Annotated in this window: 114 protein-coding genes, 1 other RNA gene and 4 other annotated features (1 of these 119 running past the window's edge); of the genes, 103 read left to right on the forward strand and 12 right to left on the reverse strand. The window is 35.9% G+C overall.

The features are described 5' to 3' along the window. Positions 1–276: 276 nt before the first annotated feature. A complete protein-coding gene (locus P2Q73_RS06925; RefSeq protein ID WP_275785201.1) occupies positions 277–834 on the forward strand; it encodes an integrase in 558 nt (185 codons plus the stop codon). Positions 835–876: 42 nt separating this feature from the next. Here the strand turns inward: P2Q73_RS06925 and P2Q73_RS06930 are convergent, their stop codons facing one another. Continuing rightward, positions 877–1,596, reverse strand: a complete 720-nt coding sequence (locus P2Q73_RS06930; RefSeq protein ID WP_275785204.1) for an HAD-IIB family hydrolase — start codon at positions 1,594–1,596, stop codon at positions 877–879. Then, the gene (locus tag P2Q73_RS06935) at positions 1,565–2,785 is read right to left on the reverse strand and encodes a glycosyltransferase (RefSeq protein ID WP_275785207.1); all 1,221 of its coding nucleotides are present in this window, start codon (positions 2,783–2,785) and stop codon (positions 1,565–1,567) included. Before P2Q73_RS06935 ends, P2Q73_RS06930 begins: the two co-directional genes overlap by 32 nt. A 193-nt stretch (positions 2,786–2,978) precedes the next feature. Here P2Q73_RS06935 and P2Q73_RS06940 point away from each other — a divergent pair, with 193 nt between their 5' ends. From P2Q73_RS06940 to P2Q73_RS07005, 13 genes are all read left to right on the forward strand, one after another. Continuing rightward, entirely contained in the window at positions 2,979–3,977 is a 999-nt protein-coding gene (locus P2Q73_RS06940) for a DUF3196 family protein (protein WP_275785208.1), read from the forward strand. A gap of 138 nt (positions 3,978–4,115) precedes the next feature. Beyond that, a complete protein-coding gene (gene tig, locus P2Q73_RS06945) occupies positions 4,116–5,396 on the forward strand; it encodes a trigger factor (RefSeq protein WP_056832087.1) in 1,281 nt (426 codons plus the stop codon). A gap of 167 nt (positions 5,397–5,563) precedes the next feature. Continuing rightward, entirely contained in the window at positions 5,564–6,832 is a 1,269-nt protein-coding gene (gene clpX / locus P2Q73_RS06950; protein WP_056831510.1) for an ATP-dependent protease ATP-binding subunit ClpX, read from the forward strand. Positions 6,833–7,014: 182 nt separating this feature from the next. Then, positions 7,015–9,330: an endopeptidase La gene (lon, locus tag P2Q73_RS06955; protein ID WP_053588734.1), complete on the forward strand. Its 2,316-nt coding sequence runs from the start codon at positions 7,015–7,017 to the stop codon at positions 9,328–9,330. Between the two features lie 4 nt (positions 9,331–9,334). Continuing rightward, the gene (yihA, locus tag P2Q73_RS06960) at positions 9,335–9,916 is read left to right on the forward strand and encodes a ribosome biogenesis GTP-binding protein YihA/YsxC (protein WP_053588735.1); all 582 of its coding nucleotides are present in this window, start codon (positions 9,335–9,337) and stop codon (positions 9,914–9,916) included. A gap of 297 nt (positions 9,917–10,213) precedes the next feature. Further along, a complete protein-coding gene (gene hemA / locus P2Q73_RS06965; protein WP_275785215.1) occupies positions 10,214–11,578 on the forward strand; it encodes a glutamyl-tRNA reductase in 1,365 nt (454 codons plus the stop codon). A 129-nt stretch (positions 11,579–11,707) separates the two neighbouring features. Beyond that, positions 11,708–12,538, forward strand: a complete 831-nt coding sequence (ccsA, locus tag P2Q73_RS06970) for a cytochrome c biogenesis protein CcsA (RefSeq protein ID WP_056831515.1) — start codon at positions 11,708–11,710, stop codon at positions 12,536–12,538. Between the two features lie 17 nt (positions 12,539–12,555). Continuing rightward, positions 12,556–13,485 (forward strand): hydroxymethylbilane synthase, encoded by a 930-nt coding sequence (hemC, locus tag P2Q73_RS06975; RefSeq protein WP_275785218.1) that lies wholly within the window; start codon positions 12,556–12,558, stop codon positions 13,483–13,485. Further along, a complete protein-coding gene (locus P2Q73_RS06980) occupies positions 13,478–14,242 on the forward strand; it encodes a uroporphyrinogen-III synthase (protein ID WP_275785221.1) in 765 nt (254 codons plus the stop codon). The genes hemC and P2Q73_RS06980 overlap by 8 nt, the downstream gene beginning before the upstream one ends. Further along, the gene (hemB, locus tag P2Q73_RS06985) at positions 14,239–15,216 is read left to right on the forward strand and encodes a porphobilinogen synthase (protein ID WP_053588740.1); all 978 of its coding nucleotides are present in this window, start codon (positions 14,239–14,241) and stop codon (positions 15,214–15,216) included. Before P2Q73_RS06980 ends, hemB begins: the two co-directional genes overlap by 4 nt. Next, positions 15,216–16,511 carry a glutamate-1-semialdehyde 2,1-aminomutase gene (hemL, locus tag P2Q73_RS06990; protein ID WP_275785223.1) on the forward strand — a complete coding sequence of 432 codons (1,296 nt, stop codon included), beginning with the start codon at positions 15,216–15,218 and terminating at the stop codon, positions 16,509–16,511. The genes hemB and hemL overlap by 1 nt, the downstream gene beginning before the upstream one ends. 1,179 nt (positions 16,512–17,690) lie before the next feature. Then, positions 17,691–18,269 carry a hypothetical protein gene (locus P2Q73_RS06995; RefSeq protein WP_056831522.1) on the forward strand — a complete coding sequence of 193 codons (579 nt, stop codon included), beginning with the start codon at positions 17,691–17,693 and terminating at the stop codon, positions 18,267–18,269. 311 nt (positions 18,270–18,580) lie between these two features. Continuing rightward, positions 18,581–18,807 (forward strand) — a binding site (T-box leader). Positions 18,808–18,851: 44 nt separating this feature from the next. Continuing rightward, a complete protein-coding gene (locus tag P2Q73_RS07005; RefSeq protein WP_056832089.1) occupies positions 18,852–21,494 on the forward strand; it encodes a valine--tRNA ligase in 2,643 nt (880 codons plus the stop codon). A gap of 156 nt (positions 21,495–21,650) precedes the next feature. Here P2Q73_RS07005 and P2Q73_RS07010 read toward each other — a convergent pair whose 3' ends face one another. Next, complete coding sequence (locus P2Q73_RS07010) at positions 21,651–22,454, reverse strand: ATP-grasp domain-containing protein (protein WP_056831524.1); 804 nt, start codon at positions 22,452–22,454, stop codon at positions 21,651–21,653. Then, entirely contained in the window at positions 22,451–23,332 is an 882-nt protein-coding gene (locus P2Q73_RS07015; RefSeq protein WP_053588744.1) for an ATP-grasp domain-containing protein, read from the reverse strand. The genes P2Q73_RS07010 and P2Q73_RS07015 overlap by 4 nt, the downstream gene beginning before the upstream one ends. A gap of 88 nt (positions 23,333–23,420) precedes the next feature. Here P2Q73_RS07015 and P2Q73_RS07020 point away from each other — a divergent pair, with 88 nt between their 5' ends. The 21 genes from P2Q73_RS07020 to pheA all read left to right on the forward strand — a co-directional run bounded on the left by P2Q73_RS07020 (position 23,421) and on the right by pheA (position 39,551). After that, a complete protein-coding gene (locus P2Q73_RS07020; protein ID WP_275785230.1) occupies positions 23,421–24,644 on the forward strand; it encodes a bifunctional folylpolyglutamate synthase/dihydrofolate synthase in 1,224 nt (407 codons plus the stop codon). Positions 24,645–24,742: 98 nt separating this feature from the next. Next, a complete protein-coding gene (locus P2Q73_RS07025) occupies positions 24,743–26,446 on the forward strand; it encodes a sensor domain-containing diguanylate cyclase (protein ID WP_056831530.1) in 1,704 nt (567 codons plus the stop codon). Positions 26,447–26,746: 300 nt separating this feature from the next. Beyond that, positions 26,747–26,971 carry a hypothetical protein gene (locus P2Q73_RS07030; RefSeq protein ID WP_275785232.1) on the forward strand — a complete coding sequence of 75 codons (225 nt, stop codon included), beginning with the start codon at positions 26,747–26,749 and terminating at the stop codon, positions 26,969–26,971. 15 nt (positions 26,972–26,986) lie between these two features. Then, positions 26,987–27,742 (forward strand): prepilin peptidase, encoded by a 756-nt coding sequence (locus P2Q73_RS07035; RefSeq protein ID WP_275785234.1) that lies wholly within the window; start codon positions 26,987–26,989, stop codon positions 27,740–27,742. A gap of 87 nt (positions 27,743–27,829) precedes the next feature. Beyond that, positions 27,830–28,471 carry a hypothetical protein gene (locus P2Q73_RS07040; RefSeq protein WP_056831534.1) on the forward strand — a complete coding sequence of 214 codons (642 nt, stop codon included), beginning with the start codon at positions 27,830–27,832 and terminating at the stop codon, positions 28,469–28,471. A gap of 94 nt (positions 28,472–28,565) precedes the next feature. Further along, complete coding sequence (locus P2Q73_RS07045) at positions 28,566–29,168, forward strand: Maf family protein (protein ID WP_275785240.1); 603 nt, start codon at positions 28,566–28,568, stop codon at positions 29,166–29,168. Then, complete coding sequence (radC, locus tag P2Q73_RS07050; protein ID WP_056831538.1) at positions 29,165–29,863, forward strand: RadC family protein; 699 nt, start codon at positions 29,165–29,167, stop codon at positions 29,861–29,863. Before P2Q73_RS07045 ends, radC begins: the two co-directional genes overlap by 4 nt. A 95-nt stretch (positions 29,864–29,958) precedes the next feature. Continuing rightward, positions 29,959–30,975: a rod shape-determining protein gene (locus P2Q73_RS07055; protein WP_053588761.1), complete on the forward strand. Its 1,017-nt coding sequence runs from the start codon at positions 29,959–29,961 to the stop codon at positions 30,973–30,975. A 16-nt stretch (positions 30,976–30,991) separates the two neighbouring features. After that, positions 30,992–31,894: a rod shape-determining protein MreC gene (gene mreC, locus P2Q73_RS07060; protein WP_275785245.1), complete on the forward strand. Its 903-nt coding sequence runs from the start codon at positions 30,992–30,994 to the stop codon at positions 31,892–31,894. Beyond that, complete coding sequence (gene mreD, locus P2Q73_RS07065) at positions 31,891–32,418, forward strand: rod shape-determining protein MreD (protein ID WP_056831542.1); 528 nt, start codon at positions 31,891–31,893, stop codon at positions 32,416–32,418. Before mreC ends, mreD begins: the two co-directional genes overlap by 4 nt. Positions 32,419–32,454: 36 nt before the next feature. Beyond that, positions 32,455–33,126, forward strand: a complete 672-nt coding sequence (minC, locus tag P2Q73_RS07070) for a septum site-determining protein MinC (protein ID WP_053588764.1) — start codon at positions 32,455–32,457, stop codon at positions 33,124–33,126. A 1-nt stretch (position 33,127) separates the two neighbouring features. After that, complete coding sequence (gene minD, locus P2Q73_RS07075; RefSeq protein ID WP_053588765.1) at positions 33,128–33,928, forward strand: septum site-determining protein MinD; 801 nt, start codon at positions 33,128–33,130, stop codon at positions 33,926–33,928. A 92-nt stretch (positions 33,929–34,020) separates the two neighbouring features. Beyond that, positions 34,021–34,566, forward strand: coding sequence for a hypothetical protein (locus P2Q73_RS07080; protein ID WP_056831544.1), 546 nt, complete (start codon positions 34,021–34,023; stop codon positions 34,564–34,566). Positions 34,567–34,636: 70 nt separating this feature from the next. Next, complete coding sequence (locus P2Q73_RS07085) at positions 34,637–35,155, forward strand: M50 family metallopeptidase (RefSeq protein WP_275785253.1); 519 nt, start codon at positions 34,637–34,639, stop codon at positions 35,153–35,155. A gap of 51 nt (positions 35,156–35,206) precedes the next feature. Then, positions 35,207–35,286: a sequence feature (ribosomal protein L21 leader region), on the forward strand. Positions 35,287–35,298: 12 nt separating this feature from the next. Further along, positions 35,299–35,607: a 50S ribosomal protein L21 gene (rplU, locus tag P2Q73_RS07090; protein ID WP_053588768.1), complete on the forward strand. Its 309-nt coding sequence runs from the start codon at positions 35,299–35,301 to the stop codon at positions 35,605–35,607. 1 nt (position 35,608) lies between these two features. Then, a complete protein-coding gene (locus P2Q73_RS07095) occupies positions 35,609–35,944 on the forward strand; it encodes a ribosomal-processing cysteine protease Prp (RefSeq protein WP_053588769.1) in 336 nt (111 codons plus the stop codon). A gap of 12 nt (positions 35,945–35,956) precedes the next feature. Beyond that, the gene (rpmA, locus tag P2Q73_RS07100) at positions 35,957–36,247 is read left to right on the forward strand and encodes a 50S ribosomal protein L27 (protein ID WP_053588770.1); all 291 of its coding nucleotides are present in this window, start codon (positions 35,957–35,959) and stop codon (positions 36,245–36,247) included. Positions 36,248–36,358: 111 nt separating this feature from the next. Next, positions 36,359–36,892 (forward strand): Spo0B domain-containing protein, encoded by a 534-nt coding sequence (locus P2Q73_RS07105; RefSeq protein WP_275785259.1) that lies wholly within the window; start codon positions 36,359–36,361, stop codon positions 36,890–36,892. A 5-nt stretch (positions 36,893–36,897) separates the two neighbouring features. Further along, entirely contained in the window at positions 36,898–38,187 is a 1,290-nt protein-coding gene (obgE, locus tag P2Q73_RS07110; protein WP_053588772.1) for a GTPase ObgE, read from the forward strand. Positions 38,188–38,204: 17 nt separating this feature from the next. Further along, positions 38,205–38,660, forward strand: a complete 456-nt coding sequence (locus P2Q73_RS07115) for an ACT domain-containing protein (RefSeq protein WP_053588773.1) — start codon at positions 38,205–38,207, stop codon at positions 38,658–38,660. Positions 38,661–38,672: 12 nt separating this feature from the next. Beyond that, the gene (pheA, locus tag P2Q73_RS07120; protein WP_056831552.1) at positions 38,673–39,551 is read left to right on the forward strand and encodes a prephenate dehydratase; all 879 of its coding nucleotides are present in this window, start codon (positions 38,673–38,675) and stop codon (positions 39,549–39,551) included. A gap of 26 nt (positions 39,552–39,577) precedes the next feature. On the opposite strand, the gene P2Q73_RS07125 is transcribed toward pheA, so the two are convergent. Continuing rightward, positions 39,578–40,108, reverse strand: a complete 531-nt coding sequence (locus P2Q73_RS07125) for a transcription repressor NadR (protein ID WP_275785267.1) — start codon at positions 40,106–40,108, stop codon at positions 39,578–39,580. Positions 40,109–40,245: 137 nt separating this feature from the next. On the opposite strand from P2Q73_RS07125, the gene P2Q73_RS07130 reads away from it, so the two are divergent. The 8 genes from P2Q73_RS07130 (at position 40,246) to P2Q73_RS07165 (ending at position 47,026) form a co-directional block, all read left to right on the forward strand. Then, on the forward strand, positions 40,246–41,181 hold the full coding sequence (locus P2Q73_RS07130) for a LysM peptidoglycan-binding domain-containing protein (protein WP_275785270.1): 936 nt from the start codon (positions 40,246–40,248) through the stop codon (positions 41,179–41,181). A 3-nt stretch (positions 41,182–41,184) separates the two neighbouring features. Then, on the forward strand, positions 41,185–42,033 hold the full coding sequence (locus P2Q73_RS07135) for an aminoglycoside phosphotransferase family protein (protein ID WP_275785272.1): 849 nt from the start codon (positions 41,185–41,187) through the stop codon (positions 42,031–42,033). A 130-nt stretch (positions 42,034–42,163) separates the two neighbouring features. Next, the gene (ruvA, locus tag P2Q73_RS07140) at positions 42,164–42,784 is read left to right on the forward strand and encodes a Holliday junction branch migration protein RuvA (RefSeq protein ID WP_056831559.1); all 621 of its coding nucleotides are present in this window, start codon (positions 42,164–42,166) and stop codon (positions 42,782–42,784) included. Between the two features lie 18 nt (positions 42,785–42,802). After that, entirely contained in the window at positions 42,803–43,813 is a 1,011-nt protein-coding gene (gene ruvB, locus P2Q73_RS07145; RefSeq protein ID WP_053588779.1) for a Holliday junction branch migration DNA helicase RuvB, read from the forward strand. Positions 43,814–43,830: 17 nt separating this feature from the next. Then, positions 43,831–44,871 (forward strand): tRNA preQ1(34) S-adenosylmethionine ribosyltransferase-isomerase QueA, encoded by a 1,041-nt coding sequence (gene queA / locus P2Q73_RS07150; protein WP_275785276.1) that lies wholly within the window; start codon positions 43,831–43,833, stop codon positions 44,869–44,871. Then, complete coding sequence (tgt, locus tag P2Q73_RS07155) at positions 44,872–46,011, forward strand: tRNA guanosine(34) transglycosylase Tgt (RefSeq protein ID WP_056831563.1); 1,140 nt, start codon at positions 44,872–44,874, stop codon at positions 46,009–46,011. A 44-nt stretch (positions 46,012–46,055) separates the two neighbouring features. After that, on the forward strand, positions 46,056–46,319 hold the full coding sequence (gene yajC, locus P2Q73_RS07160) for a preprotein translocase subunit YajC (RefSeq protein WP_275785281.1): 264 nt from the start codon (positions 46,056–46,058) through the stop codon (positions 46,317–46,319). 68 nt (positions 46,320–46,387) lie between these two features. Continuing rightward, the gene (locus P2Q73_RS07165) at positions 46,388–47,026 is read left to right on the forward strand and encodes a DUF421 domain-containing protein (RefSeq protein ID WP_056831567.1); all 639 of its coding nucleotides are present in this window, start codon (positions 46,388–46,390) and stop codon (positions 47,024–47,026) included. Here the strand turns inward: P2Q73_RS07165 and P2Q73_RS07170 are convergent. Next, positions 47,010–48,536, reverse strand: a complete 1,527-nt coding sequence (locus P2Q73_RS07170) for a putative polysaccharide biosynthesis protein (RefSeq protein WP_056831569.1) — start codon at positions 48,534–48,536, stop codon at positions 47,010–47,012. The two genes, P2Q73_RS07165 and P2Q73_RS07170, sit on opposite strands and share 17 nt — an antisense overlap. A 92-nt stretch (positions 48,537–48,628) precedes the next feature. Here P2Q73_RS07170 and P2Q73_RS07175 point away from each other — a divergent pair, with 92 nt between their 5' ends. From P2Q73_RS07175 to dtd, 7 genes are all read left to right on the forward strand, one after another. Further along, a complete protein-coding gene (locus tag P2Q73_RS07175; protein WP_053588785.1) occupies positions 48,629–48,943 on the forward strand; it encodes a post-transcriptional regulator in 315 nt (104 codons plus the stop codon). A 157-nt stretch (positions 48,944–49,100) separates the two neighbouring features. Then, the gene (gene secDF, locus P2Q73_RS07180; RefSeq protein ID WP_056831572.1) at positions 49,101–51,371 is read left to right on the forward strand and encodes a protein translocase subunit SecDF; all 2,271 of its coding nucleotides are present in this window, start codon (positions 49,101–49,103) and stop codon (positions 51,369–51,371) included. Positions 51,372–51,444: 73 nt separating this feature from the next. After that, the gene (locus tag P2Q73_RS07185; protein ID WP_056831573.1) at positions 51,445–51,762 is read left to right on the forward strand and encodes a LapA family protein; all 318 of its coding nucleotides are present in this window, start codon (positions 51,445–51,447) and stop codon (positions 51,760–51,762) included. 437 nt (positions 51,763–52,199) lie between these two features. After that, positions 52,200–54,554 carry a single-stranded-DNA-specific exonuclease RecJ gene (gene recJ, locus P2Q73_RS07190; RefSeq protein ID WP_056831575.1) on the forward strand — a complete coding sequence of 785 codons (2,355 nt, stop codon included), beginning with the start codon at positions 52,200–52,202 and terminating at the stop codon, positions 54,552–54,554. Continuing rightward, positions 54,545–55,057 carry an adenine phosphoribosyltransferase gene (locus P2Q73_RS07195; RefSeq protein WP_056831577.1) on the forward strand — a complete coding sequence of 171 codons (513 nt, stop codon included), beginning with the start codon at positions 54,545–54,547 and terminating at the stop codon, positions 55,055–55,057. Before recJ ends, P2Q73_RS07195 begins: the two co-directional genes overlap by 10 nt. Before the next feature lie 164 nt (positions 55,058–55,221). Then, positions 55,222–57,414, forward strand: a complete 2,193-nt coding sequence (locus P2Q73_RS07200) for a RelA/SpoT family protein (protein ID WP_053588790.1) — start codon at positions 55,222–55,224, stop codon at positions 57,412–57,414. A gap of 15 nt (positions 57,415–57,429) precedes the next feature. Next, positions 57,430–57,867, forward strand: a complete 438-nt coding sequence (gene dtd / locus P2Q73_RS07205) for a D-aminoacyl-tRNA deacylase (RefSeq protein WP_056831580.1) — start codon at positions 57,430–57,432, stop codon at positions 57,865–57,867. Between the two features lie 216 nt (positions 57,868–58,083). On the opposite strand, the gene P2Q73_RS07210 is transcribed toward dtd, so the two are convergent. Beyond that, on the reverse strand, positions 58,084–59,616 hold the full coding sequence (locus P2Q73_RS07210; protein ID WP_056831582.1) for an N-acetylmuramoyl-L-alanine amidase family protein: 1,533 nt from the start codon (positions 59,614–59,616) through the stop codon (positions 58,084–58,086). 114 nt (positions 59,617–59,730) lie between these two features. Beyond that, positions 59,731–59,965, forward strand: a binding site (T-box leader). A 54-nt stretch (positions 59,966–60,019) separates the two neighbouring features. On the opposite strand from P2Q73_RS07210, the gene hisS reads away from it, so the two are divergent. From hisS to P2Q73_RS07235, 5 genes are all read left to right on the forward strand, one after another. Continuing rightward, positions 60,020–61,294 carry a histidine--tRNA ligase gene (gene hisS, locus P2Q73_RS07215; protein WP_056831584.1) on the forward strand — a complete coding sequence of 425 codons (1,275 nt, stop codon included), beginning with the start codon at positions 60,020–60,022 and terminating at the stop codon, positions 61,292–61,294. A 14-nt stretch (positions 61,295–61,308) separates the two neighbouring features. Beyond that, on the forward strand, positions 61,309–63,093 hold the full coding sequence (gene aspS / locus P2Q73_RS07220) for an aspartate--tRNA ligase (protein WP_056831586.1): 1,785 nt from the start codon (positions 61,309–61,311) through the stop codon (positions 63,091–63,093). Positions 63,094–63,137: 44 nt separating this feature from the next. Beyond that, a non-coding RNA gene (gene ssrS / locus P2Q73_RS07225) (6S RNA) lies at positions 63,138–63,322 on the forward strand. A gap of 198 nt (positions 63,323–63,520) precedes the next feature. Continuing rightward, a complete protein-coding gene (locus tag P2Q73_RS07230; RefSeq protein WP_056831588.1) occupies positions 63,521–64,282 on the forward strand; it encodes a tRNA threonylcarbamoyladenosine dehydratase in 762 nt (253 codons plus the stop codon). A gap of 78 nt (positions 64,283–64,360) precedes the next feature. After that, positions 64,361–64,555 (forward strand): hypothetical protein, encoded by a 195-nt coding sequence (locus tag P2Q73_RS07235; RefSeq protein WP_056831590.1) that lies wholly within the window; start codon positions 64,361–64,363, stop codon positions 64,553–64,555. 108 nt (positions 64,556–64,663) lie between these two features. Here P2Q73_RS07235 and P2Q73_RS07240 read toward each other — a convergent pair whose 3' ends face one another. Then, positions 64,664–65,950: a replication-associated recombination protein A gene (locus tag P2Q73_RS07240; RefSeq protein WP_056831592.1), complete on the reverse strand. Its 1,287-nt coding sequence runs from the start codon at positions 65,948–65,950 to the stop codon at positions 64,664–64,666. Between the two features lie 171 nt (positions 65,951–66,121). On the opposite strand from P2Q73_RS07240, the gene cymR reads away from it, so the two are divergent. The 17 genes from cymR (at position 66,122) to mtnN (ending at position 83,692) form a co-directional block, all read left to right on the forward strand. Beyond that, a complete protein-coding gene (gene cymR, locus P2Q73_RS07245) occupies positions 66,122–66,547 on the forward strand; it encodes a cysteine metabolism transcriptional regulator CymR (protein WP_053588797.1) in 426 nt (141 codons plus the stop codon). A 13-nt stretch (positions 66,548–66,560) separates the two neighbouring features. After that, positions 66,561–67,697 carry a cysteine desulfurase family protein gene (locus P2Q73_RS07250; RefSeq protein ID WP_056831593.1) on the forward strand — a complete coding sequence of 379 codons (1,137 nt, stop codon included), beginning with the start codon at positions 66,561–66,563 and terminating at the stop codon, positions 67,695–67,697. 64 nt (positions 67,698–67,761) lie between these two features. After that, entirely contained in the window at positions 67,762–68,838 is a 1,077-nt protein-coding gene (gene mnmA / locus P2Q73_RS07255) for a tRNA 2-thiouridine(34) synthase MnmA (protein ID WP_481747149.1), read from the forward strand. Between the two features lie 16 nt (positions 68,839–68,854). After that, positions 68,855–69,511 (forward strand): tetratricopeptide repeat protein, encoded by a 657-nt coding sequence (locus tag P2Q73_RS07260; RefSeq protein WP_056831595.1) that lies wholly within the window; start codon positions 68,855–68,857, stop codon positions 69,509–69,511. A gap of 20 nt (positions 69,512–69,531) precedes the next feature. Further along, the gene (recD2, locus tag P2Q73_RS07265) at positions 69,532–71,949 is read left to right on the forward strand and encodes an SF1B family DNA helicase RecD2 (RefSeq protein ID WP_275785305.1); all 2,418 of its coding nucleotides are present in this window, start codon (positions 69,532–69,534) and stop codon (positions 71,947–71,949) included. 35 nt (positions 71,950–71,984) lie between these two features. Then, positions 71,985–72,194: a binding site (T-box leader), on the forward strand. A gap of 197 nt (positions 72,195–72,391) precedes the next feature. After that, entirely contained in the window at positions 72,392–75,025 is a 2,634-nt protein-coding gene (gene alaS / locus P2Q73_RS07270; protein ID WP_275785308.1) for an alanine--tRNA ligase, read from the forward strand. A gap of 172 nt (positions 75,026–75,197) precedes the next feature. Further along, positions 75,198–75,464 carry an IreB family regulatory phosphoprotein gene (locus P2Q73_RS07275; protein ID WP_053588802.1) on the forward strand — a complete coding sequence of 89 codons (267 nt, stop codon included), beginning with the start codon at positions 75,198–75,200 and terminating at the stop codon, positions 75,462–75,464. Positions 75,465–75,466: 2 nt separating this feature from the next. Further along, a complete protein-coding gene (gene ruvX, locus P2Q73_RS07280; RefSeq protein ID WP_053588803.1) occupies positions 75,467–75,886 on the forward strand; it encodes a Holliday junction resolvase RuvX in 420 nt (139 codons plus the stop codon). An 11-nt stretch (positions 75,887–75,897) separates the two neighbouring features. Beyond that, complete coding sequence (locus P2Q73_RS07285) at positions 75,898–76,194, forward strand: DUF1292 domain-containing protein (protein ID WP_275785317.1); 297 nt, start codon at positions 75,898–75,900, stop codon at positions 76,192–76,194. A gap of 235 nt (positions 76,195–76,429) precedes the next feature. After that, positions 76,430–77,548 carry an endolytic transglycosylase MltG gene (gene mltG, locus P2Q73_RS07290; RefSeq protein WP_056831604.1) on the forward strand — a complete coding sequence of 373 codons (1,119 nt, stop codon included), beginning with the start codon at positions 76,430–76,432 and terminating at the stop codon, positions 77,546–77,548. Between the two features lie 115 nt (positions 77,549–77,663). Then, positions 77,664–78,299: an O-methyltransferase gene (locus P2Q73_RS07295; protein WP_053588806.1), complete on the forward strand. Its 636-nt coding sequence runs from the start codon at positions 77,664–77,666 to the stop codon at positions 78,297–78,299. Positions 78,300–78,303: 4 nt separating this feature from the next. Then, the gene (locus P2Q73_RS07300) at positions 78,304–79,233 is read left to right on the forward strand and encodes a peptidase U32 family protein (RefSeq protein ID WP_056831606.1); all 930 of its coding nucleotides are present in this window, start codon (positions 78,304–78,306) and stop codon (positions 79,231–79,233) included. Positions 79,234–79,250: 17 nt separating this feature from the next. After that, positions 79,251–80,525: a peptidase U32 family protein gene (locus P2Q73_RS07305; protein ID WP_275785325.1), complete on the forward strand. Its 1,275-nt coding sequence runs from the start codon at positions 79,251–79,253 to the stop codon at positions 80,523–80,525. After that, the gene (gene udk, locus P2Q73_RS07310) at positions 80,525–81,163 is read left to right on the forward strand and encodes a uridine kinase (protein ID WP_275785328.1); all 639 of its coding nucleotides are present in this window, start codon (positions 80,525–80,527) and stop codon (positions 81,161–81,163) included. Before P2Q73_RS07305 ends, udk begins: the two co-directional genes overlap by 1 nt. A 106-nt stretch (positions 81,164–81,269) precedes the next feature. Beyond that, on the forward strand, positions 81,270–81,749 hold the full coding sequence (gene greA, locus P2Q73_RS07315; RefSeq protein WP_442853781.1) for a transcription elongation factor GreA: 480 nt from the start codon (positions 81,270–81,272) through the stop codon (positions 81,747–81,749). A gap of 162 nt (positions 81,750–81,911) precedes the next feature. Next, positions 81,912–82,610 (forward strand): YrrS family protein, encoded by a 699-nt coding sequence (locus P2Q73_RS07320; protein WP_275785331.1) that lies wholly within the window; start codon positions 81,912–81,914, stop codon positions 82,608–82,610. Positions 82,611–82,999: 389 nt separating this feature from the next. After that, a complete protein-coding gene (gene mtnN / locus P2Q73_RS07325) occupies positions 83,000–83,692 on the forward strand; it encodes a 5'-methylthioadenosine/S-adenosylhomocysteine nucleosidase (RefSeq protein WP_275785333.1) in 693 nt (230 codons plus the stop codon). Between the two features lie 196 nt (positions 83,693–83,888). On the opposite strand, the gene sigK is transcribed toward mtnN, so the two are convergent. Further along, positions 83,889–84,617, reverse strand: coding sequence for an RNA polymerase sporulation sigma factor SigK (gene sigK, locus P2Q73_RS07330; RefSeq protein ID WP_053592077.1), 729 nt, complete (start codon positions 84,615–84,617; stop codon positions 83,889–83,891). A 148-nt stretch (positions 84,618–84,765) separates the two neighbouring features. Next, on the reverse strand, positions 84,766–85,305 hold the full coding sequence (gene pssA / locus P2Q73_RS07335) for a CDP-diacylglycerol--serine O-phosphatidyltransferase (RefSeq protein WP_053588813.1): 540 nt from the start codon (positions 85,303–85,305) through the stop codon (positions 84,766–84,768). Between the two features lie 87 nt (positions 85,306–85,392). On the opposite strand from pssA, the gene P2Q73_RS07340 reads away from it, so the two are divergent. The 12 genes from P2Q73_RS07340 to P2Q73_RS07395 all read left to right on the forward strand — a co-directional run bounded on the left by P2Q73_RS07340 (position 85,393) and on the right by P2Q73_RS07395 (position 94,799). Beyond that, positions 85,393–86,175, forward strand: coding sequence for a phosphatidylserine decarboxylase (locus tag P2Q73_RS07340; RefSeq protein ID WP_056831614.1), 783 nt, complete (start codon positions 85,393–85,395; stop codon positions 86,173–86,175). Positions 86,176–86,212: 37 nt separating this feature from the next. Next, positions 86,213–86,734, forward strand: a complete 522-nt coding sequence (locus tag P2Q73_RS07345) for a YqeG family HAD IIIA-type phosphatase (protein ID WP_056831616.1) — start codon at positions 86,213–86,215, stop codon at positions 86,732–86,734. Beyond that, the gene (gene yqeH, locus P2Q73_RS07350) at positions 86,731–87,834 is read left to right on the forward strand and encodes a ribosome biogenesis GTPase YqeH (RefSeq protein WP_056831618.1); all 1,104 of its coding nucleotides are present in this window, start codon (positions 86,731–86,733) and stop codon (positions 87,832–87,834) included. Before P2Q73_RS07345 ends, yqeH begins: the two co-directional genes overlap by 4 nt. 13 nt (positions 87,835–87,847) lie before the next feature. After that, positions 87,848–88,678 (forward strand): shikimate dehydrogenase, encoded by an 831-nt coding sequence (aroE, locus tag P2Q73_RS07355; RefSeq protein WP_275785338.1) that lies wholly within the window; start codon positions 87,848–87,850, stop codon positions 88,676–88,678. Next, on the forward strand, positions 88,665–88,970 hold the full coding sequence (gene yhbY, locus P2Q73_RS07360; RefSeq protein WP_053588818.1) for a ribosome assembly RNA-binding protein YhbY: 306 nt from the start codon (positions 88,665–88,667) through the stop codon (positions 88,968–88,970). The genes aroE and yhbY overlap by 14 nt, the downstream gene beginning before the upstream one ends. Continuing rightward, entirely contained in the window at positions 88,967–89,542 is a 576-nt protein-coding gene (locus tag P2Q73_RS07365) for a nicotinate-nucleotide adenylyltransferase (RefSeq protein WP_275785341.1), read from the forward strand. Before yhbY ends, P2Q73_RS07365 begins: the two co-directional genes overlap by 4 nt. Next, positions 89,529–90,095 carry a bis(5'-nucleosyl)-tetraphosphatase (symmetrical) YqeK gene (gene yqeK / locus P2Q73_RS07370; RefSeq protein ID WP_275785343.1) on the forward strand — a complete coding sequence of 189 codons (567 nt, stop codon included), beginning with the start codon at positions 89,529–89,531 and terminating at the stop codon, positions 90,093–90,095. The genes P2Q73_RS07365 and yqeK overlap by 14 nt, the downstream gene beginning before the upstream one ends. A 4-nt stretch (positions 90,096–90,099) precedes the next feature. Further along, complete coding sequence (rsfS, locus tag P2Q73_RS07375; RefSeq protein WP_053588821.1) at positions 90,100–90,450, forward strand: ribosome silencing factor; 351 nt, start codon at positions 90,100–90,102, stop codon at positions 90,448–90,450. Then, the gene (locus P2Q73_RS07380; RefSeq protein ID WP_275785348.1) at positions 90,450–91,187 is read left to right on the forward strand and encodes a class I SAM-dependent DNA methyltransferase; all 738 of its coding nucleotides are present in this window, start codon (positions 90,450–90,452) and stop codon (positions 91,185–91,187) included. The genes rsfS and P2Q73_RS07380 overlap by 1 nt, the downstream gene beginning before the upstream one ends. Before the next feature lie 71 nt (positions 91,188–91,258). After that, a complete protein-coding gene (locus P2Q73_RS07385; protein WP_275785351.1) occupies positions 91,259–91,879 on the forward strand; it encodes a helix-hairpin-helix domain-containing protein in 621 nt (206 codons plus the stop codon). Between the two features lie 74 nt (positions 91,880–91,953). Next, the gene (locus tag P2Q73_RS07390) at positions 91,954–92,517 is read left to right on the forward strand and encodes a ComE operon protein 2 (protein ID WP_053588824.1); all 564 of its coding nucleotides are present in this window, start codon (positions 91,954–91,956) and stop codon (positions 92,515–92,517) included. Positions 92,518–92,657: 140 nt separating this feature from the next. After that, complete coding sequence (locus tag P2Q73_RS07395; protein WP_275787394.1) at positions 92,658–94,799, forward strand: DNA internalization-related competence protein ComEC/Rec2; 2,142 nt, start codon at positions 92,658–92,660, stop codon at positions 94,797–94,799. A 730-nt stretch (positions 94,800–95,529) separates the two neighbouring features. On the opposite strand, the gene P2Q73_RS07400 is transcribed toward P2Q73_RS07395, so the two are convergent. Then, a complete protein-coding gene (locus P2Q73_RS07400; protein ID WP_082355158.1) occupies positions 95,530–95,664 on the reverse strand; it encodes a YqzM family protein in 135 nt (44 codons plus the stop codon). A gap of 155 nt (positions 95,665–95,819) precedes the next feature. Between P2Q73_RS07400 and holA the strand changes: the two genes are divergently transcribed. Continuing rightward, the gene (gene holA, locus P2Q73_RS07405; RefSeq protein ID WP_275785356.1) at positions 95,820–96,824 is read left to right on the forward strand and encodes a DNA polymerase III subunit delta; all 1,005 of its coding nucleotides are present in this window, start codon (positions 95,820–95,822) and stop codon (positions 96,822–96,824) included. A gap of 41 nt (positions 96,825–96,865) precedes the next feature. On the opposite strand, the gene rpsT is transcribed toward holA, so the two are convergent. Next, positions 96,866–97,114 (reverse strand): 30S ribosomal protein S20, encoded by a 249-nt coding sequence (rpsT, locus tag P2Q73_RS07410; protein WP_053588826.1) that lies wholly within the window; start codon positions 97,112–97,114, stop codon positions 96,866–96,868. Between the two features lie 161 nt (positions 97,115–97,275). On the opposite strand from rpsT, the gene gpr reads away from it, so the two are divergent. The 18 genes from gpr to P2Q73_RS07500 form a co-directional block, all read left to right on the forward strand. Further along, entirely contained in the window at positions 97,276–98,292 is a 1,017-nt protein-coding gene (gene gpr, locus P2Q73_RS07415; RefSeq protein WP_275785360.1) for a GPR endopeptidase, read from the forward strand. 102 nt (positions 98,293–98,394) lie between these two features. Further along, entirely contained in the window at positions 98,395–99,189 is a 795-nt protein-coding gene (spoIIP, locus tag P2Q73_RS07420) for a stage II sporulation protein P (protein WP_053588828.1), read from the forward strand. A gap of 240 nt (positions 99,190–99,429) precedes the next feature. Then, positions 99,430–101,259, forward strand: a complete 1,830-nt coding sequence (gene lepA, locus P2Q73_RS07425) for a translation elongation factor 4 (RefSeq protein WP_053588829.1) — start codon at positions 99,430–99,432, stop codon at positions 101,257–101,259. 725 nt (positions 101,260–101,984) lie between these two features. Continuing rightward, entirely contained in the window at positions 101,985–103,118 is a 1,134-nt protein-coding gene (gene hemW / locus P2Q73_RS07430) for a radical SAM family heme chaperone HemW (RefSeq protein ID WP_275785366.1), read from the forward strand. Between the two features lie 96 nt (positions 103,119–103,214). Beyond that, the gene (hrcA, locus tag P2Q73_RS07435) at positions 103,215–104,252 is read left to right on the forward strand and encodes a heat-inducible transcriptional repressor HrcA (RefSeq protein ID WP_275785369.1); all 1,038 of its coding nucleotides are present in this window, start codon (positions 103,215–103,217) and stop codon (positions 104,250–104,252) included. A gap of 14 nt (positions 104,253–104,266) precedes the next feature. Further along, a complete protein-coding gene (gene grpE, locus P2Q73_RS07440; protein ID WP_056831635.1) occupies positions 104,267–104,821 on the forward strand; it encodes a nucleotide exchange factor GrpE in 555 nt (184 codons plus the stop codon). A gap of 46 nt (positions 104,822–104,867) precedes the next feature. After that, positions 104,868–106,697, forward strand: coding sequence for a molecular chaperone DnaK (gene dnaK, locus P2Q73_RS07445; RefSeq protein ID WP_053588832.1), 1,830 nt, complete (start codon positions 104,868–104,870; stop codon positions 106,695–106,697). Between the two features lie 168 nt (positions 106,698–106,865). After that, on the forward strand, positions 106,866–107,987 hold the full coding sequence (gene dnaJ / locus P2Q73_RS07450) for a molecular chaperone DnaJ (protein WP_056831637.1): 1,122 nt from the start codon (positions 106,866–106,868) through the stop codon (positions 107,985–107,987). 16 nt (positions 107,988–108,003) lie between these two features. After that, the gene (prmA, locus tag P2Q73_RS07455; protein ID WP_053588834.1) at positions 108,004–108,948 is read left to right on the forward strand and encodes a 50S ribosomal protein L11 methyltransferase; all 945 of its coding nucleotides are present in this window, start codon (positions 108,004–108,006) and stop codon (positions 108,946–108,948) included. A 10-nt stretch (positions 108,949–108,958) separates the two neighbouring features. After that, positions 108,959–109,699, forward strand: coding sequence for a 16S rRNA (uracil(1498)-N(3))-methyltransferase (locus P2Q73_RS07460; protein ID WP_275785376.1), 741 nt, complete (start codon positions 108,959–108,961; stop codon positions 109,697–109,699). A 15-nt stretch (positions 109,700–109,714) separates the two neighbouring features. Next, a complete protein-coding gene (mtaB, locus tag P2Q73_RS07465) occupies positions 109,715–111,055 on the forward strand; it encodes a tRNA (N(6)-L-threonylcarbamoyladenosine(37)-C(2))-methylthiotransferase MtaB (RefSeq protein WP_053588836.1) in 1,341 nt (446 codons plus the stop codon). 92 nt (positions 111,056–111,147) lie between these two features. Beyond that, positions 111,148–111,819, forward strand: a complete 672-nt coding sequence (gene deoC, locus P2Q73_RS07470) for a deoxyribose-phosphate aldolase (RefSeq protein ID WP_275785380.1) — start codon at positions 111,148–111,150, stop codon at positions 111,817–111,819. Positions 111,820–111,922: 103 nt separating this feature from the next. Continuing rightward, positions 111,923–112,096 (forward strand): 30S ribosomal protein S21, encoded by a 174-nt coding sequence (rpsU, locus tag P2Q73_RS07475; RefSeq protein WP_004227078.1) that lies wholly within the window; start codon positions 111,923–111,925, stop codon positions 112,094–112,096. 162 nt (positions 112,097–112,258) lie between these two features. Then, positions 112,259–113,587 (forward strand): NfeD family protein, encoded by a 1,329-nt coding sequence (locus tag P2Q73_RS07480; RefSeq protein WP_053588838.1) that lies wholly within the window; start codon positions 112,259–112,261, stop codon positions 113,585–113,587. An 11-nt stretch (positions 113,588–113,598) separates the two neighbouring features. Next, entirely contained in the window at positions 113,599–114,585 is a 987-nt protein-coding gene (floA, locus tag P2Q73_RS07485) for a flotillin-like protein FloA (RefSeq protein WP_156316844.1), read from the forward strand. Positions 114,586–114,611: 26 nt separating this feature from the next. Beyond that, entirely contained in the window at positions 114,612–115,028 is a 417-nt protein-coding gene (locus tag P2Q73_RS07490) for a hypothetical protein (protein WP_275785475.1), read from the forward strand. Between the two features lie 49 nt (positions 115,029–115,077). Beyond that, the gene (locus P2Q73_RS07495) at positions 115,078–115,317 is read left to right on the forward strand and encodes a hypothetical protein (protein WP_053588841.1); all 240 of its coding nucleotides are present in this window, start codon (positions 115,078–115,080) and stop codon (positions 115,315–115,317) included. Continuing rightward, positions 115,317–115,343, forward strand: the start of a protein-coding gene (locus tag P2Q73_RS07500) for a sporulation protein YqfD (RefSeq protein ID WP_053588842.1). It continues 1,080 nt past the right edge of the window; 27 of the gene's 1,107 nt are visible here — the first part of the coding sequence; it begins with the start codon at positions 115,317–115,319; the stop codon falls past the right edge of the window. The genes P2Q73_RS07495 and P2Q73_RS07500 overlap by 1 nt, the downstream gene beginning before the upstream one ends.

The raw sequence follows: 115,343 nt of genomic DNA on the forward strand, positions 1-115,343 counted from the left end.
AGTAGAGGCGTGACACTAGTCACGCCTCTACTCTCTAGAAAAATCACATGGTTATGATGAACTCCCGTCCTGTCCACAAGCACTCCAGAAAATTTTTGGAAACAGGTATTGATAGGGATTTTCTACAGAAAAAAACTCAGTACATAAAGATTGAAATAAAATAAAAATTGTTATATATTATTTCCTGTTGGAAAAAACATGAAAACACAATTAATGTCATATTCTTATTGAAATAAATTTATAATTTTGAACTATAAGGAGAAGAACGAAGAATAAATGAACGATAAATATACAGAGAAAAATCTTTGTGAATTGATAAGTGCAACGATGCAGTCAGTGGAAATGGATGTTCAATTAAGACAAGATAACTCTGGAGTTAATATGAGTTATAACTTTATCGGAGATTATGTAGGTTTTGATGCAAATCGTTTAATAGAAGCAAAAGAGGAAATGCAAACAACCATCTCCTTGGAGGTATATATAGAAACGATAACATTGCATGAGTTGGGTCATGCAATTGATCGGAAGGCTCTATTGGAAACGTTAGACCGAACGATTGAGATTTTTGACGCAAAAAGGAATAATTCTCTATATGAACTTTATAATCGTGTAGATTTACTTTCGATGGTAATAGAAGAACATGAAATGAATCTTATTTTTGAAGAAACAGCATGGGAAAATGCACAAAAACTTAACGAAAAGTTTCATATTGTCGAAGAGAAATGCTTCGAAGCTATTAAAAAGTATAGCTTAGAAACATATACTGACTTATATCATGAAGACTTGAATTTATATGAAAAACTAGTAAAAGAGCACACTGTACAAATTGCTTAATATAAAATGCCAACTGAACCTAGAATTCAGTTGGCATTTTTTCTATTTATAAAAATGTAACCATGCTTCATATATACCTCCCGCAAAATGCTCGGTAGCTCGGTAAAGATAAGGGTGGTTTTTCATTTGAACAAGTTCTAGTTGAGCATTTCCTACGATGACAGAAGGATGACCCAAGGCAAGCATGTCCATATCATTTCCCGAATCTCCAGCGATAAGAACTTTAACACCTTCATTTGCATAATTTTGAAGGATATAATTTAAAGCTTCTCCTTTACCACTATTCTCAGGAAGAATATCTACATCCCGATTGGAACTAAAAATAAGCTTATGCGGAATATTCTCTTCCACTAAAGCTTTTTCAAACTGTTTTACGACTTCCTCATTTTGATCGACGGTAAAAGAAATTCGTTTAGTACTTGGAAGAGTTTGTCTTTGAAGAGCAGGAAAGAAACTGGCAAGCTTGATAATACGTTCAGGGTGCCAATTAGTATGCATTTTCTTTTCCCAAGTAGTATCTTCCGTAAGTTTTTCTGAAGTATAGATTGCCGCACCGACATCAGTTATAAGAATGTCCGGATTGGGTAAATTCTCAATTTCAATTAAAGAAGAAACTGAGGCAAAATGTCTTCCTGTAATATAGACGAGTTCTACCTCTATATTAGAGTTTTCATAATGCTGCAATAATCTTTGAAGTGCTGAAGGATCACCTACAAGTGTTCCATCAAGATCAGTTGCTAACATATATGGTTTTATTCTCACCAATAACCACCTCGTAAAGTGAATCCATTTTTTGTGCCAAAGTGGTCCAATTGAATTCCTGATTTGCAAAAATGGCAGCGCTTCTACCAAGCTTGTTCGTGAAGTTTCTATTAAAGAGTACTGTACTCATTGCTTGAGCTAAATTATATTCATTACCTTTTTCAATATGCAATCCGGTAACTTTATTTTTAACAACATCTTTTAATCCCCCAACTTTGGAAGCGATAACAGGGCAGCCGCAAGCTTGTGCTTCTGCAGCAACCATCCCAAAAGATTCATAGAAAGAAGGTACTACGACAGCAGTCGCATGATTAAAAATAGTAGCTAGTTGTTTTTGTGATTTCGCTCCTAGGAACTCGATTCTATGCTCAAGTCCTCTTATAGCAGCTCGGAGGTTTCTATCCTTTGGTAATTTGTTGTACGAATCCACACATTCTGCATCTCCACCTGCAATGAGAAGTTTCGTAGTAGGCTCAAGATCATTCTTCTCGACAAGAAGACGGAATGCATTTACAAGGGTATAGATTCCCTTTGTTTTTTGTAATCTTCCTGCAAATGCAAAGTAAGGGTTTTTGCCTTCTACACTAGTTTTTAGTGGACGGAAAGCTTGATCTACTCCGATAGGAATTACTTTAATAGGTGATGGATGATCAACAAAACGATGGATGAGATTTTTTTCGTTTTTTGTAGTGGCAACAATTGCGTCTACAGAGGTTAAAATCATTTTCTCTGTGCAGAGTCTGATAGGTTCTGAAATTCCAGTGGCTTCTTCTTTCGCAACACCAAGCGAATGATTTGTATGAACCCAAGGAATCATGTAATCAGCTTTTACATAAGAACCTAAAAGTCCAGAAAGCCAGTAATGGGAGTGAACTAAATCGTACGATGTAAGATCAATTGTTTCTTTCATTTCTTTATAAAAGACCGGGAGCAAATCATATAATTCACTTTTAGGAACGTAGGTTTTCTTACCCGCTCCTATTCTAATAACTCGACAAGAGTAACCAAAGCTTTCAATTTGTGGATCTAACGGGTTACACCAATGTGTAATCACATCCACTTTATTTCCTTCTTTTTCAAGGGATAAAGCAAGTTGCTTTACATAATTATTTTGACCGCCAGCTTGCTCACTACCTAAAGGAGCAAGGGGATCACCATGATCTGAAATAAATAATATATTTTTTTGCAAGTTTGTCTTCCCCTTTCTAGTTATTAGGCTATTAATCTATTTCCCTATAATCAGAATAATTAAACATCCCTAACGATAAAAAATACCCACCTTTTAGGAGGATATTTACCAATTGGTTTTAATTAAAAATAGGAAAATGGTCAAAAGTGAGATAGTATAGAAATATTAGCGATTGTAAAGGTAGGCGAGTGAGTTGAAAAAAAAACATTATAGCCTAAAAAACAATGAGAATATTATTTTTTTCCCAGGAATGATTGATAAACTAATTGAAGATGGTTTAGCATTTGCGGAAGAAAATAATTATATGAAAGCGACTGAATGTTTTGATGAAGCAAAAAAGTACGTTGAGTTAGATGACATGATTCTAAGTATATATATTCTCGCTTTATTAGAAACTAGAAGACAGCAAGAAGCGAAGGAAATATGTGAGGATTTGATGAAGAAAAGGTCACCTATGTTTGAGCAAATCGTTGAATTATATTTGACAATTTTACTTGATTTGAAGGAATATGGTGAAGTAGATAAAGTATTAAACAGATTACTTGTCGATAAAAGATTTCCAAATGATCGAAAACAAAATTTTCTACAATTAAAAGAGTTAAGTGGAAAACTTGCCAAGGAACAAGAAAGTCTACTAGACACAGATCAATCTTTCACACCCGACAATGAAAAGTTTAATATAAATGAATTTACAAAGTTAAGTGTTGAAGAACAAGAAAGATTGTTGCAAGAATCTTTTTTCCGAGATGTTACAGATGTTATTCCAAGTATTAGAGATATAGCAGAAAATAGTAGCATCTATCCAGCTATTAGGTCACTTGCGCTTTTAGTGCTTGGAGCAATTGGTGAGACAACCGAGGTAGAGATTGAAAAATTTGGATATAAAGCAAAGGTCAACCCTGTGAATCCACCTACACCAAATGCTGTAGACCGAATAGAATCTATAAATCAACAGGTACATGAATTTTTAGAAAAAGATCCGTCGAAATTCGAAATGACAATCGGATTAGTTCATAGTCATGCCTATGCGTTATTCCCATTTGATTGGGTTGGATATAGTGATCAAGAAGTAGCAAAAGGATATGTGGACTTTGTCGAATCATTGTTTGGAAATGGAAACGGACAAAAAGATGAACTAAGTAATCTGATAAAACGATTAGAAGACTCATCGGTAATAGTTGAAGAGGAATAATGTTGAAAGTATATGCATCTATGCTATAATATACAAGTTGTCAATATAATTAGTGAAAAACTGTTCTGTATGATGAATTATACAGCTGCTAAATTATTGTAAATTATTTTTTTGGAGGTAGAATATATGTCAATGGATTTGTCTGTAAAATGGGAAAAACAAGAAGGCAATAATGGTTTATTAACAGTAGAAGTTACTGCAGAAGAAGTAGCAAAAGGGTTAGATCAAGCGTTTAAAAAAGTAGTAAAACAAATTAACGTACCAGGTTTCCGTAAAGGGAAAATGCCACGTCAAATGTTCGAAAAAATGTATGGTGTAGAATCATTATTCCAAGATGCATTAGATATCATTCTTCCACATGCTTATGGACATGCTGTTGAAGATGCTGGAATTGACCCAGTAGATCAACCAGAAATCGATATCGTAACAATGGAAAAAGGACAACCATTAGTATTTACAGCTAAAGTTGTTGTAAAACCAGAAGTAACTCTAGGAGACTATAAAGGTTTAGAAGTTACTAAATTAGTTACGGAAGTAACAGATGCTGAAATCGAAGAACAATTGAAAAGCCAACAAGCTCGTTTAGCTGAACTTGTTATAAAAGAAGATGCAATCGTTGAAGGTGATACTGCTGTTATCGACTTCGAAGGTTTCTCTGACGGTGTTGCTTTTGAAGGTGGAGCAGGAACAGATTATCCTTTAGAAATCGGTTCAAACTCTTTCATCCCAGGATTTGAAGAGCAATTGATCGGCCTAAAAACTGGCGAATCTAAAGATGTAGAAGTAACATTCCCTGAAGAATATCATGCAGCTGAATTAGCTGGTAAGCCAGCAGTATTCAAAGTTACTGTGAAAGAAGTTAAAGGAAAAGAACTTCCTGAACTAAATGATGATTTCGCTAAAGAAGTAGATGCTGAAGTAGAAAGTATCGATGCTTTACGTACAAAATTAAAAGAAGTTACTGCAGAAGAGAAAAAACAATTAGCTGAACAAAGTCTTCGTGATGATTTAGTGGAAGCTGCTGCGGCAAATGCTACAATCGACATTCCAGAAGCAATGGTTCAAACAGAAACAGACCGCATGCTTCAAGAATTTGGCCAACGTTTACAACAACAAGGTATGAACTTAGACCTTTACTATCAATTCTCTGGTCAAGATGAAGATGCACTTCGTGGTCAAATGGCAGAAGATGCTAAAAAACGCGTTCAAGTTTCATTAACTTTAGAAGCGATTGCTGAAAAAGAAAATCTTCAAGTAACAGAAGAAGATATTAATGCAGAACTTGAAAAAATGGGTGCACAATTCAATATGTCTGCTGAAGATATTAAAAATGCACTTGGTGGTACTTCTGTTCTTGAGAATGATGTACGTTTCCAAAAAACAGTGGAATTCTTAGTAGAAAACGCTAAAATTTCATAATTTCACATAAAAGCGTTATAATAAATAGAACAAGGTACAGCGAAAATTGTCTGTGCCTTGTTTTATCCATACATAGATTTTCGGATAATTAAAAACATACTTAAACTTATTATTTGATTCCTTGTAAAGAATCTTGTAAGATAATTGCTTGAATAGGGGTGAATATTTTGTTCAAATTCAATGATGAAAAAGGGAACTTAAAATGTTCTTTTTGTGGCAAACCACAAGAACAAGTTCGTAAACTAGTTGCTGGACCTGGCGTATATATTTGTGATGAATGTATCGACTTATGTTCTGAAATTGTAGAAGAAGAGCTAGGTGTAGAAGAAGAAGTAGAATTTAAAGAAGTTCCTAAACCAAAAGAAATTTTGTCAATACTAGATGAGTATGTAATAGGTCAAGAACGAGCAAAAAAATCACTTGCGGTAGCTGTCTATAACCATTACAAACGAATCAATTCAAATAGCGTGATTGACGAGGTAGAATTATCTAAGTCAAATATAGTCTTAATAGGACCAACAGGTAGCGGTAAAACATTACTTGCTCAAACTCTTGCACGAATTCTAAATGTACCATTTGCTATTGCAGATGCTACATCCTTAACAGAAGCCGGTTATGTTGGAGAAGATGTTGAAAATATTCTTCTAAAGCTTATTCAGTCTGCGGACTATGATATTGAACGAGCAGAAAAAGGTATTATTTATATTGATGAAATAGATAAAGTAGCGCGTAAATCTGAAAATCCATCTATTACACGGGATGTTTCAGGTGAGGGTGTACAACAAGCACTTCTAAAAATATTAGAAGGAACTGTAGCAAGTGTTCCACCGCAAGGAGGACGCAAGCATCCACATCAAGAATTTATTCAAATCGATACAACGAATATTTTGTTTATCGTTGGTGGAGCATTTGATGGCATTGAACAAATTATTAAACGTCGTTTAGGTGAAAAGGTAATTGGTTTTGGTGCCGATCCAAATAAAGTTGATCTAGACCAAGGAACTCCATTATCGCAATTAATACCTGAAGATTTATTGAAATTTGGTTTAATACCAGAGTTTATTGGTCGCTTACCTGTATTGGCAAGCTTAGAACAATTAGACGTGAACGCTCTAGTACAAATTTTAACAGAACCGAAAAATGCACTTGCGAAACAATATCAAAAGATGATTGAACTAGATAATGTAAAATTAACTTTTGAAGATGACGCACTAGTAGAAATAGCGAAGCAAGCTATTGAACGTAAAACAGGTGCACGTGGACTTCGTTCTATAATAGAAAACATTATGCTTGATGTAATGTTCGAGCTACCATCGAGAGAAGATATTGTAGAATGTGTGATCACAAAAGAAACAATTACAGAAAATGCATCTCCTAAGCTTTTATTGGCAGATGGTTCCGAAGTAGAAAAAGACAACGAAAAAACATCGGCTTAATTATGCCATTGAATAAGCTGGCTTCCAATATGCGCTTCCTAAGTGCAATCAAGGATGTCGGCTTTTTCTCCTTATGTAGGAAAAAATGGATTATTTATTTATGCTGACTAGTACATATAGAAAAGTTCTGCTGTTTAATTAGCGGAAAAACGGACAGAATTAGAAGGAGGTGACTTCCCAAAATGGCGAAAATAAATGATGGATATTATCCTGTATTACCACTTAGAGGTCTTTTAGTATTCCCAACTATGGTTTTGCATGTAGATGTTGGTCGAGAAAAATCAGTTGCTGCTTTAAATGAAGCGATGTTACGAGAAGAAAAAGTATTTCTTGTAGCGCAGAGAGATATGAATTTAGAACATCCTACAACAGAAGACTTATATGATGTCGGAATTTTAGCATATGTCAAGCAAATGGTGAAGCTACCAAATGGAACATATCGTGTGTTAGTCGAAGGACAACAAAGGGCTATTTGGGATGACTACAGGGAAAGAGATATGTATGATGAAGTTTCAGTGACCGCTTTTGTCGAGCCGACGGAAGCAGATTCGGAAGATGAAGCGCTTATGCGAACTTTAATACATAATTTTGAAAAGTATTCAAAGGCATCGAAAAGCATATCAGAAGAAACTTATAAATCGGTACTAGATATTAAAGAACCAGGTAGACTTGCTGACATGATTGCATCTCATTTACCATTAAAAATTTCAGGGAAACAAGAAATTTTAGAAATTATGGATGCAAAAGAGCGTTTAGAAACATTAATTAAGCGACTGTATAATGAACAAGAAATATTAAATTTAGAAAAGAAAATAAATACACGCGTAAAACACGCGATGGAAAGAACACAAAAAGAATTTTATCTTCGTGAGCAAATGAAGGCGATACAAACAGAGCTAGGAGATAAAGAAGGTAAAACTGGTGAAATTGCGGACTTGAAAAAACGAATTGAAAAAGCAGGTTTACCAGAAACTACGAAAAAGAATGTGTTAAAAGAATTAGATCGTTATGAGAAACTACCTACACAAGCTCCTGAGAGTGGAGTAATACGAAACTATATTGAATGGATGGTATCCATTCCTTGGTCAAAATCAACGGCAGATCAACTAGATATTAAACGTTCAGAGAAAATTCTAAATCGAGATCATGATGGCCTTGAGTCGGTGAAGGAAAGGGTGTTAGAATATTTAGCTGTTCGTCAGTTAACTAAATCTCTTCGAGGTCCAATCCTGTGTTTAGCTGGACCTCCAGGTGTCGGGAAAACTTCCTTGGCGAAATCTATTGCTGAATCATTAGGACGCAATTTTGTTCGAATTTCATTAGGAGGAGTTCGAGACGAATCTGAGATTCGAGGACATCGAAGAACATACGTAGGTTCCATGCCGGGTCGTATAATTCAAGCAATGAAAAAGGCAGGAACGATTAATCCACTTATTTTATTAGACGAAATTGATAAAATGTCGAATGATTTTAGAGGAGATCCTTCCGCAGCAATGTTAGAAGTGCTTGATCCTGAGCAGAACAATTCATTTAGCGATCATTATATTGAAGAGACGTATGATTTATCTAATGTGCTATTTATTGCTACTGCAAACGACTTAAGCACAATACCAGGTCCTCTACGTGATAGAATGGAGATTATTTCAATCGCTGGTTATACAGAAATTGAAAAACTATCTATTGCCAAAAATCATTTATTACCTAAACAAGCGAAGGAACATGGTCTAACGAAATCTCAGCTACAAGTAAAAGACGAAGCAATTGTGGACGTAATTCGTCATTACACTCGTGAGGCGGGAGTTAGAAGTCTAGAGCGTGTCCTAGCAAATATTTGTAGAAAAGCTGCTTTGCAAATTGTATCTGGCACAAAGAAACGTGTAACGATATCGTCGAGTAACTTGGAGGATACAATCGGAAAGAAAAAATTCCGTTATGGACAAGCAGAAACCGAAAACCAAATAGGTGTAGCGACGGGATTAGCTTATACGACTGTTGGTGGAGACACCTTGCAAATCGAAGTGTCTTTATCTCCTGGTAACGGTAAGTTACAATTAACAGGTAAGCTTGGCGATGTGATGAAAGAATCTGCTCAAACAGCATTATCTTTTGTCCGTTCAAAAGCTGAATCAATCGGAATAGATCCAAATTTCCATGAGAAACATGATATTCATATACATGTTCCTGAGGGAGCAGTTCCAAAAGATGGTCCATCAGCAGGTATTACAATCGTGACGGCTTTAGTTTCTGCATTATCTAAGCGTCCAATTCGACGAGAAGTCGGGATGACAGGGGAAGTGACACTAAGAGGTCGCGTATTACCAATCGGTGGATTAAAAGAAAAAACATTAAGTGCACATCGCGCAGGATTAACGACAATCATTTGTCCTAAAGACAATGAGCGTGATATTGAAGATATACCAGAGAGTGTTCGAGAGGTCTTAACTTTTAAGCTTGTTTCCGATGCTGAAGAGGTACTTCAAATAGCATTAGAGGAGTGAAAGCATGAAAGTGAATAACGTAGAATTACTAATAAGTGCTGTAAGACCAGCTCAATATCCAGAAGGAGATTTACCGGAATTTGCATTAGCAGGAAGGTCCAACGTAGGTAAATCTTCATTTATCAATAAAATGATTGGTCGAAAAAGCATGGCTCGTATTTCTTCCAAGCCAGGTAAGACACAAACGTTAAATTTTTATAAATTAGAAGAAGATTTATTATTTGTCGATGTTCCAGGTTATGGGTATGCAAAGGTATCTAAAACAGAAAGAGCAGCATGGGGGAAAATGATTGAAACATACTTTACGTCTAGATCGGTTTTAAAAGCAGTAGTGTTAATCGTCGATTTGAGACATCCTCCAACTGCAGATGATTGTATGATGTACGATTTCTTAAAGCATTATAATATTCCATGCATAGTTGTCGCAACGAAAGCGGACAAAATTCCTAAAGGCAAATGGGATAAGCATAAGAAAATAGTCAAAGATGAATTGCAAATGGAAAAAAGTGATCCTCTTGTCGTATTTTCTTCAGAAACGGGCCTTGGCTTCGATGCAGCGTGGGCAGAAATTGAAAGTAGAATGTAATTCAAAATTTTTGTGTAAATATGAAGATTAAAACTGGTTGTTTAGGGAATAACTTTTCCTATAAGCGACCAGTTTTATTTTGAGATAGAAGATGCCTAATTAGTTAGAAAAATGCGTCTTTTATAACATTGGTCAGTTTCCTTGTAATCGTGCTTAATGTTTGCTAATATTAGTTTATAATAATTCTAATTAAGGTAAAGGTTATTTCATAGCTTGTTCACAAATGGTTACCATTCTGTGAAAAAAGCTATGGTATAATTGGATTATGAAATGAACGTGAAAGGGTGACATGATTCCATGCATACTATCGTGGTAGGTGTCAATTACCGTACTGCTCCCGTGGAAATTCGTGAAAAGCTATCTTTTGTAGAAGCGGAACTTCCGAATGCCATGCAAGCATTGCAGGAACAAAAAAGCATACTAGAGAATGTTATTGTATCTACTTGTAACCGCACAGAAATCTATGCAACTGTAGATCAATTACATACTGGGAAATACTATGTAAAACAGTTTTTAGCTAATTGGTTCGATATTCCATTAGAGGATCTCTCCCGCTATTTATTTATTCACGAAGATGACCAAGCGAACAGCCATTTGTTCCAGGTGACAGCTGGTGTCGATTCCATGGTACTTGGTGAGACACAAATATTAGGTCAGGTGAAGAAGAGCTTTCTAAATGGACAAGAGAACGGTACTACGGGTACTGTTTTCAATCAATTGTTTAAGCAAGCTGTAACTTTTGCTAAGCGTGCCCATGCAGAAACAGCGATTGGCGAGAATGCAGTTTCTGTCTCTTATGCTGCAGTCGAACTAGGAAAGAAAATTTTTGGCTCTTTAAATCATAAGCATGTTGTTATTGTCGGTGCTGGAAAAATGGGCGAGCTTGCTATTCAAAACCTATATGGTAGTGGAGCAGGTAAAGTAACAGTGTTTAATCGTACATTTGAAAAGGCGGAAGCATTGGCAACTAAATTTGATGGCACTGCCAAACCGATGGACGAGTTACAATGTGCGTTATTAGAAGCGGATATTTTAATTAGCTCGACTGGTTCCACTGGATATGTAATTGACTATGAATTGATGCAGTTTGTAGAACGTCTTCGTAAAGGAAAGCCTCTATTTATGGTTGACATTGCTGTGCCAAGAGATTTAGATCCAAAAATTGGTGATTTGGCGAACATTTTCTTATATGATATCGATGATTTACAAGGTATCGTAGAAGCAAATTTAGCGGAACGTGAGCGTGCAGCGGATCAAATTAAGTCAATGATCCAATCAGAAATTGAGCAGTTCAATGAGTGGGTTACAACACTAGGAGTTGTGCCAATTATTTCTGCTCTTAGACAAAAAGCTAATCGAATCCAACAAGAAACAATGGTTTCTATTGAAAATAAAATGCCGAATCTATCGGACCGTGAACGAAAAATTTTAAATAAACATACAAAATCAATCATTAATCAATTGTTAAAAGATCCAATTTTACAAGTAAAAGAATTATCTACTGCAAACGATTCAGCAGAACAACTTCAATTATTCCAGCAGATTTTTGGTATTGAAGAAGAAGTAAAAAATGAATTCTCTGCTCAAGTAGAAAAATCAAAAATCAAATTAAAACAAACTAGAGTGGCATCACAAAACTTGAAAGAAGAAATATCATTTTGATGAAGTAAAAAGGAGGCGTTTTTGTATCTGTATGTGTCATAATAGATATGGAAAACGTCTTTTTTTGACGTATCTGCCTGTCTAATAAGACTTAGGCAATTACTCTTTTAGGTTAAAAAGGAGCTTATTATGACTGATCTTGGAATGACAAGGCTACACGAGATGATGGTCATTCTACAATCCGTTAGCCTTGTTTTTTATTTTATCGATTATTTGAATAAAGATCGTCGGGCACATCGTATAGGAGTATGGCTACTTTCCATCGTGTCATTCCTGCAAACGGTGTTTTTAGTTATGTATATCATTGATACAAAAAGATTTCCAATTCTTTCGCTATTTGAAGGAATCTACTTTTATGCATGGCTAATTATCACTCTAGCAATTGTATTGCAGATAGTATTCAAATTGGATTTACCTGCATTCTTTTTAAATATTATTGGGTTTATTTTTATGACCATCCATACTTTTGCGCCAAATCAAATGGATCAATCCGCTGTTGGAGAAGCCCTACTATCTGAATTGTTATTTATTCATATTATGTTTGCAATGTTAGCTTACGCTGCATTTTCATTATCATTTGTATTTTCATCCTTATATTTAATATTATATCGGGTGCTCAAAAAGAAAAAATGGACGAAGCAGTTTTCTCGATTGCCGTCATTGAAGCAAGCAGAAAATGGGATGACATTATCTATCTTGACAGGTATTCCTCTTTTGTTTGTAAGTTTAGTTCTTGGGTTAGAATGGGCATATGTATCATTAGATATATTTACCGTTTTTGATTTTAAAATTATCAGTTCTGTCATTTTATTGTTGATCTATGTGGTTGTGCTTCTTTTAAGAAATAAATCACGTTTTATAGGAACCAACTATGCTTGGATTCATATATATGCATTTCTATTTGTTTTGATAAACTTTTTATTAGGTAGTCAATTATCACAATTCCATTTTTGGTATTAAAGAGAGGTAGCGAAGCAATGCGTAAAATTATTGTAGGTTCGAGAAGAAGTAAATTAGCTTTAACCCAAACGAATTGGTTTATTCAGCAAATGAAAGATATGGGTGCACCATTTGAGTTCGAAGTGAAAGAAATCGTAACAAAGGGTGATCAAATATTAGATGTAACTTTATCAAAAGTTGGTGGAAAAGGATTATTTGTAAAAGAAATTGAGCAGGCATTGTATGATAAAGAAATTGATTTTGCAGTGCACAGCATGAAGGATATGCCTTCAGTTTTACCACCAGGTCTTGTAATGGGATGTACACCGAAGCGAGTAGACGAGCGAGATGCATTTATTTCTACTGGGCACGTAAAGTTAGCAGATCTTCCAAAAGGTGCGATTGTTGGGACAAGCAGTTTAAGAAGAAGTGCTCAATTATTATTGTTGCGCCCAGATATCGAGATTAAGTGGATACGTGGAAATGTTGATACGAGACTCCAAAAGCTCCAAGACGGTGAGTATGACGCAATTATTTTAGCAGCTGCAGGATTGAAGCGTCTTGGTTGGAGCGACAAAGTAGTAACGGAATACATATCAACAGAAGACTGTGTTCCAGCAGTAGGACAAGGAGCACTTGCAATTGAATGTCGAGAAGATGATGTAGAATTATTGGATGAGCTTAAAAAGTTATCTGATCAGGATACATGGAATGCTGTACACGCAGAGCGTGCATTTTTAGCTGCGATGGACGGTGGCTGTCAAGTGCCGATTGCCGGACATGCTGTCATCAATGGCAATGAGATTACAATGACAGGTTTAGTCGCTGCACCAGATGCATCGGTTATTTATAAAGAAGTAGTTACGGGAAAAAATCCTGAAGAAGCAGGCAAAGAAGTAGCGCGTTTAGTTACAGAGCAAGGAGCATATGAACTAATACAAAAAGTAAAGGCAGATTTAAATGTCTAAGGAGATACCTTTACAAGGAGAGAATGTCATATTTACAGGGATTTTAAGGTCTTCCGAGGCAGTCGATCTTACGCTGAAATATGGAGGATACCCAGTAATTGCTCCGCTCATTGCGACACAGGAGCTTGTTTCTGAAGCTGACGAACTTAGGCTACAAGAATGTATCGACTATGATTGGTTTATATTCACGAGTCAAAGTAGTGTGCATGCCTTTCATTCGAAAATGAAAAAGTTTGGGTTACCTCCTTCTGTGATAAAAGCAAAAATTGCAGTAGTCGGTTCAAAAACTGCATGCGCAATTGAATCTATAGGCTTGAGGGTAGACTTTACCCCAACTGTTTTTAGTGCAGATGTTTTTGTAAAAGAATTTCCTGCATTTTCTTCACCTACTGAAACCTGTTTGTTTTTTAAAGGCAGTCTTGCAAAAGATACGATAACAAAAGGTTTAACAAATGAAGTAGATGAGTGGGTTATTTATGAAACAATAGAAGTGGAAGAAAATAAAGAGCATATTCAACATTTAATCGAAAATGAGCCGAATTGCTCCATCATATTTACTAGTCCATCTACCGTGAAAGTATTTCATGAAACTATCGGCGTTCAAACTGGATACGAATCACTTACAGTTTGCGCGATTGGCCATATTACAAAAGAGTATTTGGAATCACTAAGTGCAACAGTTCATGTGATTCCAAAAACCTATACATTAACCGAAGTAATCCATGCATTAGTGGAATGGAAAGGGAGAGAATTATGACAGAATTTCAACGTCATCGTCGTTTAAGAAAAACAGCAGGAATACGAGCAATGGTTAGAGAAACATATTTACATAAAGAGGATTTGATTTACCCGATATTTGTTGCTGAGGGAGAAAATATAAAAAATGAAGTAAAGTCTATGCCTGGTGTATACCAATTTTCAATTGACCGTTTAGCAGAAGAAGTAGATGAAGTAGTAGAACTAGGTATTCCTTCTGTTATTTTATTTGGTCTTCCTCTTGAAAAGGATGAAATCGGTTCACAAGCGTTTCATGACCATGGAATTGTACAAGAAGGTATTCGCTTTATCAAAAATAGACACCCAGAACTTGTTGTCATTGCAGATACATGTTTGTGTGAGTATACCGATCATGGACATTGCGGTGTTGTGGATGCAACGGAACAAATTCTGAATGATCCATCTCTTGATTTATTAGCAAAAACAGCGATTAGTCAAGCACGAGCAGGCGCAGATATTATTGCACCTTCTAATATGATGGATGGGTTCGTTACAGCAATTCGACAAGGTTTAGACGAAGCGGGCTTTGCTGATGTACCGATTATGTCATATGCAGTGAAATATGCTTCTGCATACTATGGGCCGTTCCGAGAAGCTGCAGATGGCGCACCTAAATTTGGTGATCGTAAAACATATCAAATGGATTATTCTAATCGTATGGAAGCAATTCGTGAAGCAACATCTGATATCGAAGAGGGAGCAGATTTCCTAATTGTAAAACCAGCACTTTCCTATTTAGATATTATTCGAGATGTAAAGAATAACTTTGATGTTCCAATTGTTGCTTATAACGTTAGTGGTGAGTATGCAATGGTGAAGGCTGCTGCTATCAATGGATGGATCAATGAAAAAGAAACTGTTTTAGAAACTTTAACAGGGATGAAACGTGCTGGAGCAGATATTATTTTAACGTATCATGCAAAAGATGTGGCACGTTGGTTGGAGGAGAAGTAATGACAAAATCATATGACTTATCTAAACAAGCTTTCACAGAAGCTAAAGAATTAATGCCTGGTGGAGTAAACAGTCCAGTTCGTGCATTCAAGTCTGTAGATATGGATCCTATCTTTATGGAAAGTGGTAAAGGAGCTATCCTAAAAGATATCGATGGAAACGAATATATCGATTATGTTTTATCATGGGGACCTCTTATTTTAGGACATGCTGAACCAAATGTTGTTAAAGCAATTCAGCAAGTTGCGGAAGCAGGCACAAGTTTTGGAGCTTCTACACTTGTTGAAAACAAACTTGCTAAATTGGTAATGGAACGTGTACCTTCTATCGAAATGGTTCGTATGGTGTCATCAGGAACGGAAGCAACAATGAGTGCTCTTCGTTTAGCGAGAGGGTACACCGGAAAAAATAAAATATTAAAGTTTGAAGGTAGCTACCATGGGCATGGTGATAGCTTACTGATTAAAGCAGGTTCTGGAGTTGCTACACTTGGTTTACCGGACAGTCCTGGTGTTCCTGAGTCCATCGCGAAAAACACGATTGCTGTACCTTATAATGATTTGGAGAGCGTACGTCACGTGTTCGAAAACTTCGGAGACGACTTAGCAGCTGTCATTGTTGAACCAGTTGCAGGTAATATGGGTGTTGTACCACCAGTCGAAGGATTTTTAGAAGGTCTTCGCGAATTAACAGAACAACATGGTACAGTATTGATCTTTGACGAAGTAATGACTGGATTCCGTGTAGGATATCATTGTGCGCAAGGTTACTATGGTATTACACCTGATTTAACGTGTTTAGGTAAAGTAATTGGTGGTGGTCTTCCAGTAGGAGCTTTCGGAGGAAAACGTAAAATTATGGAACTGATTGCTCCTAGCGGCCCTGTTTATCAAGCGGGAACTCTTTCTGGTAATCCACTAGCTATGACTGCTGGATTCGAGACGTTATCTCGATTGAACGAAGAATCTTATGCATACTTTACGAAACTTGGTGATTTACTTGAAAAAGGGTTCCGTGAAGCTGCAACAAAATATAACATCCCACATACAGTAAATCGTGCAGGATCAATGATTGGATTTTTCTTGACGAATGAAGATGTTATTAATTTTGATACAGCTAAAACTTCTGACTTGGAGTTGTTTGCAAAATACTTCCGATTAATGGCCGAAGAGGGAATTTATTTACCACCTTCACAATACGAAGGATTGTTCTTATCAAGTGCTCATACGGAAGAGCATATTGAAAAAACAATTGCAGCATTCCATACAGTGTTTGAAAAATTATCAACTAAATAATTTAAAGAAAAGCCTCGCAATCATTTGCGGGGCTTTAGTTATTGATTAATCATATCGTTGATCTACACCTCCGTGCGGACGCTTTCCGCGGGCGGTCCGTGAGTCTCCTCGGGCCAACACGATGTAGGGTGATGTGGTAGTTACCACACGAGGTGGAGTTCTTAGCCTTCGTTCCTTTGTTTGCTCCTGTCGGGTACTCACTAGGACACACTATTCCCGCTAAGTCGCCGCCATTATAAGTGATAGGGCTTAATAATAAGAAATCAATTTTCATTACAAGTAATACACGACCAATGATATCCTTGAACTACACTCCGTGCGGACGCTTTCCGCGGGCGGTCCGTGAGCCTCCTCGTCGCCAGCTCCTGCGGGGTCTCACCTGGACACGCTGTTCCCGCTGGAGTCGCCGCCCTCCGTTTCTATCCACTGAAGGCTATCAAAATAAGATAATTTACTTTAAAGGATACACAATGATAGGTGATGGCGTTTAATAATGAGAAATTTATTTAAATTTAAAGTAATACACAAATCATATCGTTAAATTACACTCCGTGAGGACGCTTTTCGATGGCGGTCCGTGAGCCTCCACAGGCCAAAACGATGTTGGTCATGCAAACGTTGCCGCAGGATGCGGCGAACTTAGATTGTCTTCCCCTCAACTGCGGGGCTTCGTCTAACGCTATTCTCGCAGGAGTGTCACCTTTTTCAACGATTTTCTAAAAATACAAATTGGAAAGATTTAAGTGATAAAAACTTGCACTATTAATGGCATAATGGTTTTCTTATTGTAATGCGGATAATAGTTGTTTGGAGTGAAAGGCGGCGACTCCAGCCGGAATAGCAAATGTTTTCTGCACCGATAGCGAAGCGTCAGGTGCATGAGCTGAAGACCCTGGACTGAGCGTAGCGAAATTAATTTTTGCGACGAGCTTGCGCAGGAGCAAGGGAAGCGGCTGAAGCCATGCCGGCGGAACGCGTCCGCCTGGAACGGAAATTAGCTATTTAAAATAAAATTAAGTTTATCTTCTTTATATTTAATAAAATAATGACAAATGGCACCGTATGTGTATCCCTCGATATATTTTTTGTAGATATTCTGTCCTCATAATTATTTTGCGAGCGTTTTTCATATTTCATGAGTTTCTATCATAATTTGTCCTATATGAAGGAGGATGAAAAATGGAAGTGAAAGTATGGGACGTAAAAGAACAGTTTCTTTTTCCAGCGAGTTTTGGTATTCCTAAAGAGATAAAAACAGTTGAAGTAACTCCACAATATGAGCAAAGTGAAACAGAAGATTCGATTCAGATAATGGGGATCTATCACATTACCTGTCATGTTGAATTTGAAGAAGGTGAACATGAGCATCACGCTACAAGCGAATTTACCCAAATCGAGGATTTAGATGTGCAGGGAGAAGTAGGTTATTTCGAATATGCTGTACCGATGAGTGTAGAGATTTCAAAGGATAAAATACAACAAGGGTTTTCCCCTTCTTTAGATGTTCGCCGCGTACATTCTAAAACGACAGATCAAGCAGCTATTGAAATTGCCTGGTCTGTTTATTGTGAATATGAAGCTCCAATGGTAGTTGAAAAAGAAAGTGAAAGAGAAGAATCGGATGAAGTAGAGATGTTAGAGAGTCCAAATAGTGTAGAATCGGAGCTTCAATTTATTTTTGATTTAGATGATGGAATGTCAAAGCTTACGTTTCCATCAAATTATGTCCTTGTAAAGCAAGAAGCAGATGAACAATAGAAAAACAAGTAAAATAAAATCCCAAGTTGTTGGAACAATTAATACACGGATAAGCTGAAAACCACAAATAGGAATAATAATTCCTTTACAATAAAAGCGTGTTTTTCTAAGCCAATCTGGTAACAAGTAAGGGTTATATCCTTTTCTCATTGTATATTCTCCTTTCACGTGACGTGACTTGACGTCATATCATAAGATTAGGTACAATATGAACAAACAATCAAATTCGCCTTGAAGTACAGATTTTTAAACATCTGTGGAATTCTCTAGGCATTAATCTTTTCAACCGAATTGGTGATTTAGATTAAAATATTGATGCTATGAATGGGAAGAGTAAAATGAGTTAGTTATCGAAAGAAAGGAAACAAACTGCTGAAATGTTTCTGTTAACGGCCATTTGAAGGTAGCCCATGAGCAGCTTTTGTGAACTAACAGTAGCAATTGCCGGTTTGAAGCCGTTATCTAATTGAGAGCGTGATGTTATTTTTTGCATCTGCGAATAAAGGTGGTACCGCGAACAAACTCCTTCGTCCTTTAATGACGACAGGAGTTTTTTTATATTCTTTTTTAGGAGGAACACATATGACAAATGAAACAACTATGTCAACGAAGTACGATCCGCAATCGATTGAAAAAGGTCGCTATGAATGGTGGCTCAAAGGGAAATTTTTCGAGGCGCATCCAGAAAGCGCAAAAGATCCTTATACGATTGTGATTCCACCACCGAACGTAACAGGTAAGTTACACCTAGGGCATGCTTGGGATACTACATTACAGGATATTCTAATACGTATGAAACGTATGCAAGGATATGATGCTCTTTGGTTACCTGGTATGGATCATGCTGGTATTGCAACACAAGCAAAAGTAGAAGAAAAACTGCGTTCACAAAATATAACTAGATATGATTTAGGACGCGAAAAATTTGTCGAAGAAACTTGGAAATGGAAAGAAGAGTATGCTGGTCATATTCGCGAGCAATGGGCAAAACTAGGTTTAGGTTTAGACTATTCAAGAGAACGTTTCACATTGGATGAAGGTCTATCGAATGCAGTTAAAGAAGTGTTCGTAAAGCTTTACAATAAAGGTTTGATCTATCGCGGCGAGTATATTATTAACTGGGATCCTGCTACAAAGACTGCTCTTTCTGACATCGAAGTAATCCATAAAGATGTACAGGGTGCATTCTATCATATGCATTACCCACTCGCAGATGGTACTGGCACAATTGATGTTGCAACTACTCGACCTGAAACAATGCTAGGGGATAGTGCAGTTGCAGTGCACCCAGAAGATGAGCGTTATAAACATTTAATAGGTAAAACAGTGATTCTACCAATTACAAATCGTGAAATCCCAATCGTAGGGGATGATTACGTAGATATGGAGTTCGGTAGTGGGGCGGTTAAAATTACACCTGCACATGATCCAAATGACTTTGAAATTGGTAACCGTCATAATTTACAACGTATTTTAGTAATGAATGAAGATGGTACGATGAATAAAAATGCTGCTCAGTACGACGGAATGGACCGCTTTGCATGCCGTAAACAAATCGTGAAAGATTTACAAGACGCTGGTGTTTTATTCAAAATTGAAGAGCACATGCATTCAGTAGGCCACTCGGAGCGAAGTGGAGCAGTTGTTGAACCTTATCTTTCAACTCAATGGTTTGTAAAAATGCAACCATTGGCTGATGAGGCAATTAAATTACAACAAGCAGAAGAAAAAGTAAATTTTGTACCGGACCGTTTCGAAAAAACGTATTTGCAATGGATGGAAAACATTCATGATTGGTGTATTTCTCGTCAATTATGGTGGGGTCATCGAATTCCTGCTTGGTACCACAATGAAACAGGGGAAGTGTATGTTGGACACGAAGCTCCAATAGATGCTGAAAACTGGAGCCAAGATGAAGATGTATTAGATACATGGTTCTCATCTGCTCTTTGGCCATTTTCTACATTAGGTTGGCCAGATGAACAAAACGAAGAGTTTAAAAAATATTATCCAACAAATACACTTGTTACAGGATATGATATTATATTCTTTTGGGTTTCACGTATGATTTTCCAAGGAATTGAATTTACAGAAACTCGTCCATTTGATGATGTTTTAATACATGGATTGGTTCGAGCTGAAGATGGACGAAAAATGTCCAAATCTCTTGGTAATGGTGTAGATCCGATGGACATAATTGCGCAGTATGGTGCAGATTCACTCCGTTATTTCTTAAGTACTGGTTCATCTCCAGGGCAAGATTTGCGTTTCTCTACGGAAAAAGTAGAAGCGGTTTGGAATTTTGCTAATAAGATTTGGAATGCATCTCGATTTGCATTGATGAATATGGAAGGATTAACATTTGAAGAAATCAATCTTGACGGTAAAAAATCAGTTGCAGATGCATGGATTTTAACTCGTTTGAATGAAACAATTGAACAAGTAACGAGACTTTCCGACAAATATGAATTTGGTGAAGTAGGTCGTGCACTGTATAACTTCATTTGGGATGATTTCTGTGACTGGTATATTGAAATGTCCAAACTTCCACTAAACGGAGAAGATGAAGAAGCGAAGAAAACGACACGTTCGGTACTAGCATATGTATTAGATAATACTATGCGATTATTACATCCATTTATGCCATTCATAACGGAAGAGATCTGGCAAAACCTTCCGCATGAAGGGGAGTCGATTACACTAGCTGCATGGCCAACTGTGAACGAATCTTTATCCAATAAAGAAGAAGCTGCAAGTATGAAATTACTAGCTGAAATTATCCGTTCTGTTCGTAATATTCGTGCAGAAGTACAAACACCGATGAGTAAAAAGGTGCCATTGTACATTTCAGCAAAAGATACAGACACATTGGCAGTATTAGAAGCAAATGCGAAATATTTGGAGCGTTTTTGTAATCCAGAGCCGTTAGTAATCGGTCAAGGTATTGAAGCGCCAGGTCAATCGATGTCTGCAGTTGTAACAGGAGCAGAATTATTCTTGCCATTACAAGGATTAATCGATATCGAAGCAGAAAAGGCTCGTTTAGAAAAAGAACTTGAAAAATGGACAAAAGAAGTGAAGTTAGTTCAAGGAAAGCTATCGAATGAACGCTTCGTTTCCAAAGCACCAGAAGCTGTTGTTGCAGAAGAGCGTGCAAAAGAACAAGATTATATAGAAAAACAAGCTACGGTTTTAAAACGATTAGAAGAACTTAAAAACATGTAATTTAAAGAAGAGAGTGTCGATTGATTATTAATCGACACTCTCTTTTATTATGACTGAAATTGGAGTACTGCATTTAGTGGGAATTATGAATGCTTCCGTTGGAATATTGAATAGTCTAGTTAAATAACAGAAAAAAGAGTGAGCTAAAAACTCGGCTCACTCTTTTTCTTTTAATTTCTTATTAATATATTCCATGATTGGTATGGCAATATCTTTATTAGTAGTAGCAAAATAAGATCTTGCACCAACCGGATCTTCTATTTCATTAAACAACCAACTACCATCAGGCAGTAAGAGAAAGTCTATGCCAATGTAATCGCTTTTTAATGCTTTAGCTATTTTTTCCACATCTTTAATTTGTGCACTACTTAAATCGTATTTTTCTACGGTACCACCGAGAGTATAATTTGATTTAAAACTGTCTTCTGCACCAGTTCGTTTTACTGCTCCGACTACTTCTGATCCAAGCATAAATACTCGGACATCCGTTGCATTTGTTTCAATATACTTTTGTGCAATAATCGTTTTAGAATCATGCGCACGAATAAAGACATTTGCATGATCTTTCGTATGGCATAATTCTACCTGTGACCCACCATGACCATCGATTGTTTTTATGACAACAGGGTAATGAGAGATATCTGTTATTGTCTTTATTTTTCTAGTAGGCACAGTTTGAATTCCTAGTAGCTGAACAAGCTGAATGGCTTTCCATTTATCGTTCGCAATTACATTCACTTCTGCGCGATTAAACATTGGAATATCCCTTTGTTCTAACTGCTTAGAAAGTTGAGGGTTCCTTGCTCTGAAAAAGACGAAATCTGCATCTGGAATAGAGGAACTTCGATCATCTATTATAGTCATGGAAAGACCATGTTTTTCTCCAGCATTTATTAACCGTTCTATAAAGCTTCTATTTCTTTCAATTTCATGTAACTCATAAACTAGTAAGCCTTTCATATTAGAACTGTTCCTACTTTTGATAATGCATAGCTAATCATAGCATCTCCAACATTAATACCGGTCACATTATAAATGTTACGAATATGGGCTACTCCATTTACTTCACATACAAGTGGTTCTTCATCTTCACCAAATAATAAATCTACTCCTGCGAACTCTGCATTTAGCGCCTGAGCAGCATGTATAGCCACTTCTTTTTGTCTTTCTGTAAGTTCTATTTGAGAGGCAGTTCCACCATTTGTAATATTTGCACGAAAATCTGTTTCGGAATGACGATGCATACAAGCGATTACCTGTCCGCCTACGACATTAACTCGAATGTCACGTCCTCTACTATTTTCAATAAACTCTTGAAAAACATATTCTTTTCCATTAAGTTCTTCAACTTTTTCAAAAAACTGTTCCTTTGTTTCTATTAGATAGACTTTAAAACCAAAAGAGCCATGTGCTTCTTTTATTATCATAGGTAATTTAATAGTTTCTAAAACTTGTTCATAATAACCAGTATGTTGAATTGTAAAGTCCGTGTACACTTTTGGTGCAATGATTGTACGAGGCATTGGGACTTGTGCTTTGGCAAGTAACATATACTGGCGTGCTTTGTTATCACATATTTCAATTATATCGGGATCATTAAAAACAGGAATGCCTTCATTTTTGAGAAACTTTGCAAGCAAAATGTCTTTATCTAAAAAGATGACAAAATCTGGTCTAGTATCCCTTAATCCTAGCTGGACGTCCATTAATAATTCGTAATTCTTTACTAATGTTGCTTGTATGCCTTGTTTAATTGCTGCTTCTTGAAGAAGAAGGGCCTGGTCGATAAATTTTTCATCTGTAAGACTTCCGTTGTATACAATCCAACATGTTTGCATAATGATTGACCTCCGCTAGTGCGTGATATAATAGTGTTTATAAAGAAGTTTAGCACGAAATTATATGAGAAGGAATAGGGTGAACGACGTGGAAATAAATAATTTTAATTTATATAAAAATAAATGGAATATTAAAAGTGAATCTATTATAAAACCTGGGTTAGATTCCATAAAGAAAGCACTAGAGAAGCTTGATAATCCTCAAAATAAACATAAAACCATTCATGTTGCAGGTACGAATGGGAAAGGATCTACCATTGCATTTATGAGAGCTATCGCAAAGGAACACGGTTTAAGCTACGGATCCTTTACTTCACCAAGTATTATTGATGTGCATGACCAAATCCAATTAAACGGTGTAAATGTTAAGCCAGAACAAATGGATATGGCATTCGAAAAGATGCAACGAGCTAATTTAAGCGGAATGCTTACTGATTTTGAATTACTAACAGTTGCAGCATTCTTAGTTTTTGAAACTGAAACATTGGATATTGTGTTTATAGAGGCTGGTATGGGTGGAAGATTTGACAGTACAAACGTATTTCAAAAATCGTTAGCTGTAATACCTAGTATTTCAATCGATCATACAAACTTTTTAGGAGATACAATTGAAAAAATTAGTTGGCATAAGGCAGGAATATTGAAAGAAGATAGCAAATTAATTATAGGGCAATTAGAGCCACAAGCAAAAACTGTTTTTCTTCAAGAAGCACTTGAAAAGAAGGGTGTAATTATTGAATATGGTAATGATTTTATTGTACATAATAATTCGTATTCATATGACAAGACTGTTTTTAATGGATTACATCCGAGTATGCTAGGGAACCATCAGAAATCAAATATGGCTATAGCAATAACTGCACTTTTGGAAAGTAGTTTCCCATTAGATGAAAGTAAAATTCAATTGGCTGTTAAACATGCTCGAATGCAAGGAAGAATGGAGAGAATAGAGGAAAATCTATATTTTGATGGTGCTCATAACAAAGCGAGTATTGATTCATTGGTAGAAACGATTAAATCTAATTTCCCACATAAAAATATTCATTTTATTGTAGGTATTCTAAAAGACAAAGATTATATATATATGTTGAGAAAATTAGAAAAAATAGGTTCATCTTTTGAATTTGTACAATTCCATCATGAACGGGCATTACCGCCTAGTGAATTATATAAACACTGTTTACACGATGATAAACGTATTACTAAAGATATGGAAGAATTTTTGTTTAAAAATATTCAAAATAATGATGTTACTATTGTCACAGGTTCGTTGTATTTTATTTCAGAGTTAAGATTAAAAACAGGTAAATAGTAGTTGAAATTTTCAGAGATTTAAGTGATATAATTTAGTCAATTGGTTAATAAGCTAATAGTAACAGATAAATTTTTTAGGGGGAGAATAATAGTCCTATGAATATATCAGTAAAAGCCAAAAGAAATATTTTCATATTGTGGTTATTAGTCGTACCTTTAGGGTCTTTTTTAGTTTATCGATATGCTCCAAGTAGGCATGTTGAATGGGATGCTTATTTAATCCTCTTGTTATTAGTTTTATTAACAACTAGTTTTCCATTTTATATCTCAGGTAATACAATGTTTCTTAGTCAATGGGTTTCTCTAGCCGCATTTTTGAATTATGGGATATTTGCCGAACTGGTTCTTATGCAATTGTGTTTAATACCGATTGCTTTTCATATGAAAGTTAACAAAGATAATTTTTATCGCATCGCGTTTAGCTCTTTCATGTTCTTCATTATTTCGGTGGTCTGCGGTACTGTTGTACATTTTCTTGGTTACAATTTAGGGTCCCTAGTAGTACAAGATGTTCTTCTCTTTGGTACAATTTACGCTCTTTGTGATGTCATTTTAAATCATGCAATCATTTATTTAAGAAATTCTTCGTTTGGAACCAATCCAAAATTATTAGACGAGTCTACCGTATGGGATATTGTAGGATTAACGATTACATTACCTTTTGGGATAAGCTTATATTTTTTAGAGAGCTATGTAGGTACTATAGCATTTGTTCTTTTAGGCTTGCCTTTTTTAATGATTACGCTTTTAGTTCGTTTATATAGCACCTCCGAGAAAGTAAATGCGGATCTTAATAAAGCGAGTCAATTTGGACATGAGCTTGCAGAACGAATGACTGGTAAAGAGATAATTGATTTGTTCATGGAGCGTATTACAAAGATGTTCCCCATCGATTCAGCCTATATAGTCGATGATTTATATGGTAAATTTCAAATATTACGTGCAAGAGAAGATGGAGAAAATGTGGAGCTATTTTTTGCGCCAGAAGATCTAGATAGTACTCTTGCAGGTATCATCTATAAAAAAGGGATTCCAACCTTATATGACAAACAAAGCGAATGGATTGAAATGAAACCACCATTTCTTGCAACTGATATGCAAAGTGTAATGTGCGTACCCATCTATCGAAATCAAAAAATAGAAGGTGTTCTAGTGCTTGCTTCACGTAAAAAATACGCTTTTGAGGCATACCAACTAAAAATGGTTCATTTATTATGTTCATATTTTGCGGTTTCTGTGGAAAAAGCAAAGTATGTAAGAGAGGCATTGGCAAGAAGTGAACGGTGCGAGTTAACGGGTTTATATAATTACAGGTATTTAGACAAACGATTGGAATACTTTATGGAGAAATTAACTCTTGGTGAATATAAAACGGTGTCATTAATTATGATGGACATTGATCATTTTAAATCCGTCAATGATACATACGGACACCACAGCGGAAACATGATTTTAAAAGAGTTTGCTAATGTAATCAGTACTGAAATTGGTTCAAATGGAACAGTTGCAAGGTATGGAGGAGAAGAATTTGTCATCTTACTTCCTAACTATACGAAAGTAGAAGCAACCAATATTGCTGAACGATTAAGACGAAAAATTGAACAAAACCCATTTGTCGTACAGTTAGATTTAGATGTAGTTTCGCGGGAAGAAATTATCTTTTTAACAGCCAGCATCGGAGTTTCCACTGCTCCTGAAGATAGCGATGAAGGAATGTCACTGCTTCGAAATGCAGACCGTGCATTATATATTGGTGCGAAGCAAGCGGGTAGAAATAAAGTTGCGGAATATGTGAAATAGAAGAATGAGAAAAGAGAATCTTAGTTTAAGAAGATTCTCTTTTTTATATGTTTATGCAAGTGTCTTTAGATTTAGAGTATCAAATAAAAATCTCCGATGGTAAAATAGTATTAATCTAACTAGCTGTGCTTATGCTGAAAATAATATAGTATAGTTATATTCTTACACTTTTGCTTTTAAATACATATTTGCGAAATTATAAATTTGAGGAATCATGGATGTGCAAGTACAGGAGATTACTAATTTTGACCCACCATGCAGTACGGAAGAAAGTTCAACTATAGATTTTGATATTCAATCTTGTTACTCTGCTACCATAAGCCTGAATTATTTAGTGATAAGAAGTCGGGTTTCCTCATTATAGTTGCTCTAGTGTTTGTCATTATTGGTGCAATCTATTATTTTCTGATATATCCTCTCAAGGAAGAAAAACAATTAAAAGAAGTAACTGTCAGTTGGGTTCGAACAGAGGTAGCTGTTTTACAAACAGAATTAGCCTCTTCTGAAGTAGAAAGTGATGAGTAATAAGGAGCTAACTAAATGGAAATCGTCCTAACAATATTATTTTTCATATATGGTCTAATTTTTGGCTCGTTTTTCAATGTAGTTGGATTACGTATTCCAAAAGGCGAATCCATTGTTCGACCGCCATCTCATTGTACTGTTTGTAATCGGAAACTCACTGCTCGTGATTTGATGCCTGTCCTTTCCTATTTGTTTTTACAAGGGAAATGTGGAGGTTGTGGGACGAAGATTCATTGGATGTATCCTGTGATGGAACTTGTCACTGGCCTCTTATTTGCTTTTGCTTTTACTCAACTTGACTTCAATTTAGAGTTGATTTTGGCCATCTTATTTATTTCTCTACTAGTCATTATTACTGTATCGGATATTGCCTATATGCTTATACCTGATAAGATTCTTTTGTTTTTTTTAGTTCCTTTGATTGTTGCAAGAATCTTCTCCCCTTTAACACCTTGGTGGGATAGTATTGTGGGAGCTGTAATTGGATTTGGTATATTATTTTTAATTGCTGTATTGTCGAAAGGTGGTATGGGCGGAGGGGATATTAAATTATTTTTTGTCATCGGAGTAGTTTTAGGGACGATGCATACGCTCTTAACACTTTTTTTGGCTTCTCTTATAGGTGCAGTTGTGGGTATGATCTCTTTAAGAATAGCTAAAAAAGGTAGGAAAACACCCATACCTTTTGGACCTTCCATTGCGATTGCTGCTATTATTACCTATTTTTTTGGCGATACCCTTGTCGATTGGTATGTGAATATGTTTTTTTAACTCGATAAGTTTTTTGGACGAGCCGACATAGGTCTCGTCTTTTTTTAATTACTTAATGATAAGGTTGTGGGTAAAAGGGGTGAGCACATGCCGATTAGAAGGAGGAACCCGAGAAAAAAAGTAATACTGGCGGGTATACAGGGATTAGTTATCGGAGTTGTAGGAGTGTTGTTATTTGGTTTTATTTTAAACATGTCGAATGATAAAAAAGTGGAAGAACAAGCCCAAGAACAAGTTTCTACACCTACGAACGAGAAAGAAACAGATGAGAAAGTAGAAGTTACTGGGGAAGCTGCTCTACCATTTAAAGCGAAGCAGTACGGTATGTTTACTTCTAAGGAAAGTGCAATGTCCTTTATAAGCACTCAACCTAGTCTTGAAAAAGCAAGTATCGTAAGAGTAGGAAACGAATTTTATGTGTGGAGTGAACTTTTTGTAAATGAGGTAAGTACAAGCGAGGGTGATGTTCTACCCACGTTTCTAAAAACGATTAATATTTCCACAAATGCTTGTGCAGATCCAAAAGTAAAAAATATCATCAATATATTACAGGAAGAAAAACTATCAAAAAATTATTTTGACTCTATAGCCAAAAAAGAAAATTATCCAGATGACATGATGAAAATAGTGACTGCTGTATCAACGTTTTCGGATGTTTCCTCGGTAATTAGACTACATGTATTTACGCATTATTTAGAGCAAAACGATTGCTTAAAATTGAATTTTTGATAGTTAAAAGTAATCAAAATTGAATTGTAATGGATTTATACACAATTTCCCTTTGTTCTAATCTTTTGTATCCTAATATAAAGGGGGAATAAGAATGAATCTTATTACAAAAGATAAACTAATTTTAGCAAGTGAGTCACCTAGAAGAAAAGAACTTTTTAGTAAATTAGGCGTACCATTTGAAATCCAGCCAGCTGGGGTTGATGAAGAGCTCGAGGGTTTATATGAACCAGAGGAATTTGCTATAGCCATTGCAGATCTAAAAGCGAATGATATTGCACAGAAAAATCCAGGAGCAATCATAATTGCTGCTGATACAACTGTTCGAATAGGAAAGGCATTATTAACGAAGCCAACAAACAATGCGCAGGCGGTAAAGTTTCTCAAGCTTCTGTCAGGAAAGGTTCATCATGTAATTACTGGTGTTTCTATTGTGGGGCCAGATCTTAATCTTGCATTTGCAGAAACTACTTTAGTTAAATTTTATGAGTTATCTGATGAAGAAATTAATGCATATGTTGAATCTGGTGATCCATTGGATAAAGCAGGTGGATATGGAATCCAAACGATGGGAGGACTTTTTGTTGAAAAGATTCAAGGTGATTATAATAATGTTGTAGGTCTTCCTATAAGCCGGTTATATCAAACGCTCTTAAAGCTTGGGGTAATAGAATTCGCGAGGGAGACGTCTAAATGACTGTAGATTTAACTCCAACGTTAATGATTCGTGATGTCCATATTGCAGATCGCCCTCGAGAAAGATTAATAAGACAAGGGGCACAAAGCTTGTCCAACCAAGAATTAATAGCTATCTTGCTTCGTACCGGTACGAAGCAAGAGTCTGTGCTTCACTTAGCAAATCGTGTCCTCCATTTTATCGAACAAATTCAAGAATTAAAAAATGCTACGCTAGAAGAAATTATGTCAGTAAAAGGCATAGGTCAAGCGAAAGCTGTCCAGTTACTTGCAGCGGTTGAGTTAGGTCGAAGATTATCGCAGCAAAAAACAGATGAAAAGTTTACCATTCGTTCTCCAAAAGATGCCGCAACATACTTAATGCATGATATGACTTCATTAACGCAAGAGCATTTTGTCGTTTTGTTTTTGAATGTTAAAAATCAAATTCTCCATAAACAGACAATCTTCATAGGTTCGCTTAATGCTTCGATTGTTCATCCACGAGAGATTTTCCGCGAAGCTGTAAAAAGATCAGCTGCTTCTATTATATGTGCACATAATCACCCTTCTGGTAATCCATCTCCATCCTCAGAAGATATTGACGTTACAAAGAGATTGCTAGAGGCTGGACAGATTATCGGTATCGATTTACTTGATCATGTTATTATAGGTGATCATCAATTTATTAGTTTAAAAGAAAAGGGGTACATGTGACACTGTGCATTTTCCTTTCTTTCCGTTATAATGGGAGTTATGACTTTGAATCATTTAAATGAAACTTGCGTTAGATGGAAAGGGAGTAAAAAATAGTGTTTGGATTTGGATCTAGAGATGTAGGGATTGATTTAGGAACAGCGAATACGCTTGTTTTTATTAAAGGGAAGGGTATTGTGTTAAGAGAGCCTTCTGTAGTTGCTAAAAATGTACAAAATGGTGCAATTGTTGCAGTTGGTAATGATGCGAAAAATATGATCGGCCGTACACCGGGCTCAATCGTAGCTATTCGTCCAATGAAAGATGGGGTAATCGCAGATTTTGATACAACTTCTGCGATGATAGAATATTATTTGAAAAATGCTATGAAAGCATCTGGTATGTCTTGGAGCAAACCGAATGTGATGATATGTGTGCCTTATGGTATTACTTCTGTGGAACAACGTGCTGTAATAGATGCTGCTAAACAAGCAGGAGCTCGTGATGCATTAACGATAGAAGAACCTTTTGCAGCTGCAATAGGATCCAACTTACCTGTATGGGAACCTACTGGAAGTATGGTCGTTGATATAGGTGGAGGTACGACGGAAGTAGCTGTAATTTCACTTGGTGGTATTGTGACGAGTGAGTCTGTTCGAGTTGGTGGCGATGCAATGGACCAGGCGATTACTAGTTATGTCCGTAAAACGTATAACCTAACGATTGGTGAGCGTACTGCGGAAGCGATAAAAATCGAAATAGGATCTGCTAGAGTCACAACAGAGGAAGATACGATGGATATTCGTGGACGAGACCTCGTAACAGGCTTACCTAAAACGATTGATATCTCTTCAAAAGAAATTTCCAACGCACTTCGTGAATCGATTGCGGCTATTATCGATGGAGTGAAGAAAACACTTGAACAAACACCTCCAGAATTATCTGCTGACGTTATGGAGCGTGGTATTATGCTTACAGGTGGTGGAGCACTACTTAAAAATTTAGATAAAGTAATTAGTGAACAGACCAATATGCCTGTATTTATTGCGGAAAATCCTTTAGATTGTGTTGCTATTGGTACTGGTAAAGCACTTGATCATATGGGATTATTAAAACGTCAACAAACGAAATAATAAGGGGAAGTGAGCCATGCCACAATTTTTTTCAAATAAGCGATTAATATTGCTGCTTGTAGGGATGATATTTCTTGTGGCACTCATCAGCTTTTCTTTGCGCGATCGGAATCATGCATCTATGCCAGAACAACTTATTAAAGATGTGGTCGGCCTTGGACAATCCTTTTTTTCCAAGCCGACTCAGTATGTTACTGGTGTTTTTAATAATGTAGAATCACTACTTAATACATATGATGAAAACAAACGATTGAAAGCAAGATTAGAGGATTATGCCTCCTTACAAGCAGAAGTCAATGATTTAGAAAATGAAAATCAGAAGTTACGAGATATTGTTGATAAAGAAGAGGATCTTCGAGCTTATAATCCAATTCAAGCAACTGTTATCGCAAGAAATCCGGACCAATGGGAAGAAAAGATTATTATTGATAGAGGAGAATTACATGGAATAGAAGTGAACATGGCTGTTATGACTTCTCAAGGACTAATTGGGAAAGTCATTTTAACTACACCCTACACCTCTACTGTTGAACTTTTATCTACACAAAATCCAAACTACCGAGTGTCCGCGGTTATATCAGATAAAGAAGAGGTTTTTGGATTAATAGAAGGCTATGATGAAAAGCGAAAAGAGCTTATTTTGAAGCGAATAGATTCTGATTTTGATGTGAAAAAAGGTCAAAAAGTTACAACTTCTGGACTAGGTGGAATCTTTCCAAAGGGTATATTAATCGGAGAAGTGACTGAAGTGACGACAGACGATTATGGATTGACAAAACTAGCGTATATTAAACCAGCAGCCAACTTTTCTATTTTAGACCACGTGATTATTTCTAAGCGTTCAATGTCTACAATTGATGGAACGGATGGAGAAAATACCGAGAGGGATTTAACAGAAGGCGCAGGGGACGGCTCATGATTCGTTTTTTAGTTATTATCATTTCGGTTCTATTATTTTATATGGAACCGATTTTTGGACTTTTCTCACCAATAGAAATAAATGGGGATTTCTTTGTTTTGGTTCCTCGCTTCTTAATCATGTACTTAATTTTTGTATCCATATATTATGACCGAAAACGTGCCATGTTATTTGGATTGTTTTTTGGACTCTTGTACGATGTCTTTTTCATTGATATTATTGGATTATATTCTTTTATTTATCCATTAATGTGTTTAGTTGCTAGTTTAGTTGTAAAATATGTTCATCAGCATTTATTGGTGGCTACAGTTTTAACACTAATTTTAGTAGCGGTTGTAGAGTTATTATTGTTTTTCTTTTATACTTTTATCGGTATAAAAAGTATGACATTTGTAGATTTTTATAAATTTAATCTTCTCCCAACAATGATTGCTAATTTTGTTTTCCTAGCAATGTTCGGGTGGGGATTTAAATACATTCTTCTAAATCGGTTTAATCAAAAGGCGTTATTAATGCAAAAATAAAGCTTTACGGTAGACAGTGGATCTGAGGTGACTTGATTGACAAAAAAGCAGTTAATATCGATTAAAGGAACGAAAGAGGGCCTTGTATTACGGCTAGACGATCAGTGTTCATATGCAGAGCTTTTAGAAGAGTTAGCCAAAAAGGTTTCGGATGAAGGTTTTGAAGGTCAAGCTGAAGTGCTTTTACAACTTGGAAATCGTTACTGCAACGACGAACAGGCCAAAGAAATTATTAACTGTGTAGAACAAACAGAACATCTTCGAGTTACGAAGATTCAAAGTGAAGTAATGACTGTAGAAGAATGCAACAAAAAATTGCTAGAAAATCAGTCAGAAACTTATGTAGGTATAGTAAGGTCTGGTCAGGTAATTACTGCTTTAGGTGACTTAGTGGTAATTGGTGACGTTAATCCCAACGGAAGAGTAGTTGCTGGTGGGAATGTCTTTGTATTAGGTAGACTAAAAGGGATTGCACATGCTGGCTCTAATGGTAAAAGAGATGCTGTCATTGCGGCATCTTGGTTAGAGGCCACGCATTTAATAATTGATAATGTAGTAGAAACGATGACAGACGAGTTAAGTGTTTTATCGGAGCAACCAGAAATGGAATGTGCTTATTTACATACAAATGGATCAATAGCAATAGATCGCTTACAAGAACTTAGATTAATAAGACCGAATCTATCGACATTTAAAGGAGGAAGCTAATGTGGGAGAAGCAATCGTAATAACTTCTGGTAAAGGTGGGGTAGGTAAAACAACTACAACTGCAAACCTTGGAACTGCATTGGCTCTTCAAGGGAAAAAAGTTTGTTTAATGGATACAGATATCGGTTTGAGAAATTTAGACGTTGTGCTTGGACTTGAAAATAGAATTATTTATGATTTAGTAGATGTTGTGGAAGGTCGTTGCAAAATTCATCAGGCGTTAGTGAAAGACAAACGTTTTGAGGATAAATTATATTTATTGCCAGCTGCCCAAACAACTGATAAAAATGCAGTAACACCTGAGCAGATGAAAGAACTCGTAACGGAATTGAAACGAGATTACGAATATGTATTAATTGATTGCCCTGCTGGTATTGAACAAGGATATAAAAATGCAATAGCTGGTGCTGACAAAGCAATAGTTGTCACAACACCTGAGATTTCTGCAGTCCGTGACGCAGATCGAATCATCGGTTTATTAGAACAGGAGGAATCGATTGATCCACCTAAGCTAATTATTAACCGCATCCGTCAACATTTAATGACGAAAGGTGAAGCACTCGATATTAATGAAATAACTACGCATTTATCTATTGATTTATTAGGAATTGTAGCAGATGATGAAAGTGTTATCACTTCTTCCAATAAAGGGGAACCAGTTGTAATGGATCCATCAAATAGAGCGGCATTAGGTTACCGTAATATTGCCCGCCGTATCCTTGGGGAGTCTGTACCTTTGATGTCTATGGACATGCCTAAAAAAGGTGTTATGTCTAAACTAAAATCTATATTTTCTAAATAATATTCGACCGGCTTCCAAATAATTTGGAAGTCGGTTTTATTTTGTTCATGAATTTGTCCTAGCCGTCATACATTCCTACTAGGGGGAATGTTATGCTATCGAGAAAAAAATGGATGCTCGCATTTGTATTTGTCATACTATTTTTTGCGTTATCTAAATTTGAAAAGAGTGATGTACTATCAACCAATTACTCTACTACACTACTGGAACCACAAAAGCCAAGTGAAGTTTATAAAAAAATAATGACTTGGGTAAATCAACCGGATGAAGTAATAAGTGTTAGTTCACCTGTTACAACTCCTCCATTAATTGAATATAAATCAATTCAACCTTTTGAAGAGGGAGCTATTTTATCTATTAATGATTCTCAAGAGCTCTTTGCTGCGGAAAATGGCTTAATCATTTTTACAGGTTATACAAAAAAGACAGGAAAGACCCTTTCTATTTTGTATGATACTGGAGAAACTGCGACATTTGGTTTTTTAGAAGAGTTCAATCAATTACCTTATACTACGATTAATACTGGAGATATTTTTGCAACTGTTGCTAGCAATTTGCTATATGTTAAAGTAGAACAAGATGGGGAGATACTAGATACAACGGAACTAGTGGAATGGCTATCATCTGAAGATGAATAAAAAAATGTATAGAGTACATCCCGTTATGATACCTTTTTTTATATTTTTTTATTTATCTGGAGAAGTTGCTGTGTATTCCATCGTATTTGGTTCATTACTATTTCATGAGCTTGGTCATTTATTGGCGGCAAAGCTCATTGGGGCAAGAGTTATTTCGTGCACAATATTACCGTACGGTGGGGAAATCAGAATTGAGCAGTTTTCCAGATTAAAAAAAACGCAGCAATTATTAATTGTGATTTCTGGTCCATTATTTACATTATTGTTGCTAGCATTTTCTACTCTTATTGATATTCCACAAAAAAATATTATCGTTCTAACACAAATTTTAATATTATTTCTTAATTTACTTCCTATTTTTCCACTGGATGGTGGACGAGTCTTATATATATTTAACCCAAACAAATATAATGATATTGTTGGATTCTCTTTGGGATTAAGCTTTTTGATCTTCTGTGCAAGCTTGTATTGGTTTCCTAGGTTACTATCCGTCAGTATTATCTTCTTGTACTTGTTTATTTTAAACATTTCCTTTTGGAGATTTAGAAAGTACAAGCTAGCATTTGATAATATAACAAGAAGTGCTTGACGAAGCTTAGGAGATGTAGTAATATTTAAATGTTATTGTTTGTAGCAGCACCCGTTGCTACAACCGCTCTGAAAAGGTTTAAGTGTTCGAGCAATCGAATCACCTTTTATAAGGCGAGTCTTAGTCTAAGAGGAGGTGCAGGTATGTACGCAATTATTGAAACAGGTGGAAAACAAATCAAAGTTGAACAAGGGCAAGAAATCTACATTGAAAAATTAGATGTAACTGCTGATGATGTTGTAACTTTTGACAAAGTTTTATTCGTAGGTGGAAATGATGTTAAAGTTGGTGCTCCATTCGTGGAAGGTGCTAAAGTTACAGCGAAAGTTGTAAAAAACGGCAAAGCTAAAAAAATCATCGTTTTCAAATACAAAGCGAAAAAGAATTATCGTAAAAAACAAGGTCACCGTCAACCATACACAAAATTAGTAGTAGAATCTATTAGTTTATAAGATGATTAAAGTGACTGTTACAAAAGATCAATCAGGTCTTATTCATTCATTTGAAATGAAAGGACATGCTGATTTTGCCGAACATGGGAAAGATTTAGTTTGTGCAGGTGCTTCTGCTGTATCATTTGGTGCAGTGAATGCTGTCATCTCTCTTACTGAAATCACACCTATTATTAAGCAAAAGGGTGACGGAGGCTACTTATATGTCGAAGTGCCAAGTATATCGAATCCTGAAAAAGCTGCAAATATACAGCTAATTCTTGAAGCGATGATTGTATCTTTACAAACGATTGAACAAGACTATGGTAAGTATATAAAAATAACCTTCAAAAAGTAGGAGGTGGAACATATGTTGAAATTAAATCTTCAGTTTTTCGCATCCAAAAAAGGGGTAGGTTCGACTCGTAATGGTCGTGACTCTCAAGCGAAACGTCTAGGTGCTAAACGTGCTGACGGACAATTCGTATCAGGAGGATCTATTTTATATCGCCAACGCGGTACTAAAATTCACCCTGGTGAAAACGTTGGACGTGGAGGAGACGACACACTTTTTGCTAAAGTTGACGGTGTAGTACGCTTTGAGCGTTTCGGTCGCGACAAGAAAAAAGTAAGTGTATATCCTGTAGCTCAAGAAGCTTAATCAAAAAATAAAAGGACTGCATTTTGCAGTCCTTTTTCTTTTCTCTTGAGAAAAATTAAGTATTACCTGTTATACTAAATAAGGAAAGCTTACTTACGGAGCGTGTATACAATGGAGTCTAAACAAAAAACTATTAATGAAGTATTGCGTCATACAATGCATGATTATTTAAATAATTTGCATTTAATTCAGATGAACTTAGATATGGGAAGATATGATGAAGCAAAAAATCTTATACGAACGTATTCATTAAAGTGCACTCAATTTTTCGACGTGAATAATACAGGATTACTTCTTACAAATGAGTGGTTACAAACGTTTAGTTTAGCTTACAATAAAATAACATTGGAATTTGGAACCTCCATTCAAAAAGTAGGGGCAGGACATTACGATGAACCTGTAAAGAATTATTTAGAGCGATTTGTACAGACGATATATCCATTGCTTAAGGGCTATGAAGAACAGACACTAAATGTCTACATACTTACAGCTGATGTATTAGAGGTACAAGTAGAACTGAAGGGTGAATGGTCTACCTATACATGGGTTGATGAATGTTTGAATGGTTTAATGGATGTGGAGAAAGAAATAAATTCAGATTCCCATATTAAATTTAAATTAATCGCAAGAGAAAGATTGGAGTGAATTAAATGTTTGTAGATCACGTAAAAGTGTACGTCAAAGGTGGAGACGGCGGAGATGGGATGGTAGGATTCCGTCGTGAAAAGTATGTGCCTATGGGAGGTCCAGCAGGCGGTGATGGAGGAAATGGTGGCGATGTAATTTTCGTAGTTGACGAAGGATTACGCACATTAATGGATTTCCGTTATAAACGCCATTTTAAAGCAACTCGTGGAGAACATGGTCATAGTAAGAACATGCACGGTGCTAATGCAGAAGATTTATTGGTTAAAGTTCCTCCGGGAACAGTAGTGATGAATGAAGAAACAGGACAAGTTATCGCTGACTTAGTAGAACATGGACAAAAGGCTGTTATAGCTAAAGGTGGACGTGGAGGAAGAGGTAATTCTCGTTTTGCTACGCCAGCAAACCCTGCACCAGAGCTTTCTGAAAAAGGAGAGCCAGGAGTAGAATTATCTGTTACTTTAGAGCTTAAAGTTTTAGCTGATGTTGGTTTAGTAGGATTCCCAAGCGTTGGAAAGTCTACTTTATTATCAGTGGTTTCATCCGCGAAGCCTAAGATTGCTTCCTATCATTTTACAACGATCGTACCTAATTTAGGAATGGTGGAAACAGAAGATCATCGTAGTTTTGCGATGGCTGATTTACCAGGACTGATTGAAGGGGCACACCAGGGTGTAGGTCTAGGACATCAATTCCTACGTCATATAGAGCGTACAAGAGTAATTGTGCACGTAATTGATATGTCTGGTCTTGAAGGCCGTGATCCTTATGAAGATTACTTAACAATCAATGAAGAATTAAAACAATATAATCTTCGTTTAACGGAACGACCTCAAATTATCGTTGCAAATAAAATGGACATGCCAGAATCAGAAGAAAACTTGATAGCATTTCAAGAAAAAGTAGGACCAGAAGTGAAAATTTTCCCTATATCTGCGATTTCACGTCAAGGATTACAGGATTTACTATTTGCTATTGCAGATATGTTAGAAGTAGCTCCTGAATTCCCGCTGCACGATTTGACCGAGGAAGAAACAGAAACATCTGTTATGTACAAACACGAAGCGAAAAAAGACGATTTCACTATTTCAAGAGACGATGATGGTGCATTTGTGTTATCTGGTGGAACAGTGGAGCGTTTATTCAAAATGACTGACTTTAGCCGTGAAGATTCCATAAGAAGATTTTCTAGACAATTACGTGGAATGGGTATTGATGATGCTTTACGTGAGCGCGGTGCAAAAGATGGAGATACAGTACGTCTATTAGAATTTGAGTTTGAATTTATCGAATAGGGAAATGAGGAAACCGTATGAAAGATGTTACACATCAGCGATTCTATTTAGTAAGGGAGGATGTGCTTACCGAAGCGATGCAAAAGACTTTGGAAGCAAAGCATCTTCTCCAATCTGGTAAAGTATCCTCCATTTGGGATGCGGTAAAAGAAGTAGATTTATCTAGAAGTGCTTTTTATAAATATCGTGATGCGGTGTTTCCTTTCCATTCGATTGTCCAGGAAAGAATATTAACTGTATTTTTACAACTAGAGGACAGAGAAGGGACGCTTGCAAGACTTTTGCAGCTCGTTGCGGAATCGTCTATCAACATTTTAACGATCCATCAAACGATCCCTATTCAAGGGAGAGCAAGCGTTACTTTGTCTCTTGATGTAACGGAAATGACAAAGCAATTAGATGAATTTATAAATGAAATGAAGCGACTAGACTTTGTGGAATCTGCTGAAGTTATTAGTTCTGGTGCTTTGTAAGGAGGTTTTACGATGGATACAAAAAAAGTGGCTTTTCTTGGGCCAGAAGCATCTTTTACACATCTTGCTTCGAAAGCTTTGTTTCAAGATGAATTACTTGTTCCAACTCGAACAATTCCAGAATGCATAGAAGCAGTTGCAAATGGGAGTGTAGATATCGCTGTCGTTCCACTTGAAAATGCATTAGAAGGTACCGTTCCTTTAACAATTGATTATTTATTTCATGAGGCAAACCTATATGTGATTGCAGAAATACAAGCTCCAATTGAGCAACATTTAATGGTTCATCCAACTAATAAAAAGAATTGGGAAGAAATAACGACTATCTATTCGCACCCACATGCATTAGCACAGTGTCATAAATATTTATATTATCGATTTGGGAAAGTTCCACTTGAACAATCGACTTCTACAGCAGCAGCTGCGAAGTATGTTTCGGAAAATGAAGAGCTATGTATTGCAGCAATTGGGAATTCATCTGCAGCAAGTGAGTACAATCTAGCAATTGTAGAGCAAAACATTCACGATTTCCATTTTAACCATACACGCTTCTTCGTACTTTCCAAAAAAAATCTTTGTATTCAAGAGCCAGGACATATTGGACAAATGAAAACGACTGTCATGATTACTTTGCCTAAGGATGATCGTTCAGGGGCATTGCATCAAGTATTATCCGTTTTTGCATGGAGACAGCTCAATTTAAGTAAAATTGAATCCCGACCTCTTAAAACCGGCTTGGGACAATATTTTTTCGTAATAGATGTTTTAGAAGATGAAAAAATGCCAATGATGATTGGCGCTATAGAAGAATTAAAAGCTTTAGGTTGTGATGTAAAATCACTTGGGTCCTACAATACATATGAAACAGAAAAAGAAGCTCCTTCCGAATGAAGGGCTTCTTTTTTATGTGAGAAGGCTTATTCCTCTATCAGGTAGCCTTTTTTTCGAATACCATCAATTCCTCTATTCAATATTTCTTCCGTTGGGGCAGATACAAGATGTAAATGAACTCCCGATGTAAGTTCCAACAAGAAAGGGGCATCTGTTTCTCTTACCTTCTTTAAAAACATTTCGACATCATGACGATTGGAAACCATAATGGAAGAAGTGATTTCGCCATAAACGGGATGTTCTACAGTCACATTTTCAACTGTAACACCTGCATCTACTAATGTTAGTAATTCATCTTCAGAATCTTTAGATTGGTGATTACATGCAACTCGTTTAGAAACACACGCATTCAATTCTTTATCTGGTAGCAATAGATATCCTTGACTAGTTGAAACAATCGGAATATTGGTAGCTTTTAATAAAGTGACATCATTTACTATTACTTGCCGACTCACATTTGCTAGCTTTGCCAAGTCCCCTCCTGTCACAGGATGATTTTGTTCTTTTAAATAAGAAAAAATCCAATTTCTTCTCTCTGATCCTTTTAACTTTTTCATTTATAAACCCTCCAAACTTGCATAACTACCTACTGCCTTTTCATAAGTTTAACATGAAGGGTAGCTAGAATGTTTTAAAAAGATGTGACCATTTGAAATTGATGTACATATTTTAAAGGGAAGGAAGGAGGAAGTCTTTGCAAACTCATATTGTCCAAAAAGGGGATACTCTTTGGAAAATATCAAGAAACTACGGTGTATCATTTGATGAATTAAAGAAATTAAATGCACATCTTGCAAATCCAGAATACATTGTGCCAGGAATGAAGATTTTTATTCCTGAAAAGAGCAAAATGGAGTCTATGAGACATCCATATAGCGATGATCGTCCTGTAAAAAAAGAAATGGTAAATAAGGAGGAAGTCATTATCCAGCCGCAAACCGGTAACAACATGAAAATGCAACAAGTCCAACCTGTTAGTAAGGCACAGCAAGTCCAACCAATTAGTAAGGCACAACAGATGCAACCTGTTCCAATGCCTATGCCGTTTCAACCTATTCCAATGGTACCTATGGCACCACCAGTGCAACCTATTCAACAAGTTCCAGCAGCTCCACCACCTCAACCTATGCAGCCTATGCAGCCTATTCAAAATATCCAACAAATTCAACAAGTTCAACAACCACAGCCATACACAATGCCGTTTCATATAATGCCAGTTCCTGATTTAGATATGACTCCGTCACCTCAAGGGTGGAGACTAATTGAATCTACATCGATTCATATAAATATTCATAACGATGACCATGAAAAAGAAGAAAGTCCTGTATATCATGTTGAACAACCCCAAAAAATGGAACCACAATATGTGAGCCCAGTCATGGAAGAAGTATCTTCAGAATTTGAGGAGATGGAACCATTTGAAGAGTACCCACAAATGCAACAATTTGAACACTATCAGCCAATGAATCCTTGCGGTTGTATGGACCAGCAAATGTATCCACAAATGCAACCACAAATGCAACCAGAAATGCATCATCAACAGATGCAACCATGGGGTGGTCATCCATACGTTCATATTTGCTATGTACCCGTTTTTGCTTGTCCACCTTATCCGTATCATCACTTTTAAAAAGTGAGTAATTACATTCGGCAAATAAAAAAGAATGTATGGAAATGGGAAAATGAAAATGGGCTATTTTCTGTAAAAAAATATCCAACTGTTGAACATGCAGAAAAGATTCGAATTATTCACCATAAATTACATCAGCTCGATAAATCTTTTATACTGCCAGTATTAGAATCAGCTCAGGAAGACTTTATCATCCAGCCTTGGTTCAAAGGTACACATCCAGTTGATTATGGAAGCAAAACGGATCGCTTGGAAGTTTATTCACTGTTAGAACAGTTACATGATACGAACAAATTTATCAATTGGGATAATCAGAAACTGCTTCAGCCGTTTGATTTGTTTGCAAAATGGCAGAATCGTTCCTTAAAAATGAAAGAAATCTCTTATTTTGTGGAATTTTATTTAGGTGAAAAAAAAACAAAGATGCTCCTGCACTTAGGTGATATAGCTCTAAAAAATATGCAATTATTTAATAATAAAGATACTACTATACTGCATGGCGATGTAGTACATCATAATTTTTTATCCAATGAAAAAGCTTATAAAATTATCGATTTTGATCTTGCTGTCATTGGTCCAAAAGAAATGGAAGAAATATTATGGATGCACCGCGTTCTGCCTGCGATTAACTATGACATTTTTATATTATTAAGTGAGTTTCCACTATTGGAAAAGGTCGCAACAAAGCATAAGGAAGCTTTGATGTATCCGAACGAATTATATAGAGAATGGCTCTATGCATATGCTTTGCCTTTAGAGAGAAAACAAAAATTTATAGACCAATTGATACCGTATACCAACAAAGCACTAACAGAATGGCCAAAGCTATGCTATAATTTAGGCAGATTATAATAGACTTGGAGAAGGTTGCTCTTTATAGAGAGCGACCTTTTCTTGTATTCTACATCTAAAAGTATACTGTCTTATACGTGCACATTTCTAGTTATGTTATAATAGGTTTGTCGATAGTGAGGGATAAAATATGTATGATTATATAAAAGGTCAAGTAACACGAGTTACACCTGAGTACGTCGTAATAGAACAACAAGGGATTGGGTATCAATTATTAACCCCGAATCCTTTTTCTTTTCGTAAAAGTGAAGAAATTATTCAAGTGTACACGTATTTACACGTAAGGGAAGATGCTCAGCATTTGATGGGGTTTTTAGATTTATCCCAAAGAGAGTTATTTAGAAAACTAATACTCGTTTCTGGTATCGGTCCAAAAGGAGCACTTGCTATATTAGCAAGCGGAGAACCAACTCATGTTATTCAAGCGATAGAACGTGAAGATGAATCCTATTTAGTGAAATTTCCTGGAGTAGGGAAGAAAACTGCTCGTCAAATGATTCTTGACTTAAAGGGTAAATTAAATGACTTAATTGACATAGAGCATTTTGATTTTACACAAGAGGAACCAACTCTGTTTGAGGATGGACAAGCGACTCATGAATTAGAAGAAGCGATGCTAGCATTAGCTGCGTTAGGTTATTCTGAGCGGGAACTATCAAAAATTCGTCCAATTCTAAAAGGAAATGAATCTTTACAAAAAACAGATGATTTTATGAAAAAAGCTTTACAATTATTATTTTCAGGCAAATAGGGAAAGGAGGTTCAAGCTATGACGGAGCGTGTTATTTCGAGTGAGATTTCTAATTATGATGAGCCGTTTGAGCAATCCCTTCGCCCACAATTATTATCACAATATATTGGACAAGATAAAATAAAGCATAATTTAGAAATCTTTATTGAAGCAGCTAGGATGAGAAGTGAAAGTTTAGATCATTGTCTTCTGTATGGACCTCCAGGTCTTGGGAAGACTACTCTTGCGGCAGTTATAGCAAATGAAATGGATGTACAAATACGCATGACAAGCGGTCCAGCAATCGAACGACCAGGTGATTTAGCTGCTATTGTTAGCTCGTTAGAACCGGGAGATGTCTTATTTATTGATGAAATCCACCGTTTAAATCGATCGATTGAAGAAGTATTATATCCTGCAATGGAAGACTTCAGTTTAGACATCGTGGTTGGTAAAGGACCTTCCGCTAGGAGTGTTCGTTTGGATTTACCGCCATTTACTTTAATTGGTGCTACTACACGGGCAGGGGCATTATCTGCCCCACTACGAGACCGCTTTGGTGTGTTGCTAAGACTCGAATTTTATGACGAAGAGGCTTTAACGTCTATTGTTGTCAGAAGTGCGGAGTTATTTAATGCGTCAATTGATCATGAGTCTGCTGGAGAAATCGCTAGACGTTCAAGAGGAACCCCACGTATTGCAAATCGCTTGTTAAAACGAGTACGAGATTATGCTCAAGTAAGGGGAAATGGTCACATTTCTATTGAACTTGCCCGCGAAGCATTAGAACTACTACAAATCGACCCTAGAGGTTTGGATCATATTGATCATAAACTGATTACAGCGATGATTGAGCGATTTAGAGGAGGTCCTGTTGGTCTGGACACTATAGCTGCAAGTATTGGGGAAGAATCGACTACTATTGAAGATGTATATGAGCCCTACTTATTGCAAATAGGATTTATACAACGTTCACCAAGAGGTAGAATTGTTACTCCACTAGCATATGAACATTTAGGTATACCATTACCAATTGAAAGAGATAACTAATAAAGGAAGTAAGGAATATGAGAGTAGAAGATTTTGATTTTGAATTACCAGAGGAATTAATTGCACAAACGCCACTTTTAGAACGAACAAGTAGCAAGCTTCTGATAGCAGATTATCCTAATAATTCATTTAAACATGAAACCTTTTCTTCTATCGTGGAAGAATTAAACGAAGGAGATTGTCTCGTACTGAACGACACAAAGGTTATGCCTGCTCGTTTAATGGGAATAAAAGAAGAAACAGGTGCACATGTTGAAGTGTTGTTATTAACACAAATACAAGGTAATCATTGGGAAACGCTTGTAAAACCTGCCAAGCGAGTAAAAGTAGGAACGAAAATATCATTTGGCGATGGCTTGTTAACAGCAGTATGTACTGAATTAAAAGAACACGGTGGCAGAGTGTTCAACTTTGAATATGAAGGTGTGTTTTTTGAAGTACTCGATCAGCTTGGGGAAATGCCACTTCCTCCGTATATTCATGAAAAATTAGATGATAAAGATCGTTATCAAACTGTGTACGCTAAAGAACAAGGGTCAGCAGCCGCACCAACAGCAGGTCTCCATTTTACCGAAACATTATTAGATGAAATACGCTCAAAAGGTGTTAAAATAGCATTTGTAACACTACATGTTGGACTTGGAACTTTCCGTCCAGTAAGTGTGGATTCGATAGATGATCATGAAATGCATTCAGAATTTTACCGTGTTTCAAAGGATACTGCTAAAACCATTAATGAGGTAAAAACAGCTGGAGGTAAAATTATTGCTGTAGGAACTACTTCTACAAGAACGTTGGAAACTGTTGCTACAAAGTTTGATGGCACAATACAAGAAGATAGTGGTTGGACATCAATTTTCATTTACCCTGGGTATTCATTTAAATGTATTGATGGAATGATTACCAATTTTCACTTACCGAAATCAACACTTGTGATGTTAGTTAGTGCTCTAACATCTAGAGAATTTATATTAAGCGGCTATAAAGAAGCGATCGAACGGCAATACCGCTTTTTCAGCTTTGGTGATGCAATGTTTATAAAAGGAAGGAATTATTAAATGTCTGCAATAACATATGAGTTAATAAAAAAAGATAAACAAACTGGCGCTCGTCTAGGAATTGTTCATACACCCCATGGATCGTTTGAAACACCAACATTTATGCCTGTTGGTACACAAGCTACTGTAAAAACGATGGCACCAGAAGAGCTTAAAGAGATGGAAGCTGGCATTATTTTAAGTAATACGTACCACTTATGGCTGCGACCTGGACATGATATTATTCGAGAAGCAGGAGGTCTACATAAATTTATGAACTGGGACCGTGCAATTTTGACGGATTCTGGTGGTTTTCAAGTATTTAGTTTAAGCGATATGCGTAAAATCGAAGAAGAAGGCGTTCATTTCCGCAATCACTTGAATGGAGACAAATTATTTTTAAGTCCCGAAAAATCAATGGAAATTCAAAATGCATTAGGCTCCGATATTATGATGGCATTTGATGAGTGTCCGCCATATCCTGCAACATTTGAGTATATGAAAGCGTCAGTGGAGCGTACATCTCGTTGGGCAGAACGTTGCTTGACCGCACATACAAATACAAATAAGCAAGGGTTATTTGGTATTATACAAGGTGGAGAATATGAAGAATTACGTCGTCAATCAGCAAAAGATCTAGTATCACTCGATTTTCCTGGGTACGCAATTGGTGGATTATCCGTTGGAGAACCAAAGGATGTTATGAATCGTGTACTAGACTTCACTACACCAATGATGCCAGAAAACAAACCACGATATTTAATGGGAGTGGGCTCTCCAGACTCATTAATCGATGGCTCTATTCGTGGTGTTGACATGTTTGATTGTGTACTTCCAACTCGTATAGCCCGTAACGGGACATTTTTCACATCAAAAGGTCGATTAGTTATCAAAGGAGCTGCATTTGCACGTGATTTTGGACCAATTGATGAGAAATGTGATTGCTACACTTGTCAGAACTACTCACGCGCTTACATTCGCCATCTTTTCAAAGCAGATGAAACATTTGGGTTAAGGTTAGCGTCATATCATAATCTTCATTTCTTAATGAATCTAATGAAAGATGTACGACAAGCAATTCGTGAAGATCGCTTGTTAGATTTCAAAGAAGAGTTTTTTGAAGAATATGGGTATAACAAACCAAATGCAAAAAATTTCTGATTCTTGTATACTAGAAAGAGAGAAAAAAGGAGGGGATATTTATTATGGAATCGTTAGCAGGCTTATTGCCGATAATCGCTATGTTCGCAGTGATGTGGTTTTTTATCATTCGACCAGCACAAAAACGTCAAAAAAATACAGCACAAATGCAAAATAATCTAAAACGTGGAGATCAAATTATTACAGTTGGTGGTTTACACGGGAAGATAGATGCAGTAGATGATACAACTATTTTTGTAGTCGTAGCAGATGGAACACGTTTGCAATTTGAACGAGTTGCAGTAGGACGAGTTATTTCAGATCAATAAAAAAAAGAACTTACTCTATTTATGAGTAAGTTCTTTTTTTTGGGGCAGAGTAGTAATGAGGTGATAGGATGAACGATATTCTCATCATTATTTTACGTACTTTTTTATTATATTGGATTATTCTAGGTATTCTTCGATTAATGGGAAAACGAGAAGTCGGTGAGCTAAGCATTTTCGATTTAGTAGTTTTTTTACTAATTGCAGAAATAGGAGCTTTAGCCTTAGATGATCCAAAAAGTAAGTTTATTCATGCAGTAATACCAATGGTAATATTATTGATTATTCAAGTTGGTGTTTCTTATTTTTCATTAAAAAGTAAGGATTTCCGAGACGCAATGGAAGGAAAGCCATCCATTATAATGAAAGATGGTATCATCAATGAGAAAGAAATGAGAAAACAACGTTACAACCTAGATGATTTATTACAACAATTAAGAGAACAACAAATAGGTTCTATTCAATCCGTTTCCTACGCTTTTTTAGAACCATCTGGAAATTTATCTGTCTTTAAGAAAGAAAGTCAACAATATGTCTTTCCCCTCATAATAGATGGCGAGATTCAAATAGATCACTTACAAAGACTTGGAAAAGACGAGAAATGGCTTAGAGAAGAACTTGAAAAAAAATCAATATTGGACGTAAATAAGATTTTTTATTGTAGTTATGAAGATGATTCTTTGTATATTCAACTCAAAACTTCTTTTTAGAAGTTCGAAGTATTTGTAGAATAACACTGACTTCTTTTCTTTTTATTTGTCTAAAAAGAACTAATCCAATCGTTAGATATAGAAGAGTTACAAAACAATCAATTAATAATGACCTTTCGCCAATAGTAAAAAGTAACGGACGTGAAACAATTGTGAGTAAGAAAATGACATATGGAAGTGCGAAAAACGAGAAGCCGATCTGTGCTTCTTTTTTTTCTCTTATAGAAGCAATATGTAAAAAGGAAGTGATCAAAACACCAAAACCAATCGCAACGACTGCTCCTTTTTCTTGGATGGCTGCTTGAGAAGCAAGAAAAAATAGTAAAAGTAATTTACCAACTCCGCCATATAACGAGTTTAAAAAAGCTGCCTTAGAGTTGTTTAAGGCTTGTAAAATAGAAAACAATGGACTTTGAATATAATAAAAGAAAAAGATAGGTGACAAAATTTTCATATAAACAGTTGCATTTTCTACATGAAATAGTACAGAAACAAGTTCTCCACCGTGTAAATAAAATAGTGTAGCAGCGTAACATCCTGTTAAGGTAGAGAATTTTAAAGATAAATGAATTCTTTCTTTTAAAAGTGAATTGTTCCGTCTTGCAAATGCATCACTTACGGCAGGAATGAGCACGACAGACAATGCGTAAGGAATGAAAGATGGAAAGAGTAACAATGGTACTAAAACTCCGGAGATAACTCCGTATAGTGTCGTAGCTGCAACACTAGTAATACCTGTTATTGCTAGAGCTTTGATAAAGATTATAGGTTCTAAAAACCATGTGAAAGAACCAAATAGTTTACTACCTGAAGATGGCAAAGCAATTGAAAAGAGTGGTGAAAGTGGATAGGCATTGGAAGCTTTTTTAATTGTTTGCTTCGCTTTCCATTTTACATATTTCCATCTTAGGTAAAGTAAGGCCGCAACTTCTCCTAATAAGGACATTCCCATAGCATAAGCAGCTGCTTCTTTAGGAGAAGCTGATGTAAGCAGAAGAGGGAGTAAAAAACTAATAAGTAAAATTCGTATTATTTGTTCCATCAACTGGGAAACGGCTGTCTCTTCTATTCTTGCTATTCCTTGAAAGAATCCTTTTAATATTCCGCCTGCTGCCGCTATAGGTACAATAGCAATAGAAACATAAAGTGTCATTGTTATAGCATCATTTTTTAATAAATTTTCAGAAATAAATGGTGTGACATAAAGGAAAATAGGAGTAAATGCTAGAATAGATATAACAGTAACAAAAACGGATGTACGCATGACGGAGAAATAACTAGAAACTGCATTTCTCGTTCTTAATTCTGCAATAATCTTTGACATTGCAATAGGGATCCCAAGCTGAATAAGAGATAGAAAAAAAATGAAAGCTGGATAAGCGGTCATATATATGCCGTATGCTTCTTCTCCGGTTAAACGAACAAATTGCATGCGGTAAATAAAACCTAAAAACTTTGATAAAAAGATGGCGAGCATTAACAAAAGAGATCCTCTTAAAAATGTAGACACATAAACACTTCCTTCTCAAATACAGGAACATCGTTTACAATTACAATATGCAAACTAGTAGGTACATTATTCTTTAAACGGGGTGCGGTATTTTGAAAATCACATACGAAGAAATATATTCACATGTACTACCTGCGTTAGAAAGTAAGAAAACAGAGTTCGAAGTTTATCAATATAAGACTGTAACAGAAATTGATATTTGGAATTTTTGTATCACGAAGAAATGGCGTAAAAAAGTAGTACCCGAAATTCCGCTTTATCAAATTATTAATGATATTCTTTCGATATCCCCAGCAGAATTTATGACCTTTGAACAGATCGAGAATTTTAAAACATCCAATTGGTTTTCTGAAGTCAATCAAGAAGAACTTCAACTGCTGTTAAATCATAAAAAGGATGATGAATAATCATACCGTTATTTGACAGAGAGCCTATCGTGTTTCATAATAAATATGTTGCGTTTTTTGAAGTAGAACATATATCTTATAGTAATTGTTTAGCATCAGACGCCTGTTGCTTGTCGTAGCTGACGACGTTGGTAGCTTTTTAGGAGGAAATATACATATGAAAACTAGAGGACGCATAGTTGCGTTTTTATTACTTCTTGTAATCTTTGCAGGGACAATAAGTCCTACAGTTAGTGGAGTACTAAACAATATTAAACTAGGCTTAGATTTACAAGGTGGATTTGAAGTTCTTTATCAAGTAGAAGAATTAAAAGAGGGACAGAAAATTACAGAGGATGTAGTAGCGGATACCGCTTCCGCTTTAACTAGCCGTATTGACGTATTAGGAGTTAGTGAGCCTAGTATTCAAATCGAAGGTGGCAACCGCATCCGTGTGCAACTTGCAGGAGTAGAAGACCAAAACTCTGCAAGAGAGCTGCTTTCTACACAAGCAAATTTAACTTTCCGTGATTCAGATGATAATATCAAGCTGGATGGAACTGATTTAAAACAAGGCGGAGCAAAAGCAGCCTTTGACCAAAATGGACAACCAATCGTTACGCTTGAGTTAAAAGATGCAAATAAGTTTGCGCAAGTGACGGAAGAAATCGCTGCTAAACCAGCACCAGATAATGTATTAGTTATTTGGTTGGATTTTGAAGAGGGTGTAGATTCCTACAAAGAAGAGGTTTTAAAACCTGATCCTAAATTCACATCAGCTCCACGAGTGTCACAAAGAATTAGTTCAGATAGTGTTGAAATTTCCGGTACCTTTACTGTTGAGGAAACTAAAAGCTTGTCAGGTATTTTAAATGCTGGAGCATTACCTGTTCACTTAGAGGAAATTTTCTCCACTTCTGTTGGTGCTCAATTTGGAGAATCAGCATTAAATAGTACAATATTAGCTAGTATTATTGGAGTAGCCTTAATATTTATTTTTATGATTTTCTACTATCGTCTTCCAGGTTTCATAGCAGTTATTTCTTTAGTTGTTTACATTTTCTTGATCCTTGTAATATTTGATTGGATTAATGGTGTATTAACGCTTCCTGGTATCGCTGCAATTGTGCTTGGTGTAGGTATGGCAGTAGACGCGAACATCTTGACATATGAACGTATAAGGGAAGAATTACGTGTTGGTAAGTCTGTTAAAAAAGCGTTTAATACTGGAGCAAAAGAGGCATTTACAGCAATATTAGATGCCAACCTTACGACGCTTTTGGCAGCTATCGTGTTATTCTACTTTGGTACAAGTTCTGTAAAAGGGTTCGCTACATTGTTGATCATCAGTATTTTAGTAGTATTCATAACTGCAGTTTGGGCTTCAAGAGTATTATTAGGCTTACTTGTAAATAGTGGGTATTGGGATAATAAACCAGGTTGGTTTGGTATTCCTAAGAAACGAATTCACGCACCTGAAGAAAATGTGGACACACTTGATTTGACGACCAAATTTGATCGTTTCGATTTTGTTCACAGTCGTAAAATATTCTATACTATTTCTATTGTATTGACCGTTGCAGGTATTATTGTGTTAAGTACATTAAAACTAAATCTGGGGATAGACTTTTCAAGCGGTACACGAGTAGATATACAATCAACTCAACCGTTAACGCAGGAAGCTGTCGCTGAAAAACTGGACCACATTGGTCTTTCTTCAGAAGATATAGTAATTTCAGGTGATAATAATGACCTCGCAGTCGTTCGCTACAAAGAAGACTTTACGCAAGAGGAAGTTAAAACACTTAAGACGGAAATGACTCAAGAGTTTGGTATAGACCCAACTGTAAGTAGTGTATCTCCGACAGTAGGGAAAGAGCTTGCAAAAAATGCAATAAAAGCCCTTTCTATTGCAGCACTTGGTATTTTAATTTACGTTGCATTCCGTTTTGAATGGAGAATGGGTGTAGGTTCCATCGTATCCCTAGTACATGATGCATTCTTAATGGTAACTGTTTTTAGTATATTACGTTTAGAAGTCGATATAACGTTTATAGCCGCAGTGTTAACGATTGTAGGTTATTCAATTAATGACACAATCGTTACATTTGACCGTATTCGAGAGAACTTGCATCGAAGTAAAAAGATTACGACTGAAGAGGAACTTGCGACAATTGTTAATAAGTCATTAAGACAAACACTTGGTCGTTCTGTTAATACAGTACTGACTGTTGTATTAGTAGTTGTTGCACTATTAATCTTTGGTGCAGAAGGAATTCGAAACTTCTCTATCGCATTGCTAATTGGATTACTAGCAGGAACATATTCATCCATTTTTATCGCAGTTCAAGTTTGGTTTGATTTAAAAGTGAAAGAGCTGCGGAAAACTGGTGGGATTGATGTACAAAAAGAAGAGAAAAAATGGGGTTCAGATGAGCCTGTCGTATAATGGTTAATAAAAGATAGAACAGGGTATATTTTATATATTCTGTTCTATTTTTTTATTGAAAAGAGGAATATAGATGAAATTACAATGGTCACTTTTATTTGGATTAATATTTGCCGTTATTATTGCTCTTTTTGCTGTTAATAATGTAGAAAAAGTACCTGTAAACTACGTTATTGGTACAGCGCAGTGGCCGCTCATTTTAGTTATTTTAGGCTCAGCACTTCTTGGTGCTCTCCTGAGTGGTTCTATTGCAATATATCGATCATTTGTTCTTTCTCGTAAGGTCAAAAATCTAGAAAGAGAGCTTGAAAAGAAAGATCATTCTATAGGTGTACTTCAAAATGATTTAGTTGCACAAGAGGGACGACTAGATAATTCTTCAAAACACTGATAAAACCAGTTAGCGAAATATAATCGGTTTTTAATAAAGACTAATCATTAAATATGAGCATAGGGGCTGTACTGAAAGTCATAGAAAATGACTTTTAAGGGTAGCCTCTTTCTTCGTATCTTCTATTAGTGCGATAGATTTCCGTTCCAGGCGGACGCTTTCCGACGGCATGGCTTCAGCCGCTTCCCTCGCTCCTGCGCAAGCTCGTCGCAAAAATTAATTTCGCTACGCTCAGACCCACAGCGCAGCGAGGAGGCTAAGGCAACGCCCGCGGAAAGGGAGCTATTTCAACGATTTTCTTTTTTATCGGAAGTCATTATTTAGATAAGTCAAATTTGGAAGCAGTTCTTGAACGTGAAGAGAGCCCGCTATATTTATGCATTTCCTATAAGCTCCGTCTGTAATTGTAGTATAATAGAGGTCAAGGAAGTGAAAATATGATTCAATCGCAAAAAAGATGGAAAATTTCAAGACCAGATGAACAATTAGTATCTACTTTTGAGAAGGAACTTTCTATACCTAGTGTTTGTGCAAAAGTAATGGTATCAAGAGGTTTTCAAACGGTAGAAGAAGCTTATAACTTTTTACATTTGACGAAAGACCATATACATAATCCTTTTTTACTGAATGGGATGGACGAGCTAGTTGCACGTGTTTTCAAAGCAATTGATCAACAAGAAAGGATTATGGTATATGGAGATTATGATGCTGATGGAATTACTAGTACTACAGTAATGATGAAAACCTTACTTTCTATGGGTGCAGATGTGATTTTTAAAATTCCGAATCGATTTATTGATGGCTATGGCCCTAGCGAGCGTTTATTCCAAGAAGCTTACGATGAAGGTGTAAGATTAATAATTACCGTAGATAATGGAATTTCTGGACTTAAACCAATTCAATTTGCAAAAGATCTTGGTATGGATGTAATTGTAACGGATCACCATGAACCAGGTGAGGAACTTCCTGTAGCAGATATCATTATACATCCCGGTTTAAAGAATACATCTTATCCGTTTCCACATTTAGCTGGAGTCGGTGTCGCATTTAAAGTAGCACATGCCTTATTAGGTGAGGTTCCTAAGGAGTTATATTACTTAGTTGCAATTGGAACAATTGCGGATTTAGTTTCCTTAACAGGAGAGAACCGCTACTTTGTGCAGCAAGGAATAAAGCAAATGAATGGGTCAAATCTGATAGCTATCGAAGCATTGGCAAAAGTTAGCGGAATTGAAGTGCCTACCATTAACGAGGAAACAGTAGGGTTTATGTTTGGACCCCGAATAAACGCAGTAGGTAGATTAGGTGAAGCAGCTCCAGGTGTTGAATTATTTTTAACAGAAGACATAGCTGATGCACACGCAATCGCAAACATGTTACATGAGAAAAACAAAGAAAGACAAGCCATTGTGAAACAGATATCCGACGAAGCTATTCAGTTAATTGAACAGGCTGGCAACATAGAAGGACCTAGTGTAATTGTTGTTGGTAAAAAAGATTGGAATCCTGGCGTCTTAGGAATTGTCGCTTCCAAACTCGTAGAAAAGTATTACCGCCCCGCAATCGTATTGGGGTTTGATGAAGAAAAACAAATTGCTAAAGGTTCTGCTAGAAGTATTGAAGGCTTCCATATGTTCAAGGAGCTCGCTAAAAATAGTGATATTATACCTCACTTTGGTGGACATCCTATGGCAGCAGGTATGACTTTGCCGCTTGATAATGTTGGAGAATTAAGAGATAGATTAATAGACCAAGCGAAAGCTTGTTTGACGGATGAGCATTTAATACCAGTTGTTTCAATCGATGTACCACTGGAAATGAATGAAATTACAACGGAAGCAATAGAATCCTTACAAAAACTTTCTCCCTTTGGGATGGATTTTGCTAAGCCCGTGTACTGTATAGAAAATGTGGAGGTTGCAACAGTACGAAAAATTGGTTCTGCACAAAACCATGTGAAAATGGAGCTCAAATATGGTGGTATAGCTTTGGATGCCATTGGCTTTGGTAAAGGAGAATTAGCGGATGAGATTTCACCAACAGCTAAACTCTCATTCATTGGAGATTTACAAATTAATGAATGGAATGGTCGGAAAAAACCTCAGCTAATGATTGAAGATGCCAAGTCAAACGATTGGCAGCTGTTTGATATACGTGGTATTCGTCAAGTAAATCGTTGGCTGCCGACGATACCTGTAGAAAAAAATGTATTTATTGCTTTTAACGAAGATACTGTTTCCCATTTTAACTCTCTTATAAAAGAAAAAATTTGGATTTTTACTGATCTAATAAATCATCAGATCAAAGCAGATTATGTCACTATATTGGATTTGCCAAATGATGAATCTTCTATTTATAAATTGTTAGAATACCACAATTGGTCAAGAGTCTATGCACACTTTTATGGCAATGATTCTATTTATTTTGAAGGACTTCCTTCTCGGGAACAGTTCAAATGGTATTTTTCATTTTTGTCTAAAAGAAAAACATTTGCATTGAAAAAGAATATTCATGAACTATCCAAACATACAGGCTGGAGTCAAAATACAATTAATTTTATGTCACAGGTGTTTTTTGAACTTAATTTTGTTAGAATAGACAATGGGATGTTAGTGTTAAATGAACAACTGACTAAGTCAGATTTATCGGAAGCACCAGCGTATAAACAACGAGAGAAACAAATAAAACTTGAACAAAAGCTATTATACGCCCCGTATATGGAGCTGAAACAATGGTTTGAAGAGCGGAAAGCAGTACAAACCGTTCCTGAGGAGGAGCATTTATGGATTTAAAGCAATATGTGACGACAGTAGAAGACTGGCCAAAACCAGGTATTAGTTTTAAAGATATTACAACAATTATGGATAATGGAGAAGCATATAAATATGCAACTGACCAAATTGTCGAATATGCTAAAAAAGTACAAGCAGATATTATTGTAGGACCTGAAGCACGTGGATTTATAATAGGTTGTCCTGTTGCCTATGCACTTGGTGTTGGATTTGCTCCTGTTCGTAAAGAGGGCAAGCTTCCTCGTGAAGTAATACGTGCAGAATATGGTTTGGAATATGGAAAAGATATTTTAACAATGCATAAAGATGCCGTGAAACCTGGTCAAAAGGTTCTTATCGTAGATGATTTACTTGCTACTGGTGGTACAATCGATGCGACTATTAAATTAGTAGAAGAGCTAGGTGGAGTTGTAGTTGGTTGTGCTTTCTTAATAGAGCTAACGTATTTAGAAGGAAGAAATAAGCTGGATAACTATGATATTTGCACATTGATGCAATACTAATTACTTCATTAACAAACTTTCTTTGAAAGCGTTGAGAGCTTTTATTTTCTTAAGCTTAGCTTTTCTCAACAGTCAAAGGGGTGGACTTTACAAGTCCATCTTTTTTTTTATACAATATAACTTATATACTATTCTAGAAATATAACGAAATCAGGTGACTTAGCATGGCAAAAGATCAAGTGAAGACAGCAGAAGATGTTTTCCAAACACTCTCTACTTATATGAATGAAGAGCATGTTTCCTTTGTCAAAAAAGCATATAATTTAGCAGAGCATGCGCATCGAGAACAATTCCGAAATTCTGGTGAACCATACATATTACATCCTATTCAAGTAGCCGGAATTCTAGCTGATCTTCAAATGGATCCCGAAACCGTTGCTGCTGGCTTTTTACATGATGTTGTAGAGGATACTGAATATACGAGAGAAGATATCGTTCGCGAATTTAATGAAGAAGTTGCACTACTAGTCGAAGGTGTTACAAAACTAGGTAAAATAAAATATATGTCAAAAGAAGAGCAGCAAGCGGAAAATCACCGAAAAATGTTCATTGCTATGGCACAAGATATACGTATTATTTTAATAAAGCTTGCAGACCGTTTACATAATATGCGTACGTTAAAACATTTACCGGAAGAAAAACAGCGACGTATTTCGAACGAAACATTAGAAATATTTGCTCCACTTGCCCATCGTCTTGGAATATCAGCAGTGAAATGGGAACTTGAGGATACAGCACTTCGCTATTTAAATCCCCAACAATATTATCGCATTGTTAATTTTATGAAAAAGAAGCGTACGGAACGAGAAGCGTATTTAAAAAATGTAATGAATGATATTCGTAAACAGTTAGATGATATGGAAGTAGATGCGGATATTTCGGGTAGACCAAAACATATATACAGTATTTATCGTAAAATGGTTGTTCAGAACAAACAATTTAATGAGATTTATGATTTGCTAGCTATGCGAATTATCGTCAACAGCATAAAAGATTGTTATGCCGTTTTAGGGGTTATCCATACACTGTGGAAACCAATGCCTGGTCGATTTAAAGACTATATAGCGATGCCGAAACAAAACTTATATCAATCACTCCATACGACTGTAATTGGTCCTAATGGTGATCCGTTAGAGGTGCAAATCCGCACAGAAGAAATGCATAATATTGCGGAATATGGGGTTGCAGCTCACTGGGCATACAAAGAAGGTAAAAAGGTTGAAAATAATAAACAAAATATTGACTCGAAATTAACATGGTTTAGAGAAATTTTAGAGTTTCAACAAGAATCTTCAAATGCGGAAGAGTTTATGGAATCTTTAAAATTCGATTTGTTCTCTGATATGGTTTACGTATTTACACCTAAAGGTGATGTAATTGAACTACCTGCAGGTTCAGTTCCAATAGATTTTGCATATCGAGTCCATTCTGAAGTTGGTAATAAAACCATTGGCGCGAAAGTGAACGGCAAAATGGTTCCGTTAGATACGAAGTTAAAAACAGGGGATATCATCGAGGTATTAACATCTAAGCAATCCTTTGGGCCAAGTCGCGATTGGGTAAAAATTGCCCAATCCTCACAAGCAAAAAATAAGATTAAGCAATTTTTTAAAAAGCAGCTTCGTGATGAGAACGTTATTAAAGGTAAAGAACAAATTGAAAAAGAAATTAAAGCACAGGAATTTGATGTAAAAGAAGTATTAACTCCTGATAACATTAAACGAGTATGCGAGAAGTATGCATTTGCCGGGGAAGAGGATTTGTATGCTGCTGTTGGCTTCAATGGAATTACAGCACAGCAAGTTGTAAATCGTTTAGCTGAGAAAATGCGGAAAATTCGCGACCAAGAAGAAGCACTCGAAAAAATTACAACTGAAATGAAAGCTCCGGCACCTAAAAAGTCAACTGAATCTGGTGTTGTTGTAAAAGGCATAGAAAATTTGTTAATACGACTTTCTAGATGTTGTAGCCCTGTACCTGGAGATGAAATAGTAGGTTTTATAACTAAAGGAAGAGGAGTCTCAGTTCACCGAGCAGATTGCCCTAACGTTCAAAGTGATGAATCCCACTCTAGAATAATCGAGGTGGAATGGGAGCAATCGGATACTCCAATGAAAAAAGACTATCAAGTAGATATAGAAGTATCTGCTTTTGATCGAGCTGGTCTATTAAACGAAGTACTGCAAGTAGTAAATGAGTCAAAAACGAACATCGCTGCTGTAAGTGGAAAAATAGAAAATGATATTGCAACGATTAATATGACAATAAAAATCACAGATATTGCCCATTTACATAAAGTGGCTGATCGTATTAAGCAATTGCCGGATGTATATTCGGTTCAACGAATTATAAATTAAAGGGGTTTTTTTCTCATGAAAGTATTATTACAGCGTTGCAAAAATGCATCTGTAACAGTTGATGGGGAAATTACTGGCTCCATTGGTCATGGATATCTATTATTAGTCGGCATTACTTCAACAGATAGTGAAAAAGAAATAAACTATTTAACCGACAAAATTGCTGGACTACGTTTATTTGAAGATGCAGAAGGAAAGATGAATCACTCTATTGTAGAAGCAGGTGGATCTATCCTTTCTGTTTCCCAATTTACGTTATACGCAGATACTCGAAAGGGAAGAAGACCGAGTTTTATTGATGCAGCACGTCCAGAAATTGCAAAGCCTTTATGGGAGTTATTTAATGATAAGCTTCGAGAGAAAGGGTTTGTTGTAGAAACCGGGATTTTTGGTGCTATGATGGACGTTACTTTTACAAATGATGGACCTGTGACGATAATGTTAGAAGCATAAAAAGTGGTAGTGGAAAAAAGTCAATATAATTCAGACAGTAAACAAAACTCAAAAATATGAGGTGTATACTGTCTTTTTATTTTTTGAGTTTTTAAGTATTTTTGTTGTTTCCACAAGACTATGTAATAAGAAAATAAAAAAAGGGAGCGATAAGTTTCATAGTCACTTACCGCTCTTCAAAATTTCACCTTAAAAATAATTGTATGATTGGTTTCACTATTTCTCTAACTGATCATCAAAATAGTTAATGATTCCATTATATATTCCGTGTGTTGCTTGTTCTCTATATTTTTCTGTTGTTACTTGACGTTCTTCGTTTGCGTTACTCAAATAACCTAACTCTATTAAAATAGCTTTCTGTTTATTTTCTCGAAGAATTAAATAATTTCCAGGTTGTGTTCCTCTGTCTTTCAGAGAAACCATATCGCTCAGTTCTTTATGAACATAGGAAGCTAATTCTTTTTGGTAATCATACATATAGTATGTAGTCAATCCTCGGACGGAGTTATTTTCAATTGCATCGTAATGTAGACTGATAAAAGCATCTGCAGCGTTTTGATGACTTATAGATACTCGTTTACGTAAATCAACGTAAACATCAGATTCTCTTGTCATGATGACGTTTGCCCCTGCAGATTTCAATTTAGTAGATAATAACTCTGCAGTTAATAGCGTAATATCTTTTTCATCCGTTCCTAATGCTCCGGTAGTTCCACGGTCATTTCCGCCATGTCCAGCATCAATTACTAGAGTTAGACCATTTAAAGTTCCTTTTTTACGACTTTCTGTTGGTTTTTCAGAAGTTATTGGTGCAGAATCATTTGTTGAAACGACCCAACTTGCTACGAAAGCAGTCGTTTTATCTGCTAGCTCAATTTTATACCAATCATTTATTTTTTCAATTACAGTAAAAGTTTCACCAGCATCCACCCGGGCAACCACTTCACTACTAGTTGCACTATCGGAACGTAAATTTGTTCCATTGTATAGAATTTTAATTGTTTCATTAGACGTGGCTGATTGAACGGATGATTTTGGTTGCTCTGCGAAATTACCATAAAAGCTATAAACCCATCCCTTTTTACCGTTCTTTAATTTTATTTGAACCCAATTATGATCTTTTTCGAGAATTTCAAAGGCCTGGTTTTTTTCGACTTGTCCGATTTTCCTTGAAGATAGATCTGGCTTCGCACGAACATTAAGAATATCTACTGAAACCACAAACATATCTCCGCTGGAGGTGACTTCAGTTTTCGGCTGTTCTTCTTTTGTTTGGTCTACTATTGAAACGTATTCACTATGTACCCAACCCTTTTGATCGTTGAAAGCTATCTCAATCCATTCACCTTCTGATTTTAAGGCAATAAATTGATTTCCTTCTTGTAGTTGGCCAATTACTGCAGACGATAATGAAGGTTCTTTACGGACATTTAGTTTATTTACTTTTGAAACAATTTGTTTATTTGTTATTTCAATTGCTTCGCTTTTTGTATACCAACTAGCGACCCAACCATTTGTTTCTCCATAATTGATTTGTAGCCAATCATTTTCTTTACCAATAACTGTGAGCTTATCATCTTGCTCCACTGTACCTATTACGTTATATGTAAGACCAGGACCAGAACGAACTTTAAGTGATTCCACATTTACTGTCACATCATTTTCTTGTGCATAAACATGAAAAACAGGTATAACTAAAATAATAGAAATAATGATAAATGTCATTTTCTGCATTAGTTTGTCGATCATTGTATCCCCCCTATCCTTATTGTAAATATTCTGTCATGAAATTTCTACCTTTTGTTTAAAAAGGTTGACTTATTTCATTCCTGTTATTAAGATAAAGTATAATTATATTCAATTAACAAACCTGTGACCGAAAAAGTAGCTGTGATAAACGGATGACTAGAGAGGGAGAGACGCGGCTGAAATCTTTCCTACAGACGAAAACAGTGAACAACATTCGAGAGGTTTTTTGTCGAAAAAGAATTCTTTAGTAGGCAAAAACGGGGCTGGTCGTTATCCAGAAATGAGAGGGTCAATTGTTTGACCAACTAGGGTGGAACCGCGGAAGCTAATATTAGCTCTCGTCCCTTGCTATTAAGCAAGGGATGGGGGCTTTTTTTATTTGTCATAGAAAGGGGCAATAGCCATGGATATTAAGGTGCCAAGAGGAACACAGGACATTTTGCCAAGTGAAACAGGCAAATGGCAAATAGTAGAGGATTTAATCAGAGAGACATGTCGACTATATCAATATAAAGAAATTAGAACTCCTGTATTTGAACATACTGAATTGTTCACTAGAAGTGTGGGTGATACAACGGATATTGTCCAAAAAGAAATGTATACATTTCAAGATAGAGGGAACCGTTCATTGACATTAAGACCTGAGGGAACTGCTTCGGCAGTAAGAGCATTTGTTGAGCATAAAATGTTTGGATACCCTGATCAACCTGTGAAGTTATATTATATGGGTCCGATGTTCCGATATGAAAGACAACAAGCAGGAAGGTATCGTCAGTTTGTTCAATTTGGAATTGAAGCAATTGGAAGTGCGGATCCTGCAATTGACGCAGAGGTAATTTCATTAGCGATGTCAGTCTATCAAAAAGCGGGATTAAAAAAATTAAAGCTTGTTATCAATTCTCTAGGGGATACGGAAAGTCGAGTAGCTCATAAAGAAGCGTTAGTAAATCACTTTGAACCACATATCGAAGCGTTTTGTTCAGATTGCCAAAATAGACTTCAAAAAAATCCCCTTCGTATTTTAGATTGTAAAGTTGACCGTAACAACCCATTAATGGCTACTGCTCCATCTTTAGCAGATTTTTTAAATGAAGAATCAGCAGCTTATTTTGAAAAAGTTAAAGATTATTTAACGGCACTTAATATCGAATTTGAAGTAGATCCAAATTTAGTACGTGGTCTAGATTATTACAATCATACTGCATTTGAAATTATGAGTGCTGCGGAAGGATTCGGGGCAATTACGACACTTGCTGGTGGTGGAAGATATAACGGATTAGTAGAAGAATTAGGTGGGCCAGCATCTCCAGGAATTGGATTCGCAATGAGTATAGAAAGATTATTACTTGCTATTGAAGCAGAGAATAAGGAATGGGCTGATCCATCCTCATTAGATGTATATGTTATTGGTATGGGAGAGACTGCTAAGAAAAAAGCGGTAGAACTTACGTATGAACTCCGTCAAAATAATATCACTTCTGAAATGGATTACTTAGATCGAAAAATCAAAACACAAATGAAATCAGCAGATCGTCTCAAAGCAAAATTTGTGCTTGTAATCGGTGACGATGAAATGGAAAAAGAAAGTGTTATGCTTAAAAATTTATCAAACGGAGAGCAACAACTTGTTCCTTGGGTTCAGTTAGTAGAGCAATTGAAAAATAGTATTTTAGCTTGAGTGGAGGAAGAAAAATGAAAAGAACACATACTAGTGGTGAATTAAATGAACAACATATTGGCGAATCTGTCCAGCTAATCGGATGGGTACAAAAAAGAAGAGACTTGGGTGGATTGATTTTTGTTGATGTTAGAGATCGTTCCGGGTTAGTTCAAGTAGTATTCAATCCTGAACTTTCACAATCTGCAATCGATGTAGCGGATAAACTTCGTAATGAATACATTATTGAAGTTCATGGTACAGTGATTGCTCGTGCTGAAAATCAAATTAACCCTAATATTCCTTCTGGCTCAATAGAGGTTCATGCAACGGAAGTAACAATAATAAACGAAGCTAAAACTCCACCATTTCCTATAGAAAATCAAACGGATGCTGGGGAAGATATTCGTTTGAAATACCGCTATTTAGATTTAAGAAGACCAGTAATGTATGACACATTTAAAATGCGTTCTGATATTACAAAAACAGTAAGACGTTTCTTAGATGAAGAAGGATTTTTAGAAGTAGAAACACCGATTCTTACAAAATCAACACCTGAAGGTGCTCGTGACTATTTAGTTCCTAGTCGTGTACACCCAGGAGAATTTTATGCATTACCACAATCACCACAATTATTTAAACAAATGTTAATGGTATCCGGTTTCGAAAAGTACTACCAAATAGCTAGATGTTTCCGTGATGAAGATTTACGTGCGGACCGTCAACCAGAATTCACACAAATCGACATGGAAATGAGCTTCTTATCGATGGATGAAATTTTGGAAATGAATGAACGAATGATGAAAAAAATTATGAAAGATGTAAAGGGCATCGACGTAACCATTCCTTTTAATCGTATGAACTATGATGAAGCGATGGATCGTTTTGGATCTGATAAACCAGATGTACGTTTTGGTTTGGAATTAGTAGACCTATCCGAAATTGTGAAAGATAGTGCATTTAAAGTATTTGCTTCCGCAGTTGAGAATGGTGGGCAAGTTAAAGCAATTAACGTTAAGGGAGCAGCAGATAACTATTCAAGAAAAGATATTGACGCTCTTGGTGAGTTTGCGGCTGTTTATGGTGCAAAAGGTCTTGCTTGGTTAAAAGTGGACCAAGAAGGTTTGAAAGGACCTATCGCTAAGTTCTTTGAAGGAGATGCTGCAACAAGCTTAATTGAAACATTAGAAGCTACTGCAGGAGACTTACTATTATTTGTTGCGGATAAAAAATCAGTTGTAGCTGATGCACTTGGAGCACTTCGTATGAAGTTAGGGAAAGACCTTCAACTAATCGATGAAAGTAGATTTGAATTCTTATGGGTAGTTGATTGGCCGTTATTTGAATACGATGAAAAAGAAGGGCGTTATTATGCTGCGCATCATCCTTTCACAAGACCTTTCGACGAGGATCTTGCTTTAATGGATTCAGAACCGAGTAAAGTGCGAGCACAAGCTTATGACTTAGTGTTAAACGGATATGAGCTTGGTGGAGGGTCATTACGTATTTATTCTAGAGACGTTCAAGAGAAAATGTTTGAAATTCTTGGTTTCTCAGAAGAAGAAGCGAAAGAGCAATTTGGTTTCTTAATGGAAGCATTTGAATACGGAACGCCTCCACATGGCGGGGTAGCTTTCGGTTTAGATCGTTTAGTTATGTTGCTTTCAGGGAGAACAAATCTTCGTGACACTATCGCATTTCCGAAAACAGCAAGCGCTAGTTGCTTGTTAACTCAGGCTCCTAGTTCTGTAGCTTCAGCCCAACTTGAGGAATTAAGCCTAAATGTGATTGTTCAGAATAGTGAGAAAATATCACGATAAAATAATTGAAGTTTAAAAAATGTTGTGCTATCATACAAGTAATACGAATCCTGATGTGTTCGCAACGTGCTAATCAGTTTTGACCGAACAACTATATCGTCGGGAGTCTAACTTTTATTATAAATGACATGCCCTTAATAGGGACGCCAGGATTAATAAAGAGGACACCCACCTGCTAAATGCGGGTTCAAAACGATACGCTTTATTTGTCGGCACTATTGGGATTCGTCCTAAATTACTTATATCCCCTCTAGCAAGAATTGCTGGGGGGTTTTTCATGGCTATAACTAGAATGATGGTTCACCCAACTTGAATTTGGGAATTCCATTTAGAGTTTTCACCTACAAGTGAGGTACATAAGCTGAACTCAAGTGAGATAAGACGAATTTAATATTCAACTAATATGTTATAAATGGAGTGTTTTAGTATGTTACATCAATTTTCTAGAAATGAACTAGCAATAGGGCAAGAAGGTATCGAATTATTAAAAAATACAACTGTTGCCATATTAGGTGTTGGTGGAGTAGGGTCATTTGCAGCTGAAGCATGTGCTAGAAGCGGTATCGGCCGAATCATATTAGTAGATAAAGACAATGTAGATATTACTAATATCAATCGACAATTAGTAGCTTATATGTCTACGATTGGACGCTCTAAATCCGAAGTGATGAAAGAAAGAATTGCGGATATTAATCCAGAATGTGAAGTAATTGACATGCATATGTTTTATACAGAAGAAACATATGAACAGTTTTTCGAATTGGGAATAGATTATGTAATCGATGCATCAGATACGATTATTTATAAAATCCATCTAATGAAAGAATGCTTAAAACGTGGTATTAAAATAATTTCAAGTATGGGTGCCGCAAACAAAACAGATCCAACTCGTTTTAAAATTGCGGATATCTCTAAAACTCATACGGATCCTATTGCTAAAATAATTCGAACTAAATTACGTAAAGAGGACCATATTTCAAAAGGAATTCCTGTCGTGTTTTCAGATGAAAGCCCAATAATTGTTCGTGAAGATGTAGTTGGAACTGTTGGAAAACCAGACGCAGCAATTCGTAAAGCGAAAATGCCGCCATCTTCCAATGCTTTTGTTCCATCTTCTGTTGGTTTAATTTGTGCTAGTTGGGTCATTAATAATATCACGAAGGATATTCATATAAATCGAGTACAATAATTTGTTGAAAATTTTTCCTTTTAGCCTATACTAGTATTAAAGAAAAAGAAAAGTGTACAAAAGAGGAGGTAGTCATATATGACAGAGCTAAATAATCAAGATGCTCCAAAAAAGAAAATGACATTACAAGAAGCAGTGAAACAAAAGCTTGAAGAAAAGAAAAACCAAGCTTCTGGCGGAAAATCAGTAGGAAACGGTACAGCAACCAACCAAAAAATGAAGAGCCAACAGACGAAGAAAGTGAGTAATACTAGACGCAAGATGGGTGTTTAAAGGTATTACAATATAGAATCGTTAACTAAATGGTCTGCGACGAGCTTTGCGCAGAAGCACTAAAAAGTAAAAATCCAGTCATGTTTGGAATGACTGGATTTTTGCTTTTTATTTTTCTATTTTAAACTTTTCTAACCTATTATATATGGCGGAAAGTCGTTTTTCTTCTCCTGCTTCGATTGGGGTATAGAATTTGCTTCCGATAAGATTATCAGGTAAGTAGGTTTGATTGACCCATCCTCCGAATGTACCGATTTTATGATCATGAGGATAAATATACCCTCCATGACCTAGGTCCTTAGCTCCCGCGTAATGTGTATCTTTTAAATGGCTAGGAATGTCTCCTATTTTGCCTTGATGTATACTTGCAATTGCAGCATCTAAAGCTGAATATGCTGAATTGGATTTCTCAGAAAGACACATTAAAACTACAGCGTTCGCTAAAGGGATTCGGGCTTCTGGGAGTCCTAGTCTTTCTGCAGACTGAATCGCTGCAAGCACTTGTGGACCAATAGAAGGATTTGCAAGGCCGATATCCTCATAACTCATAACAAGCAATCTTCTTGAAACAGCAACTAAGTCTCCGTTTTCAAGTAAATGCGCCAAATAGTAAAGTGCGGCATCTGTGTCACTTCCACGTACGGACTTTTGTAAAGCTGATAAGAGGTTATAAAAGTGAGAGCCCTTTTTATCTCCAAAAACACCCACTCTATCCACAAGACTGTTCAATATAGAATCTTCCACTTTCGTAACGCCGTTTTCTTCAAAGCTAGCAAATATGGTTGATTCTAATAAGGTTAATGCTTTTCTTGCATCTCCGTTTGCCGCATCCGCTATTTTTTTTCTTTGTTCATTGCTTATTTCAATAGCTACGTTTCCGAGCCCTTTCTCAGAGTCTTCAAGTGCTCTTTTTAGCAGAAGATCTACGTCCTCTGATGTAAGCCTTTTTAGTTGTTTAATTTCTCCACAACGGGATCGTATTGCAGGGTTTACATCGTGAAATGGATTTTCGGTTGTTGCACCTATCAATATAATAGAGCCATTTTCTACGTGAGGTAATAATGTATCCTGTTGAAGTTTATTAAAACGATGGATCTCATCTAAAAATAAAATGACCTTCCCCGTTAATCTCGCATCAGCTACGACATCTTCTACATCTTTTTTGCCAGCCTTTGTTGCATTTAATGCTACAAAAGGTAGTTTAGTTGTACCTGCAATTGCAAATGCAAGCGAAGTCTTGCCAACTCCTGGGTCCCCATATAAAAGCATAGAAGGGACATGTCCATTTTTTATCATTTTATATAATGCTGTATCTTTTCCGATAACATGTTGTTGTCCAGCTATTTCATCTATTGTTTGGGGTCTCATTCTATATGCTAAAGGTTCATTATTCAAAATGATCTCTCCTTATTCAAACATCTGTTCTTTAATTATAACGAAGTAGAGCTGAAAAGTCATTTTGAAGTCGTTATATGATGTATTTATGCTATACTAGGGAAAGAATTTTTCAATTCCTGTGCTACGAGTATGCACAGGCTAATTAGATATTTAATGGGGTGGAATATATTGAAGTTTTCAACAAAAGGACGTTATGGATTAACCATTATGATAGCGCTAGGTAAACAGTACGGAGAGGGTCCATTGGCACTTCGTCAAATTGCATCGGATCATAATTTATCGGAGGCTTATCTTGAACAAATTGTATCTCCTCTTCGAAATGCAGGACTAGTTAAAAGTGTCAGAGGCGCTTACGGTGGATATATGCTATCGAAAGTCCCTAACGAAATTACTGCAGGTGATGTTATTCGTGTACTAGAAGGACCTATTCAAATAGTTGAAGGTATTGAAGAGGAAGAGCCACCACAACGAGAGCTTTGGATGCGTATTCGTGACGCAGTGAAAAATGTGTTAGAGACGACTACAATCGAAGATTTAGCAAAACATACAGAAGATGATCCAAAGAATAATGATGGATATATGTTTTACATTTAAGGAGTAGTTCGAAATGACTAGAATTTATTTAGATCACGCCGCAACAACACCGATGGCAGAAGAAGTGATCAGAACCTTTACAGCTGAAATGAACGATGAATATGGCAATGCTTCAAGTATTCATCAAACAGGCCGAAGAGCACGGAAGAAACTAGATGAATCAAGAACCATTCTAGCTTCAAGTATAGGGGCAAATGTAAACGAAGTAACCATTACTAGTGGTGGGACGGAAGCAGATAATTATGCTATTTTTGGGACTGCTTTTGCACGAGTGCAAGAAGGAAAACATATTATTACATCCCAAGTCGAACATCATGCTGTTTTACATGCATGTGAACAATTAGAACGTGAAGGTTTTGAAGTAACTTATTTACCTGTAAATGAAGAAGGAATCATTAAGGTCGATGACTTGAAAAATTCACTTCGAGACGATACTATATTAGTTTCTATCATGTTTGGAAACAATGAGGTGGGTTCTGTTCAGCCAATTCGTGAAATTGGACAGCTTTTAAAAGATCATCCTGCTTACTTTCATACAGATGCAGTTCAAGCATACGGTAGTATCTTGATTAATGTGCAAGAACTTCATATTGATTTACTTAGCGTTTCTAGTCATAAAATTAATGGTCCAAAAGGTATTGGTTTTTTATATCAACGAAATGGAATATACTTAAAACCATTATTTTATGGTGGTCAACAAGAAAGAAAGAAACGTGCAGGAACAGAAAATGTTCCTGCAGTAGTTAGTTTTGCAAAAGCTGTGGAGTTAAAGCAACAACACTTAGAGGAAAATAGTAGGGCATTAAACAGTCTAAAAAATGCTTTTGTCCAACAATTAATAAACAATGGTGTTGATTTTTCTATTAATGGATCTAAAGTAAATGTTCTTCCACATGTATTAAATATTAGTTTTCCAAAAACAGATGTAGAAACGTTTTTAGTTCAACTTGATTTAGCAGGTATTGATGCCTCTAGCGGTTCAGCTTGTACTGCAGGTTCTATAGATCCATCACATGTTTTAGTCGCAATGTTTGGTGAGAAATCCCCAGAGCTAAGGAATTCTGTACGCTTTAGCTTTGGAATCAATAATTCGGAATCTCAAGTAATTGAAGCAGCAAATAGAATTAGTAAAATTATTCTAGGATTTTAACGAATAATTAGAAATGAGTGTTTAAAAAGTGAAAAAAATAGAGGATACACGAGTAGTAGTTGGAATGTCCGGTGGAGTCGATTCATCCGTTGCAGCATATTTGTTAAAAGAACAGGGATATGATGTAATCGGTATATTTATGAAAAATTGGGATGACACCGATGAATTTGGAGTATGTACAGCTACGGAGGACTATGATGATGTTATTAAAGTATGTAACCAAATCGGTATTCCGTATTATGCTGTAAATTTTGAGAAGCAATATTGGGATAAAGTTTTTACGTATTTCCTAGAGGAATATAAAGCAGGTAGAACACCAAATCCAGATGTTATGTGTAACAAAGAAATTAAATTCAAAGCATTTTTGGAGCATGCTCTTGCACTTGGAGCGGATTATTTAGCAACTGGTCATTATGCCCAAGTGGAAGTAAGAGATGGACAAACTCGTATGCTCCGCGGAAAAGATGCTAACAAAGATCAAACGTATTTCCTAAATCAATTAAACCAAGACCAATTAGAAAAAGTAATGTTTCCCATTGGTCACTTAGAAAAGAAAAAAGTGCGTGAAATTGCTCTTGAACAAGGTCTTGCAACTGCAACTAAAAAAGATTCTACTGGAATTTGTTTTATTGGAGAACGAAACTTTAAAGAGTTTTTAGGTCAGTATTTGCCTGCTCAACAAGGCGTGATGGAAACGATGGATGGTAAACCAATGGGTAAACATGATGGGTTAATGTACTATACAATTGGTCAACGTCATGGTTTAGGTATCGGTGGACCAGGTGATCCATGGTTTGTTATTGGTAAGGATTTAGAAAGAAATGTATTGTTAGTTGGTCAAAATATTAATAATGATGCACTATTTTCTACAAGCCTAAAAGCTACAGGTCTTTCTTTCACTACTACTATAGAAAAACCAAAAAGTTTCGATTGCACAGCTAAATTTAGATATCGTCAAGAGGATGTCGGAGTTCACGTGGAATTACTTCCAAATGATGAGGTTTTAGTTACTTTTGATATGCCGGTACGTGCCATTACACCAGGACAAGCAGTTGTTTTCTATCAAGGAGACGAGTGTTTAGGTGGAGCAACGATTGATAAAGTGTTCAAAGATGGTATGCAATTGGATTACGTCGGCTAATTGGGAGGAATATACAATGAATTTTAATGAATTGGGTATACAAGCCATTCAAGAAGAAAACTATGAAAAAGCAGCAGAGTTATTCACGAAGGCGATTGAAGAAAATCCAAATGAAGTAATTGGATATATCAATTTTGGAAATTTGCTAGCATCTATGAATGAAAATGAACGGGCAGAAAGATTCTTTCAAAAAGCTATCGTAATAGATGAACATGCTGCGACAGCTTATTATAGTTTAGCTAATTTATATTTTGAAGTTGACCGATTTGAGGAAGCGGCGAAGTTATACGAAAAAGCAATAGCTAATGGAATTGAAGGTCCGGATGCTTATTTTATGTTAGGAAAAAGCTTTGAAAAACTAGGTCAAACAAAGTTGTCGCTTCCATACTTTCAAAGGGCATATGAGATAGACTCACACGATTTACAAATAAAGCTATCTTATGCTATTGCTCTAGCAAGTTTTGAAATGTTTGTAGAGGCGGAACCAATTTTAAAAGAAATTTTACTAGCAGATACAGAAAATGCGGATGCCCACTATAATCTAGGTGTGCTTTATGCAGTGTCCACTACAAATACTGAGGCGGCACTACACCATTTAAAAGAAGCTTATACCATTCAACCAAGTTATGATCAAGCACGTTATGTGTACGATATGATTTCTCTACGCAATTAACTACAATCGGAGGCGGTAGTATGACCATGGAAATAAATAATGAAAAACAATTTATTACTGGTCGTCCTATCGTTTCTATTTTTCATAATCCCCAAAACCTATTTTCTATCATTAAATTAAAGATTAAATCTACTAACACTACATACAAAGAAAAAGAAATAATTGTGACTGGCTACTTTCCACCTTTAGTTTTGGAAGAAGCCTATAAATTTACTGGGGTTATAAAAAATCACCCCAAATATGGCGTTCAATTTCAAACAGAAACTTTTCAGAAGGAAGTTCCTGCAACAGAACAAGGGATCGTTCATTATTTATCTAGTGATATGTTTCCTGGGATTGGAAGGAAAACGGCAGAACAAATAGTGAAGATGCTTGGTCAAAATGCTATTAATAGAATATTAGATGATCCAACTGCACTAGATGTAATTCCGAAACTAGCTGAAGATAAAAAGCAAACATTAAGAGCTGTTTTGGAACAAAACTTAGGTCTAGAAAAAGTAATGATCCAGCTCAATGAATGGGGTTTTGGTCCTCAGGTTGCGATGAAAATATATCAGGCATACCGAGAAGAAACAATAGATGTATTAACCAAAAATCCATATCGTCTAATTGAAGAAGTTGAGGGAGTAGGATTTGTTCGAGCGGATGAACTAGGATATAAACTCGGTATTCAAGGTAATCATCCGGATCGTATAAAAGCGGCCATTTTCCACTTATTACAGACTGCTTCTCTAAGTGAGGGTCACGTTTTTTTATATGCGGAACAATTATTGGAATCTGTCAAAAGTTTATTGGAAAGTGCACAAAGAGAGGAAATCTCTTATGAAGCAATCACAAAGTGTTGTATTGAGCTCTCCGAGGAAAAACGAATTGTAGGAGAAATCAATCGATTCTACATCCCTTCCCTTTATTTTTCAGAAGTAGGAATTAGCTCTAAAATTGAAACATTACTTAATGAAAATGATTCACATCATAAGTTTCCTCTATCTGAAATGAAAAAGCATCTCGGTGGTATAGAAGAAAGACTTGGGGTTCAATATGCTAAGACGCAAGTACAAGCGATTGAAACGGCGCTCAATTCAAGTATGACACTTCTCACTGGTGGTCCTGGAACTGGGAAAACGACAGTAGTAAGAGGAATTGTTGAGTTGTACGGTGAGCTTCATGGACTTTCCCTAGATCCAAAAGAGTGGGCAAAAGACAAAAAGCCTTTTCCTGTAGTTCTAGCTGCCCCTACCGGTAGAGCTGCAAAGCGTTTAAGTGAATCTACAGAATTACCTGCTATGACTATTCATCGATTATTAGGCTTTAATGGACAAGAAGATTCGGAAGCAGAAGGGAAAGAAATCGAAGGGAAATTAATTATTATTGATGAAACTTCGATGCTTGACACTTGGCTTGGTCACCAGTTATTAAAAGCTATCCCAAAGGATGCCCAGGTTATCTTTGTAGGTGACCAAGACCAATTACCACCTGTTGGCCCAGGGCAAGTCTTAAAAGATTTGTTGGCTTCTGAACGAATTCCAACCGTGGAGTTAAAAGATATTTATCGCCAATCGGAAGGATCCTCTATTATAGAGTTGGCACATGAAATGAAAAATGGGCAAGTCCCTCAAACTTTATTGGAAAAGACGAAGGACCGTTCTTTTATTAAAGCATCTACGGAACAAATCCCAAAAGTAGTTGAACAAGTATTAAAAAGTGCACTCACAAAGGGATTTTCTATACGTGATATTCAAGTATTGGCCCCTATGTATAGAGGCCCAGCTGGAATAGATGCCTTAAATAAAATGATTCAAGAAATGGTGAATCCTAATACGGATGGCAAGCGAAAAGAAATGGTATTTGGGGAAACGATATACCGTATAGGGGACAAGGTACTTCAACTAGTTAACCAACCGGAAAGTAATGTATTTAATGGTGATATGGGTGAGGTAGTAAGTATTTTTAAAGCTGCAGAGACGGTTGAAAAGAAAGAAATGCTTGTTATTTCATTTGATGGAAACGAAGTAACATATGAAAAAAATGATTTAAGTCAAATTACATTAGCTTACTGTTGCTCCGTTCATAAATCACAAGGTAGTGAATTCCAAACAGTTATTATGCCAATAACGAGAAGTTATATGAAAATGCTAAGAAGAAATCTATTATACACAGGTATAACAAGAGCAAAAAACTTCTTAATATTATGTGGAGACCCAGAAGTTTTTAAGTTTGGTGTACAACGAAAAGATGACCTTCAACGATTGACAACTTTAAAGAACCGTTTAACTTTAAGTGAGGAAAAAAATAATATAAGTGAAGAAAATATAGAAGAGACAATCGCGGAAATTCAAACGGACTCTACTTACTTGTCAGCGGACAATTATCACCAAATCGATCCATTAATCGGAATGAATGGTATTACTCCTTATCAATTTATGGAAGGCGATAATTGACATTGGTAGGATAGTTTTTTATAATCAAATGCATAAGCAAATCGATGATAGAGAAAGTACTCTTGTTTACTGTAAAGAGAAAGATTCCTTGGCTGAAAGAATCTTCAGATCTTAACAAGTAGGAAAGCTACTCTTGAGTGCAGTCAAAACCTGCCGTATAGCCGCGTTAAGGTTACTGAGAGACACAATAATTTTGTATTGTGTAACTAGGGTGGTACCGCGAAATTATAGCTTTCGTCCCTTTTTTAGGGATGAAGGCTTTTTTTATTTTATTCAGTAGATTATTTACATTTTCTTTAGTTGTGGGAAATGGAAAATATAGTGATAATCCATTATGTTGAATAAAATGAAAGCCTTCGGCGATTGACCAGATTTATATTGTCGAGAAAGCTTGTAATACGGCAATGCGATTTTAATTTTCTATTTTAGGAGGAAAATACGTATGAAACAATTAACTGGTGCACAGATTAGACAAATGTATTTAGATTTTTTTATGGAAAAAGGGCATGCACAAGAGCCTTCAGCTCCCTTAGTACCGAACAATGATCCTTCTCTACTATGGATCAACAGTGGTGTTGCAACATTGAAAAAATATTTTGATGGACGCGTAGTACCTGAAAATCCTCGAATTACGAATGCACAAAAATCTATACGTACTAATGATATTGAAAACGTAGGGAAGACAGCAAGGCACCATACATTTTTTGAAATGCTTGGAAACTTCTCTATCGGCGATTACTTTAAGAAGGAAGCAATTCATTTTGCTTGGGAGTTTTTAACGAGTGAAAAATGGATAGGATTTGACCCAGAGAAATTATCTATAACAATTCATCCTGAAGATGAAGAAGCATATACTATTTGGAAGGACGAAATAGGTATTCCTGAAGAGCGTATTATACGATTGGAAGGGAATTTCTGGGATATAGGAGAAGGTCCGAGTGGTCCAAACTCTGAAATTTTCTATGATCGCGGTGAATCTTACGGTAATGATCTAAACGATCCTGAATTATATCCAGGTGGAGAAAATGAACGATACTTAGAAATCTGGAACTTGGTATTTTCACAATTTAATCATAATCCAGATCATACGTATACACCACTTCCAAAACAAAATATTGATACGGGAATGGGACTAGAACGTATGGCAAGTGTTGTACAAAATGTACCAACAAACTTTGATACAGATTTATTCATCCCAATCATCCGTCAAACGGAAGAAATTTCAGGAAAATCTTATCGTACGAATAACGAATATGATACAGCTTTCAAGGTAATTGCAGACCATATCCGTACCGTAGCATTCGCAATCGGAGACGGGGCTCTTCCTTCTAATGAGGGCAGAGGATACGTATTACGTAGATTACTTCGCCGAGCTGTTCGATTTGCGAAACAATTAGGTATAGACAAGCCATTTTTATTTGAGTTAGTGCCAGTAGTTGGTGAAATAATGAAAGACTTCTACCCAGAGGTAACAAATAAACAAGATTTTATTATGCGTGTAATTAAAAACGAAGAAGTACGTTTCCATGAGACCCTTCATGATGGTCTTGCTATTTTAGAGAAGGTAATTGTGGAGCAACGAGAAAAAGGAGAATCTTTCATTCCTGGAACTACAACGTTCACACTATATGATACTTACGGATTCCCAATCGAGTTAACGGAAGAATATGCAGAAGAAGCTAATATGACAGTTGACCATGAAGGATTCAAAGAAGAAATGGAAGCACAGCGTAATCGCGCTCGTGCAGCACGACAAAATGTAGATTCTATGCAAGTACAATCTGAAGTTTATGGAAATATTCACGATGATAGTGAATTTGTTGGTTATGATACGTTATCCGTTACAACAAATATATCAACAATCGTCCACGGAGAAGCACTTACTAAATCAGCAAGTGAAGGGGATGAAATTCAAGTAGTACTATCTCAAACTCCTTTCTATGCAGAGAGTGGCGGACAAATAGCAGACCACGGGATTATTGAAAATGATACTTTTAGAGGCTTTGTAAAAGACGTTCAAAAAGCACCAAATGGTCAAAATCTACACACTGTCATTGTAGAATCAGGAGAGGTAACAACCGGTGCTGAGGTTATAGCTAAAGTAGACCGCTCATTACGTGGTCATACGGTGAAAAACCATTCTGCTACACATTTACTTCATCAAGCATTAAAAGATGTGTTAGGAACGCATGTAAACCAAGCTGGTTCATATGTTGGGCCTGATCGACTTCGATTTGACTTTTCTCACTTTGGACAAGTAACAAAAGAAGAGCTTGAACAAGTAGAACATATTGTAAATGAAAAAATTTGGGAAAATATTCAAGTTGTTACAGGTTACCATAATATTGATGAAGCGAAGAATATGGGAGCTATGGCATTATTCGGAGAAAAATATGGTGAGATTGTACGCGTAGTTCAAATGGGAGAATTCTCATTAGAATTATGTGGTGGGATTCATGTGCATGCAACTTCCGAAATAGGGTTCTTCAAAATCCTTTCCGAAAGCGGTATTGGAGCAGGTACTAGACGTATTGAGGCAGTGACAGGAAAAGGTGCTTTTGAAGTTGTAAAAGAAGAGGAAAAAACATTAGTTGAAGCAGCGAATCTGTTAAAAGCTCAACCAAAAGACTTAGTAACAAAAGTAACCCAAACATTAAATGACTTGAAAAACGTACAAAAAGAAAATGAATCACTATCTGCAAAAATTGCAAATAGCCAAGCTTCTTCCGTATTATCGGCTGCACAGACTATAAATGACATAACGGTTCTTTCGGTTAAAGTAGATGCAAAAGATAATAATCAATTGCGTCAAATGATGGACGATTTAAAACAAAAACTTGAAAAGGCAGTTATTGTACTAGGTGCAATTGACGGTGATAAAGTAATGATCACTGCTGGCGTTACAAAGGATTTGGTTGGCGGAAACTACCACGCAGGAAATATTGTCAAATTAGTAGCGGAACAGTGTGGAGGTAAAGGGGGAGGAAGACCTGACTTTGCAATGGCTGGTGCAAAAGATGGTAGCAAGCTTGAAACTGCTTTAAATTCGGTATATGAGTATATCAAATCGGTTTAATTCTCATTTCGTTGGACATCCCAACATGCACATTTTTGGGTAAAATTTATCACATGAAAGAAACAAAAACAGTATTCATGCAACATGTGTATTTGATACTATTTCCAAATTCGGTTATACTATGGATAGATATGTAAGATTGCCTATTAAAATTGAAAGCGAGGTGCTGATCATGAGTTCATTTGACAAAACGATGAAATTTAACTTTCCTGAAGAATCCATGGAACAGGAAGTAAAACATGTGATGCTACAAGTACACTCAGCATTAGAAGAAAAAGGGTATAATTCAATCAATCAAATTGTAGGTTATCTTCTATCTGGTGATCCAGCTTATATTCCTCGCCATCAAGATGCGCGAAATATGATACGTAAATTGGAACGTGACGAAATTCTAGAGGAATTAGTAAAGTTCTATATTAAAAAAAATAATGAGGCTTAAGTATGCGGATAATGGGTTTAGACGTTGGTTCAAGAACAGTAGGAGTAGCAATAAGTGATGCACTTGGTTGGACTGCCCAAGGTATTGAAACAATAAAAATTAACGAAGAAAATCTAGAGTTCGGTTTAGAACGGATAGATGAATTAGTCAAGGAGCATACTGTAACAGAATTTGTTGTAGGTTTCCCAAAAAACATGAACAACACTATCGGTCCACGTGCAGAAGCATCGGAACATTATGCGAAGTTATTGACTGATAAATACAATCTCCCTGTCACCATGTGGGATGAAAGATTGACAACAATGGCTGCGGAACGTATGTTAATAGATGCAGATGTTAGCCGTAAAAAACGTAAACAAGTGATTGACAAGATGGCTGCTGTAATGATTTTACAAGGTTATCTTGATAGAAAAAATAGATGAGGTGACTGCAAATGGACCACGGTCAAGAAAATATCACAATTGTAGATGAAAATGGAAATGAGCAGCTTTGTAACGTATTATTTACTTTTGAATCAGAAGAGTTTGGCAAATCTTATGTTCTATATTATCCAATAGGTGCAGAAGAAGATGAAAATGAAGAAATTGAAATTCATGCATCATCTTTTACTCCAAATGAAAATGGAGAAGATGGAGATCTACTTCCAATTGAATCAGAAGCTGAATGGGATATGATTGAGGAAATGTTAAATACTTTCCTTGATAACGAAGAAGAAGAAGAAGAGGAATAATTAATAGAAAAAGGTGGAAGGAGATTACTCATTCTACCTTTTTCTTTTTGTCGTTTAAAATCTCGTTTTCCATCTGTCACCCTTCCAATATATTAGATAAAAAGAGAAGTAATGTCTTTCGGTCTGTGGGCTAACCACAAGCAGAATTCCCTAAAGAAAGAAGGAATCCCTTTAGTATTCCTTGCGCTTTTCTTGTTATCTTGTATAATAAAATGGAAATAAAGGGGGGGAACCCGTGGATAATGAATCAAAAAAAGAGGTAATGTTAGAAAGAATGAAAAACAAGAAAAAAGAAGTAAAAGTTGTTAGAAAAATTGTATTCATAATCGCACTAATCATTCTATTAATTGGTGGGATTGGGGGGTTTATAACGTATAAATATGTAAAAAATGCGTTGGAACCTTTAGATCCAAATTCAGAAGAGACCATTAGTGTTCAAATACCAATTGGCTCGGGACTAGATTCAATTTCTTCTATATTAGAGAAGAGCGGTATAATTAAGGATGCTAAAATATTTAAATACTATGCGAAGTTTAATAATGAATCTAATTTTCAAGCAGGTGATTATAGTTTAACAAAGGCTATGACATTAGATGAGATAATACAAAGTTTAAAAACTGGTAAAGTTTATCGTGAACCAGTATTTACTCTGACAGTTCCTGAAGGATTAACATTAGACCAAATAGGTGCTGTTGTAGAAAAGAAAACAGGACAACCTGCAGATGACTTTGTTAAATTAGTAACAAGTGAAGAATTTGTTGATAGAATGATTGTTAAGTATCCAAATCTTTTAACTGAAGAAATTAAGGGTGAAAATGTTCGATATGCTCTTGAAGGTTATTTATTCCCTGCTACATACCCTTTTTATGTTGAAAAACCTACTCTAGAAGAAATTGTAGAAACAATGATTACTGCAACGGATAGTACGATAGCAAACTACTATGAACTTCTAGAAGCTGAAGGGAAATCAGTACACTGGTTATTAACATTCGCTTCTTTGTTAGAAGAAGAAGCAACTGCTAAAACAGATCGTGAAACAATTGCAAGTGTATTCTACAATCGTTTGGAGGCAGAGATGCCTTTGCAAACAGACCCAACTGTTCTATATGCACTTGGCAGTCATAAAGAGCGTGTCCTATTTGAAGATTTAGAAGTGGATAATCCTTACAATACATATCAAAATCAAGGCTTGCCACCGGGACCTATTGCAAATGCAGGGAAATCCTCGATTGATGCTGTTTTAGATCCTGCTAAAACGGATTACTTATACTTCTTAGCTGATAAAACGGGCCAAAATCATTTTTCGAAGTCATATGAAGAACATCTTCAAAATGTAGACAAATATTTAAAATAAATAATAGGCAGGAGAAGGAACGATATCGCATTCCTTCTCCTGCTATGTTATTATTAGTTTTGTTTTTTACGTAATTAATCATTAACTAATTTTTAATCTAAAGGGGTAGCACTTTATGGACGTAAGTGAAGAATTTTTGAAAGAGCTAATAAAACCTCGTGCAGAAATTTTTTTAGAGATGGAGAAATATGCAAAAGAAAATCACGTTCCTATTATGCAATTAGCAGGTATGGAATCATTAATTCATTTGCTTTCTTTACAAAAACCAAAAACTCTATTAGAACTCGGTACTGCTATAGGCTATTCCTCGATGCGTATTGCAACAAAATTAACTTCCGCAAATATTGTTACGATCGAAAGAGACGTTGATAAAGCAAACTTAGCTAAAAATTATATTGAACGAGGAAAGCTTCAGGATCGTATCGAAGTAATTATCGGGGATGCATTAGAGATTTCAAATGAAATTTTCAAAGAACAGAAATTTGATGCTATTTTTATTGATGCAGCTAAAGGTCAATATAAGAAATTTTTTGAAAAGTACGCTCCATTGTTAAATGATCGTGGGGTTATTTATTGTGATAATTTATTGTTAAATGGTCTGTCCGAATTACCGATGAGTGAAGTACCACGAAGAAAAAGAACGATGGTACGCAATCAACACCATTTCACACAATGGTTAATGAATCATCCAGACTATGACACGGCTTTTCTTCCAGTTGGAGATGGAATGCTAGTAAGTATTAAGAGGTGAGATTATGACTAAGACAGAGCTATTAGTAACTCCAGAAAGTATCGAACATATGAAACATCTTATCGAGGCCGGGGCAGATGCATTTTTAGTAGGTGAGCAATTATTTGGTTTGCGTTTAGCAGGAGAATTTAATTTGAAGAATCTTGAAGTTGCAACTAAACTTGCAAAAGCGCATAATAAAAAAATATATGTAGCGATGAATGGACTTTTTCATAATGATAAAGTAGAACTACTTGCACCATACATGCAAAAACTCCAACAAATCGGGGTAGATGCAATTGTTTTTGGTGATCCAGCTGTTATTATTGCTAGAAGAGAAGCGGGTGTAACTATACCTCTCCATTGGAATACAGAGCAAACAGCAACTAATTACTTTACAGCAAATTACTGGGGAAAACGAGGCGCTTCAAGAGCAGTACTTGCTAGAGAGCTTAGTTTGGATGAAGTCATTGAGATTAAAGAAAATGCTGACGTCCAAGTTGAAGTGCAAGTACATGGTATGACCTGCATTTTCCAATCCAAAAGGCCGCTACTTGGTAATTATTTCTTGTTTCAAGACAAAGCAATGGAAATAGAAAATCGCTCGAAGAACAAAAACATGTTTTTACATGACAAGGAACGTTCGAACAAATATCCAATTTTTGAAGATCAAAATGGAACTCATATTTTCAGTCCAAACGATATGTGTATGATTGATGAATTAGACGAACTTTTGGATGCTGAAATTGATAGCTTAAAAATTGATGGGGTATTACACGATCCCTCGTATGTAACGCTTGTTACGAGTTTCTACCGTCAAGCAATTGATGCCTACTATAATTCAAAATCGAGCTATAAGGATATTAAAAAAGATCTATTTAACAATATCAAGGAAATACAACCTGCACTAAGACCATTAGATACTGGATTTTTCTTTAAGGAAACAGTTTATTAAGAAAGGGAAGGTTTCAAATGACTATTACGAAAATAGATAAAATTAGTGAACGAATAGATGATAATCGGGTAATTACAAAAAAACCTGAATTATTAGCTCCTGCTGGAAGCTTAGAAAAACTGAAAATCGCTGTTCATTATGGAGCAGACGCTGTATTCATAGGTGGTCAAGAGTTTGGTCTTCGTTCCAATGCTGGGAACTTTTCCATTGAGGAAATGCGTGAAGGCGTGGAGTTTGCTAATCGATATGGGGCTAAAATCTATGTGACAACCAATATTTTTGCTCATAATGAAAACATGGATGGCTTAGTAGAATATTTACAAGCAGTGGAAGCAGCAGGTGTAACTGGTATAATTGTGGCGGATCCGCTCATAATTGAAACCTGTAGAAAGAATGCTCCCAAATTAGAACTACATTTAAGTACTCAACAATCTTTATCTAACTGGAAAGCAGTCCAATATTGGAAGGAAGAAGGATTAAATCGCGTTGTGCTTGCCCGTGAGACAAGTGGTGATGAAATTCAGTTGATGAAAGAAAAGGTGGATATTGAAATTGAAACATTTATCCACGGAGCCATGTGTATTGCCTATAGCGGAAGATGTACCCTTTCTAATCATATGACTGCTCGAGATTCTAACCGAGGGGGGTGTTGTCAATCCTGCCGTTGGGATTATGATTTATATGCACAGGAAAATGGTGAAGAACAGGCTTTGTTTAACGATAATGACGTTCCTTTTGCTATGAGTCCGAAGGATTTAAAGCTTGTTGAATCTATTCCTAGAATGATTGAGATGGGGATTGATTCATTAAAAATTGAAGGACGCATGAAATCCATACACTATATAGCAACAGTCGTTAGTGTGTATAGAAAAGTTATTGATGCTTATTGTGCTGACCCTGAAAACTTCCAAATGAAGCAAGAATGGTTAGAAGAACTAGAAAAGTGTGCTAATCGAGAAACGGATACAGCATTCTTTGAAGGAGAGCCTGGTTTTAAACAACAGATGTATGGGGTACACGATAAAAAATTAGGATTTGATTTTGTAGGACTAGTTTTAGATTATAACGATGAAACGCAAATGGTAACATTACAACAGCGTAATTATTTCAAGTCTGGCGAGGAAGTAGAGTTTTTCGGACCAGAAATTGAAAATGTTCGTATTGTTATAGGTGAGATAAAAAATAGTAAGGGACAAGTATTGGATGCTGCACGACATCCTTTAGAAGTTGTTCAATTTACATGTCCTATAAAATTATATCCAAATAATATGATGAGAAAAGGGATGAAATAATGTCTAATAGAACCCCTCTTATTATTGGGATTGCTGGTGGATCAGGTTCTGGTAAAACAAGTGTTACTAACGCGATTAGTGAAGTATTTAAAGATCATTCAGTAGTAGTAATCGAGCAAGATTATTATTATAAAGATCAAAGTCATTTAAAGTTTGAAGAGCGATTGAACACCAATTATGATCATCCTTTAGCATTCGATAATGATTTACTTATTGAACATGTGAGTAATTTATTGAATAATAAAGCAATAGAAAAGCCAGTGTATGATTATGCACAACATACTCGATCTACAAAAACAATTATAATCGAGCCTAAAGATGTAATAATTCTAGAAGGAATATTAGTATTAGAAGATGAGCGTCTTCGAGATTTAATGGATATTAAATTGTTCGTTGATACTGACTCGGATTTACGAATAATCCGTCGAATACTTCGGGATATAAACGAAAGAGGTCGTACGGTTGATTCTGTAGTAGAGCAATATATTAACGTTGTCCGTCCTATGCATAATCAGTTTATCGAACCGACAAAAAGATATGCGGATGTAATTATTCCTGAAGGCGGACAAAATGAAGTTGCAATTGATTTAATGGTTACAAAAATAAAAACTATTCTTGAAACAGATGTTATTGTATAATATGATGATTGTGGATTGACAATTATTTCATGAAATTCATATCATTATCAATCTCAACATATGAATGGTACATGAATATGTTTTAAGTGTGTATTTAAAGGAGTGTATGGGAGTGTCAACAGAGAAACAATATCCAATGACCGTTGCTGGTAAAAAGAAATTAGAAGAAGAACTAGAACTATTAAAAACGGTTAAACGTAAAGAAGTAGTAGAACGTATTAAAATTGCCAGAAGTTTTGGTGATTTATCGGAGAACTCTGAGTATGATTCTGCAAAAGAAGATCAAGCGTTTGTGGAAGGAAGAATTTCAACAATCGAATCAATGATCAGAAATGCAGTAATTATTGAAGAAGAACAAAATAATGACGTTGTAACGCTAGGGAAAACAGTAACATTTATTGAAATTCCCGATGGCGATGAGGAAACTTATACAATCGTTGGTTCAGCTGAAGCAGATCCTCTAGAAGGACTTATTTCAAATGATTCTCCAATTGCAAAAGGACTACTTGGTAAATCAACTGGAGATAAAGTTAAAATTGTAACTCCAGGTGGAGAAATGGACGTAGAAATTATCTCAATTTCTTAATATGAAATAGTTTATTCAATCTAAAGAGGTTATAAAACGCTTACATTTGGTTGAGATTAGAGGAGGTAAACAAACTTGTTTACCTCTTATTTAATTTAATCGAAACTAATCGAGTTTTTTAGCGTCTAATACAACTATAATAATCTATAGAGGTGAGATAAGATGTCAGAGAACAATAGAAGAGCGAACTCTAGATTAAATAGAAAGAAAAAAGCTAATAGAATTTTAAATATATTAATTGGTATTGTCTTGCTTTTAATCATCGTAGTCGTTGTAAATATAGTAAGTGATGACACGGATACAACGAAGGAAGAAAAAAATACGGAAGTATCTGAAGAAACGATGAATGATGAAGAAAGCGGGTCAACGGAAGCAGACGAGAACGAAACAAAAACTGACCAAAATAATACAACAGAAACCGTAGAAACGGAAGATAAATCCGAATCAAATGAAGAGACACAATCAGAAGAGAATGAAGAAACCAATACAGAAGAAAATACAGAAGAAAATACAGAAGAAAATACAGAAGTCATAACAGAGGCTTCTAACGATCCGAATGTCGAAAGTGTAATAATTGATCCGAGCTGGAAACCTATTGGTACTTCACAAACAGGTGAACACACGTCAAGCTATGATACCAAGTCAGTAGATTGGGCAGAGAAAGTTCAAGCTTTATCGTATGGAGCAGGTTTGGACCCTTCTAATATGTATGTGAAGTTTTTAGGTAATGGCGGTAGTCCTCAAAAATCTATCGGTACTGTAACTTCAAAGGATGGTAACGAAATCTATCGAATTTCATTGGAATGGATCGATGGGGAAGGTTGGAAACCAACTAAAAAAGAAATTCTTAAGTCACTATAAAACCCCTTTTAAGAAGGGTTGCAGACTGTAGACAAGCTCAATTTTGGTGCATAGAGTTGTATGTTAAATTCGGCAAGGGCCCCCACTTCGCTTTCCGTGGGCTTGGCCTCAGCCTCCTCGTCACTGCAAAGACACTGGCCAAATAAAGTTCGGCCAGTGTCTTTCCTACGGGATCTTCTGTTCAAGCTTTTCCCACAGGAGCATTGTTTTTTTGCGACGAGCTTTGCGCAGGAGCAAGGGAAGCGGCTGAAGCCATTCCTGTTGAACGCGTCCGCCCGAAACGGAAATTAGCGGGTCCAAAATAAAAATCAAGTTAAGACGCCTCTTGACGTAAGAGGCGTCTTAACTTATTTTTAAATAAGTGCTTTTTTAGAGAGGTGGAAAATAAAATGAAAATAGCTATAATAGGTGCAATGGAACAGGAAGTAGAATTGTTAAGAAATGAAATAGAAAATGCTCAAACGGAGATTATTGCAAATAGTGAGTTTACGGTTGGTACGTATAAAGATCAAGAAGTAATTTTATTGAAAAGTGGAATTGGAAAAGTGAATGCAGCAATGACCACTACGATTTTGTTAAACCAATTTAAACCGGATTATGTGATTAATACTGGTTCTGCAGGAGGGTATGATCCCGATTTAGAAGTTGGAGCTATTGTGATTTCTAATGAAGTACGTCATCATGATGTAGATGTTACTGCTTTTGGTTATGAAATTGGTCAGGTTCCTCAGCTTCCACCGGCATTTAAGGCTGATACTCACCTAATGCAACTAGCAGAAGAAGCTGTAAAAGAGATTGGTGAACATCAAGCAGCGACTGGATTAATAGCAACTGGTGATATTTTTATGCACAACCCTGAAAAGGTAGAGATTGTTCGTAAGAATTTCCCTCAAATGAAGGCCTGTGAAATGGAAGCAGCGGCTGTTGCTCAAGTATGTCACCAATTCAATGTTCCATTTGTGGTTATCCGTGCTTTATCTGATATTGCAGGAAAAGAGTCTTCTATTAGTTTTGACGAATTTTTACCGGTAGCAGCAAAACATTCGACAGAAATAGTTTTGAATGTTATTGAAAAACTTTAAAACTTCATGAAATTGACAACTTATAAATGAAAAAATTAGTTATATTTACTTATTCTTATGGTATGATGAAAGCATAATAAACGATTTCATTATGCATTAGGAGGAGATAATATGATTTTTCTGATGGCCATGTCTATTTTGATTACTGCAGTTTTAAGTTTTATTATGATTTCGGAGACTAGCGAAGATTAATCCTCTAAGCTCTTTTGGTGTTAGTAGCATCAAGAGAGTTTTTTTCATGGATATAGGACTGATATAGTTTGACTAGTGCACGTTTTTCTATTCGAGAAACGTAACTCCTAGAAATTTTTAATTGTTTTGAAATTTCTTTTTGTGTCATTGGAAGATGACCTAATAATCCGTAACGTCGAACAATTATTTCTAACTCTCTTTTCTCCAAATTGCCTAGGTGCTTGTAAAGTCGACTCATGTCTTCCTGATCAACAAGTTGTTCATCTGTGCTTTTTTCTATTCCTTGTAGTAAATCGGTAATTTCAAGAGAATGTCCGTCTTTATCCATACCAATCGGTTCATGTAAGGACACATCTTTCTGAACTTTTTTTAAAGAACGTAAATACATAAGAATTTCATTTTCAATGCATCTAGCCGCATAAGTGGCTAGCTTTGTTTTTTTTGTTGGTGTATAGCTATTTACTGCCTTCATCAACCCAATAGTTCCAATTGAAATATAATCATCTAAAAGCTCATGTTTTGGGTGGAATTTTTTTACGACATGTGCGACTAATCGCATGTTTCGTTCTATTAGTTCATCTCTAGCAGATAGATCTCCTGCTAAAAATCGTTCTATCATCACTTTTTCTTCTTCAGGTGTGAAAGGTTGATGGAATGCCTGACCTTTTAGATAACCGAGAACTAGAGGAAGTTCAACGACCATGCTTATAAAAGCAGTGAAAAGACCAGAGATAGTGTTCACCTCCATCTGTTGATAAGTTTAGTATATGTCGAATTAAGCCAAAATATGAAAAGATACGCCATAGCATGTCTCTATCACACAATAGGTGCTCATTGTTTTAACATAAAAAAAAAACGACTGCAAATGCAGGCGCTTAATTTCATACTTTTCTTAAAGTAAACGTGCTAATCATTAATAATGCTAGAATGATAAATAAAAACATATAAGAGACGGAAGGGATATAATTAATAGCAAAATAGGACAAAGTTAGAATTACTCCTGCTACTGTTATTGGAAGCCCTGTAAAATATCCGTTGGACTCTGAAATATTAAAGCGTGCTAATCTAAAAGCACCACATGCTATATAAATAACTGTAATAACCATTCCAACAACACTAAATTCCTGTAAAACCAATGAATAAATGAGTAGTGCTGGAGCGACTCCAAAAGATATAATATCACTCATTGAATCCAACTGCCTGCCTAATTCAGATTCAAGTTGAAGTTTTCTTGCTACCATACCATCAAACCGATCCAATAAACCGGCTACAAATATAAATAAAACACTATATGTGTATAGTTCATTCATTGTTGCCATAATTGCTGCTCCACCAAAAGCAAGATTACCAATGGTAATCATGTTTGCTGCATGTGATTTCAATTTTTTTACTGTATTTGTCATAACGTCTTGTAAATACATTGCAAATCACTCCTTTACAAATAATATATTTGTTCATTATACTTCGGATAAGAAAAAATTGTAAGAGTTTTTCAAAGGGAGACAAAAATGAAAGAGAAAATATACCAATCGATGATTGAGTTAACAAATGGAAAATGGTCTTCGGTCATCCTTAAAGGGTTTGCCCAATCCAAACTTAGTAAAAGGCTCATACCATCTTATATTAAATATTTTAATATATCAATTCAAGAAATAACTAGTAAGATGGATGATTTTTCTTCATTACATGATTTTTTTATTCGTCATGTGAAGGATGAATCTAGACCTATCATGAGCACTGAAAATGCGATTATAAGCCCTGTTGACGCTACAGTAGAAAAAATAGGAGATATAACAGCTGATGGAGTATTCCATGTTAAAGGAAAAACTTATTCTCTTCACAATATGTTAGGAACAGAGAAAATAGCAGAAGAGTATGTGAATGGAAAATATATTGTATTATATTTGAGTCCGGCAGAATATCATCGTATCCATGCGCCTGTAAATGGGAAAGTACTTCGCCAGTATGTTCTTGGAAAAAAATCATACCCAGTAAACAAGTGGGGACTTATGTATGGCAAAAATACAATTAGCGGAAACTATCGTTTACTAACTGAGTTAGAAATGCCAAATAATAAAAAATGTTTTTTTATTAAAGTAGGGGCTATGTTTGTGAATTCAATTGAATTGACAAATAAAACTAAAGAATGGTCAAAGGGAGAAGAAGTGGGATATTTTTCTTTTGGTTCTACGGTTGTAATGTTCTTTTCAGAAGAAAGTATTGAATTTGCAACGACGATTCGTGAAGGTCATTTTATACGAATGGGTGAGTTAGTAGCAAATATGCTATAATCGATAAAGAAAATGCATCGAATTGGAGTGTTCTTAGTTGTATCAAAATTTTATACCGAGTGAATTTGTAAGAAGCGTCTTCCATATTAAGCCTGAGTTGCTAAAGGAAAAGGGTATTAGAGGCATAATTACAGATTTAGATAACACATTAGTAGAATGGGATCGTCCAGATGCTACACCTAAACTAATTGAATGGTTTGCAAGCATGAAGGCTGCTGGTATTCAAGTGACAATTGTATCTAATAATAATGAGCTGCGAGTTCAATCTTTCGCGGATCCGCTTGGAATTCCCTTTATATATAAAGCAAGAAAACCATTTGGGAAAGCTTTTCAGCTAGCATTGAAAATAATGTCTGTAAAAAAAGAAGAAGTAGTAGTTATAGGCGATCAACTATTAACGGACGTATTTGGTGGAAACAGACAAAAGCTACATACTATATTAGTTATTCCTGTAGCAAAATCGGATGGTTTCTTTACGAAATTTAACCGTTTAGTGGAGCGAAGAATTTTTCGTTATTTGGATAAAAAAGGACAAGTTACATGGGAGGAAGAAGAGTGACAGAAACACCAAAATGTATCGGTTGTGGTACAACTATTCAAACAGAAAACATTGGGGATCCTGGTTATGCACCTGCATCTTCGTTAGAAAAAGATTTTATCATTTGTCAGCGTTGTTTTCGTCTAAAAAACTACAATGAATTACAGCCAGTTTCTTTGACGGATGATGATTTTTTAAAAATATTAAACGGTCTGGGTAAACAAAAAGGATTAATCGTTAAAATAGTAGACATATTTGATTTTAATGGTAGCTGGCTTCCAGGATTACATCGCTTTGTAGGAAATAATCCAATTCTATTAATAGCAAACAAAGCTGATTTGCTACCTAAATCAGTAAAGAAAAATAAAGTGATAAATTGGATGAAGCAAGAATCGAAGAAGTTGGGACTTTCTCCAATCGATGTACTTTTTGTTAGTGCGCATAAAGGGACTGGAATGACCGAAGCAATCGAAGCAATTGAACATTACCGTAAAGGGGAAAATGTATATGTTGTCGGTTGTACAAATGTTGGGAAGTCAACCTTTATAAACAGAATCATTAAACATGCAACGGGTGAAGATGCAGTTATTACAACTTCTCATTTTCCTGGGACTACACTGGATATGATAGAGATTCCTTTAGACGATTCAAAAGCTTTATTTGATACGCCCGGGATTATTAATCACCACCAGATGGCGCATTATTTAGATCCGACTGAACTTAAATTTATTACTCCTAAGAAAGAAATAAAACCGAAAGTATTCCAATTGAATAGTGAACAAACATTATTTTTAGGTGGCTTATCTCGTTTTGATTTTATTAAGGGTGATAGATCTGCTTTTACATGTCATATTGCTAATGATATTCCGATACATCGCACAAAATTGGAAAATGCGGATAATTTATATAAAGAGCATAAAGGAAAGTTATTGTCTCCTCCATCCGAGCAATTTGCGGACAAGCTACCTCCATTGGTAAGACATGAATTTAAAATCAAGGATGCGAAAACAGATATTGTTTTTTCTGGTTTAGGATGGATAACGGTACAACATGGCGACGCTATTGTAGCGGCCCATGCTCCAGCTGGTGTAGAAGTTTCAATCCGTCCATCGCTTATTTAGGAGTGTAAACACAATGAAAAAATGGTTTGCAGTTATAGGGAATCCTATTTCTCACTCTCTATCCCCATTTATGCATGAAAAATGGCTTAGCGAGCTGGAGATAGACGCTTCTTATATACCTATTCATGTCGAAGAAGACAACTTAGAAGAAGCAATAATGGGGCTAAAGCTTCTTGGTTGTAGTGGATGGAATGTGACAGTTCCTTATAAGGAAGCGATTATTCCATTTCTAGATGATATTGATGAATCTGCAAAGGGTATAGGAGCGGTTAACACTGTAGTGAAAACAAAAGATAATCGATTTATTGGTTATAATACAGATGGTTTTGGATTTATTAAATCACTTGGTCCCATTAATTTGGAGGACAACATTTTAATTATTGGTGCTGGAGGGGCTGCTAGAGGTATTGTAAATGCATTAAAACAAGGTGGATTTACTAATATTACAATAGCGAACAGAACAGCTAAGAATGCAGAAAAAATGATCCATGACTTACAAATTGGTCATTTCATCACCTTAAACGAAGCGGAAGCACAATTGAATTCATTTGATATAGTTGTACAAACAACTCCGCAAGGGATGAAAAATCAAGCAAATACATTACCAATACAACTAAATAAATTAAAAGAGCATGCAATTGTTGCGGATATTGTATATAATCCTTTAGTTACTCCTTTTTTAGAGGAAGCAACAAAATATAACGCTAGAACTATTAATGGGTTAGGAATGCTCGTACATCAGGGTGCAATCGCGTTCTCTTATTGGAATGGTGTATATCCAAAGTCAGAAGATATGATAGATCGTTTAACAGAAAATTTAGGAGGAAATTATGTTAACAGGTAAACAAAAAAGATTTTTACGAAGTGAAGCACACCATTTATCACCTATTTTCCAAGTAGGAAAAGGCGGAGTAAATGAGGCAATGATAAAACAAATCGGGGAAGCACTAGAAGTTCGCGAATTGATTAAAATTAGTATTTTACAAAACTGTGAAGACGAAAAGCATGAAGTAGCAGAAGCACTAGCAAAAGGTGCAAATGCAGAATTAGTGCAATTAATCGGCTTAACAGTTGTATTATACAAACCTTCTAAGAACAATAAGCGAATCGAGCTTCCAAAAGCGAGTCGTGCATGAGTAAAAAAGTAGGAATTTTAGGTGGTACCTTTAATCCTCCACATATGGGTCATTTAATCATTGCGAACGAAGTGTTACATGCGTTGAACTTAGATGAAATACGTTTCATGCCAAATGCTACCCCACCACATAAAAAGAAAGATGAACACGTTTCAGAAGCTAATCGACTGAAGATGGTAAAACTAGCAATAAAGGATATGCCAAAAATGAATGTAGAAACAATTGAATTAGAACGTGGTGGTACTTCCTATACGTTTGATACAATGGAGCTTTTGCAAGAAAGAGAGCCATCGACTACATTCATTTTCATTATTGGTGGAGATCAAGTTGAATATTTACCGAAATGGCACCGTGTAGAAGAGTTAGTAAAAAAAGTGCAAATTGTAGGAGTACCTAGACCAAATACTACATTTGAAACTGCATATCCTATTATTAAATTGGATATCCCACAAATCGAATTATCTTCCACGATTGTAAGGAATCGTCTACAGAATGGAAAAACAACGAAGTTTCTCCTTCCAGAATCTGTTAAAGATTTCATTCAAAGGGAGAAGTTATATGAAGAACGTTGATCTACTAGAAAAGATTAAAGATCGTATGCCTCCTAAACGTTTTGAACATACAAAAGGTGTAGCTAAAACGGCAATACATTTAGCAGAAAAATACGGGGAAGATAAAGAAAAAGCAGAAATAGCTGGGATCTTACACGACGTAGTAAAATTTGCGGATAAAGATTGGTTGAAACAGAATATCTTATCTGAACATCTGGACCCGATGCTATTAACGTTTCATCATGAACTATGGCATGGTCCTGTTGGAAGTATCGTAGCGAAAAAAGAATTTTTTATTGAAGACGAAGACATACTTCATGCTATACGCTTTCATACTACGGGTAGAGCAGGTATGTCCAATTTGGAAAAAATTATTTATATAGCAGATATGATTGAACCAAGTCGAAGTTTCCCAGGCATTGAAGTCTTACGTGATAAGGCAGAAATTGATTTAGAAGATGCCATGATCAGTTGTGTGACACATAGTATAAAATTTTTAATTGAAAAAAAACAACCGGTTTATCCGGATTCATTTCATTGTTACAATGATTTGTTAAATAGAAAGGAAAAGTGAAGGAATGAATTCTTCAAAATTACTAGAAATTGCTTATAAAGCAGCAGACGACAAACGTGCAGATGATATTGTCGTACTGAATATGCAAGGGATATCTTTACTTGCAGATTATTTTTTGATTTGCCACGCAAGTTCTGATCGTCAAGTCCAAGCAATTGCAAAAGAACTTTCAGAACAAGCAGCTGTAGCTGGGTTTAATGTAAAACGTTTAGAAGGTTTTGATGAAGCACGTTGGATTTTAGTTGATATGGGAGACGTTGTTGCCCATGTGTTCCATAAAGATGAGCGTACTTATTACAATTTAGAGCGTCTTTGGGGAGATGCACCATTGATTGAAGTAGGGCTTGATGCATAATGGCTATGTACGATCAGTTTGCATTTATATATGATCGATTGATGTCAGATATACCTTATGCAAAGTATGCGGAATGGGTGCAAACAAAAGCACCCCATTCTGCAGGGAAAAAACTGGTTGATATTGGATGTGGTACAGGAGTATTAAGCGTCCAATTTGCAAAAGCAGGATATGATGTAATTGGTGTAGATTTGTCAGAATCGATGCTGACAGTTGCTCAAAATCGTAGTTTGGATAATAATGTCCAAGTCTCTTTTATTTGTCAGTCTATGTCTGAAATGGATGGTTTCGAAGGTATAGATGTTGCAGTGATCGCTATTGATTCTATAAATTATTTAGAGAAACTGGATGAAGTGAAACAAACTTTTCAACATATTTACCACTCCTTGGAAGAAGGTGGACAACTATTTTTCGATGTCCATTCACTATTCAAAATGGATGAAATATATCCGAATGGCCCATTTACATATGAGGATGAGCAAGTGGCATATATTTGGAATACTGAAATTGGCGAAGAGAGTCATTCTATTTATCATGATATTACATTTTTTGTTCGTGACGAGGCTGGTTATTACGAACGATTTGAAGAGTCACATTACCAACGAACCTTTCCGGTTGAAACATATATAAACCTATTAAAAGAAATTGGTTTTTCTTCCATTTCTAACTCCACTTCTATATTTGGAGAACAATCTCAAGATGAGATTGAAAGATTCTTTATCCACGCTGTAAAATAAGTCTTTCATTTAAGAGGTAAATTTAGTATAGTTTGGGTAACTCCATATAATTTACCTCTTCCTATGAGAGGATGATATTTCTGATACTTTCTATTTTTCAGAAAAACAAGAAAAAACTGTTGCTCCCAACTTCAGTTGCATTAGCATTCCTTTTTTTTATCATTCAATCCCACTTTAACTCCGCTAATTCCACAGCGGATTCAATTCAACCTATCCCTATAAATGAAGCAATTCAACCACAAGAATCACCCATTGAGTTCTTAGAGGACAATCGAATATTTGTCGAAGTAAAAGGAGCAGTCAATATGCCTGGTGTATATGAACTAGCCCCTGAGGATCGCGTATTAAATGCAATTGAGCTTGCAGGAGGTTATTTGCCAACAAGTGATAGTAAAGGTATTAATCATGCGCAAAAAGTAGAAGACGAGATGGTTATCTATGTTCCGATAGAAGGCGAAGAAGTAGAATCTCTCTTGAGTTCTTCTGGTGAATCCTCTAACCTTGTAAACATAAATACAGCAGAGATAGCTTTACTCACTACGTTACCAGGTATAGGACCAGCAAAAGCAGAAGCGATAATAGCTTATCGAAATGAACAAGGAATCTTTAAAGAAACCGCAGATTTAATGAAGGTAACCGGTATCGGTACTAAAACGTTTGAAAAATTAGAGTCTTTAATAACTATAAAGTAAATATTTGTGTTGTTGACGTGTGATTGGACAAACTACTAAACTAGAGGAAGTATTAATATTTAGGAGGTAGTTATATGGAGCGTATTACATGGGACCAATTTTTCATGGCACAAAGCCATTTACTTGCTTTAAGAAGTACATGTACACGGTTAGGAGTAGGAGCAACAATTGTTCGAGATCGTCGAATTATGGCAGGAGGCTATAATGGCTCGATTTCAGGAGGAGACCATTGTATCGATCACGGTTGTTATGTAGTTGATAATCATTGTGTTCGGACTATTCATGCAGAGATGAATGCTCTTTTGCAATGTTCTAAGTATGGTATTTCGGTAAATGGGGCAGATTTATATGTTACTCATTTTCCTTGCCTACCTTGTACGAAATCTATCATTCAGGCTGGAGTTTCTCGTCTTTACTATGCACAGGATTATAAAAATAACCAATATGCAGTAGAGCTTCTAGAGCAATCCGGTGTACAAATCATCCATGTGCCATTTGATGATCGAAAAATCGACTTCTTAAGTGATGAAAAAGTTGAATTATACATGGAACTTCTTACAAAACTTCGTGAGAAAGGAGCGAGTAAAGAAGAATTGGTACCTTATGAAACGAAGGTGGCAGAGTTATTCGGTCTTTAAATATTAAAGGAAATATTATTTATATAGCCTTATCAGTAGTTGTTGCTTCCATAGCAGCGTATGAATCGATAAGGCTTTTGTTTTTATTAGTACTGATCGTATTTTGGCTACTATATAAAGGAAAACAATTATTGTTAATTGTGCTGGTTGTCATTTTTGGTAGTTCTTCCTACATGTACTTTACTTACAGCATTCCAGCACCTTCTGAAAATGTTGCTGTGAATAAAATTACCTGGACAGATAGCTACAGGATCAACGGTAGCTATTTACGAGGATTTGCCATTGGAGATGATCAACAAAAGTGGTATGTTCAATTAAAAATTAAATCAGAACAACAAAAAAACGTATTCTTAAACGATTCGATTGCTGGTAAAAGTTTTCTAATTGAGTCGCAAGAAATTTTAAAAGCCCCTTTATCTCATATGTATGCTTTTGATATGGAAGCATATTTAAAAAGTAATGGAGCTGTCGGACAAATAGAGGTACAGAAATATCAGCTTGTAGGAAATGAGAAAAGCTTTGTCAGTTTTATGGCGGAAAAAAGATTTGATATGAAACAACATATTCAGTCGACATTTCCATCCTCATTACAATCTGAAGCGGAAGCATTGCTAATCGGAAGTCGTGAACAAATGCCAACAGATTTACAAGTGGCCTATCAAACCTTGGGTATAACACATCTTTTTGCTATCTCAGGACTTCATGTTGCACTAATAACCCTCATTTTGTACGAACTACTTATTCGCATTGGAGTTAGAAAAGAATCCGCAAGTTGGCTGTTAATTTTAGTGCTTCCTATTTATGCATTGTTAGCTGGAGGGGCACCATCTGTATGGAGATCTGTTTCCGTAACTGAAATAGTATTAATAAGTATGGCATATAGGAAAAAAATTGCTATGGATGATGCTTTTTCGTTAAGTATTATCGGATTTGTATTCATTAGCCCTTGGATTGTATATCAAATTGGTTTCCAATTATCATACTTAGCTGCTTTTTCACTAATCTATTCTTCTGTACTTTTAAATAGTAGCTCCTCTTATTTAAAGCAATCATTCATGATTACAGCTGTATGTCAATTAATCGTTTATCCTATTCTACTTTATCATTTTTACGAAGTATCGATATCTTCCTTTTTAGCAAATCTCCTTTTTGTACCTTTATTTTCTTTTCTCATTCTACCAATAAATATCTTCCTCTTATTTTTAACCTATCTCTCAACTTCTATTAGTGGGTTTATGTTTTCAATGTACGAGCCTATTCGTGTTAAGTTGGAAACATTCATCTTATATATTGGTCATCTGCCATTCCAATTATGGAATCCAATGAAGCCTTCACTACCAATCGTGTTTTTTGCTTATTTAACTGTGTTTTTCTTTTTTGTTTGCTTGGAAAAGAGAAAGAGAATAATTATTGCAACAATTACACTACTTATTCCGATAGTTTTTATGCATATCAAACCATATTTGAATTCGTCCACATGGATTAGCTTTCTTAATGTTGGACAAGGGGATTGTATTATTATTGAAATGCCCTACAGAAAAGAAGTGATCATGATTGACACAGGAGGACTGTTAAGGTTCGAACAGGATTCCTGGAAAGAAACTGATGAAAAATATGAGGTTGGGAGACAAATTGTTGTACCTTTTTTAAAAGGGAGAGGAATAACAAAGATTGACACTCTCGTTATAACGCATGCAGATACAGATCACATGGAAGGTGCTGAGGAAGTCTTAGAAGAAATAAAAATAGAACAAGTTCATATTACCCCTGATTCCACTCAAAAAGAAGTGATGAATGATTTAATAAAGGAAATAAGGAAACAAAATATACCTGTGCTTGAAAAGATTGCAGGTGATCACATAAAGTCTAAATATTTTCAACTTCAATATATTTATCCGTTTGATAATATGTATGAGGGAAATAATGACTCACTCGTATTGTCTATGAAAAATGCCTATTTTCATGGATTGTTTATGGGTGATTTAGAGAAGGAGGGGGAAGAGGAGCTGATTTCAAGCTATGCAAGCGCAATTAAACAGCTTACTTTATTAAAATTAGGACATCATGGAAGCAAAACATCTAGTATTGAATCTTTCTTAGAGCTGACTGAACCTGACATCTCCATAATCTCAGCTGGATATAATAATCGTTATGGACATCCCCATCCAGAAGTAGTAGAGAGATTAAACAGGTTAAATCTACCTTATTTACAAACTGGAAAGGATGGGACGATTCAAGTAGAAATTAAAAAGAATGGAGAAATAATGATTTTTACACCATAAAAGAAAAAGAGTTTTGTGAAATAAGTCCCTAAATGAAAGACGGCGACTCTCTTGAAGGAAAACGAGACAGTCACAGCCCCGCACGTAGCTTAGCAAGGGCACTGAAAAAGTCTATAGAATTTGACTTTACTAAATAATGACGTCCAATAAATAAGAAAATTGTTGAAACGGCTCCCTTTCCGCGGGCGTTGCCTTAGCCTCCTTGGCCAACACGATGTTGGTCATGCAATCGTTGCCGCAAAAGTTCTTTTGCGACGAGCTTTGCGCAGGAGCAGGATGCGGCGAACTTAGATTGCCTTCCCCTCAATGCGGGGTCTTCGGCAAACGCTATTCCCGCAGGAGTGTCGCCTTTTTCAACAATTTTCTATAAATACTAATTTATAAAATTTAAGTGATGAAAACATGCTCTATTAATGGTATGACGTTTTTCTAATTGAAAAGCGGATAATAGTTGATTAGAGTGGAAGGCGGCGACTCCAGCCGGAATAGCAAATGTTTTCTGCACCGAAAGCGAAGCGGCAGGTGCATGAACTGAAGACCTTGGACTGAGCGTAGCGAAATTAATTTTTGCGACGAGCTCGCGCAGGAGCGAGGGAAGCGGCTGAAGCCATGCCGGCGGAAAGCGTCCGCCTGGAAAGAAAATCTATCGCACTTTTTAATAGAAGTACGAAGAAAGAGGCTGCCCTTAGAAGTCATTTTTTATGACTTGCAGGACAGCCCCTTCTCTGTTTTATCGAGCGATAAACTCAATAATTACTGCGATAGCGAACATTATTGTAAAAAATCCAAAGGAGACTACGAAACCTACGCCTGAGTCGATAGCGTCGTTACGTTTCGACTGTACATTTTGTTCAAACTGATTCATTGATACCCCTCCTATTTCCACCTAATTATAAAGTATTATATATAAAAAATCTACATGGAAACGGTCAATTTTCTATTCACTACTATAATGTCACAAATTATTCATTTATTCTACTGTATAATAAGATTATTAAAGTTAAACAAGGGGATTTATAAATGATTTCAGAAAAATGGATGCAAATAGCAAATAATAAAATAGCAGATGTTTATTTATTATATGGAACGGAAGCCTATTTTATCGAAGAAACATTAAAAAAACTTAAGAGACAATTAAGTGAAAGTGGAGAAGTAGAAGTTATAAATTTTGATCTGGAAGAAAACAATATAGAAGAAGTTATTTATGAAGCAGATACTATTCCTTTTTTCTCTGATCGTAAATTAGTAATTGCAAAAAATGCCTTCTTTTTGAAAGCTGCTGAAAAAGGGAAAGAGAAAATTGTCCATGATACAGTAGTATTAGAAAAATGGGTTCAAAGTCCATCTCCAACTTCAGTTACGGTTTTTATTGCGCCTTATGAAAAACTTGATGAAAGAAAAAAAATAACAAAAGCGATGAAACAACATGCTGAAGTAATTGAAGCTTCTAGTTTACAAGCTCATGACTTAAAAGGTTGGATTTTGCATGAGGTTTCTAATCTTGGGAAAACAATCTCCGATGAGGCAGTAGAAGGTTTAATAGAAATCGGAGGAACAAATTTAGTTAATTTACAAACAGAATTAATGAAAATTACGACTTACTTAGGGGAACAGGAAGAAATTGATATTAATACGGTGAAGTTGCTTCTCGTTAGAACATTAGAACAAGATGTTTTTTCTTTAGGAAATGCCTATTTAACGGGAAACAAAGGGGAAGCAATCGAAATATATCATGACTTATTAAAACGAAAAGAAGACCCACTTAAGCTAAATGCTTTAATAGCGACTCAGGTACGTTTAATGATACAGGTAGGACACTTAAAGAAAAGAGGATATCATGCACAACAAATTGCAAATCAACTAAAAGTACACCCTTATCGAGTGAAGTTATTATTTGATAATCCTAATCTACAAAATGAAAAAAAATTGCTTTCAACTTTAAATGATCTTGCAACAGTGGACTTGCAACTAAAAACATTAAATATTAATCGAGATAGAATTTTAGAAATGTTTTTGATGAAATAAAAAAGAAAGACTGGCCGATGAATCGGATCCAGTCTTTTTACTTACGCTTTTTTCATTAATTGAGCTTTCTTGCGAGTAGCTGCGTTTTTATGAATTAAACCTTTAGAAGCTGCTTTTTCAACTTGTTGAATTGCAGTTTTAATAAGTTCTTTTGCGTTTTCGTCGTTATTAAGTGCAGCAGTGTCAGCTTTTTTTACAGCAGTACGCATAGCTGATTTTGCTTTTGCATTTTGAGCGTTTAACGTCTCGTTTTTCTTAACACGTTTAATAGCAGATTTAATATTTGGCATACCTTTCACCTCCTAATAAGGTCTGAGATGATACTTTTATGTGTTGAAAACTGTCTAATACAACAAGCATTATTTTAACAAACGAAAAAACAAATTGCAATATATAAATGCAAAGAATATTTACTTGACACATCGTACAAACTATTTAGGAGGTGATTTATATGTGGGGAAGAACAGATCTTTTAGATGAAACGGAAGAAATGGTACAACACAAAACGAAAACTCAAAAAGAGACATTAAGTAACTCAGAAGGAATAAAGTTTGACGAAAGTCGAAGCGGCGCAGTCTTAATAACTTCAATAGAAGTAAATGAACAAGGTGAGAAAAAAATAGGCAAGAAAAAAGGTAAATATATTACGCTTACAGATCTGACGGTGAATCCAGAAGTTGAGGAAAGTTTTGAAGCCTTGGAAAAAATGTTCTTAGAGAAGCTTGACGAGATGCATCAAGGATTAAATTTATCAAATTCTTCTAAAGTGTTAATAATTGGACTAGGAAATTCTACAATAACTCCAGATGCTATTGGACCAAAGGCAATTGAATACTTACAAGGTTCCTCTCTATCCCAAAAATCAGAAAACGTAAAGGTAGTAATGTATGCTCCAGGAGTAACTGGTCAGACAGGTTTTGAGACAAGTGACTTTATAGAAGCTATTAGCAAAGCATTTCAGCCGGATTTGATAATTGTGATAGATGCACTTGCAGCAAGAAATAGTGAACGACTTTGCAAAACGATACAGCTGACGAATACAGGTATTCATCCTGGATCGGGAGTCGGTAATCAACGAAAAGAAGTATCAGAAGAAGTTTATGGTGTTCCTGTAACTGCAATTGGGATACCAATGGTGGTCGATGGTCCAGTCTTATATGCAGATGCGATGGAAAATGTTATACATTATATTGCATCTAAAGTAGAGGAAAAAAGTAGACCTTCCTCAGCACTTGCTGTTACCCCTATGGTGTCTAACAAAAAATCGACTCTTGATAAAACGGTTTTACAACCGATATTTGGAGAATGGGTGACATGGTCAACGGATGAAAAAAGAAAATTGTTTGAAGAAGTGTTCGTAGGAAAAAATTCTTCTTTATTTGTGACTCCGAAAGAGACGGACGCATGGGTTGAGCAGTACGCTTATTTATTATCTAATGGAATTGAAAATTGGATTTCAAGCAGATAATTAGCGCGACTTTTATTCTTAAGGAATCTTCTTAATTACAGTTGCATAGTAGTTCTAAAAATACTCTCCTCAACATACGATTGTTTGAGGAGAGTGGAAATTATGGCTAATTCCCTTAAGAATTTAACAAGCATTTTAATACTATTATTTTTAGCTCCCATTGTGATCGCTACAATCCAAACACCTCTTGTTACGCAACAACCCGAAGAAAAGAAAAAAGAGGAAACACCAATTGTCTATGCGGCACAGCTGGAATCACCACCAATTGTTTCAGAAATTACTGATCCTAAAAAAGCATTTGTGTATTTTACTCATTACCAAGAAGCATACCAGCCTATACTTGCGGCAAAAGGAGAGAAGGTTTCAGTTTATCATCCTGAAAGTAATATAACTACCTTTCAAGAACAACTCACAGCTCAATTTGCATTCCACCAAGTAGAATCAGAGTTTTTGGATGACTATAATAAGCAAGAAATAAAAGACTATCATACGATTCGCCCATTTGTTCAAAATGCTTTAGCTCATAATAAGTATGATATTATTCTTGATATTCACAGAGACTCAATGAAAGCGAATGTAACGACTCTTAAGGTCGGCGAAGAAAGCTATGCTAAATTTATTTTTGTAATTGGAGCGGAGCATGACAACTACCGATGGAATGAGCAGTTAGCTAATAATCTCTCTGATCAATTAAATAAATTAGTTCCTGGAATATCACGAGGGGTTTTGGTTAAATCAGGGAAGGGTGTAGATGGCGTTTACAACCAAGACCTTGCCAAAAATCTTCTTGTGGTTGAACTTGGAGGCGTCGATAATAATGAACAAGAAATTAATCGTTCTATCGCTATATTAGCGAAAGCTATTTCTAATATGTTTTACGAACCGATAGCATCTTAAAGTACCAAGAGATTGAGCTTATAGCTTAATCTCTTTTTTACTTGATTGTTTTACTAACAGCTTTTTGATAAGATTATATTCTGGCAAAAATAATTTTAAAGGTAACATATCCATCGAATTTTTACTTTGGAAAGTTTACATACAAGAAATACATAATTATTTAACAGACATATTTGTAATTCGTTACGAAAAAGGTTTTGTCTGTTATAATTCTTAGTAGTTTAATTAGGAGTGAACAAGATGAATCATGAACAGAGAATGGATCGACAAAAAAAGATTCGTAACTTTTCGATTATAGCCCATATTGACCACGGAAAATCAACTTTGGCAGATCGTATTTTAGAAAAGACACAAACTTTAACTTCACGCGAGATGAAAGACCAGTTACTCGATTCCATGGATTTGGAGCGTGAAAGAGGTATAACGATTAAATTGAATGCGGTGCAACTGACATACAATGCAAAAGATGGAGAAGAATATATATTTCATCTAATTGATACACCAGGACATGTCGATTTCACATACGAGGTTTCTAGAAGCTTAGCTGCTTGTGAAGGAGCCATCTTAGTTGTGGACGCAGCTCAAGGTATCGAAGCACAAACTCTTGCAAATGTGTATCTAGCATTAGACAATGATTTAGAGATTCTACCGGTTATCAATAAAATCGATTTACCTGCTGCTGATCCTGAGCGTGTTAGAAATGAAGTTGAAGAAGTTATTGGATTAGATGCATCCGAAGCTGTTCTAGCTTCTGCTAAAGCAGGGATAGGTATAGAAGATATTCTGGAGCAAATAGTAGAAAAAGTGCCAGCACCATCTGGAGATCCTGCAGCCCCATTAAAAGCGCTTATTTTTGACTCGTTATTCGACCCTTATCGCGGTGTAATTGTTTATATTCGTATTATGGAAGGTACTGTAAAACCAGGAGATACGATAAAAATGATGTCTTCTGGTAAAGAATTCGAAGTAGTTGAAACAGGGGTTTTTACACCAAAATCTACTATGCGTTCAGAGTTGACTGTTGGGGACGTAGGTTTCTTAACAGCGTCCATGAAACATGTTGGCGATTCAAGTGTAGGGGATACAATCACTTTAGCTTCGAACCCTGCTTCTGAACCACTTGCTGGATATCGAAAAATGAATCCGATGGTTTTCTGTGGTTTATACCCAATTGATAACGCAAAATATGTTGATTTACGGGATGCCCTAGAAAAATTACAACTTAATGACTCAGCTTTAGAGTTTGAACCAGAAACTTCACAAGCACTTGGATTTGGATATCGTTGTGGATTCTTAGGACTGCTTCATATGGAAATTATTCAAGAACGTATTGAGCGTGAATTTAAAATAGATTTAATCACGACAGCACCTAGTGTTATTTACGATGTTAAGTTGACCAATGGAGAAACGATTAAAGTAGACAACCCATCTATGATGCCAGATGTCCAAAAAGTAGATACAATTGAAGAACCATACGTTAAAGCTTCTATTATGGTACCTGAAGATTATGTGGGATCTGTAATGGAGTTATGTCAACGAAAACGTGGGAATTTTATCACGATGGATTTCTTATCTAAAGCTCGGGTTAATATTATTTATGAAATTCCTTTATCTGAGATTGTATACGATTTCTTTGATGCTTTAAAATCAAGTACAAAGGGTTATGCATCTTTTGATTATGAACTGATTGGATACAAAGAATCTAAACTAGTTAAAATGGACATTCTTTTAAATAGCGAGAAAGTCGACGCATTAAGTTTTATCGTTCATAAAGATTTTGCTTATGAACGTGGAAAAGTAATTGTTGAAAAGTTAAAAGCGCTTATTCCTAGACAACAGTTTGAGGTTCCAGTTCAGGCAGCGATTGGTCAAAAGATTGTTGCACGTTCAACGATCAAATCAATCGGCAAAAACGTTTTAGCAAAATGTTATGGTGGAGATATCTCACGTAAACGAAAACTTCTTGAGAAACAAAAAGAAGGTAAAAAACGTATGAAACAAGTAGGTTCAGTAGAAGTACCACAAGAAGCATTTATGGCTGTTCTGAAGATGGATGAGCCTAATAAGTAATTGATTAAAGGGATAAGAATAAAATTCATTTGAAATTAATATTTTTCAACGAACTTGCCACCGTTTGTATTTTTCGGTGGCAAGTTTTTTTCATTTTATAAACATATGCATTGAAAAAAGGACCTAATTAGGTTCATTCGGACTGTAGACAAACTCTAAGGTTTTTGAGTTTATCTATAGTCTTTTTTCTTTTAAAATAAAAAATGTCATAAATAGTAATAGGATTTCCGCTCCGGGCGGACGCTTTCCGCGGGCTGGGCCGAGCCGCTTCCTTTGCTCCTGCGCCAGCTCGTCGCAAAATTAATTTCGCAAAGCTCAGTCCAGGGTCTCGCTGTCCCGCTTTTCCCGCTGGAGTCGCCGCCTCCGCTAGGGATCTAATTAAAAACACACAATACTTGAGTAGTGATTGATTATGATGTTAATAGTTGGAGATGCTGATGATTAACCAACTAGTTCCAAATACGATCGTCCCAGTGTCGACCAAGTAATCTTATTTAAGATGACATTCATTCAATATGTGTTCATGAACCATTCCATGCGCTAAACGAACATGACGTGTCGCTAGTTCTTACGGTTTGTTAGATTTAATAAAATACGATACAATACAATATGAAAGTGCTCGTCTATGAAGCATTTATGGCTTTTTTAAATGGACTAGCCAAATAAATACCAAAGGTAAGGAGGCTTTTGCCTCCTTTTTCCTTTTATAGAAAGTGGTGTATCCTATGGTACGTGGCGTTTATCTCCACATTCCTTTCTGTCATCAGATATGCAATTATTGCGATTTTAATAAATTTTTCTTTCATAACCAACCAGTAGATGAATACATCGAATCCATAGGTAAAGAAATGCACTTATGGGAAGAACAATTAAATGGATCCCAAATTGAAACTATTTTTATTGGGGGAGGAACTCCGACCTCTTTATCTGAATCTCAATTAGAGCGATTATTTACTTTCATCCATCAATACATTCCAATGGATGGAGTAATTGAATTTACTTCAGAAGCTAATCCTGATGAATTAACTTTTGAGAAAATGCAACTTATGCGACAGTTTGGAGTAAATAGATTAAGTATGGGTGTCCAAACGTTTGATCAAGAATTATTGAAGGTCCTTGGAAGAACTCATTCTAACGAACATGTCTATGAAGTAATAGAAAATGCAAAGAAAATTGATTTTCCGTCTATTAGTATTGATTTGATGTATGGATTGCCAAATCAAACAATGGAGCAATGGCAGAATTCACTGCAACTGGCAAACAGCCTTAACATTCCACATATTTCGGCCTATTCTTTATTGGTAGAGCCTAAAACGATTTTTTATAACTTGATGTCAAAAGGCAAACTTTCATTACCAGGAGAAGACCTGGAAGCAAAAATGTATGGGTATTTGTTGGATGAAATGACGAAACAAGGGTATAACCAATATGAGATTAGTAATTTTGCGAAGGAAGGAAAAGAATCTAAGCATAATTTGATTTACTGGGATAATGATGAATACATTGGGCTTGGAGCAGGAGCACATGGTTATGCAAATAGCATTCGGTACTCTAACCACGGTCCACTAAAAAAATATATAAATATGATCGAACAAAATGAAAAACCTATCATGATGCAAAAAGAAGTAACTTCTATCGAAAAGATGGAAGAGGAAATGTTTTTAGGTTTACGAAAAAATGCTGGAGTTTCGATAGATAGATTTAAACATCGATATAGTCAATCAATTCAAAAGGTATATGGAAAAGAAATAGAGGAACTAAAACAAAAAGGATTCATCATTATTGAAAATGGTCATGTGAAATTAACACGACGTGGACGATTTGTTGGAAATGAAGTATTTCAATATTTTCTTCAATAAACCAAATCATATTCATTGACAGTTTTCTTTAGATTTGATACCTTTTATATGAGTATTAGCACTCTCATAGAACGAGTGCTAACAGAGGTGATAATCATGCTAACTAATCGGCAATTATTAATATTGCAAGTAACGGTAGATGATTTTATTGAAACCGCTCAACCAGTTGGATCTCGTCAGATTTCGAAAAAGGAGGAAGTTCCATATAGTCCTGCTACTATTCGAAATGATATGGCAGATCTTGAAGATATGGGATATTTAGAAAAAACACATACTTCGTCTGGTCGTGTACCGTCAGAAAAAGGGTACCGTTACTATGTAGACAATATGTTAACTCCACAACGAGTTTCGAAAGATGAGATTAAGCAAATTCGTTCGGTCTTTGAAGAAAGAATGGTGGAGACGGAGCAAATCATTCGGAAGTCAGCAAATATCTTGTCTGAACTGACGAATTACACCTCCATATTATTAGGGTTGGATGTTCGAAAGCATCGAGTAAAACGCTTTTCAATTGTGCCACTTTCAGAAGATTCGGCTGTTGCCATTATCGTCACAGATAGCGGACACGTTGAAAATCGAGTATTTTCTATTCCTGAAAGCTATAATACATCGGACATTGAACGAATGGTTAATTTGTTAAATGACAGCTTAATAGGAGTACATGTACATGAAGTTCCTATGAAATTAGAGGCTGTTACAAGCACGTTATTAAAACAAAGAGTCGGGCATTTTAACAATCTCCTTAGTTCATTGAACAAAGCGATGACGATAGAGCAGAAGGATAAAGTATACTACGGTGGAAAAATGCAACTGTTAAATCAACCAGAATTTAATGATTTAGAAAAAGCACGTAGTATAATGTACTTGATGGATCATGTAAACCAAATACCTAGTATTTTTCCTGTTGATAAAAAAGGAATTCAGATAAGAATAGGATCTGAAAATAATCACCTCGCAATGGAGGACTGTAGCGTTATAACAGCTTCCTATGGAATAGGAGATGAACAGATGGGATCAATCGCAATTATTGGTCCTACACGGATGGATTATAAGCGTGTAGTTTCTTTACTGGATGTAATGAGTACTGATTTATCAAGAGAACTATCTAGAATATTACGTGGTCATCATGGATAAGGAGAGTTGTGGACATGTCAAAACAAAAAGATGAAATCGTAGAAGAAAGTCTAGAAGTAGAATCAAATGAAAATAACGAAGAAGTAGCTAACGAAGAAAGTGTGGAAGAAGTAGTTGAAGTAGACGAACTCACACTTGTTAAACAACAATTAGAGGAAGAACAAGATAAAGCGATCCGTTTAAGAGCAGACTTCGAAAATTATAAACGAAGAGTTCAATTAGACAAAGAATCAGATTATAAATACCGCGCTCAATCTGTTCTAACAGATATTTTACCGGTACTTGATAATTTTGAACGTGCACTTGCAGTTAACGTAACATCGGAAGAGGCTGTGTCTTTAGTAAAAGGTGTAGAAATGGTATATCGCACTTTACTTGATGCAGTTGGGAAAGAAGGCCTTGAAGTAATTGAGGCAGAAGGTGTTCCATTCGATCCAAACTTCCATCAGGCGGTAATGCAAGAAAAGGACGATTCAAAAGAGTCAGGAATCGTGCTTCAAGAATTACAAAAAGGGTATAAGTTAAAAGATAGAATACTGCGACCTACTATGGTTAAGGTAAACGAATAATAATCGATACTTACTTATATCAGTTATAAATTAGGAGGAAAAATATATGTCTAAAATTATTGGTATTGACTTAGGAACAACAAACTCATGTGTATCTGTACTAGAAGGCGGAGAACCAAAAGTAATTCCGAATCCAGAAGGTAATCGTACAACTCCATCTGTTGTAGCATTTAAAAATGGTGAAAAACAAGTTGGGGAAGTAGCTAAACGTCAATCTATTACAAATCCAAATACAATTTCATCTGTTAAACGTTTAATGGGTACGAATGAAAAAGTAACTGCCGAAGATAAAGAATATACTCCACAAGAAGTATCTGCAATGATTCTTCAATACTTAAAAGGTTTTGCTGAAGATTACTTAGGTGAAAAAGTAACGAAAGCTGTTATTACAGTTCCTGCATATTTTAATGATGCTGAACGTCAAGCTACAAAAGATGCTGGTCGTATCGCAGGTCTTGAAGTTGAACGTATTATTAACGAACCAACTGCTGCAGCGCTAGCTTATGGGCTAGATAAAATGGATCATGATGAAAAAATACTTGTGTACGATTTAGGTGGAGGTACATTTGACGTATCTATCCTAGAACTTGGTGATGGAGTATTTGAAGTATTAGCTACAGCTGGTGATAATCGTCTTGGTGGGGATGACTTTGACCAAGTAATAATGGATTATTTAGTTCAAGAATTCAAAAAAGATAATGGTGTTGACTTATCTCAAGATAAAATGGCTGTTCAACGTCTAAAAGACGCTGCAGAAAAAGCGAAAAAAGACTTGTCTGGTGTAACATCTACACAAATCTCTCTTCCTTTCATTACTGCAGGGGAAGCTGGACCACTTCACTTAGAAGTAACAATGACTCGTGCAAAATTTGATGATTTAACAGCTCATTTAGTAGAGCGTACAATGGTACCTACTCGCCAAGCGCTAAAAGATGCTGGTCTAAATTCATCTCAAATTGATAAAGTTATTCTTGTAGGTGGTTCTACTCGTATTCCTGCTGTACAAGATGCAATTAAAAAAGAAACTGGTAAAGAACCACATAAAGGTGTTAACCCAGATGAAGTAGTAGCAATGGGTGCTGCTGTTCAAGGTGGAGTATTAACTGGAGATGTGAAAGACGTTGTTCTTCTTGACGTTACACCTCTTTCATTAGGTATTGAAACAATGGGTGGAGTTTTCACAAAACTAATTGAACGTAATACAACAATCCCAACATCAAAATCTCAAGTTTTCTCTACAGCTGCTGATAACCAACCTGCTGTTGATATTCATGTTTTACAAGGTGAACGTCCAATGGCAACAGATAACAAAACACTTGGTCGCTTCCAACTTGCGGATATTCCACCAGCACCACGTGGAGTTCCACAAATTGAAGTAACATTTGATATCGATAAAAACGGTATCGTAAACGTTAAAGCAAAAGATTTAGGAACGCAAAAAGAACAAAACATTACAATTCAATCGAATTCTTCACTTTCCGATGAAGAAATTGAACGTATGGTAAAAGAAGCAGAAGCAAATGCAGAAGCAGATAAAGCTCGTAAAGAAGAAGCAGAAGTTAAAAATGAAGCAGATCAACTAGTATTCATGACAGAAAAAACATTAAAAGATCTAGAAGATAAAGTATCTGAAGAAGAGAAAAAATCTGCCGAAGATGCAAAAGAAGAGTTAAAAGCAGCATTAGAAGCTGGTAACTTAGAAGACATTAAAACTAAAAAAGATAAATTAAACGAAATCGTTCAACAACTTACAATGAAACTTTACGAACAAGCACAAGCAGAAGCTGCTAATGCAGGTCAAGCAGATAGCGGTCAAGCTGACGATGGTGTAGTAGATGCTGAATTTGAAGAAGTAAAAGACGATAAAGATAAGTAAGACTAGATAGGCAAGTAATGTGAGTGGTGGGAAAAGTCAAAGACCGAATTCGGCTTTGGCTTTTCTTACTGTTTAGCTTAGAAACGACAAATAAGTTTTTTGCTATTCGGATTTTGTCCGTGTTACAATAATCTTTATGTGTAGGTTAACAGAGCAGGAGAGTGAACTATGAATAAACGTGATTATTATGAAGTGCTTGGTTTATCAAAAAGTGCTTCACAAGATGAGATTAAAAAAGCATATCGTAAGCTTTCCAAACAATATCACCCTGATATTAATAAAGAAGCAAACGCAGAGGAAAAGTTTAAAGAGATTTCGGAAGCTTATGAAGTGTTAAGTGATGATCAAAAACGTGCGCAATATGATCAATTTGGTCATGCTGGCCCTAACCAAGGCTTTGGTGGTTTTGGTGGCGGAGCAGACGGTTTTGGCTTTGAAGATATTTTCAGTTCATTTTTTGGAGGGGGTGGCTCTCGCCGACGTGATCCAAACGCTCCAAGAAAAGGAAATGACCTTCAATATTCTATGACCATCGAGTTTGAAGAAGCAGTTTTTGGTAAAGAAACAGAAATAGAAATTTCAAAAGAAGAAAATTGTGATACTTGCTCAGGTACTGGGGCAAAACCAGGAACACATCCAGAAACATGTACGCATTGTAATGGTGCAGGTCAAGTGAATGTGACCCAAGATACACCATTTGGCCGTATACAAACTAAACGCACATGTAATCACTGCCATGGAACTGGTAAAATGATTAAAGATAAATGTTCAACTTGTCATGGAAAAGGTACTGTCAATAAACGCAAAAAAATTAAAGTCACAATTCCAGCCGGAGTTGATGATGGTCAACAACTTCGCGTAAGTGGTCAAGGGGAACCAGGTGTAAATGGTGGTCCTGCTGGAGACTTATATATTGTATTCCGTGTTAAAGCTGATCCTCGTTTCGAACGAGATGGCGATGATATTTATTATGAATTACCATTAACTTATGCCCAAGCAGCTTTAGGTGATGAAATTGAAGTGCCTACTGTACAAGGGAAAGTGAAATTAAAGATTCCTGCAGGAACTCAATCACAAACAAAATTCCGTTTAAAAGGAAAAGGCGTGAAAAATGTTCATGGTTACGGAGTCGGAGATCAACACGTTATCGTTAAAGTAATCACTCCTAAAAAATTGACAGAAAAACAAAAACAACTACTTCGTGAATTTGCTGAGATCAGTGGGGACATTCCAGAAGAGCAAGGTAGTTCGTTATTTGATAAAATAAAAAGAACGATAAAAGGTGAATAAAGGAGTTGTGCGCAGGGTGAAATGGTCTGAACTATCTATTCATACGACAATTGAAGCAGTAGACGCCGTAAGTAATATTTTGCATGAAGCTGGTGCGAGTGGGGTAGTCATTGAAGACTCAGAGGAATTAGTTAGAGAAAGAGAAGATCGATTCGGTGAAATCTATAATTTAAATCCGGAAGATTTCCCTGTTGACGGGGTTCGTGTAAAAGCTTATTTAGCAGAGACTAGCTTTCTATTAGAAACGGTAGAAGAGATCAAGCTTGCGATTAATAACTTACAAAATTTTAATATCGATATTGGACACAATATTGTTACTGTGCAAGAAGTGGATGAGGAAGATTGGGCAACTGCTTGGAAAAAATACTATCATCCTGTAAAAATATCCAATCGATTTACAATCGTACCGACTTGGGAAGATTATGAACGAGTTAGTACAGATGAGTTAATAATTGAATTAGATCCAGGAATGGCTTTTGGAACAGGTACTCACCCTACAACAGTTATGTGCCTTCAAGCTTTAGAAAAAACTGTCCAACCGAATTCAAAAGTGATAGATGTAGGAACTGGGTCTGGGGTACTCTCAATTGGAGCAGCTAAACTTGGCGCAACATCTATACATGCACTTGATTTGGACGAAGTGGCTGTAGCTTCTGCAAAAGAAAATATCACAATTAATAATGTAGACCATGTGGTAAAGGTAACGCATGGTAATTTACTTGATAGTGTAAATGAGCAGGCAGATATTGTAGTTGCAAATATTTTAGCTGAAATTATTATGACGTTTACAGATGACGCCTTTTCTATTGTCAAAGATGGAGGCTTGTATATTACCTCAGGTATAATCTCTGCCAAAAAAGAAGATGTGAAAAATGCTTTGCAAAAATCTGGCTTTGAAATTGAAGAAGTGATGATGATGGAAGATTGGGTAACAATCATTTCAAAAAAACCGCTTCTATAAGGAGATTGTTATGCAACGTTATTTTACGGATGAACCAATAAATGATAATAATTTGATTACAATAACCGGCGAGGATGCGCATCATATGATACAAGTGATGCGCATGTCACCCGGAGATCAAGTATATGTAGTCGCGGAGAACTTTACTTATACGATGAAAATCATGGAGGGGACTTCAAAGGCAGTCGTTTTGCAAATAGTCGATAAGCAAACTAGTTCAAACGAAATGCCTATTAAAGTTTCCATAGTATGTGGCTTACCTAAAGGTGATAAGTTAGAAATGATTACTCAAAAAGCAACAGAACTTGGAATGCATACACTCTATCCATATGAAGCGAAAAGGTCAATTGTGAAATGGGACAAACAAAAAAACGAAAAGAAGCTCGTTCGTTTGCAAAAGATTGCGAAAGAAGCAGCTGAACAATCGCATCGTTCTAGAATACCAACTATACATAGCCCTATTAACTTAAATGAACTTTTAGAAATTGCCCAAAAATACGATGTGAAGTTTGTAGCAGATGAAGAAGATGCAAAACACGAGCAACGTCAAAAGTTTGCTGAGCAATTAAAAAAGGTGTATGATAAAAAATCGATACTTATTGTATTTGGTCCCGAAGGTGGATTAGATCGCTCTGAAGTAAAAGTCTTACTAGAAAATGATTTTCAACCAATTTCACTTGGACCAAGAATTTTAAGAACTGAAACTGCCCCGTTATATGCGCTTGCTGCAATTTCCTATGAATATGAATGAAAGAGGTGTAAGGATATGTCATCCGTAGCATTCCATACATTAGGCTGTAAAGTTAATCATTACGAAACAGAGGCTATATGGCAATTATTTAAAGAAAATGGTTATGAACGCACTGATTTTGAAAAACAATCGGATGTATATGTTATCAATACTTGTACAGTAACTAATACAGGCGATAAAAAAAGTCGTCAAGTAATACGTCGAGCAATTCGTCAAAATCCTGATGCTGTAATCTGTGTTACTGGTTGTTATGCACAAACTTCACCAGCAGAGATAATGGCAATCCCAGGTGTAGATATTGTAGTGGGAACACAAGAACGAACAAAAATGCTAGATTATATTGAACAATATAAGTCTGAACGAACTCCTATTAATGCAGTAGGAAACATAATGAAGAATCGAGTATATGAAGAGTTGGACGTCCCTTCATTCACAGATCGCACACGTGCTTCCCTTAAAATACAGGAAGGCTGTAATAATTTTTGTACTTTTTGCATTATCCCATGGGCTCGTGGCCTCATGAGATCACGTAACCCAGAAGAAGTAGTTCACCAAGCTCAACAGCTAGTGGATGCAGGTTATTTAGAAATTGTATTAACAGGCATTCATACCGGTGGATATGGAGAAGATTTAAAAGATTATAATTTGGCACAGCTTTTAAGAGACATTGAAAATAATGTAAAAGGATTAAAACGTCTTCGTATTAGTTCAATCGAAGCAAGCCAATTATCGGATGAAGTAATTGATGTGTTAAGAGATTCAAAAATTGTTGTGAGACATTTGCATATCCCTATACAATCCGGTTCAGATACTGTTTTAAAAAGAATGCGTAGAAAATATACAATGGAGTTTTTCGCAAATCGTTTAGACCGATTAAGAGAGGCTTTACCTGATTTAGCTATTACTTCTGATGTAATTGTAGGTTTTCCAGGTGAAACAGAAGAAGAATTTATGGAAACATATGATTTTATTCGTGACCAAAAATTCTCTGAACTTCATGTTTTCCCGTATTCTAAGCGGACAGGTACACCTGCTGCAAGAATGGAAGATCAAGTAGAAGAAGAAGTGAAGAATGAGCGTGTGCATCGTTTAATTACATTAAATGATCAACTTGCAGTAGAATATGCTTCTCGATTTGAAGGTGAAGTATTAGAGATTATCCCAGAAGAAAAATATAAATTGGATTCAGATTCAAATTTGTATGAAGGTTATACAGATAATTATTTAAAAGTTGTCATTCCTGGATCTGAAGATTTGATTGGAAAATTAGTTCGTGTAAAAATTACAAAGGCTGGCTATCCTTATAACGAAGGACAATTTGTACGTGTGCTAGACCAAATAGAAGAGTTAGTATAATAAAAAAAGTCAGTGAATTTATCGCACTGGCTTTTTTTCATAATCTCTATTATGATTGAGAGGTACGGACAACTGCCGAGAGGGGAATACAAATGACACAAAATATTGCAGCATTAATTGATCATACATTATTAAAACAAAATGCTACAAAAGATCAAATTGAAAAATTATGTGAGGAAGCTAAAACATATACATTTGCATCAGTATGTGTAAATCCTACTTGGGTTGAGCTAAGCGCAAAACTTTTACAGGATAGTCCAGTTAAAGTATGTACAGTGATTGGGTTTCCATTAGGCGCAAGCACTACTGAAGTAAAAGCATTTGAAACAAAAAATGCAATTGAGAATGGTGCAGAAGAAATAGATATGGTTATTAATGTAGGTGCATTAAAAGATGCAGACTATGACTTTATCCAAAAAGATATCGCTGCAGTGGTAGAAGCAGCTAAAGGAAAAGCAATTGTGAAAGTTATTTTAGAAACTTGCTTATTAACAAATGAAGAAATTGTAAAAGTAAGTGAAATATCTAAAGCAGCTGGAGCAGACTTTGTAAAAACTTCTACCGGATTTTCAACTGGTGGAGCAACAGTTGAAGCTGTTAAACTTATGAGAGATACTGTTGGTCAAGACCTTGGTGTCAAGGCTTCTGGCGGTGTTCGTAGCCTAGAAGATTTACAAGCTATGGTAGATGCAGGTGCTTCTAGAATTGGAGCAAGTTCAGGAGTAGAAATTATGCAAGGTCTAACAAGTAATTCTGATTATTAATTTAGTTGTATGTATTGACCATTTGTAAACAATACGATATAATTTTTTAGTACATAACAACTGGTTATGTACTTGACGTGTGTTCGGAGGGAGGGAAAGAGAGATGTCAAAAACTGTCGTTCGCAAAAACGAATCGCTTGAAGATGCTCTTCGCCGCTTCAAACGTACTGTATCTAAAAGTGGTACAATTCAAGAGGTAAGAAAGCGCGAGTTTTATGAGAAGCCAAGCGTGAAACGTAAAAAGAAATCAGAAGCTGCACGTAAACGTAAGTGGTAAATTAATCCCAACCATCCCTACGTTCAAAACACGTACATTATGATTAAAATTTACAAGTATGTAAACCGAGAAAATTTATTTTCTCGGTTTATTTTTTTTTGAAACTTTTTTCATTCTACTCCGTAAAGTATTATATACATATAGAAGAAGGGAGGTTTAAGGATGAAATTGTTCCGATATATTACTTCAATTTGCTTATTGCTTTTATCATTTTTCATGATTGTTCCTTCTATTACTGCAGACGCTCCGAAAGTTTATAAAATTCCTGTATATAAAGAAGTTGAAAAAGGTTTATATGCTTTTTTAAAAAGATCCATTAATGATGCGGAAGAAGCAGGTGCAGATGCTATTATTTTTGAGATTAATACTCCTGGAGGATTTGTAGATTCTGCGGAAGATATTGTGAACTTACTTGACTCAACCTCTATTCGAAAAATAGCTTATATTAATTCACAAGCACTTTCAGCAGGAGCATATTTAGCACTACATACAGATGAAATATACATGTCTCCAAATGGGACGATGGGTGCGGCAGCTGTAATTGACGGCAGTGGAAATGCTGCAGATGTAAAAGCGAGAAGTGCATGGAAGGCTAAAATGATCAACGCAGCTAACCGAACAGGAAAAAATCCAATATATGCACAAGCGATGGCAGATGAAAGTGTTGACTTACCAGAGTTTAATGCTCCAAAAGGTGAATTGTTAACGCTTACCTCTGCAGATGCATTAAAAGTAAAGTACTCGAATGGAACAGTTAGTTCAATGGAAGAATTACTAGAAGTGACGAAACTAGCGGATGCACAGATTATTGAAACGGAGCAAACGATTACTGAAACAATTGCTAGGTTCATTACTCACCCGATTATAGTACCTATTCTTTTATCTATTGCAAGCTTAGGACTAATAGTAGAGTTGTATTCTCCTGGTTTCGGTGTTGCTGGAACGATGGGACTTGTATCATTAACACTTTTCTTTTTTGGACATTTAGTTGCAGGACTCGCTGGGTACGAAACGATTATCATTTTTGTTATTGGAGTAATCTTATTAATTGCTGAATTCTTTTTGCCCGGAGGAATTAGTGGTATATTAGGGGCAGCTGCTATTATTACTAGTATAATACTAGCAGGAGGCAATATTGTACAAATGAGTATATCTGTTTTAATTGCTTTAACAGTAGCTATAGTGGGAATGGTGATTATAATGAAGTTTTTTGGTAAACAATTAAAAGTATTAAATAAAGTAATTCTCTCGGATGCTACAACTACTGAACAAGGGTATGTTTCCAATGTAAATAGACTTGAGTTAATTGGTAAAGTAGCAGTAACAATGACTCCCCTTAGACCTGCCGGAACGATACGTATAGGTGATGAGCGAATAGATGCAGTTTCTGATGGAAGTTTTGTAGAAAAAAACAAACAAGTTGTTATTATTAAAGTAGAGGGTTCTCGTATAGTTGTACGAGAAATATCTGAAGGGGAGGAAATAGAATGATTAGTGGAAGTATGATTTCTTTAATAATTGTAATCGTTCTGGCATTCATAGTGCTGTCTGTATTTTTTACATTTTTTCCAATCGCATTATGGATTTCAGCACTTGCTGCTGGAGTTAAAATTAGCATATTTACATTAGTAGGTATGAGGTTACGTCGAGTTATACCTTCTCGTATCGTAAATCCGCTTATTAAAGCACATAAAGCAGGTTTGAATGTTGCGATAAACCAGTTAGAAAGTCACTATTTAGCTGGTGGTAATGTTGACCGTGTAGTTAACGCATTAATCGCTGCTCACCGAGCGAACATTGCTTTAACATTTGAACGTGCGGCTGCAATTGACTTAGCTGGCCGTGATGTTTTAGAAGCAGTACAAATGTCGGTAAATCCAAAAGTTATTGAAACTCCATTTATTGCAGGGGTTGCTATGAATGGTATCGAGGTAAAAGCAAAGGCTCGAATTACAGTGCGAGCAAACATTGACCGTTTAGTCGGGGGAGCTGGGGAAGAAACAATCGTAGCACGTGTAGGGGAAGGTATTATTAGTACGATCGGTTCCAGCACTAGTCATGAACGTGTTCTAGAAAACCCAGATTTAATTTCGCAGACGGTGTTAGCTAAAGGATTAGATTCAGGAACTGCATTTGAAATTCTATCGATCGATATCGCGGACGTTGATATAGGCAAAAACATCGGTGCTGAACTTCAAACAGAGCAAGCGGAAGCAGATAAGAAAATTGCACAAGCTAAAGCAGAAGAACGTCGTGCAATGGCTGTAGCTTCTGAACAAGAGATGAAAGCGAAAGTAGTTGAAATGCGCTCGAAAGTAGTTGAAGCAGAAGCAGAAGTACCACTTGCAATGGCTGAAGCTTTGCGCGAAGGTAATATTGGTGTGATGGACTATATGAACTATAAAAATATTCAAGCAGACACTACGATGAGAGATTCCATAAGTAAAGTCGGAGGAGAAAAAACTTCTACGGATGAGTTGAAAGACTAAGAAACAATGGATAGGAGGTTTTCTCCTTGGAAAGTATTATTGTCATCATTATAATGGCGATCATTAGTAGTTTGGTTGGAAAGAAAAAGAAACCAGAGCAAAAGCCTGTCAAACAAACTCAACAACCAATGAAACCAGTAAAAGATAATCCGTTTAAGGATCTTGGCGATTTTGCAAAGGATTTTATGGATGATCAAAAAAAACAATTGGATAGAAAGTCCCCAGAAGTAAAGAAGGCACTTGTCCTTGTTGAAAAAGTAGAACGAGAAGTTATGAGAAATCAGGGCAAACCTCGATCTACGGGTAGACTTTCCGTTCATCAGGAAAATAAGGAACAAAAAGTATCACGACCGGATATTAATATAATTCCTAATTCCAAAGATGATTTAGTTAAAGCAATTGTGTTCTCTGAAATACTAGCACCACCAAAATCGAGAAGATAACTCATGAACACCCCTTTACATGCATAAAATCATGTAAAGGGGTGTTTTTTTGAAAAAATTATTTCCACTCCATGCGAGTATTATGATGGAAGATTTCAGTGAGATTACGTTAGATAATGAATTTACCATCCTCCGTTTAAAAGAAAATAATTTAGTCTGTGCATACGATGATTTCCTTTTAGAAATTCAAGCCACTACTTTAAAGATAAAGTCAATATCAATGGAGCGACTATGTTTGCAAGTAGAAGATCTTAGTCATTTCAAAATTACGAGGAAGGAAAAAATGTAATGCAGCAGCTAATTCAAGTAAGGATG

Origin of the sequence: Bacillus sp. Cr_A10, assembly GCF_029222665.1 — a bacterium.
In the GTDB taxonomy this organism is placed as follows: domain Bacteria; phylum Bacillota; class Bacilli; order Bacillales_A; family Planococcaceae; genus Psychrobacillus.

Excerpts from the sequence above, each read along its gene's own strand:
- P2Q73_RS06925 (WP_275785201.1), top strand. The coding sequence starts at position 277 with ATGAACGATAAATATACAGAGAAAAATCTTTGTGAATTGATAAGTGCA.
- lon (WP_053588734.1), top strand. The coding sequence starts at position 7,015 with ATGGCGAAAATAAATGATGGATATTATCCTGTATTACCACTTAGAGGT.
- yihA (WP_053588735.1), top strand. The coding sequence starts at position 9,335 with ATGAAAGTGAATAACGTAGAATTACTAATAAGTGCTGTAAGACCAGCT.
- hemA (WP_275785215.1), top strand. The coding sequence starts at position 10,214 with ATGCATACTATCGTGGTAGGTGTCAATTACCGTACTGCTCCCGTGGAA.
- ccsA (WP_056831515.1), top strand. The coding sequence starts at position 11,708 with ATGACTGATCTTGGAATGACAAGGCTACACGAGATGATGGTCATTCTA.
- hemC (WP_275785218.1), top strand. The coding sequence starts at position 12,556 with ATGCGTAAAATTATTGTAGGTTCGAGAAGAAGTAAATTAGCTTTAACC.
- P2Q73_RS06980 (WP_275785221.1), top strand. The coding sequence starts at position 13,478 with ATGTCTAAGGAGATACCTTTACAAGGAGAGAATGTCATATTTACAGGG.
- hemB (WP_053588740.1), top strand. The coding sequence starts at position 14,239 with ATGACAGAATTTCAACGTCATCGTCGTTTAAGAAAAACAGCAGGAATA.
- hemL (WP_275785223.1), top strand. The coding sequence starts at position 15,216 with ATGACAAAATCATATGACTTATCTAAACAAGCTTTCACAGAAGCTAAA.
- P2Q73_RS06995 (WP_056831522.1), top strand. The coding sequence starts at position 17,691 with ATGGAAGTGAAAGTATGGGACGTAAAAGAACAGTTTCTTTTTCCAGCG.
- P2Q73_RS07005 (WP_056832089.1), top strand. The coding sequence starts at position 18,852 with ATGACAAATGAAACAACTATGTCAACGAAGTACGATCCGCAATCGATT.
- P2Q73_RS07010 (WP_056831524.1), bottom strand. The coding sequence starts at position 22,454 with ATGAAAGGCTTACTAGTTTATGAGTTACATGAAATTGAAAGAAATAGA.
- P2Q73_RS07015 (WP_053588744.1), bottom strand. The coding sequence starts at position 23,332 with ATGCAAACATGTTGGATTGTATACAACGGAAGTCTTACAGATGAAAAA.
- P2Q73_RS07025 (WP_056831530.1), top strand. The coding sequence starts at position 24,743 with ATGAATATATCAGTAAAAGCCAAAAGAAATATTTTCATATTGTGGTTA.
- P2Q73_RS07035 (WP_275785234.1), top strand. The coding sequence starts at position 26,987 with ATGGAAATCGTCCTAACAATATTATTTTTCATATATGGTCTAATTTTT.
- P2Q73_RS07040 (WP_056831534.1), top strand. The coding sequence starts at position 27,830 with ATGCCGATTAGAAGGAGGAACCCGAGAAAAAAAGTAATACTGGCGGGT.
- P2Q73_RS07045 (WP_275785240.1), top strand. The coding sequence starts at position 28,566 with ATGAATCTTATTACAAAAGATAAACTAATTTTAGCAAGTGAGTCACCT.
- radC (WP_056831538.1), top strand. The coding sequence starts at position 29,165 with ATGACTGTAGATTTAACTCCAACGTTAATGATTCGTGATGTCCATATT.
- mreC (WP_275785245.1), top strand. The coding sequence starts at position 30,992 with ATGCCACAATTTTTTTCAAATAAGCGATTAATATTGCTGCTTGTAGGG.
- mreD (WP_056831542.1), top strand. The coding sequence starts at position 31,891 with ATGATTCGTTTTTTAGTTATTATCATTTCGGTTCTATTATTTTATATG.
- P2Q73_RS07080 (WP_056831544.1), top strand. The coding sequence starts at position 34,021 with ATGCTATCGAGAAAAAAATGGATGCTCGCATTTGTATTTGTCATACTA.
- rplU (WP_053588768.1), top strand. The coding sequence starts at position 35,299 with ATGTACGCAATTATTGAAACAGGTGGAAAACAAATCAAAGTTGAACAA.
- P2Q73_RS07095 (WP_053588769.1), top strand. The coding sequence starts at position 35,609 with ATGATTAAAGTGACTGTTACAAAAGATCAATCAGGTCTTATTCATTCA.
- rpmA (WP_053588770.1), top strand. The coding sequence starts at position 35,957 with ATGTTGAAATTAAATCTTCAGTTTTTCGCATCCAAAAAAGGGGTAGGT.
- P2Q73_RS07105 (WP_275785259.1), top strand. The coding sequence starts at position 36,359 with ATGGAGTCTAAACAAAAAACTATTAATGAAGTATTGCGTCATACAATG.
- obgE (WP_053588772.1), top strand. The coding sequence starts at position 36,898 with ATGTTTGTAGATCACGTAAAAGTGTACGTCAAAGGTGGAGACGGCGGA.
- P2Q73_RS07115 (WP_053588773.1), top strand. The coding sequence starts at position 38,205 with ATGAAAGATGTTACACATCAGCGATTCTATTTAGTAAGGGAGGATGTG.
- pheA (WP_056831552.1), top strand. The coding sequence starts at position 38,673 with ATGGATACAAAAAAAGTGGCTTTTCTTGGGCCAGAAGCATCTTTTACA.
- P2Q73_RS07125 (WP_275785267.1), bottom strand. The coding sequence starts at position 40,108 with ATGAAAAAGTTAAAAGGATCAGAGAGAAGAAATTGGATTTTTTCTTAT.
- ruvA (WP_056831559.1), top strand. The coding sequence starts at position 42,164 with ATGTATGATTATATAAAAGGTCAAGTAACACGAGTTACACCTGAGTAC.
- ruvB (WP_053588779.1), top strand. The coding sequence starts at position 42,803 with ATGACGGAGCGTGTTATTTCGAGTGAGATTTCTAATTATGATGAGCCG.
- queA (WP_275785276.1), top strand. The coding sequence starts at position 43,831 with ATGAGAGTAGAAGATTTTGATTTTGAATTACCAGAGGAATTAATTGCA.
- tgt (WP_056831563.1), top strand. The coding sequence starts at position 44,872 with ATGTCTGCAATAACATATGAGTTAATAAAAAAAGATAAACAAACTGGC.
- yajC (WP_275785281.1), top strand. The coding sequence starts at position 46,056 with ATGGAATCGTTAGCAGGCTTATTGCCGATAATCGCTATGTTCGCAGTG.
- P2Q73_RS07165 (WP_056831567.1), top strand. The coding sequence starts at position 46,388 with ATGAACGATATTCTCATCATTATTTTACGTACTTTTTTATTATATTGG.
- secDF (WP_056831572.1), top strand. The coding sequence starts at position 49,101 with ATGAAAACTAGAGGACGCATAGTTGCGTTTTTATTACTTCTTGTAATC.
- P2Q73_RS07185 (WP_056831573.1), top strand. The coding sequence starts at position 51,445 with ATGAAATTACAATGGTCACTTTTATTTGGATTAATATTTGCCGTTATT.
- recJ (WP_056831575.1), top strand. The coding sequence starts at position 52,200 with ATGATTCAATCGCAAAAAAGATGGAAAATTTCAAGACCAGATGAACAA.
- P2Q73_RS07195 (WP_056831577.1), top strand. The coding sequence starts at position 54,545 with ATGGATTTAAAGCAATATGTGACGACAGTAGAAGACTGGCCAAAACCA.
- P2Q73_RS07200 (WP_053588790.1), top strand. The coding sequence starts at position 55,222 with ATGGCAAAAGATCAAGTGAAGACAGCAGAAGATGTTTTCCAAACACTC.
- dtd (WP_056831580.1), top strand. The coding sequence starts at position 57,430 with ATGAAAGTATTATTACAGCGTTGCAAAAATGCATCTGTAACAGTTGAT.
- P2Q73_RS07210 (WP_056831582.1), bottom strand. The coding sequence starts at position 59,616 with ATGATCGACAAACTAATGCAGAAAATGACATTTATCATTATTTCTATT.
- hisS (WP_056831584.1), top strand. The coding sequence starts at position 60,020 with ATGGATATTAAGGTGCCAAGAGGAACACAGGACATTTTGCCAAGTGAA.
- aspS (WP_056831586.1), top strand. The coding sequence starts at position 61,309 with ATGAAAAGAACACATACTAGTGGTGAATTAAATGAACAACATATTGGC.
- P2Q73_RS07230 (WP_056831588.1), top strand. The coding sequence starts at position 63,521 with ATGTTACATCAATTTTCTAGAAATGAACTAGCAATAGGGCAAGAAGGT.
- P2Q73_RS07235 (WP_056831590.1), top strand. The coding sequence starts at position 64,361 with ATGACAGAGCTAAATAATCAAGATGCTCCAAAAAAGAAAATGACATTA.
- P2Q73_RS07250 (WP_056831593.1), top strand. The coding sequence starts at position 66,561 with ATGACTAGAATTTATTTAGATCACGCCGCAACAACACCGATGGCAGAA.
- mnmA (WP_481747149.1), top strand. The coding sequence starts at position 67,762 with ATGTCCGGTGGAGTCGATTCATCCGTTGCAGCATATTTGTTAAAAGAA.
- P2Q73_RS07260 (WP_056831595.1), top strand. The coding sequence starts at position 68,855 with ATGAATTTTAATGAATTGGGTATACAAGCCATTCAAGAAGAAAACTAT.
- recD2 (WP_275785305.1), top strand. The coding sequence starts at position 69,532 with ATGACCATGGAAATAAATAATGAAAAACAATTTATTACTGGTCGTCCT.
- alaS (WP_275785308.1), top strand. The coding sequence starts at position 72,392 with ATGAAACAATTAACTGGTGCACAGATTAGACAAATGTATTTAGATTTT.
- P2Q73_RS07275 (WP_053588802.1), top strand. The coding sequence starts at position 75,198 with ATGAGTTCATTTGACAAAACGATGAAATTTAACTTTCCTGAAGAATCC.
- ruvX (WP_053588803.1), top strand. The coding sequence starts at position 75,467 with ATGCGGATAATGGGTTTAGACGTTGGTTCAAGAACAGTAGGAGTAGCA.
- P2Q73_RS07285 (WP_275785317.1), top strand. The coding sequence starts at position 75,898 with ATGGACCACGGTCAAGAAAATATCACAATTGTAGATGAAAATGGAAAT.
- P2Q73_RS07295 (WP_053588806.1), top strand. The coding sequence starts at position 77,664 with ATGGACGTAAGTGAAGAATTTTTGAAAGAGCTAATAAAACCTCGTGCA.
- P2Q73_RS07300 (WP_056831606.1), top strand. The coding sequence starts at position 78,304 with ATGACTAAGACAGAGCTATTAGTAACTCCAGAAAGTATCGAACATATG.
- P2Q73_RS07305 (WP_275785325.1), top strand. The coding sequence starts at position 79,251 with ATGACTATTACGAAAATAGATAAAATTAGTGAACGAATAGATGATAAT.
- udk (WP_275785328.1), top strand. The coding sequence starts at position 80,525 with ATGTCTAATAGAACCCCTCTTATTATTGGGATTGCTGGTGGATCAGGT.
- greA (WP_442853781.1), top strand. The coding sequence starts at position 81,270 with ATGGGAGTGTCAACAGAGAAACAATATCCAATGACCGTTGCTGGTAAA.
- P2Q73_RS07320 (WP_275785331.1), top strand. The coding sequence starts at position 81,912 with ATGTCAGAGAACAATAGAAGAGCGAACTCTAGATTAAATAGAAAGAAA.
- mtnN (WP_275785333.1), top strand. The coding sequence starts at position 83,000 with ATGAAAATAGCTATAATAGGTGCAATGGAACAGGAAGTAGAATTGTTA.
- pssA (WP_053588813.1), bottom strand. The coding sequence starts at position 85,305 with ATGTATTTACAAGACGTTATGACAAATACAGTAAAAAAATTGAAATCA.
- P2Q73_RS07340 (WP_056831614.1), top strand. The coding sequence starts at position 85,393 with ATGAAAGAGAAAATATACCAATCGATGATTGAGTTAACAAATGGAAAA.
- aroE (WP_275785338.1), top strand. The coding sequence starts at position 87,848 with ATGAAAAAATGGTTTGCAGTTATAGGGAATCCTATTTCTCACTCTCTA.
- yhbY (WP_053588818.1), top strand. The coding sequence starts at position 88,665 with ATGTTAACAGGTAAACAAAAAAGATTTTTACGAAGTGAAGCACACCAT.
- P2Q73_RS07365 (WP_275785341.1), top strand. The coding sequence starts at position 88,967 with ATGAGTAAAAAAGTAGGAATTTTAGGTGGTACCTTTAATCCTCCACAT.
- yqeK (WP_275785343.1), top strand. The coding sequence starts at position 89,529 with ATGAAGAACGTTGATCTACTAGAAAAGATTAAAGATCGTATGCCTCCT.
- rsfS (WP_053588821.1), top strand. The coding sequence starts at position 90,100 with ATGAATTCTTCAAAATTACTAGAAATTGCTTATAAAGCAGCAGACGAC.
- P2Q73_RS07380 (WP_275785348.1), top strand. The coding sequence starts at position 90,450 with ATGGCTATGTACGATCAGTTTGCATTTATATATGATCGATTGATGTCA.
- P2Q73_RS07385 (WP_275785351.1), top strand. The coding sequence starts at position 91,259 with ATGATATTTCTGATACTTTCTATTTTTCAGAAAAACAAGAAAAAACTG.
- P2Q73_RS07390 (WP_053588824.1), top strand. The coding sequence starts at position 91,954 with ATGGAGCGTATTACATGGGACCAATTTTTCATGGCACAAAGCCATTTA.
- P2Q73_RS07400 (WP_082355158.1), bottom strand. The coding sequence starts at position 95,664 with ATGAATCAGTTTGAACAAAATGTACAGTCGAAACGTAACGACGCTATC.
- holA (WP_275785356.1), top strand. The coding sequence starts at position 95,820 with ATGATTTCAGAAAAATGGATGCAAATAGCAAATAATAAAATAGCAGAT.
- rpsT (WP_053588826.1), bottom strand. The coding sequence starts at position 97,114 with ATGCCAAATATTAAATCTGCTATTAAACGTGTTAAGAAAAACGAGACG.
- gpr (WP_275785360.1), top strand. The coding sequence starts at position 97,276 with ATGTGGGGAAGAACAGATCTTTTAGATGAAACGGAAGAAATGGTACAA.
- spoIIP (WP_053588828.1), top strand. The coding sequence starts at position 98,395 with ATGGCTAATTCCCTTAAGAATTTAACAAGCATTTTAATACTATTATTT.
- lepA (WP_053588829.1), top strand. The coding sequence starts at position 99,430 with ATGAATCATGAACAGAGAATGGATCGACAAAAAAAGATTCGTAACTTT.
- hemW (WP_275785366.1), top strand. The coding sequence starts at position 101,985 with ATGGTACGTGGCGTTTATCTCCACATTCCTTTCTGTCATCAGATATGC.
- hrcA (WP_275785369.1), top strand. The coding sequence starts at position 103,215 with ATGCTAACTAATCGGCAATTATTAATATTGCAAGTAACGGTAGATGAT.
- grpE (WP_056831635.1), top strand. The coding sequence starts at position 104,267 with ATGTCAAAACAAAAAGATGAAATCGTAGAAGAAAGTCTAGAAGTAGAA.
- dnaK (WP_053588832.1), top strand. The coding sequence starts at position 104,868 with ATGTCTAAAATTATTGGTATTGACTTAGGAACAACAAACTCATGTGTA.
- dnaJ (WP_056831637.1), top strand. The coding sequence starts at position 106,866 with ATGAATAAACGTGATTATTATGAAGTGCTTGGTTTATCAAAAAGTGCT.
- P2Q73_RS07460 (WP_275785376.1), top strand. The coding sequence starts at position 108,959 with ATGCAACGTTATTTTACGGATGAACCAATAAATGATAATAATTTGATT.
- mtaB (WP_053588836.1), top strand. The coding sequence starts at position 109,715 with ATGTCATCCGTAGCATTCCATACATTAGGCTGTAAAGTTAATCATTAC.
- deoC (WP_275785380.1), top strand. The coding sequence starts at position 111,148 with ATGACACAAAATATTGCAGCATTAATTGATCATACATTATTAAAACAA.
- rpsU (WP_004227078.1), top strand. The coding sequence starts at position 111,923 with ATGTCAAAAACTGTCGTTCGCAAAAACGAATCGCTTGAAGATGCTCTT.
- P2Q73_RS07480 (WP_053588838.1), top strand. The coding sequence starts at position 112,259 with ATGAAATTGTTCCGATATATTACTTCAATTTGCTTATTGCTTTTATCA.
- floA (WP_156316844.1), top strand. The coding sequence starts at position 113,599 with ATGATTTCTTTAATAATTGTAATCGTTCTGGCATTCATAGTGCTGTCT.